General features: G+C 46.3%; 113 protein-coding genes, 1 tRNA gene, 1 pseudogene and 2 riboswitches (2 of these 117 cut by a window edge). Of the genes and pseudogenes, 75 read left to right on the top strand and 40 right to left on the bottom strand.

Going from position 1 to position 115,343, the window contains the following annotated elements; translation table 11 throughout:
- Both HGT71_RS09145 and HGT71_RS09140 read left to right on the top strand, forming a co-directional pair.
- Positions 1-26: the final stretch of an OprD family outer membrane porin gene (locus HGT71_RS09145; protein ID WP_422047223.1), read on the top strand. 1,246 nt of this gene lie to the left of the window's left edge; 26 of the gene's 1,272 nt are visible here — the last part of the coding sequence; its start codon lies off the left edge, out of view; it ends in the stop codon at positions 24-26.
- 168 nt (positions 27-194) lie between these two features.
- A complete protein-coding gene (locus HGT71_RS09140) occupies positions 195-716 on the top strand; it encodes a M20/M25/M40 family metallo-hydrolase (RefSeq protein WP_214217496.1) in 522 nt (173 codons plus the stop codon).
- Positions 717-743: 27 nt separating this feature from the next.
- Here the strand turns inward: HGT71_RS09140 and HGT71_RS09135 are convergent, their stop codons facing one another.
- The 5 genes and pseudogenes from HGT71_RS09135 to HGT71_RS09120 form a co-directional block, all read right to left on the bottom strand.
- Positions 744-1,880: a c-type cytochrome gene (locus HGT71_RS09135; protein ID WP_342355448.1), complete on the bottom strand. Its 1,137-nt coding sequence runs from the start codon at positions 1,878-1,880 to the stop codon at positions 744-746.
- Between the two features lie 15 nt (positions 1,881-1,895).
- Complete coding sequence (locus HGT71_RS15955) at positions 1,896-2,261, bottom strand: hypothetical protein (RefSeq protein WP_338327772.1); 366 nt, start codon at positions 2,259-2,261, stop codon at positions 1,896-1,898.
- Between the two features lie 32 nt (positions 2,262-2,293).
- Positions 2,294-2,809: pseudogene (locus HGT71_RS09130) on the bottom strand (sugar dehydrogenase complex small subunit); the annotation flags it as partial.
- Positions 2,810-3,042: 233 nt separating this feature from the next.
- Positions 3,043-5,322 carry an FdhF/YdeP family oxidoreductase gene (locus tag HGT71_RS09125; RefSeq protein ID WP_214217495.1) on the bottom strand — a complete coding sequence of 760 codons (2,280 nt, stop codon included), beginning with the start codon at positions 5,320-5,322 and terminating at the stop codon, positions 3,043-3,045.
- A 120-nt stretch (positions 5,323-5,442) separates the two neighbouring features.
- Positions 5,443-5,859 (bottom strand): DoxX family protein, encoded by a 417-nt coding sequence (locus tag HGT71_RS09120; RefSeq protein WP_048912921.1) that lies wholly within the window; start codon positions 5,857-5,859, stop codon positions 5,443-5,445.
- 303 nt (positions 5,860-6,162) lie between these two features.
- On the opposite strand from HGT71_RS09120, the gene HGT71_RS09115 reads away from it, so the two are divergent.
- Positions 6,163-6,930, top strand: coding sequence for a tyrosine-protein phosphatase (locus tag HGT71_RS09115; protein WP_214217494.1), 768 nt, complete (start codon positions 6,163-6,165; stop codon positions 6,928-6,930).
- On the opposite strand, the gene HGT71_RS09110 is transcribed toward HGT71_RS09115, so the two are convergent.
- Entirely contained in the window at positions 6,927-7,571 is a 645-nt protein-coding gene (locus tag HGT71_RS09110; RefSeq protein ID WP_214217493.1) for a ZinT family metal-binding protein, read from the bottom strand. The genes HGT71_RS09115 and HGT71_RS09110 overlap by 4 nt on opposite strands.
- Before the next feature lie 69 nt (positions 7,572-7,640).
- On the opposite strand from HGT71_RS09110, the gene HGT71_RS09105 reads away from it, so the two are divergent.
- Positions 7,641-7,787 carry a hypothetical protein gene (locus tag HGT71_RS09105; RefSeq protein ID WP_214217492.1) on the top strand — a complete coding sequence of 49 codons (147 nt, stop codon included), beginning with the start codon at positions 7,641-7,643 and terminating at the stop codon, positions 7,785-7,787.
- Here HGT71_RS09105 and proP read toward each other — a convergent pair.
- The 3 genes from proP to HGT71_RS09090 form a co-directional block, all read right to left on the bottom strand.
- Positions 7,755-9,260, bottom strand: coding sequence for a glycine betaine/L-proline transporter ProP (gene proP / locus HGT71_RS09100; RefSeq protein ID WP_214217539.1), 1,506 nt, complete (start codon positions 9,258-9,260; stop codon positions 7,755-7,757). The genes HGT71_RS09105 and proP overlap by 33 nt on opposite strands.
- 105 nt (positions 9,261-9,365) lie before the next feature.
- Positions 9,366-11,093 carry a thiamine pyrophosphate-dependent enzyme gene (locus HGT71_RS09095; RefSeq protein WP_214217491.1) on the bottom strand — a complete coding sequence of 576 codons (1,728 nt, stop codon included), beginning with the start codon at positions 11,091-11,093 and terminating at the stop codon, positions 9,366-9,368.
- A gap of 74 nt (positions 11,094-11,167) precedes the next feature.
- Positions 11,168-12,415, bottom strand: coding sequence for an aromatic amino acid transporter (locus HGT71_RS09090; RefSeq protein WP_214217490.1), 1,248 nt, complete (start codon positions 12,413-12,415; stop codon positions 11,168-11,170).
- 334 nt (positions 12,416-12,749) lie between these two features.
- Between HGT71_RS09090 and HGT71_RS09085 the strand changes: the two genes are divergently transcribed.
- From HGT71_RS09085 to HGT71_RS09055, 7 genes are all read left to right on the top strand, one after another.
- A complete protein-coding gene (locus HGT71_RS09085; protein WP_214217489.1) occupies positions 12,750-13,409 on the top strand; it encodes an OmpA family protein in 660 nt (219 codons plus the stop codon).
- 20 nt (positions 13,410-13,429) lie between these two features.
- Complete coding sequence (locus HGT71_RS09080) at positions 13,430-13,849, top strand: DUF2382 domain-containing protein (protein ID WP_214217488.1); 420 nt, start codon at positions 13,430-13,432, stop codon at positions 13,847-13,849.
- Between the two features lie 9 nt (positions 13,850-13,858).
- Positions 13,859-14,644, top strand: coding sequence for a YsnF/AvaK domain-containing protein (locus HGT71_RS09075; RefSeq protein WP_048913798.1), 786 nt, complete (start codon positions 13,859-13,861; stop codon positions 14,642-14,644).
- Positions 14,645-14,687: 43 nt separating this feature from the next.
- Complete coding sequence (locus HGT71_RS09070) at positions 14,688-15,125, top strand: hypothetical protein (protein ID WP_214217487.1); 438 nt, start codon at positions 14,688-14,690, stop codon at positions 15,123-15,125.
- Positions 15,126-15,334: 209 nt separating this feature from the next.
- Positions 15,335-16,717 (top strand): uracil-xanthine permease family protein, encoded by a 1,383-nt coding sequence (locus tag HGT71_RS09065; protein ID WP_214217486.1) that lies wholly within the window; start codon positions 15,335-15,337, stop codon positions 16,715-16,717.
- 90 nt (positions 16,718-16,807) lie between these two features.
- Positions 16,808-17,470, top strand: a complete 663-nt coding sequence (locus HGT71_RS09060) for a YecA/YgfB family protein (protein ID WP_214217485.1) — start codon at positions 16,808-16,810, stop codon at positions 17,468-17,470.
- Positions 17,471-17,488: 18 nt separating this feature from the next.
- Positions 17,489-18,331: a GNAT family N-acetyltransferase gene (locus HGT71_RS09055; RefSeq protein WP_214217484.1), complete on the top strand. Its 843-nt coding sequence runs from the start codon at positions 17,489-17,491 to the stop codon at positions 18,329-18,331.
- A 51-nt stretch (positions 18,332-18,382) separates the two neighbouring features.
- Here HGT71_RS09055 and rpoD read toward each other — a convergent pair whose 3' ends face one another.
- From rpoD to rpsU, 3 genes are all read right to left on the bottom strand, one after another.
- Positions 18,383-20,227 carry an RNA polymerase sigma factor RpoD gene (gene rpoD, locus HGT71_RS09050; RefSeq protein WP_214217483.1) on the bottom strand — a complete coding sequence of 615 codons (1,845 nt, stop codon included), beginning with the start codon at positions 20,225-20,227 and terminating at the stop codon, positions 18,383-18,385.
- Positions 20,228-20,454: 227 nt separating this feature from the next.
- Positions 20,455-22,200: a DNA primase gene (gene dnaG, locus HGT71_RS09045; protein WP_214217482.1), complete on the bottom strand. Its 1,746-nt coding sequence runs from the start codon at positions 22,198-22,200 to the stop codon at positions 20,455-20,457.
- 122 nt (positions 22,201-22,322) lie between these two features.
- Positions 22,323-22,538 carry a 30S ribosomal protein S21 gene (gene rpsU / locus HGT71_RS09040; RefSeq protein WP_001144069.1) on the bottom strand — a complete coding sequence of 72 codons (216 nt, stop codon included), beginning with the start codon at positions 22,536-22,538 and terminating at the stop codon, positions 22,323-22,325.
- A 279-nt stretch (positions 22,539-22,817) separates the two neighbouring features.
- Here rpsU and tsaD point away from each other — a divergent pair, with 279 nt between their 5' ends.
- Complete coding sequence (tsaD, locus tag HGT71_RS09035; RefSeq protein WP_214217481.1) at positions 22,818-23,831, top strand: tRNA (adenosine(37)-N6)-threonylcarbamoyltransferase complex transferase subunit TsaD; 1,014 nt, start codon at positions 22,818-22,820, stop codon at positions 23,829-23,831.
- Positions 23,832-23,854: 23 nt separating this feature from the next.
- Here the strand turns inward: tsaD and plsY are convergent, their stop codons facing one another.
- Complete coding sequence (gene plsY / locus HGT71_RS09030) at positions 23,855-24,466, bottom strand: glycerol-3-phosphate 1-O-acyltransferase PlsY (protein ID WP_214217480.1); 612 nt, start codon at positions 24,464-24,466, stop codon at positions 23,855-23,857.
- 108 nt (positions 24,467-24,574) lie between these two features.
- On the opposite strand from plsY, the gene folB reads away from it, so the two are divergent.
- On the top strand, positions 24,575-24,934 hold the full coding sequence (folB, locus tag HGT71_RS09025) for a bifunctional dihydroneopterin aldolase/7,8-dihydroneopterin epimerase (RefSeq protein WP_214217479.1): 360 nt from the start codon (positions 24,575-24,577) through the stop codon (positions 24,932-24,934).
- Between the two features lie 125 nt (positions 24,935-25,059).
- Positions 25,060-25,878, top strand: a complete 819-nt coding sequence (gene bacA / locus HGT71_RS09020; protein ID WP_214217478.1) for an undecaprenyl-diphosphate phosphatase — start codon at positions 25,060-25,062, stop codon at positions 25,876-25,878.
- A 115-nt stretch (positions 25,879-25,993) separates the two neighbouring features.
- Here bacA and HGT71_RS09015 read toward each other — a convergent pair whose 3' ends face one another.
- Together HGT71_RS09015 and HGT71_RS09010 are read right to left on the bottom strand one after the other, a co-directional pair.
- Positions 25,994-27,226: a multifunctional CCA addition/repair protein gene (locus tag HGT71_RS09015; protein WP_214217477.1), complete on the bottom strand. Its 1,233-nt coding sequence runs from the start codon at positions 27,224-27,226 to the stop codon at positions 25,994-25,996.
- A gap of 3 nt (positions 27,227-27,229) precedes the next feature.
- Positions 27,230-27,850: a TIGR04211 family SH3 domain-containing protein gene (locus tag HGT71_RS09010; protein ID WP_099822445.1), complete on the bottom strand. Its 621-nt coding sequence runs from the start codon at positions 27,848-27,850 to the stop codon at positions 27,230-27,232.
- A 188-nt stretch (positions 27,851-28,038) separates the two neighbouring features.
- Here HGT71_RS09010 and HGT71_RS09005 point away from each other — a divergent pair, with 188 nt between their 5' ends.
- The 3 genes from HGT71_RS09005 to hldE all read left to right on the top strand — a co-directional run bounded on the left by HGT71_RS09005 (position 28,039) and on the right by hldE (position 33,706).
- Complete coding sequence (locus HGT71_RS09005; protein ID WP_214217476.1) at positions 28,039-29,361, top strand: CYTH domain-containing protein; 1,323 nt, start codon at positions 28,039-28,041, stop codon at positions 29,359-29,361.
- 11 nt (positions 29,362-29,372) lie between these two features.
- Entirely contained in the window at positions 29,373-32,195 is a 2,823-nt protein-coding gene (gene glnE / locus HGT71_RS09000) for a bifunctional [glutamate--ammonia ligase]-adenylyl-L-tyrosine phosphorylase/[glutamate--ammonia-ligase] adenylyltransferase (protein WP_214217475.1), read from the top strand.
- Between the two features lie 86 nt (positions 32,196-32,281).
- Positions 32,282-33,706, top strand: a complete 1,425-nt coding sequence (gene hldE, locus HGT71_RS08995; RefSeq protein WP_214217474.1) for a bifunctional D-glycero-beta-D-manno-heptose-7-phosphate kinase/D-glycero-beta-D-manno-heptose 1-phosphate adenylyltransferase HldE — start codon at positions 32,282-32,284, stop codon at positions 33,704-33,706.
- A gap of 43 nt (positions 33,707-33,749) precedes the next feature.
- On the opposite strand, the gene ubiK is transcribed toward hldE, so the two are convergent.
- Positions 33,750-34,073: a ubiquinone biosynthesis accessory factor UbiK gene (gene ubiK, locus HGT71_RS08990; protein WP_048912716.1), complete on the bottom strand. Its 324-nt coding sequence runs from the start codon at positions 34,071-34,073 to the stop codon at positions 33,750-33,752.
- Between the two features lie 177 nt (positions 34,074-34,250).
- A riboswitch (FMN riboswitch) is annotated at positions 34,251-34,398 on the top strand.
- A gap of 106 nt (positions 34,399-34,504) precedes the next feature.
- On the opposite strand from ubiK, the gene ribB reads away from it, so the two are divergent.
- Both ribB and ygiD read left to right on the top strand, forming a co-directional pair.
- Positions 34,505-35,164 carry a 3,4-dihydroxy-2-butanone-4-phosphate synthase gene (gene ribB, locus HGT71_RS08985; protein WP_048912715.1) on the top strand — a complete coding sequence of 220 codons (660 nt, stop codon included), beginning with the start codon at positions 34,505-34,507 and terminating at the stop codon, positions 35,162-35,164.
- A 973-nt stretch (positions 35,165-36,137) separates the two neighbouring features.
- On the top strand, positions 36,138-36,920 hold the full coding sequence (gene ygiD, locus HGT71_RS08980; RefSeq protein WP_244986467.1) for a 4,5-DOPA-extradiol-dioxygenase: 783 nt from the start codon (positions 36,138-36,140) through the stop codon (positions 36,918-36,920).
- A 54-nt stretch (positions 36,921-36,974) separates the two neighbouring features.
- Here ygiD and tolC read toward each other — a convergent pair whose 3' ends face one another.
- Positions 36,975-38,474 (bottom strand): outer membrane channel protein TolC, encoded by a 1,500-nt coding sequence (gene tolC / locus HGT71_RS08975; RefSeq protein ID WP_214217473.1) that lies wholly within the window; start codon positions 38,472-38,474, stop codon positions 36,975-36,977.
- Positions 38,475-38,682: 208 nt separating this feature from the next.
- Here tolC and nudF point away from each other — a divergent pair, with 208 nt between their 5' ends.
- Genes nudF through parE form a run of 5 tightly spaced genes read left to right on the top strand, consistent with a single transcriptional unit; the run spans position 38,683 to position 43,119 of the window.
- Positions 38,683-39,318, top strand: coding sequence for an ADP-ribose diphosphatase (gene nudF, locus HGT71_RS08970; RefSeq protein ID WP_214217472.1), 636 nt, complete (start codon positions 38,683-38,685; stop codon positions 39,316-39,318).
- On the top strand, positions 39,315-39,746 hold the full coding sequence (locus HGT71_RS08965; RefSeq protein WP_048912710.1) for a DUF1249 family protein: 432 nt from the start codon (positions 39,315-39,317) through the stop codon (positions 39,744-39,746). The genes nudF and HGT71_RS08965 overlap by 4 nt, the downstream gene beginning before the upstream one ends.
- Positions 39,747-39,785: 39 nt before the next feature.
- A complete protein-coding gene (cpdA, locus tag HGT71_RS08960; protein ID WP_048912709.1) occupies positions 39,786-40,610 on the top strand; it encodes a 3',5'-cyclic-AMP phosphodiesterase in 825 nt (274 codons plus the stop codon).
- A gap of 1 nt (position 40,611) precedes the next feature.
- Entirely contained in the window at positions 40,612-41,193 is a 582-nt protein-coding gene (yqiA, locus tag HGT71_RS08955; protein WP_214217471.1) for an esterase YqiA, read from the top strand.
- Positions 41,194-41,223: 30 nt separating this feature from the next.
- Positions 41,224-43,119 (top strand): DNA topoisomerase IV subunit B, encoded by a 1,896-nt coding sequence (parE, locus tag HGT71_RS08950; protein ID WP_214217470.1) that lies wholly within the window; start codon positions 41,224-41,226, stop codon positions 43,117-43,119.
- 12 nt (positions 43,120-43,131) lie between these two features.
- Here parE and HGT71_RS08945 read toward each other — a convergent pair whose 3' ends face one another.
- On the bottom strand, positions 43,132-43,719 hold the full coding sequence (locus HGT71_RS08945) for an NAD(P)H-dependent oxidoreductase (protein ID WP_214217469.1): 588 nt from the start codon (positions 43,717-43,719) through the stop codon (positions 43,132-43,134).
- A 200-nt stretch (positions 43,720-43,919) separates the two neighbouring features.
- On the opposite strand from HGT71_RS08945, the gene parC reads away from it, so the two are divergent.
- The 3 genes from parC to ftsP all read left to right on the top strand — a co-directional run bounded on the left by parC (position 43,920) and on the right by ftsP (position 48,521).
- Positions 43,920-46,157: a DNA topoisomerase IV subunit A gene (parC, locus tag HGT71_RS08940; RefSeq protein WP_214217468.1), complete on the top strand. Its 2,238-nt coding sequence runs from the start codon at positions 43,920-43,922 to the stop codon at positions 46,155-46,157.
- A 135-nt stretch (positions 46,158-46,292) separates the two neighbouring features.
- On the top strand, positions 46,293-47,030 hold the full coding sequence (locus HGT71_RS08935) for a 1-acylglycerol-3-phosphate O-acyltransferase (RefSeq protein ID WP_214217467.1): 738 nt from the start codon (positions 46,293-46,295) through the stop codon (positions 47,028-47,030).
- A 54-nt stretch (positions 47,031-47,084) separates the two neighbouring features.
- A complete protein-coding gene (ftsP, locus tag HGT71_RS08930; protein ID WP_214217466.1) occupies positions 47,085-48,521 on the top strand; it encodes a cell division protein FtsP in 1,437 nt (478 codons plus the stop codon).
- Between the two features lie 36 nt (positions 48,522-48,557).
- Here the strand turns inward: ftsP and dkgA are convergent, their stop codons facing one another.
- Both dkgA and metC read right to left on the bottom strand, forming a co-directional pair.
- Entirely contained in the window at positions 48,558-49,388 is an 831-nt protein-coding gene (gene dkgA, locus HGT71_RS08925; protein ID WP_214217465.1) for a 2,5-didehydrogluconate reductase DkgA, read from the bottom strand.
- A gap of 97 nt (positions 49,389-49,485) precedes the next feature.
- Positions 49,486-50,685, bottom strand: a complete 1,200-nt coding sequence (metC, locus tag HGT71_RS08920; RefSeq protein WP_214217464.1) for a cystathionine beta-lyase — start codon at positions 50,683-50,685, stop codon at positions 49,486-49,488.
- A gap of 279 nt (positions 50,686-50,964) precedes the next feature.
- Between metC and exbB the strand changes: the two genes are divergently transcribed.
- The 4 genes from exbB to HGT71_RS08900 all read left to right on the top strand — a co-directional run bounded on the left by exbB (position 50,965) and on the right by HGT71_RS08900 (position 55,867).
- Positions 50,965-51,705 (top strand): tonB-system energizer ExbB, encoded by a 741-nt coding sequence (gene exbB / locus HGT71_RS08915; RefSeq protein ID WP_214217537.1) that lies wholly within the window; start codon positions 50,965-50,967, stop codon positions 51,703-51,705.
- 5 nt (positions 51,706-51,710) lie between these two features.
- Complete coding sequence (gene exbD / locus HGT71_RS08910) at positions 51,711-52,133, top strand: TonB system transport protein ExbD (protein WP_048912700.1); 423 nt, start codon at positions 51,711-51,713, stop codon at positions 52,131-52,133.
- A gap of 159 nt (positions 52,134-52,292) precedes the next feature.
- A complete protein-coding gene (tcuC, locus tag HGT71_RS08905; RefSeq protein WP_214217463.1) occupies positions 52,293-53,594 on the top strand; it encodes an MFS transporter in 1,302 nt (433 codons plus the stop codon).
- A gap of 200 nt (positions 53,595-53,794) precedes the next feature.
- Positions 53,795-55,867: a putative bifunctional diguanylate cyclase/phosphodiesterase gene (locus HGT71_RS08900; protein WP_244986473.1), complete on the top strand. Its 2,073-nt coding sequence runs from the start codon at positions 53,795-53,797 to the stop codon at positions 55,865-55,867.
- 40 nt (positions 55,868-55,907) lie between these two features.
- Here the strand turns inward: HGT71_RS08900 and ftnA are convergent, their stop codons facing one another.
- On the bottom strand, positions 55,908-56,426 hold the full coding sequence (gene ftnA / locus HGT71_RS08895) for a non-heme ferritin (protein ID WP_048912697.1): 519 nt from the start codon (positions 56,424-56,426) through the stop codon (positions 55,908-55,910).
- Between the two features lie 321 nt (positions 56,427-56,747).
- On the opposite strand from ftnA, the gene prfC reads away from it, so the two are divergent.
- The 26 genes from prfC (at position 56,748) to HGT71_RS08765 (ending at position 79,138) form a co-directional block, all read left to right on the top strand.
- On the top strand, positions 56,748-58,337 hold the full coding sequence (gene prfC, locus HGT71_RS08890; RefSeq protein WP_048912695.1) for a peptide chain release factor 3: 1,590 nt from the start codon (positions 56,748-56,750) through the stop codon (positions 58,335-58,337).
- Positions 58,338-58,508: 171 nt separating this feature from the next.
- On the top strand, positions 58,509-59,090 hold the full coding sequence (locus HGT71_RS08885; RefSeq protein WP_214217462.1) for a BON domain-containing protein: 582 nt from the start codon (positions 58,509-58,511) through the stop codon (positions 59,088-59,090).
- A gap of 70 nt (positions 59,091-59,160) precedes the next feature.
- Positions 59,161-59,322, top strand: a complete 162-nt coding sequence (locus HGT71_RS08880) for a DUF1328 domain-containing protein (protein ID WP_092673132.1) — start codon at positions 59,161-59,163, stop codon at positions 59,320-59,322.
- Between the two features lie 54 nt (positions 59,323-59,376).
- The gene (locus HGT71_RS08875) at positions 59,377-60,168 is read left to right on the top strand and encodes a TatD family hydrolase (protein ID WP_214217461.1); all 792 of its coding nucleotides are present in this window, start codon (positions 59,377-59,379) and stop codon (positions 60,166-60,168) included.
- A 95-nt stretch (positions 60,169-60,263) separates the two neighbouring features.
- Positions 60,264-61,043 carry a deoxyribose-phosphate aldolase gene (gene deoC / locus HGT71_RS08870; RefSeq protein WP_214217460.1) on the top strand — a complete coding sequence of 260 codons (780 nt, stop codon included), beginning with the start codon at positions 60,264-60,266 and terminating at the stop codon, positions 61,041-61,043.
- Between the two features lie 76 nt (positions 61,044-61,119).
- Positions 61,120-62,340: a phosphopentomutase gene (gene deoB, locus HGT71_RS08865; RefSeq protein WP_214217459.1), complete on the top strand. Its 1,221-nt coding sequence runs from the start codon at positions 61,120-61,122 to the stop codon at positions 62,338-62,340.
- A 54-nt stretch (positions 62,341-62,394) separates the two neighbouring features.
- On the top strand, positions 62,395-63,108 hold the full coding sequence (gene deoD / locus HGT71_RS08860) for a purine-nucleoside phosphorylase (protein ID WP_048912690.1): 714 nt from the start codon (positions 62,395-62,397) through the stop codon (positions 63,106-63,108).
- 169 nt (positions 63,109-63,277) lie between these two features.
- On the top strand, positions 63,278-65,260 hold the full coding sequence (mrdA, locus tag HGT71_RS08855; RefSeq protein WP_214217458.1) for a penicillin-binding protein 2: 1,983 nt from the start codon (positions 63,278-63,280) through the stop codon (positions 65,258-65,260).
- 99 nt (positions 65,261-65,359) lie between these two features.
- Positions 65,360-65,435, top strand: a tRNA-Phe gene (locus HGT71_RS08850).
- Positions 65,436-65,580: 145 nt separating this feature from the next.
- Positions 65,581-65,652: riboswitch (Fluoride riboswitch) on the top strand.
- Between the two features lie 195 nt (positions 65,653-65,847).
- Positions 65,848-66,225 (top strand): fluoride efflux transporter CrcB, encoded by a 378-nt coding sequence (gene crcB, locus HGT71_RS08845; RefSeq protein ID WP_214217457.1) that lies wholly within the window; start codon positions 65,848-65,850, stop codon positions 66,223-66,225.
- A 67-nt stretch (positions 66,226-66,292) separates the two neighbouring features.
- On the top strand, positions 66,293-67,153 hold the full coding sequence (locus HGT71_RS08840) for a glucosamine kinase nucleotide-binding domain-containing protein (RefSeq protein ID WP_214217456.1): 861 nt from the start codon (positions 66,293-66,295) through the stop codon (positions 67,151-67,153).
- Between the two features lie 410 nt (positions 67,154-67,563).
- Complete coding sequence (locus tag HGT71_RS08835) at positions 67,564-67,863, top strand: hypothetical protein (protein WP_048913606.1); 300 nt, start codon at positions 67,564-67,566, stop codon at positions 67,861-67,863.
- A gap of 177 nt (positions 67,864-68,040) precedes the next feature.
- The gene (locus HGT71_RS08830; RefSeq protein WP_214217455.1) at positions 68,041-68,286 is read left to right on the top strand and encodes a biofilm development regulator YmgB/AriR family protein; all 246 of its coding nucleotides are present in this window, start codon (positions 68,041-68,043) and stop codon (positions 68,284-68,286) included.
- Entirely contained in the window at positions 68,286-68,579 is a 294-nt protein-coding gene (locus HGT71_RS08825; RefSeq protein ID WP_214217454.1) for a hypothetical protein, read from the top strand. Before HGT71_RS08830 ends, HGT71_RS08825 begins: the two co-directional genes overlap by 1 nt.
- 37 nt (positions 68,580-68,616) lie before the next feature.
- Positions 68,617-68,889: a biofilm development regulator YmgB/AriR family protein gene (locus HGT71_RS08820; protein WP_214217453.1), complete on the top strand. Its 273-nt coding sequence runs from the start codon at positions 68,617-68,619 to the stop codon at positions 68,887-68,889.
- A gap of 473 nt (positions 68,890-69,362) precedes the next feature.
- The gene (locus tag HGT71_RS08815) at positions 69,363-69,686 is read left to right on the top strand and encodes a cupin domain-containing protein (RefSeq protein ID WP_214217452.1); all 324 of its coding nucleotides are present in this window, start codon (positions 69,363-69,365) and stop codon (positions 69,684-69,686) included.
- 5 nt (positions 69,687-69,691) lie between these two features.
- The gene (locus HGT71_RS08810) at positions 69,692-70,447 is read left to right on the top strand and encodes a glycosyltransferase family 2 protein (RefSeq protein WP_214217451.1); all 756 of its coding nucleotides are present in this window, start codon (positions 69,692-69,694) and stop codon (positions 70,445-70,447) included.
- A gap of 7 nt (positions 70,448-70,454) precedes the next feature.
- Entirely contained in the window at positions 70,455-72,194 is a 1,740-nt protein-coding gene (locus tag HGT71_RS08805) for a hypothetical protein (protein WP_214217450.1), read from the top strand.
- A 3-nt stretch (positions 72,195-72,197) separates the two neighbouring features.
- Positions 72,198-72,686 carry a hypothetical protein gene (locus HGT71_RS08800; RefSeq protein ID WP_214217449.1) on the top strand — a complete coding sequence of 163 codons (489 nt, stop codon included), beginning with the start codon at positions 72,198-72,200 and terminating at the stop codon, positions 72,684-72,686.
- Between the two features lie 6 nt (positions 72,687-72,692).
- Entirely contained in the window at positions 72,693-73,694 is a 1,002-nt protein-coding gene (locus HGT71_RS08795; protein WP_214217448.1) for a WavE lipopolysaccharide synthesis family protein, read from the top strand.
- Positions 73,695-73,714: 20 nt separating this feature from the next.
- Positions 73,715-74,353, top strand: coding sequence for a PI-PLC domain-containing protein (locus HGT71_RS08790; protein ID WP_214217447.1), 639 nt, complete (start codon positions 73,715-73,717; stop codon positions 74,351-74,353).
- Positions 74,343-74,981, top strand: a complete 639-nt coding sequence (locus HGT71_RS08785; protein ID WP_062812316.1) for an HAD family hydrolase — start codon at positions 74,343-74,345, stop codon at positions 74,979-74,981. Before HGT71_RS08790 ends, HGT71_RS08785 begins: the two co-directional genes overlap by 11 nt.
- Positions 74,975-75,697: a glycosyltransferase family protein gene (locus HGT71_RS08780; protein ID WP_214217446.1), complete on the top strand. Its 723-nt coding sequence runs from the start codon at positions 74,975-74,977 to the stop codon at positions 75,695-75,697. The genes HGT71_RS08785 and HGT71_RS08780 overlap by 7 nt, the downstream gene beginning before the upstream one ends.
- A gap of 29 nt (positions 75,698-75,726) precedes the next feature.
- On the top strand, positions 75,727-77,733 hold the full coding sequence (locus HGT71_RS08775; RefSeq protein ID WP_214217445.1) for an autotransporter domain-containing protein: 2,007 nt from the start codon (positions 75,727-75,729) through the stop codon (positions 77,731-77,733).
- Positions 77,734-77,779: 46 nt separating this feature from the next.
- A complete protein-coding gene (locus HGT71_RS08770; RefSeq protein WP_241596117.1) occupies positions 77,780-78,241 on the top strand; it encodes an acyltransferase family protein in 462 nt (153 codons plus the stop codon).
- 645 nt (positions 78,242-78,886) lie between these two features.
- Positions 78,887-79,138 (top strand): FaeA/PapI family transcriptional regulator, encoded by a 252-nt coding sequence (locus HGT71_RS08765; protein ID WP_214217444.1) that lies wholly within the window; start codon positions 78,887-78,889, stop codon positions 79,136-79,138.
- A gap of 59 nt (positions 79,139-79,197) precedes the next feature.
- On the opposite strand, the gene HGT71_RS08760 is transcribed toward HGT71_RS08765, so the two are convergent.
- Positions 79,198-79,806 (bottom strand): hypothetical protein, encoded by a 609-nt coding sequence (locus tag HGT71_RS08760; protein WP_062812100.1) that lies wholly within the window; start codon positions 79,804-79,806, stop codon positions 79,198-79,200.
- 433 nt (positions 79,807-80,239) lie between these two features.
- On the opposite strand from HGT71_RS08760, the gene HGT71_RS08755 reads away from it, so the two are divergent.
- Positions 80,240-80,710, top strand: coding sequence for a hypothetical protein (locus HGT71_RS08755; RefSeq protein ID WP_048913913.1), 471 nt, complete (start codon positions 80,240-80,242; stop codon positions 80,708-80,710).
- 39 nt (positions 80,711-80,749) lie between these two features.
- Here HGT71_RS08755 and treF read toward each other — a convergent pair whose 3' ends face one another.
- The gene (gene treF / locus HGT71_RS08750; protein ID WP_214217443.1) at positions 80,750-82,417 is read right to left on the bottom strand and encodes an alpha,alpha-trehalase TreF; all 1,668 of its coding nucleotides are present in this window, start codon (positions 82,415-82,417) and stop codon (positions 80,750-80,752) included.
- 265 nt (positions 82,418-82,682) lie between these two features.
- On the opposite strand from treF, the gene HGT71_RS08745 reads away from it, so the two are divergent.
- Positions 82,683-83,477, top strand: a complete 795-nt coding sequence (locus tag HGT71_RS08745) for a siderophore-interacting protein (RefSeq protein ID WP_214217442.1) — start codon at positions 82,683-82,685, stop codon at positions 83,475-83,477.
- 2 nt (positions 83,478-83,479) lie between these two features.
- On the opposite strand, the gene HGT71_RS08740 is transcribed toward HGT71_RS08745, so the two are convergent.
- From HGT71_RS08740 to trmB, 4 genes are all read right to left on the bottom strand, one after another.
- Positions 83,480-84,469 (bottom strand): MDR family oxidoreductase, encoded by a 990-nt coding sequence (locus HGT71_RS08740; RefSeq protein ID WP_214217441.1) that lies wholly within the window; start codon positions 84,467-84,469, stop codon positions 83,480-83,482.
- Positions 84,470-84,520: 51 nt separating this feature from the next.
- Positions 84,521-85,237 carry a DUF2884 family protein gene (locus HGT71_RS08735; RefSeq protein ID WP_214217440.1) on the bottom strand — a complete coding sequence of 239 codons (717 nt, stop codon included), beginning with the start codon at positions 85,235-85,237 and terminating at the stop codon, positions 84,521-84,523.
- Between the two features lie 74 nt (positions 85,238-85,311).
- Positions 85,312-85,638, bottom strand: a complete 327-nt coding sequence (locus HGT71_RS08730) for a YggL family protein (RefSeq protein WP_099824069.1) — start codon at positions 85,636-85,638, stop codon at positions 85,312-85,314.
- Entirely contained in the window at positions 85,638-86,357 is a 720-nt protein-coding gene (trmB, locus tag HGT71_RS08725; RefSeq protein ID WP_214217439.1) for a tRNA (guanosine(46)-N7)-methyltransferase TrmB, read from the bottom strand. Before trmB ends, HGT71_RS08730 begins: the two co-directional genes overlap by 1 nt.
- A gap of 143 nt (positions 86,358-86,500) precedes the next feature.
- On the opposite strand from trmB, the gene mutY reads away from it, so the two are divergent.
- The 3 genes from mutY to mltC are packed head-to-tail and all read left to right on the top strand — an operon-like array spanning position 86,501 to position 88,983.
- Positions 86,501-87,574, top strand: coding sequence for an A/G-specific adenine glycosylase (gene mutY / locus HGT71_RS08720; protein ID WP_214217438.1), 1,074 nt, complete (start codon positions 86,501-86,503; stop codon positions 87,572-87,574).
- A 12-nt stretch (positions 87,575-87,586) separates the two neighbouring features.
- Positions 87,587-87,865, top strand: a complete 279-nt coding sequence (locus HGT71_RS08715; protein ID WP_048912667.1) for an oxidative damage protection protein — start codon at positions 87,587-87,589, stop codon at positions 87,863-87,865.
- A gap of 41 nt (positions 87,866-87,906) precedes the next feature.
- Positions 87,907-88,983 (top strand): membrane-bound lytic murein transglycosylase MltC, encoded by a 1,077-nt coding sequence (mltC, locus tag HGT71_RS08710; protein ID WP_214217437.1) that lies wholly within the window; start codon positions 87,907-87,909, stop codon positions 88,981-88,983.
- A gap of 236 nt (positions 88,984-89,219) precedes the next feature.
- Here the strand turns inward: mltC and hemW are convergent, their stop codons facing one another.
- From hemW to HGT71_RS08690, 4 genes are read right to left on the bottom strand one after another with little or no spacing between them, the layout of a single operon-like run.
- The gene (gene hemW / locus HGT71_RS08705; protein ID WP_214217436.1) at positions 89,220-90,365 is read right to left on the bottom strand and encodes a radical SAM family heme chaperone HemW; all 1,146 of its coding nucleotides are present in this window, start codon (positions 90,363-90,365) and stop codon (positions 89,220-89,222) included.
- On the bottom strand, positions 90,358-90,969 hold the full coding sequence (locus HGT71_RS08700; protein ID WP_214217435.1) for an XTP/dITP diphosphatase: 612 nt from the start codon (positions 90,967-90,969) through the stop codon (positions 90,358-90,360). The genes hemW and HGT71_RS08700 overlap by 8 nt, the downstream gene beginning before the upstream one ends.
- Positions 90,970-90,972: 3 nt before the next feature.
- Positions 90,973-91,527 carry a YggT family protein gene (locus HGT71_RS08695; protein ID WP_048912663.1) on the bottom strand — a complete coding sequence of 185 codons (555 nt, stop codon included), beginning with the start codon at positions 91,525-91,527 and terminating at the stop codon, positions 90,973-90,975.
- Positions 91,528-91,540: 13 nt separating this feature from the next.
- Positions 91,541-92,245 (bottom strand): YggS family pyridoxal phosphate-dependent enzyme, encoded by a 705-nt coding sequence (locus HGT71_RS08690; protein WP_214217434.1) that lies wholly within the window; start codon positions 92,243-92,245, stop codon positions 91,541-91,543.
- Positions 92,246-92,259: 14 nt separating this feature from the next.
- Here HGT71_RS08690 and HGT71_RS08685 point away from each other — a divergent pair, with 14 nt between their 5' ends.
- The gene (locus HGT71_RS08685) at positions 92,260-93,297 is read left to right on the top strand and encodes a type IV pilus twitching motility protein PilT (RefSeq protein ID WP_214217433.1); all 1,038 of its coding nucleotides are present in this window, start codon (positions 92,260-92,262) and stop codon (positions 93,295-93,297) included.
- Here HGT71_RS08685 and ruvX read toward each other — a convergent pair.
- The 8 genes from ruvX to metK all read right to left on the bottom strand — a co-directional run bounded on the left by ruvX (position 93,260) and on the right by metK (position 100,448).
- The gene (gene ruvX / locus HGT71_RS08680; protein ID WP_048912660.1) at positions 93,260-93,682 is read right to left on the bottom strand and encodes a Holliday junction resolvase RuvX; all 423 of its coding nucleotides are present in this window, start codon (positions 93,680-93,682) and stop codon (positions 93,260-93,262) included. The genes HGT71_RS08685 and ruvX overlap by 38 nt on opposite strands.
- Complete coding sequence (locus tag HGT71_RS08675) at positions 93,682-94,245, bottom strand: YqgE/AlgH family protein (RefSeq protein ID WP_214217432.1); 564 nt, start codon at positions 94,243-94,245, stop codon at positions 93,682-93,684. The genes ruvX and HGT71_RS08675 overlap by 1 nt, the downstream gene beginning before the upstream one ends.
- A 59-nt stretch (positions 94,246-94,304) precedes the next feature.
- Positions 94,305-95,255, bottom strand: a complete 951-nt coding sequence (gene gshB, locus HGT71_RS08670) for a glutathione synthase (RefSeq protein WP_048912658.1) — start codon at positions 95,253-95,255, stop codon at positions 94,305-94,307.
- Positions 95,256-95,350: 95 nt separating this feature from the next.
- Positions 95,351-96,082 (bottom strand): 16S rRNA (uracil(1498)-N(3))-methyltransferase, encoded by a 732-nt coding sequence (gene rsmE, locus HGT71_RS08665; RefSeq protein WP_214217431.1) that lies wholly within the window; start codon positions 96,080-96,082, stop codon positions 95,351-95,353.
- Positions 96,083-96,162: 80 nt separating this feature from the next.
- Positions 96,163-96,864: a deoxyribonuclease I gene (gene endA / locus HGT71_RS08660; protein ID WP_214217430.1), complete on the bottom strand. Its 702-nt coding sequence runs from the start codon at positions 96,862-96,864 to the stop codon at positions 96,163-96,165.
- A 103-nt stretch (positions 96,865-96,967) separates the two neighbouring features.
- Positions 96,968-97,480: a SprT family zinc-dependent metalloprotease gene (locus HGT71_RS08655; RefSeq protein WP_214217429.1), complete on the bottom strand. Its 513-nt coding sequence runs from the start codon at positions 97,478-97,480 to the stop codon at positions 96,968-96,970.
- 55 nt (positions 97,481-97,535) lie between these two features.
- Complete coding sequence (locus HGT71_RS08650) at positions 97,536-98,933, bottom strand: sugar porter family MFS transporter (RefSeq protein ID WP_214217428.1); 1,398 nt, start codon at positions 98,931-98,933, stop codon at positions 97,536-97,538.
- 360 nt (positions 98,934-99,293) lie between these two features.
- Complete coding sequence (gene metK / locus HGT71_RS08645; protein ID WP_214217427.1) at positions 99,294-100,448, bottom strand: methionine adenosyltransferase; 1,155 nt, start codon at positions 100,446-100,448, stop codon at positions 99,294-99,296.
- A 597-nt stretch (positions 100,449-101,045) separates the two neighbouring features.
- Between metK and speA the strand changes: the two genes are divergently transcribed.
- The 10 genes from speA to HGT71_RS08595 all read left to right on the top strand — a co-directional run bounded on the left by speA (position 101,046) and on the right by HGT71_RS08595 (position 112,853).
- The gene (gene speA / locus HGT71_RS08640; RefSeq protein WP_214217426.1) at positions 101,046-103,022 is read left to right on the top strand and encodes a biosynthetic arginine decarboxylase; all 1,977 of its coding nucleotides are present in this window, start codon (positions 101,046-101,048) and stop codon (positions 103,020-103,022) included.
- A 55-nt stretch (positions 103,023-103,077) separates the two neighbouring features.
- Positions 103,078-104,007, top strand: a complete 930-nt coding sequence (speB, locus tag HGT71_RS08635) for an agmatinase (protein ID WP_214217425.1) — start codon at positions 103,078-103,080, stop codon at positions 104,005-104,007.
- 36 nt (positions 104,008-104,043) lie between these two features.
- Positions 104,044-104,454, top strand: coding sequence for a YidB family protein (locus HGT71_RS08630; protein WP_214217424.1), 411 nt, complete (start codon positions 104,044-104,046; stop codon positions 104,452-104,454).
- Between the two features lie 122 nt (positions 104,455-104,576).
- A complete protein-coding gene (gene tkt, locus HGT71_RS08625) occupies positions 104,577-106,565 on the top strand; it encodes a transketolase (RefSeq protein WP_214217423.1) in 1,989 nt (662 codons plus the stop codon).
- A gap of 327 nt (positions 106,566-106,892) precedes the next feature.
- Positions 106,893-107,921: an erythrose-4-phosphate dehydrogenase gene (epd, locus tag HGT71_RS08620; RefSeq protein WP_214217422.1), complete on the top strand. Its 1,029-nt coding sequence runs from the start codon at positions 106,893-106,895 to the stop codon at positions 107,919-107,921.
- 40 nt (positions 107,922-107,961) lie between these two features.
- Positions 107,962-109,125 (top strand): phosphoglycerate kinase, encoded by a 1,164-nt coding sequence (gene pgk, locus HGT71_RS08615; RefSeq protein ID WP_099824033.1) that lies wholly within the window; start codon positions 107,962-107,964, stop codon positions 109,123-109,125.
- A gap of 87 nt (positions 109,126-109,212) precedes the next feature.
- A complete protein-coding gene (gene fbaA / locus HGT71_RS08610; RefSeq protein WP_048912641.1) occupies positions 109,213-110,292 on the top strand; it encodes a class II fructose-bisphosphate aldolase in 1,080 nt (359 codons plus the stop codon).
- Positions 110,293-110,462: 170 nt separating this feature from the next.
- Positions 110,463-111,314 carry a small-conductance mechanosensitive channel MscS gene (gene mscS, locus HGT71_RS08605; protein WP_099824031.1) on the top strand — a complete coding sequence of 284 codons (852 nt, stop codon included), beginning with the start codon at positions 110,463-110,465 and terminating at the stop codon, positions 111,312-111,314.
- Between the two features lie 132 nt (positions 111,315-111,446).
- Entirely contained in the window at positions 111,447-112,073 is a 627-nt protein-coding gene (locus HGT71_RS08600; RefSeq protein WP_214217421.1) for a LysE/ArgO family amino acid transporter, read from the top strand.
- Positions 112,074-112,085: 12 nt separating this feature from the next.
- Positions 112,086-112,853 (top strand): oxidative stress defense protein, encoded by a 768-nt coding sequence (locus HGT71_RS08595; protein WP_214217420.1) that lies wholly within the window; start codon positions 112,086-112,088, stop codon positions 112,851-112,853.
- On the opposite strand, the gene HGT71_RS08590 is transcribed toward HGT71_RS08595, so the two are convergent.
- Complete coding sequence (locus HGT71_RS08590) at positions 112,795-113,697, bottom strand: LysR family transcriptional regulator ArgP (RefSeq protein ID WP_048912651.1); 903 nt, start codon at positions 113,695-113,697, stop codon at positions 112,795-112,797. The two genes, HGT71_RS08595 and HGT71_RS08590, sit on opposite strands and share 59 nt — an antisense overlap.
- Positions 113,698-113,848: 151 nt before the next feature.
- Here HGT71_RS08590 and rpiA point away from each other — a divergent pair, with 151 nt between their 5' ends.
- Together rpiA and serA are read left to right on the top strand one after the other, a co-directional pair.
- Positions 113,849-114,541, top strand: a complete 693-nt coding sequence (gene rpiA, locus HGT71_RS08585) for a ribose-5-phosphate isomerase RpiA (protein ID WP_214217419.1) — start codon at positions 113,849-113,851, stop codon at positions 114,539-114,541.
- 206 nt (positions 114,542-114,747) lie between these two features.
- A protein-coding gene (gene serA / locus HGT71_RS08580) for a phosphoglycerate dehydrogenase (protein WP_214217418.1) crosses the window boundary here: on the top strand, positions 114,748-115,343 show its 5' end (the start). 643 nt of this gene lie beyond the right edge of the window; 596 of the gene's 1,239 nt are visible here — the first part of the coding sequence; it begins with the start codon at positions 114,748-114,750; its stop codon lies beyond the right edge, outside the window.

The raw sequence follows: 115,343 nt of genomic DNA, 5'->3' as shown, positions 1-115,343 counted from the left end.
CCCAGTATCCATTGTCAATTTTCTAATCTCTGTGGGTCGTCGTGCGCTTAAGGACGGCGACCTTCTTAACCTCCCTAAGGTTTTGGTGCTAAATCACCGTTTATTAATCTTCAACAATACCTTTACGCAAAAATTGCCACATCCTTGTCGACCAGTGAGAGTAGAACCTTAGGCTTTTCATCGACGCGGTAACTATGAATCCGACCCTAAAAGCATTACAACCTGATATTCAAGCACTCCTTCCTAAACTTGACGCGCTGTATAAAGATCTTCACCAGCATCCCGAGCTATCGATGCAAGAAGTCAGAACCGCCTCACTTGTCGCCAAAAACCTGCACCACTGCGGATATCAAGTGACGGAAAAGGTGGGGGTAACCGGTGTCGTGGGACTGTTGGAGAACGGCGAGGGGCCGGTCGTTATGTTACGGGCCGATATGGATGCCTTGCCGATGCCCGAAAAGACGGGCCTACCTTATGCGAGTCAAGCGGTGGGGAAACTGGAGGATGGAACGCCAACGCCCGTCTCCCATATGTGTGGTCATGATATGCACGTTGCCTGGTTAATCGGGGCCGCGGAAATCTTCGCTAAACATCGAGCGTTATGGAAGGGAACCTTAATGCTCGTGTTCCAGCCGGGCGAAGAGATTGGCAAAGGGGCCTTGGCAATGATCGAGGCCATGGAACATTTCCCTAAGCCAGATATTGTTCTGACATAACACCCTCTCACTGCGAATTCGAATGGTTTATCCACGAGACTTTTTACGCGAACGGCGGATAACCAGTAATACGATAATCAATGCCACCAAGACCGCTCCACCGAGGGTAGCGGGTCCCGCAATGCGTGCGAGTAGAGGTTGTTCCCCTCCTTGACGCAACGCCGTTACCTGTTCAGGAGTCACCTGCAGATCGGGATTACCGTATTGTTGGAAAATATAATTACTGAGGCTGGCAATTTGCTTATCGCTCAGGGCTTGCACCTGTGAATCAGGACCAAAGCTCGGCATTAACACTTCTTTGCCTTTCACTTCACGCTGAACACCAAACAAGATGGCGGAGACCAAGTTATTCGGCGTATTGCCACCGGTAGCGGTGTTGTGTGATAGCGAAGGATAGAAATGGTCAGGAGTGCCTTGTCCATCCGGCTGGTGGCAGCTTGCACACGCACTGTCGTAGAGCGCTTTACCACTCATCTCTTGCGGTAACCCGATTCCGAGTCCTGCGGTACCTCGTACTTCGGTATCGACATTGGAGGCTTGTCCAAAGTCACCTGTCGCCTTGGCCTGATGGGACTGAGCGTGGGCCGGTAGGCTTTGCAGATAAGTGATAATGGCTTCGATATCGGCATCATGCAGATGTTGTAGGCTATTGGTGACCGCCTCAGCCATCGGACAGGCTGCCTGCGCTTTACCTGGAACATCACCCGTTTGCAGATACTGTTTTAATTGATCCCGTGACCAGCTACCAAGACCACTGAGTTTGTCGGCGGTCAGATTAGGGGCATACCAGCTACCTAAAGCCGCACCGCTCAGCGCATCAGCGCCTTGTTTCTGTGCCATCATCATGTTACGCGGGGAGTGACACTCACCGCAGTGCTCAAGATTGTCGACGAGGTATTTTCCGCGGTTCCACTCTGCGCTTTGCGAGGCATCGTTTTGGTAAGCAACGGACTTAAGGAACAGTAAGTTCCACCTCATCATCATCTGGAGGATATTAAACGGGAAGCTCAGGGCCGTGGTTTTATTCTCGGTATCGACCGGCGCAACACTCTGCATAAAGTAAGTGTAAAGCGCATGAATATCCTCATCGGTTAAGCCAGAGTAAGAAGCATAAGGCATGGCCGGATAGAGATGCGCAGCGTCGCCACGGATGCCGTGACGCACCGCTTGTTCAAACTGTTACTCGGTATAGGAACCGATGCCAAATTGCTTCGACGGCGTGATATTGGTGGAGTAGATGACGCCCATCGGTGAGTGGATCGCGTAACCGCCGGCAAAAGGTTGCTTGGTGGTAGGATCGGTATGGCACGCTGCACAGTCGGCGGCGATAGCCAAATATTGACCTTTAGCAATTAAATTCTGCTGAGTCTGCTCAGGGGAGGGCGCTTGAACAGGAACTTGTTCAGCGGCTTGCGCGACACCCGCGAGGCTGCCAAATCCAAGGCAGATTGCCGAAATCTTCAGGGCGAGTTGACTCGCGCGGAGGCGAGTTGAAAAAAATTTCTCACAGTAACTCCAAAAGGTGGAATTAGTTATCGGTAACATTTTTTCTGAAACGAGAAAATCGGCTCAGAAAATTAGAATGTTAATAAACGATCAACCGGGGGTGGCTCCGCCGTCCAGTAATCAGGACCGTTATGTGCATAGGTCGGAATGACCATGCCGTCACGGGGAACCTGATACATCAGCGCATTCGGGTAAGAGAGCACTTGTGCATGGTGGCTGTTGTCCACAACGCCGAGATACCAGCCACGGATGATAGCCATCATCACCTCATGTTGCGGCTGCCCTTGCAGTTGCTGATCCAGCGCTTCCACATCGGCAGGTTTATGCTCGTCGATCCACTGGCTTGAGGCCGCATACTGGTCTGAGAATTGCGCCGAATGCTGATTAAGCGCTTCCCATAGACGCTGGCCTAAGGTGGTATCAAGCGAGTGATGCCCGGTTAATAAGCGAGAAACCTTCAGGAATTGGTTGAGAGTATCGGGATCAGGAGAAGTCACGGCTGCCTTTTCCGGTGTCGCGGCAATGGCTTGCCCGGTCAGCACGCTACCAATAGCGAAGCTGGCGACTAATCCACTTGATTGACCAAAGAGGCGGCGACGTCCTTGGTTAGACCTTACTCAGAAAATTATTTTTCGTCTTTCATCGTAGTTATTCTTAGTTTTAGTCATTCATTGGAACGCTATGCGTAACAAAAGAGTAACGTAATTTTTTGTAAAAATACTCAAAAAAAAGATTTAGATCACAAAAAAAACATTTCTAAACAATTTAGATAAAGTTTCTTATCAAAGAGGGCGAGGTGGCGAGCACCTCGCAAGTCGTTCTAGGCGGGTTCTGTGGTCTGTGCGACTAATTTAACCGGTAAGGACTTATAGGCTGGGGTTCCACTCTGCTGATCACGGTAACTTAACGGAATGAGAATGTTAGCCTCAGGATAATAGGCCCCTACCGAACCTTTGGCGATAGCATATTCGATCACGGTGATCTGCGTCATCTTCGCTTGGCAATCAGGTAAGGCGGTCTCGATATCCACGATATCACCGTGTTCCAGTCCTTGTTCACTCATATCCTCTGGATTCATAAACAGCACGTCTCGACGCCCAAATACGCCACGATAGCGATCGTCTAAGCCATAAAGCGTGGTGTTGTATTGGTCATGACTGCGTAGGGTGATTAAGCGAAAGACTCGCTGCTCGGTCAGAGCATGATCTTCATTTAGCCCCGGATAGACCATAAAATGCGCTCGGCCAGAGGGCGTTGGCCACTGGCGCTGGGTGGGCGGTAACGGCATGCGAAATCCTCCCGGTTGTTCAATGCGTTGATTATATTGTGCAAATCCAGGGATGGTGGCCTCTATAGCATCGCGGATACGGGCATAATCCTCCATGTAATAGGCGTAGTTGACTCGGGAGTGAGGTAAGATGGCTTGTGCCATCCCGGCCACTATTGCGATCTCAGATAATAACGCGGGTGAGGCAGGTTTTAACTTACCGGCGGAGGCATGCACCATCGACATACTGTCTTCGACCGTAATCGATTGTCGGCCAGTGGCTTGCTTGTCAATTTCGGTGCGCCCTAAACAAGGTAGGATCAGAGTTTCTTTCGCCACCAGCAGGTGACTGCGATTGAGTTTGGTGGCGATATGAACACTCAGTTCCAATGCGTTGAGTGCTGGGAAACAGTGTTGCGGATCGGGGAGGGCGACGGCAAAGTTTCCGCCCAAACAGATAAGGGCTTTGGACTCACCACGAATCATCGCTTCCATCGCCGCCGCGGCATCGTGACCGTGTTCGCGCGGTGAGCGTATACCGAAGAAATGATCCAGATCCTGCAAAAAACGCTCGGTAGGTTTCTCAGAGATCCCCACCGTTCGGTTTCCTTGAACATTTGAGTGGCCGCGTAGTGGGCAGATCCCTGCGCCAGGCTTGCCAAAATTTCCGCGCATCAATAGCAGGCTCGCAATCAACTGTACGTTTTCGGTACCGTGCTCATGCTGAGTAATTCCCATACCGTAGGTGATGATGGTGGCCTTGGAGTTGGCGTAATGTTCAGCCACCCGGGTAAGCTGTTCGACGCTTAGGCCACTTGCCTGTTCTATTGCTTGCCAAGAGGTTTCGCGCAAATCCTGCGCAAATTCTTCAAAGCCTAGAGTATGTTCGTCGATAAACGTATGATCCAAGATATCATGACTGATCGCCTCGGCATCCAGTAGGGCTTTGGCTATCCCTTTGAGTGCCGCGGCATCGCCCCCCGCTTTAACTTGGTAATAGGACGAGGCAATATCGGTCGACTGATAGGTTGCCATCTCTAATGCATTTTGCGGATCGGCGAAGCGCTCTAAGGCACGTTCTTTCATCGGATTAAACACAATAATGGGCACGTTGCGACGAGCAGCTTCATGCAGTGTCCCCATCATCCGTGGGTGGTTTGTACCGGGATTATGGCCGATTGAGATGATAAGTTCTGTTTTATCGAAATCCTCTAAGGACACTGTCCCTTTACCGATACCAATAGAGTGCGGTAATCCAACGCTGGTCGCCTCGTGACACATATTCGAACAGTCAGGGAAGTTGTTACAGCCATATTCGCGGATCATTAACTGATAGAGGTAAGCCGCCTCGTTAGAGGTTCGTCCTGAAGTATAGAATTCGACTTGTTTGGGCAATAGACCCTGCAAGGTCTTACCGATAAGACTGAATGCCTGTTCCCAACTCACAGGTTGCAGCGTATCTGTGTCAGCGTTATAGCGTAGCGGTTGGGTTAAGCGACCATACCCCTCCAGTTCGTAATCACTGCGTTGAAGCAAGGTACTGACCGGCGTTTTACTTAGAAACTCAGCGGTGACACGACGTGAGGTCGCTTCCCATGTTACCGCTTTGGCGCCGTTCTCACAAAACTGGAAAGTCGAGTGATGATTCTTATCTGGCCATGCACATCCCGGGCAGTCGAAACCATCTGGCTGATTGGTATTCAGTAGCGCCTTGGGCGCGACTAGGGTATCCATCTGCGTTTTAACGGCGATCGCCGTGGCTTTTAAAGCCCCCCAGCCGCCAGCGGGTCCACTATAGGGATGAATACCAGGAACTTGACGCTTGGTCGACATGATTAACTCCAATAGGCTAGGGGATTGGCTTAATTATAGGCGCCTAATGATGTCAAGCAAGAGAGAGAAGTGTGTCGAGAAGTGAGGGGAGTGAAAGTGAGTTTCCTCCCCCTGAGCGAATTACTCTTTAGAGATACTGTATTTCCCTGCGCCAAGCAACATCACGACTAAGCCGCCAACTAAATAGAGCGCTTCAGTTTCCAGCGCCCAAGCCCCTACATCGGTGGTGTTCCAGAAGTTTGCGCCAGCAATAAGTAAGACAGCAAACACCATATTGATGGCATAAACCAGAGCCGCCACACGGGTGAAGAGGCCGAAAATAATACACAGTGGTGCGACCACTTCTCCAATATAAGCCCCATAGGCCAGCAGGCTCGGAAGGTGGTGAGCCGCAAGGATCGGAGCGATCCAGGATACACCGTGCGTGAGCTTAAAGTATCCGTGAAATAGCATCAAACCACCCAGTAATACCCTAAGGAGTAAGCGGCCTGCATTAGGGTGATCCACAGCATGATTAAATTTAGTGAGTAGTGTCATCACAGTATCTCCTGTTGAAAAACCAATCATATAGCGGAATAGTTACGTGATGAAATTGAATAAATTTGAATATCATGGCAAAAAATTTTGTGCGTAAATTCAAGAAATAATTGATTTTCAAACCTGCGATAACCTCTATTAATGGTTGCTTCATCGAATAAATTATCTTTAGGATGGCTTTCTTACCCGCCGCGTAAAGCTATGATATCGATCATCTTTTGCGAGATATAAAGCAGTATGATGGCAGACTCGCCTCAATATTTTTTATTTAGCATGGGCTGCGGTCTAAAGGAAAAAAACGCCATGATGTCTCAACCTATCAGGTTACAAAGTATCGCTAATTTTCGTCAACTGGGCGGTTTATTGACGAAAGAGGGGCGAAAAATTCGCTCAAATTGCCTATTCCGCTGTAGCGCTTTGGATCGGCTCACTGCACAAGATTCTGAGCAGTTAGCTCAGTTGGCAGGTGTTACCATTCTGGATTATCGTGATATTCATGAAGCGCAGGCCAAACCCGACCAGATTGTTACTGCAGCCAATTACCTAAATATTCCGGCGAATCCGCCGGATCTAGTCGTCGATGCCAAGGTGGTCGAGTTCTCGCCGCAGGCCATTGAAGCATTAGACGTCGATCGCTTTATGACGCAACTCTATCAACAATTACCTTTTAATAATCCGGCGTGGCGTCAGTTGATCGCCACCCTCAGTCATCCCGAAACCCAGACTGTTATTCAGCACTGCGCGGTCGGTAAAGATCGCACTGGACTAGGATGTGCGATCACCCTCTTACTCTTGGGGTGTGAAGAGTCAGTGATTATTGACGACTATCTCGCGACCAATGGTCGATTGGAGGAGATTGGCCAGCAGGCGTTAGCGCTCTGGCCAGCAGGAGTCAGCGAAAAAGCGCAGGCTAACTTTCGACAACTGCTCTCGGTCGATAAAGCGTGGCTCGTCGCAGCCTTGACGGCGATAAAGCAGCGATACGCTTCGATTGAGCAGTGGCTGGAGCAGGAATATGGCGTTACCGCTCAGCAACGCCAATTAATCCAAGACAAATGGTTAGAAGCTTAATGGTGGATCATATCCTCAATGATCTCTTTCTCCATCATCTGGTACGGGAAGTAAGTCGGCCAATGATGGAGTTCGCTGAATAATGCCTGTTGTGACTCATTACCTAGGAAAATGTGGAAGTGATCGGAATGGTGCGGCGCGATACGATGATCGCTAAATTGTAGATAGCGTGGCGCTTTCGAAGCCGGGTCATGACATTCGAACAGATACCTTACCCCACGCTTCCCGGAAGGATAGGTGAGGATCTTATAGCCAGCACTGTGGTAGTGACAGGTAGTTTTATTTTGGCCTTGGATAAAGTCGACCTGACCATTCTCAATTTCAATACTGTCGATATCGGTCTGATAACCGGTCTGATAGTACTGGGCAATCTCGTTTTCAGATTTGTGCTGAGCGGCGGCTTTCGCTTTAAACACTGGTGCTAAGGCCCCTTTTTGTAATAGAGGATAGCCTGACTGCCAGACGCCATCCCAATCAGAGAGAGGGCGTTCAGCCACTTGCTGATCGCTAAACTCCCCCTGCGAAATCTTTTTCTCTTCTGCGCTCATCACATGACTGTGACTGCCATGTGCCCAGACTGAGATGGAGGTACTACAGAGTAGAGCTAACACTAGCCCTTTTTTCAGAGGTGTAAATGCCATGGTAGATCCTTAGTTATGTTTTGTTATAACATAACACAAATAAAAACCAATAAGCGAGCTAGGATACTCATGATTTTTTTGCTGGTAACTGAATGTTATGGTTGGGTGGCAAGCGCATTGGCTGGACTGAACGCCATCGCGATGCAAAAAAAACGGCTACTGAAGCTTAGCCGTTTGGGGGGATTAGTGATTAATCTTTGGATGTTGATCGACTAAGTTACGACGTTTTTGTTTTAACTCTTCTATTTCTTGGTCAATATCTTCAATTCGCTGCTCAATACCATCGTGGTGTTCTTGCAACAGCTCTTTTGCTTCTTCCAAAGAAGAGGCTGCAGGCGTTCCACCGTATAAAGGCTTATTAGCCGTCTCGCGCATGGTAACTCCGGTAATGGCACCGATAATACCGACCACCACTAAATACCAACCGGGCATATAAAGATTTCCGGTCGTTTCGACTAACCAAGCGGTGAGGGTTGGGGTGATACCTGCGATCAGAATCGAGATATTGTAGGTGCTGGCGAGTGCGCTATAGCGAACCTCGGTCGGGAACATCGCGGGTAGCGTCGACGCCATCACTCCAATCAAACAGTTAAGAATAATGGCTTGGATCAGGAGACCAAAAAATAGCGCCACTAAACTGTGCTGCGTGATCAGCATAAAGGAAGGAATCGAGAATAATACCATCGCCACACTACCAATAATGATAAAGGGACGGCGCCCAAATTTATCACTCAGCAGCCCCATGATCGGTTGCACAAAAAGCATGGCGACCATGATCACGACGATAATAAATACACCACTGTTTTCCGAGTAGTGTAAGTCGTGGCTGAGGTAGCTAGGGACATAGGTCAATAGCATGTAGTACGCCACGTTAGTGGTAATGACGATACCGATACAGGAAATAAGATTACGCCAGTGTTTACGGGCGACTTCTTTAAATGGAACGGAAGGCCCCTCGCTTAATCCTTGCTTAGATCCCTCTTCCAGTGATTCAACGTGTTTTTGGAATGCTGGGGTCTCTTCTAAGGCGTGGCGCAGGTACAGACCGATAAAACCCAGTGGCAGTGCCATGAAGAACGGAATACGCCATCCCCAGTCATTGAACGTTTCTTGACCTAAGATTGCGTTTAATAGTACGACGACACCCGCACCACAGATAAAACCGACTAGCGAACCGAAGTCGAGCCAACTTCCCATAAATCCGCGTTTTCGGTCGGGCGAGTATTCGGCGACAAAGATGGAAGCGCCGGTATATTCTCCGCCAACCGAGAATCCTTGTACCATCTTGGCAATCAACAGCAAGATGGGTGCCCAGATACCGATGGTGTTGTACGAAGGGATGAGGCCAATACAGAAGGTACTGAGCGTCATCAATATAATGGTCATGGCAAGAATTTGTTGTCGACCATATTTATCGCCCAGTCTGCCGAAAAACATTCCGCCAATCGGACGAACGATAAAGGGTACGGAGAAGGTGGCGAGTGCGGCGATGATCTGAATACCCGGTGAAGCATGAGGGAAGAAAACTTTACCCAAGACAGTGGCGACATACCCGTAGACACCAAAGTCAAACCATTCCATAGCGTTACCTAAGGCGGCGGCAGTGATTGCTTTTTTGAGTCGGCTGTCATCAATAATGGTGACATCACTCAGGCCAATAGGTTTTACTTTTTTTCGTTTAATTTTCAGCATAGGCTTTCCTTACGCAATTAAGACCCCGAAGAAATCAAAGTTATAAGCATAGACTACTCTCCCCAACGCGTCGCATTGGGGGGTGAATAATTAATCGAAGTGTTATTTACCGAGCTTCTGACTTATCTCACTGCCTACAAAGCTGGCGACATCGGCTAATCGGCCGTGGAATAACGCCTTGGTTGCGTACAGTGCCGTGTCGGCCACTTGTGTTAACGAGATTTCGGGCGGCATCACCAGCTCATTAGGATGGGTATGGACGTCTAACAGGGCGGGGCCGGGGTGAGCCAGAAAACGTGCTATGGCGTCTTCCAAGGTTTCGGCTTCTACCACTTTCTGGCTGTAGAGGCCGATGGCTCCGGCGACTTTGGCAAAGTTATCATTTTTTAGTTTGGTGTAATGATCAAGTAATCCTTCGACTTTCTGCTCAAGCTCGACGAAGTTTAATGACCCATTATTGATCACCACCAGTTTCACCGGTAATGCTTCTTGGACCAGCGTAAAGAGGTCGCCCAGAAGCATACTCAGTCCGCCATCTCCACAGAGGGCAATCACTTGTCGTTCAGGGAAAGCGACTTGTAGACCAATGGCTTGCGGCATTGCATTGGCCATCGTCCCGTGTAGCAGACTGGCGAGTGTCCGGCGGGTCCCTAAGCTATCGATATGACGTAAAAGCCAGACCATTGCTGACCCGCCATCGGCGGTAAAGAGAGCATCTTTGGCTGCATGTTGGTTAAGTAGGCTCACCAGATATTGTGGATGAATAGGGTGGCCGGTTGCGCGTTGTTCTTCTTTATGGCGACGCTTAACTGATTTATCGCGTACTTTAGCGATCTGCTGAAAAAACTGATCGTTACTCTGGGTGTCGACCAGCGGAAGCAGTGCGCTAAGGGTATCGCTGACTCGGCCTACGGCACCGAAGGCGATGGGATGGCGGCGGCCTAAATGCGTCGCTTGTTGGTCTATCTGGATAATGGTTGCGTGATCTGGATAGAACTGTGACCACGCGAAGTCTGCGCCGAGCAGTAATAAGACGTCGCATTGTTTGATTGCCTCGAATCCTGCCTCGCAGCCAAAGATCCCCGTCATGCCAACAGAATAGGGGTTATCGTATTCAATAAAGTCTTTACCCCGAGAGGTATTGACGATCGGCGCCTTGAGCTGGTCAGCTAAGGCGACTAAATCATCATGTGCCCCCTCGCAGCCCGCGCCAGCATAAATTGCGACACGCTTACCTTTATTCAGTAACGCAGCAATCGTCTGCAGCTCATGAGGGTTTGGAATCAATTGAGGTTGAGGTTGCCAGATTGTTTGGGTGACGGCGTGCGTTTTCGCTTTACTGATATCCACCGGGACGACAACAACGGCGACCCCACGCTGATTGAGCGCCGCTTGGCAAGCACGGCGAATTACTGCAGGAGCTTGGTCAGCAGTAAGGATCTGTTCGCAAAATACCGAGCAACTTTGGTAGACGGAGAGGAAGTCGACCTCTTGTGGGAAGTCATTACCGAGCAATTCACTACTGATCTGGCTGGCAAGCAGGATGACCGGTGCGCGATTACGATGGCTTTCAAATAAACCGTTAATAAAATGTAAGCCGCCCGGGCCGCAGGACCCCGCACAAGCGGTTAATCTATCGGTCATGAGGGCTTCTGCCCCGGCAGCAAAGCCTGCAACCTCTTCATGACGAACGTGCAGCCACTTTATGCTACTGCGACTCATTTCATCGGTAATGTAATTTAGCGTGTCGCCGACAACGCCGTAACAGTGTTGCACACCGGCTTTTTCAAGCTGTTCAATGATCAGTGAAGCGACTGAACGTTCAGACATGATAGACCCTCAATACAGATTTTAAATAAGTATAGTGCGGGTCTATCACTCTGCTCAGCGGTGAGCACGTATCCCTAAAAAAGAGGAATAAGATGCAGTTGACTACCTACCCAGGCAACGATATTGAGTAAACCGAACGCGACAACCAGCGTTATCGCGACCTGATAGCGTAGACGACGAGGTTCGCCCTGTGCGAAGCGAGAGTGGGCGTTCCATGCCAGCAGCGCCGGCGTAAAGAGCGCCCACAACGTCGCCAGCAGTCCGGCATAGCCGATGGCCAGTAAAAAGCCCTGAGGGAATAGGATCGAGGCGATTAACGGCGGACAAAAGGTGATCAGCGCGGTTTTTGCGCGTCCGGTTTTACTGTCAGTAAAACCAAGCTTATCGGCGACAAAATCGAACAGTCCGACAGTCACTCCTAAGAAAGAACAAATCACCGCGAAGTGCGAGAAGATATCCAGTAGCAGCCCAAGGGATTTTTGTGGAATTCGATCATGCATCGCTTGGATCAGCGCGTGTATATCGCCACCTTGCCGGCTAATTTCCGGAAAGTTTTGCCGCGGGATATTGCCCATGGTACAGGTCAACCAGAAAAGATAGATAACCAGCGCAAATAAGGTTCCGCCAATCAGTGCGCGTTTAACTTTGCGCTCATTACCTTGGTAGTAGCTGATGAGGCCGGTGATATTGCCGTGAAAGCCGAAAGAGGCCAGACAGAAGGGCACCACTGCTAATAAAAATGGCCAATAGGTTTCAGGATGCGAAAGAGCGTCTTGTGGTGTCAGCAGCTGTGATAGGTCAACATGATGGATGAGGCCACCGAATAGCATAAAGAACAGTAAAAGCTTAGCCACTAAGCACAGGGTGATGAGCCGACTTACCCCTTTAGTTCCTAGCCAGACGACAAGCCCTACCACTGCTGTGAGCAATCCCTTGGCTTCAGCGCCGTTTAGTCCAAGACCCAGCGTATTTAAGGATTGTTGGTATACAGGGCCGCTCGCTGAAATATAAGCATAGGTCAGGATACCCAACACAAAGATAATACTCAGACCATTGATCCTTCCCCACCATTTAGGGGTAAGTGCTTGGGTCAGCGTATCGTAACCGGCGCCGAGTGGAAAGTTGAGGCTCACTTTCATAAACAGCAGCCCGGATAACAGCATACAGAACCAACTCACCACCAACATTAACACTGACCAGCTATACCAAGCACCTGCCATCACCACTGGGAGTGTAAACATGCCTGCACCGGCAACGGTGCCACAGATTATCATTGCTCCCCAAGCACTGGATGGTGATGAGGCTTTGTTAGAAGGGGCCATCTGTACTCCTCAATGAGAACGCTAAAAGGCGCAGACTATAGCAGTTCTTCTGGCTGAGCACTAATAGAGAATAACTCACTCATTTCATTCATTTTTAATTAATTATTCTAATATTTCAACCCTACAGATAATTCTTAACTTAACTTTTTTTTAAAATATCTTTTACCGAAAGCTATTATTAATTTCATAGAGTTATGAATATTACGACCTAAAAGTGAAATTTTTGTTTCTTGATCTAATGCAAGCTTGTTCTAGGATTAATGTTAAGTTTACGGAATGCGAAACTTTTTATTTTTTAACTTTACACGATGAGTTGAATTAATTGAGGTGATTTATGGACAAAAGAACTGACAAGAAATTTGTGGACCCAGTCGTTGATCAGCAAATTATTAAGCAGAAGAAAGGCAAAGGAATTTGGTGGTTACTTTTAGCCATCATCATTATTATTCTTGCTATCTGGTTTAGTACCCAGCGAAATAATAACGATGCTGCCCCAGCACCTTCATCCTCTCCGTCGGCAATGTCCCAGCCTGCAGAACAACCAGCGGCTACAGACAACTCTACGCCACCTGCAGCACCTGCTGCCGACAGTGATAATGCGTTAACTGCCCTGCAACATTATTATGCAGGTGAAGGAAACGACGATAGCCAATGGATTGATTTAGACCAAGTGAGCTTCGCTACCGGTAACGCGACACCGTCAGTCACCGATGAGCAGTCTTTAAACCAAGTGGCGACCTTAATTAGTCAACATCCTGATCATAATATCGTGGTACGTGGTTTTACCGATAGCACGGGTACTGAGGCAATTAACCAACCTCTTTCGGGCCAACGTGCTAACGCGATTAAAGATTGGTTAACCCAACATGGCGTTGACGGCTCTAAAATCACCATTGATGGTCAAGGCGCAGATCATGTAGTGGCGAACAATGATACCGCTCAAGGTCGTGACCAAAACCGTCGAGTCGCGATTCAAGTGAAAGCGGCTCAATAAGCTATCGGGGAATAAGTGTGATGAGTTCTGATAAGCAACCAGAAATAAAGAACACTCCCAACGAACAGCCAGAGGAGTTGATTATTCCTCTGGTGGAAGAAAGAGTAGAAATTGAAAAGAAACAGTATGTTAAAAGTCAGTTTCAAGTTGAAAGAAAAACGGAAGCCAAGAAAGTCGATATTAACGAACAGTTAATCAGTCGGCAGGCAGAAATAAAACATGTCCCTATTGGTCAGTATATTTCTGATATTCCGCAAATACGTGAAGAGAATGGGGTGAAAATTATTCCCATCTTTGAGGAACACATAGAAATAGTGAAAAAAATATATCTTAAGGAGGAGATTAGAATAGAGAGTCATGAGAGTGTAAACGAATTTAAATCCGAAGAAACGCTGAAGTATCAGACCGTTTCACAAAAAAGAATATCCACCGATAAATGAGGTAAAAATATGTCTAGCGAAAAAATCGTCACATTATTTGATACAGTTGAACACGCACAAGCGGCTGAACGTAATCTCATTAAAGCTGACTTTAAAGAAAGCGATATCAGTGTGATCCATGGTCGTGACCTTGATAGTGACAGCACCGTTTTCAAAGATACGAGTATCTGGAAGCGCCTGTTTGGAAACGATGTTGAAGAAGAACATGCAGAGCTGTATAGCGAGGCCCTTCACAAAAATGGTGCTGTGTTAACAGTCGTTGCCCACGGTGAAGATGAGCATGCTAAAGCATTAGCTATCCTTAACCGTCATCAACTGGTCGATGTCCCAGCGAAAGCACGCGGTACTGAAACTGCCGCAGCACCTGTTGCACCGACGCCACGTGATACCCGTCCACACCTGACAGGCAATGAAACGAAAGATGAAATCCTGCAACTGGCGAAAGAAGAGCTAGAAGTGGGCAAGCGTTTGGTGAAAGAGGGTACTACCCGCATTCGCCGCTATGTAACGACTGAAGATGTTTCACAGAAGGTTAACCTTCGTGAGCAACACGCCGAAGTGGTGCGTAATTCAGTCAATCGCCCTGTGACAGGTCAGAACATCGACTGGAGTGAGAAAAGCGTCGTGGTCGATGAATTGGCGGAGAAGCCAGTCGTAAATAAAACCGCCCATGTCGTTGAAGAAGTGGTAGTGAAGAAAGTTAACACCAATCACGACGAAGAGATCAAAGACACTGTTCGTCAGCAGCATGCTGAAGTTGAGCGTCTACGCAACGAAGAAAATCTGAAGAAGTAATGCTTCAGTGAGTGACAGAACCCGGCGAAAGCCGGGTTTTTTTATGTTTTATTATCAAAGCGTAGTGTTATTGCCCGTAAAAGCTCTTGGTGAAAGGGTTGCACTATTTTTGGCGCAAAATCACGACTTAGCACAAAAAACGGTACTATTGGCTCGCGCAATACCACCTACCGACGGTCAACGGCTGGATGATGCGCTCTTGATGGAAATTAACGCGGAATCTCTTCGTAATCCTCGCTTATTGGCGATTTTACAACGAGCCGATCAGAAGATGAAACATGAGGCGACCACGATGATCCGTCGACATTTGCCGCAGGTCAGTGAAGAGGCTTTAGCCGATAGTTCTGAACTGATTGCGATTATCGTTGAGGGCGTCGAATTTCGTCGACTGTATGAACAAACTCCGGCGCAGCGTAAGCGACTCATGCAATGGTATAAGGCGTTATTTCTGGAGATTAATGCTGCCGCGCTGTCTCAGTAAATTGCCGCGCTTTGGTGCATAGGCAGTGAGCGATGCATAATCATCGTGCACTCCCTCCACTTACCGGGAGGGAGTATCGCTCGGTCTGATATTTTAGTTTCATAATTAACGCTTATATTTCAATCGATTATTTTTTAAATAAGGTGTTGTCGAGAATTTGGCCTAGAAATTGCAAAAATAATTTCATTGCCACTATTGGAGCCAAGACCATGGAACAGCCAACTCGCCAACATCAACTTCTCTACGGATTAAACGAGAAAATGCCTTTTACGGCGGGTCTGTTTACCGCGATCCAACATATTTTGGCGAGCATTGTTGGGGTCATTACGCCTCCTTTAATTATCGGCTCCACCCTAGGACTCAATAGCTACTTACCTTATTTAATTAGTATGTCGTTGTTTGCTTCGGGCTTAGGCACCATGGTGCAAGCCGGCCACTTTATGAAGGTTGGGGCGGGCATGATCTGTTTACAAGGCACCAGCTTTGCATTTTTAGGTGTCATCATTTCCGGTGGGCTGGCGATGAAACAGCAAGGGGCTTTACCTGAAGATATCTTGGCGATGATCTTTGGCTCGAGCTTAGTCGCCGCCTTGATCCCGATTATTGTCAGCCGTTTTATCCATCTTTTTGCTAAGATCCTGACGCCGCTGGTAACCGGTATTGTTATTGTATTAATAGGGATTAGCCTAGTAAAAGTGAGCATCACCGACTGGGGCGGCGGGGCAACGGCAACAGATTTCGGCGCGCCCTCACACTTAGTCCTTGGGGGGATTACCTTAGCGGTGATTATCGCCCTTAATTGCTGTAAATCGCCTTGGTTACGTCTCTCCTCTATTGTGAGTGGCATCGTGCTAGGTACCGCAATAGCGGCTTGGCAGGGAAGTTTCCACCCACAACTGGCACTCAATGGCCCGGCGATCACATTCCCTATTCCTTTTCGTTTTGGATTTGCCTTTAGCTGGAGCATGTTTATCCCCATCGCATTGGTGGCCTTGATTGCAATTATTGAAGCTATCGGCGATTTAACCGCTAATTGCATGATCGCCCAGCAGCCTCTTGAGGGGCCTGAGTTTACTCAACGTATCAAGGGCGGGATTATTGGCGACGGCGTCAGTTGCTTAATTGCGGCAACGTTTAACTCATTCCCTAATACGACCTTTGCGCAGAATAATGGGGTGATTCAGATGACCCAAGTGGCCAGCCGCTACGCTGGGTATTGGATAGGTGGGCTTTTACTGCTGCTCAGTTTCTTCCCCATGTTTAGCCATTTCTTACAACAGCTGCCTAAACCGGTACTGGGGGGGGCGACCTTGGTGATGTTCGGTAACGTGATTGCCGCCGGGATTCGTATTATGACCCGTGAAGCCTTGGACAACCGCAGTATGCTGATTATCGCAATTGCGTTTGGGGTAGGGCTGGGTATTGAGACGCAACCAGAGATTATTCGTGGTTTACCCGTCTTCTTACAAAGCTTGCTGCATGGTGCAGTGACCAGTGGCGGGCTGGTCGCGATACTGTTAAATATCGTGCTGCCTAAAGCCGGTTTGGCCCCTTTTAAGGCTAAAGTGTTGCCCGTCAGCCACGTGGAATAAGTCAGCTAAGTTTAGCGCGCTTATCGCTTCGCTGTTATGATAGAACTTTCAGGCGCTCCTTGCGCCTGTTGTTTTTGCGGAGAAGAGAAAATGAAACAAGGCCCCCTCACAGAAAACGAATTGCAATGGCTTGATGACACGCTAGAGCAGTATGCCAGTGAACATTCAGTGATTGATGTCTCCGAACTGGATGGCTACCTCACCGCTATTCTTTCTGCTCCGGTCGCGATTGAGCCTGAATTTTGGATGGTTGCGTTATGGGGCGGCGAAAAGCATATCCCACAATGGAAAACCACGCGTGAGCGCGATCGCTTTATGGATCTTACGTTCCAACATATGGCGGATATCGAAGAGCGCCTAGTGGATTTCCCTGAACAATTCGAACCACTTTTTGGTGAGCAAGAGCTGGAAGGCCAAAGCTTTACGGTTATCGGCGATTGGTGCTACGGCTATATGCGTGGTATCGGTCTCGCGCAGCTGCCGCCTGTCTCGGAGCAATTAGCGCCTGCATTCCAATTGATCGCCTTACATGGCGCCGAAGCGCAGGCTGAGGAAGTCAATGCCCTGACGGCGGAGCAGTTTGAACAGCATATTGAAGCCCTTCCGGCAGCCGTACTCGACCTGTATCAGTATTGGTCATTTCAGGCACAGCAAAATGCGCCACAACCGAAGATTGTCGAGACTAAAGTGGGTCGTAACGAGCCTTGTCCTTGCGGCAGTGGGAAAAAATTTAAGCAGTGCTGTCTTCATTAACGATCGAGGTCGCTTTCGATGCTAATACGCAGGTTAACTTATACTGATGCTGAAAAAGGGTTCCGTCTCACGCAACAATGTGGATGGCCCCATCGCTTGGTAGATTGGCAGTTATTGTTAACACTGGGCGAAGGCTATGCTATGGAACATGATGGCCAAGTCATCGGGACAGTTATGGCCTGGCGCTGGGGAGAACATTATGCCTCGGTGGGGGTCGTGGTGGTGGATAATGCTTGGCAAGGGAAGGGGATTGGAAAGCAATTAATGCAGACCCTAATGGCTGACTTTCCCGACCAGCAACTGCGACTGCATGCTACCCAACAGGGAGCCATACTGTATGAGAAATTGGGCTTCACGGCTCGCGGCACCCTATCACAGTTTCAAACCCCTCAACTTGCGTTGATCCCGCCACCGGTTTATCCCCAAGGCGTTGAGGTCAGGTTAGCCACGTCTGAAGATCGCTCGCAGGTCGAGCAGTTGGCTTATCGTGCAACTGGCATGCCTAGGCCGCAGCTCTACGACTATTTGCTTCATAAGCAGCGTATCTTTGTGTTGAGTGACTCGCAGGGAGAGATTGTGGGCTTTATGGGATGTCACCGCTTCGGCCGAGGATTCTCGCTTGGACCTTGCTATATCGACGATAGCAGTAGGCTAACAGTGCTTTTACAAGCCGTTTTGAGCCAGCTAACGGGTGAGTTCGTGCGGCTGGACATTGATGAGCGCCAGCTAGACGAAGCAGTGTTAATGCAGTGGGGCCTGCAACGGGTCGATATCCCTCAAATCATGGTCAGGGCCGGGCAGGTTCCCGCTTTTACACCAACCGCCATCGAAGTGACTGTTATGACGCCAGCCTTAGGCTAGGCGAAAAAAAAGCCCTTCACTAGGAAGGGCTTTTTATTACGCTAGGTTAGCTTATTCATCTAAGAAGCTGCGCAGGACTTCTGAGCGGCTTGGATGACGCAGCTTACGTAACGCTTTGGCTTCAATCTGACGAATACGCTCACGCGTGACATCAAACTGTTTACCGACTTCTTCAAGCGTATGGTCAGTGTTCATATCAATACCAAAACGCATACGCAGGACTTTCGCTTCACGGGCAGTCAGACCGGCCAACACATCGTGAGTGGCTGAGCGCAAGCTTTCTGAGGTTGCCGAATCGAGTGGCAGCTCAAGCGTGGTATCTTCAATGAAATCACCTAAGTGCGAATCTTCATCATCACCAATCGGTGTTTCCATGGAGATTGGCTCTTTAGCAATTTTTAACACCTTACGGATCTTATCTTCAGGCATTAGCATGCGTTCAGCTAACTCTTCTGGAGAAGGTTCACGCCCCATCTCTTGCAGCATTTGCCGTGAAATACGGTTTAGCTTGTTGATGGTCTCAATCATATGTACCGGGATACGAATGGTACGCGCTTGGTCAGCGATCGAACGCGTAATCGCTTGTCGAATCCACCAAGTTGCGTAAGTTGAGAACTTATAGCCGCGACGGTATTCGAATTTGTCCACTGCCTTCATCAAGCCGATGTTACCTTCCTGAATCAGATCCAAGAATTGTAAGCCACGGTTGGTATACTTTTTCGCAATAGAGATAACAAGACGTAAGTTTGCTTCGACCATCTCTTTCTTCGCACGGCGGGCTTTTGCTTCACCGATTGACATACGACGGTTGATATCTTTCACTTGTTCGATAGTCAGGCCTGTCTCAGCTTCAATCTGAACCAACTTCTGTACAAAACGTTGGATCTCTTCTTCGTTCAGTTTCAGTGTTTCGCCCCAAGGTTTTTTCATCGCCAGTGCGGCTTCAAACCAGGTTGGGCTAGTTTCGTTACCCGTAAACAGGGTAATGAAGTTCTTTTTCGGCATTTTGCTGAGTTCAACACAGATCTTCATGATAGTACGTTCTTGCAGGCGAACGCGGTCCATCATTTGACGCATGTTGTTGACGAGATAATCGAATTGTTTTGGCACTAAACGGAACTGCTTAAAGACTTCAGAAAGATTATTGATTTCTGCAACAGCGTCTTTGTGGCTACGTCCTTTAGCTTTGATCACATCACGAGTTGTCTCGTATTGGGTACGGAGTTCAGTGAATTTCTCACGTGCCAGCTCTGGATCGATGGAGTTATCGTCTTCGCTGTTATCGTCGTCGCCATTTTCGTCTTCATCTTCGTCATCATCGCGGTCTTCTTCAGACAGCTCAGAGCCGACATGGGTCGCAGTAGGGGCGATGTCTTCTTCAGCGTTAGGATCAACGAATCCTGTAATAATATCGGAGAGTCTTGCTTCTTCAGCTTCCACTCGGTCGTACTGTTCCAGCAAGTAAGTAATCGCTTCTGGATATTCAGCAACCGAACATTGCACTTGGTTAATCCCATCTTCGATACGCTTTGCGATATCGATTTCACCTTCACGGGTTAACAGTTCAACGGTACCCATCTCACGCATGTACATGCGTACTGGGTCAGTGGTACGGCCAATTTCCGATTCAACACTGGACAGCACCTGAGCAGCCGCTTCTGCAGCATCTTCGTCAGTATCTGTGCTGTTTTCATTTAGCATCAAGTCATCGGCATCAGGCGCTTCTTCCACAACCTGAATACCCATGTCGTTGATCATCTGAATGATGTCTTCAATCTGATCGGAGTCGACAATATCTTCCGGCAGATGGTCATTGACCTCAGCATAGGTCAGATAGCCTTGCTCCTTACCACGGGTGACAAGTAGCTTGAGCTGTGACTGCGGGTTTTGCTCCATAAGACGGTATCCACACTTCTGTTAGTATAAAGAGGTAATTGGCAGAACCAATTAAACTGTAAAGGCGTTTAAGGGGCTGCAGCCTTTGCGCAGCAACGGGCATCAGCCCTCAATAATCGGCACTTAAGCCGCAGGATATAAGTACTTTCGCAATTCTGTAACTGTCATTATAGTGCCGCTCTGTCAATTATGTCAGAGTGATGACACAATCTTTGCCAAGATTCTGGCTATTTTTTCGCTAATGCGGTGACAAGCGCTTGTAACTCTTGTCGTTCTGTTTTGCTCAATCCCGCGGTACGTTCGCGAGCGATCAGCGATTCTAAACGCTGTTCAAGGGCAATATTGTAAATACTGGCAAGAGAGTCGATAAATACGGCCTCAACTTCTTCATCCACTATCATATGGTGCCAAGTTGCCAGTGTTTCAAGGGTTGGGCGCAATTCGTTATCACGATAATGCTCCACTATTTGTCCAGTAGTGATCCCTGGGTGTGCCGTACAGAAGGTCACGAGTTCAACAAACAGTGGTAACCCTGGTAAATTAACGTCTTTTAGTGCATCCAAAACCGGTACGGCACTGACTAAGCTCGGGCGCTGGAGTAATAATGCAATCAGCACTCGCATAGTGGTACGCTTCAACGTGGGAGCTGGCGTTGAGCCTTGAGTCGCTCCCTGTTGCGGCAGCAACTTCTCTAATTGCTGATCGTCCAAGATACCGAGCTTTTGTCCCAGCACTTGCCGCAGGTAAATCCGTAATGTTCCGCCGGGAACTTGGTTAATCAACGGTATAGCAAGATGGCTCAACCTTGCTCTTCCTTCACGACTGCTGAGGTCAACCTGCGGTAATAAGGTATCAAACAGGAAATCAGACAGGCTGGTCGCGTGGTTAATCCGTTGTTCAAACGCCGCCTTACCCTCTTTACGAATCAGCGTGTCGGGGTCTTCTCCATCCGGCAGAAACATAAATTTCAATTGCCGCCCATCGTTAAGATAGGGCAGGGCTGTTTCGAGTGCCCGCCAAGCTGCTTCACGTCCCGCTCGGTCACCATCGTAGCAGCAGACAATATTCTCCGTATTTCGGTAGAGTAATTGAATGTGTTCACTGGTGGTTGAGGTCCCGAGCGAGGCAACAGCGTAGTCAACACCATATTGCGCTAAGGCGACAACATCCATATACCCTTCTACGACTAGAATATGGGCTAGAGCGTTATGGGCCTGGCTTACTTCATACAGGCCATAAAGCTGGCGACTTTTATGGAAAATCGAGGTCTCGGGCGAGTTTAAATACTTAGGGACTTCATCGTTAAGTACGCGCCCACCAAAGCCAATCACTCGGCCACGTTTATCACGGATTGGAAACATAATGCGATCACGAAAGCGGTCATAATGCTGACCATTCTCTTTGGTGACCAACATACCGGCTTCGACTAAAGATTGCCGATCGTCATTATTTTTACCAAATCGTTTAAGCGCATTGTCCCATCCAGCGGGAGCATAACCAATCGCAAATTGCGAGGTGACTGCCGCGCTGAGACCTCGTTTTTCGAGATACTCTGCAGCCGATGAGGAGGTCGATTGGGCGAGTGCCTGTTGATAAAACTGGCTTAATCCATCCAGTAATTGATACAGGCTCTGCCGTTTATGACGCTCCATCGGCGTCGCGGATTGCCCGGTTTCGTGAGGAACCTCTAAGCCATGTAAGGTGGCTAATTCTTCGATCGTTTCGACAAAGTCGAGTCGGTCAAAGTTCATCAAGAAATCGATAGCATTTCCGTGTGCACCACAGCCGAAGCAATGGTAAAACTGCTTGTCGCCGTTGACAGTAAAAGAGGGTGTTTTTTCATTATGGAAGGGGCAGCAAGCGTGAAAGTTTTTACCTTGTTTCTTGAGGCGTACTCGCGCATCGACGATGTCGACAATGTCGGTTCGCGCTAACAAGTCATTGATAAAACTACTTGGTATTCTACCAGCCATGACACCTGTTTTTTATGCTTACAAACGACAATAAGCCGCGCTTCCTTTCGGAAAGCACGGCCTGATACTTGACTCGGTCTGCGTAAATTACGCAATGGAGAAGAAAACTTCTCCGATACTACTTAGTACAGACGAGTGCGGCGTGCGTTTTCGCGAGCCAGTTTTTTGGCGTGACGCTTAACTGCAGACGCTTTAGCGCGCTTACGCTCAGTCGTAGGTTTTTCATAAAACTCACGACGACGAACTTCAGCCAGAACGCCTGCTTTTTCACAGGAACGCTTGAAGCGACGTAGTGCTACGTCAAATGGCTCGTTTTCACGTACTTTAATTACCGGCATGTAACTCTCACCTCGATAAATTCGATTTCGACTGGCTGTCTCGCCAGCATATTTCAAAATGGTGCAGCATTTTACTTCAGCATGACCTGTAAAGTAAAGCACCATGAACAATTTCAAACCAACGGAACAATGCCTGTGCAGTGGATGCCGGTTTTAGGAAGGCGCAAATTATAGCCTAAACTCGCCGGCAAGGTCGATAATTATTTAATTGCGCTGCTTTGCATTCTTCGCATAAAGGTAGGCTGTGTTACACTGCGGCCAATGAGTGAGGGGAAAATCATGCGTGTATTAGGTATAGAAACATCTTGCGATGAGACCGGCGTTGCCATCTATGATGAAACAGCGGGACTGCTCGCCAATCAACTTTATAGCCAAGTGGAGTTGCATGCCGATTATGGCGGCGTGGTCCCCGAACTGGCTTCCCGCGACCACGTTCGCAAATTACTGCCACTGATCGATGCGGCGTTACAAGAGGCGCAGCTGACCCACAACGATATCGATGCGGTCGCTTATACAGCGGGGCCGGGATTAGTGGGAGCCTTAATGGTAGGCGCAACCGTTGGGCGCTCACTGGCGTTCGCTTGGAATGTTCCTGCGGTAGCCGTTCATCATATGGAAGGCCATTTACTGGCACCGATGCTTGAAGAAACGCCCCCCTCATTTCCATTTGTTGCACTCTTAGTGTCGGGCGGTCACACCCAGCTCATTAGCGTTACGGCGATCGGCGAGTATCAATTACTCGGTGAATCTATCGACGACGCAGCGGGCGAAGCCTTTGATAAAACGGCAAAACTATTGGGCTTGGATTACCCCGGTGGCCCGCGCCTAGCCAAGATGGCGGCAACCGGTACGGTGGGGCGGTTTACCTTTCCACGACCAATGACCGATCGCCCTGGCCTCGATTTCAGTTTTTCTGGCCTTAAAACCTTTGCCGCCAACACGATACGGGCTAATCCTAGCGATGCGCAGACGCATGCTGATATTGCCCGGGCTTTCGAAGATGCAGTCGTCGATACCTTACTAATTAAATGTAAGCGCGCACTGCAGCAGACTGGCTTTAAAAACTTGGTCATTGCTGGGGGCGTCAGCGCAAACCAAAATCTGCGCGAAAAATTATCTACGATGATGACAGGACGTGGGGGAGAGGTCTTTTATGCCCGTCCCGCTTTTTGTACCGATAATGGTGCAATGATCGCCTATGCAGGCATGGTGCGGTTAAAGGCAGGCTGTACGGCGGATACTCGAATTACCGTACGTCCAAGATGGCCATTGTCAGAGCTGACGCCAATTTAACTGTGACAACCCGGCTTGCCGGGTTATTTTTTGTTCAGGCGAAACCAGCGACGCTTCAGTAATTTCTTTTCATCGCCACGCCAGAGTCGCTGAATATTTTCGTGGTGACGCAATAAGATAAGACAGGAAAGCATGGCAACCGGAAAGGTGAACTGCGGCTTAAACCACCACACATAAAACGGCGCAACTAACGCACTTAGGATTGCAGCCAGAGAAGCATAACCGCTCAAGAAGACGGTTAATAGCCACGTGCCGATTAATAGAAGACTAAGATCTAAGCCAACAGGGGCGATGGCCCCTAACGCTGTCGCGACACCTTTTCCCCCTTGGAAGTTAAAAAAGACAGGATAGATATGGCCTAGACAGGCCGCAATCGCAACTAAGCCTAGATTCATTGAGGAAAGGTGTAAGTGGTAGGCTAGCCAGACGGGGAGCATGCCTTTGATGATATCAAACAGAAGCACGCTAAGCGCGGCAACGCGGCCCCCTATACGTAATACGTTAGTCGCCCCAGGATTACCAGAGCCGCTAAGACGAGGATCAGGTAAGCGTGCGATTTTACAGATCACGATAGCGCTTGATATCGATCCACAAAGGTAGGCAAATATAATCATTCCTACGGCGATAGCTGTCATAATAATCCCACCTAACAGGTGTACAGTCGTTAGCGATAGCTAAGATAATACGCATAATTATCGGTAAGTGGTATCACCGAGGCATCATTAAACAAAGAGAGTTGAGAGATGGATAGTGTTTTTATTGAGCAGTTAACCGTATTTACCACGATCGGTGCGTTCGAGTGGGAACAACAGATTACGCAGAAGCTGGTTCTCGACATTGAGCTTGCTTGGGATAATCGCCACGCAGCGAAGAGTGATGATGTCAACGACTGCCTAAGTTATGCAGAGGTTGCCCAACGCGTTCTCGCTCATCTTGAAAACCAGCGTTTTGCATTAGTCGAACGTGTGGCTGAAGAAGTTGCCGAGCTTTTGATGCGCGAGTTCGCCACACCGGGTGTTCGAATTACCGTTAATAAACCGGGAGCCGTCGCCCAGGCGCGCAGCGTAGGCGTGAAAATTGCGCGGGGTGTTTTCTCTCAATAATTAAATATAAATCAGAGAGAAACTTTTATTCACACCGAAGGTCATATTTTTTTAATCGCTACAACTTATTAAAATTACTCATAAAATTTATTTTTTATTTTTGGTCATGACAAGAGGAATTGGTAATGATAGACGTTCACCCATTGGGTGTGGCGACGCTGCTTGGTATCGTCGAGGGGTTAACTGAATTTCTTCCGGTTTCATCGACTGGGCATTTAATTATCGTAGGGCATCTCTTAGGATTTCAGGGCGACAAGGCTGAAACCTTTGAAATCGTTATCCAGCTAGGATCGATTCTCGCGGTTGTCGTCATGTTCTGGCGTCGTCTGTTTGGATTAATCGGTATCCACTTTGGAAAATTCCCGCATGAGGGGACTGCAACAGGTCGGTTATCGCTGATCCATATACTTTGTGGGATGGTGCCTGCTGTCGTCTTAGGATTAGTGCTTCACGATAAAATCAAAGCCTTATTTACTCCCCAGAATGTCTTCTATTCGCTGATTGCTGGCGGTATTTTATTAATCGTTGCGGAATGGCTAAAGCCAGCGAAACCGAAAGCAGTAGGTATTGATGATATTTCCTATCGACAAGCCTTTCTTATTGGCTGTTTTCAATGCTTAGCGTTATGGCCGGGTTTTTCTCGTTCAGGCTCCACGATCAGTGGCGGATTGCTAGTAGGCGTTAGCCGTTTTGCAGCCTCTGAGTTCTCTTTTTTACTCGCGGTTCCTATGATGATTGGCGCGACCGGCCTTGATTTGGTGAAGAGTATTGGATTTTTATCCGTTAGCGATTTACCGATGTTTGCCACCGGGTTTATTGCCGCCTTCTTAGTCGCTTTATTAGCGATAAAAGCTTTCTTGACCGTTATTAAGCGTATCTCTTTTATTGCCTTTGCGTTCTATCGATTCTTTGTGGCATTACTTGTGTGGTATGTGTTTATGTAAAAGGTGGGAGACTTTACTAACAAGTAAAGTTTACATATAGAAGGAAGAAAGAGCGCTTTCTAGAAAATGGATAGCGCTCTTTTTTATCTTAAATGAAGTCAAGGCAGTTAAAGCATTAGCATTTTACTCTCTTCGCCCTAAAACCCTCTACCGCCGTAATACGTTGTCGGGTTAATTCCTCTCGCACCGCTTTACCCGTGAATCCCGCGGCCACAATTGGCCCGACATTGACTGCTTGGGCTACAGCAAAAAGTTGTCGTAACTGCTCAGCCTGAGGGTAGGCTCTCTCTTGCCAGCCGAGGCGGCCCCGGACATCGGCTTCGCTGACTAGCGCCAGTTGCGCGACACGTTCAGGTTTACGCCATGCATCGAGCTGGTCGAATAGCGACACTAAACGCTCTGCGGAATATTTCTCGACGCTGTGGACAATATCGTGGAATTCAGTGACCAGCCGGGCGATATCGCGGTAATGGTTGGGGACCTTTAACCGTTGGCATAGGGCCTCGATAAGCGGAACCCCTGCAGCACCATGCCCGGGATGTGAGGGCCATAATTCAGCAGGGGTTAATCCTTTACCGACATCATGAAATAAAGCCGAAAACCGCAGGGCAGGATCATCGGTTAATTGCGTCGCCATATCCAGTGACATCAGGCTATGCACCCCTGTATCGATTTCTGGATGCCACTTGGCGGGCGCGGGGACACCAAATAGCGCATCGAGCTCAGGAAAGAGTACCGCTAGCGCCCCACATTGGCGTAATACTGAGAAGTAAGTCGAGGGGGAGTCGCTTGATAGCGCCTTTTCCGTCTCTTTCCAGACTCGCTCATACGTCAAATAGGCCAGCTCACCGCTCTGAGTGATCTGCTGCATAAGCGTCAAGGTCTCGTCAGCAATAGAGAACCCGAGTGGGGCGAATCGCGCGGCAAACCGAGCGACTCTTAAAACGCGTAACGGATCTTCGATAAAGGCTGCCGAGACATGTCTCAGTAAACGTTGTGCTAAATCTTGCTGGCCGTGCCAAGGGTCGATAATCGTCCCGTCGGCGTCTTGCGCCATCGCATTGATGGTCAGATCGCGGCGCTGCAGATCGTCCTCAAGCGTGACTTCCGGTGTAAAACGCGTATCAAAACCGGTATAACCGCTACCGGTTTTGCGCTCGGTACGGGCAAGGGCATATTCTTCGTGAGTGGTCGGATGGAGAAATACCGGAAAATCACGACCCGCTTGCTGATAGCCCTGTGCTAACAGTGCATCGGGGGTCGCGCCAACCACCACCCAATCACGGTCAGTCACCGGTAACCCAAGTAATCGGTCTCTGACCGCGCCGCCCACAAGATATTTTTGCACTAATTACATCCAACGATTTTTATTTTTACGACGAGGGATCATGTGGGGTAAAAAGAGACCGAAGATTAAGCCGATTCCCAATACACCGCCACCGTATAAGAACCACTGCATGATAATTGCGCGTTGCTTATCGTCAAGCTGTACGTTCGCGGCATCGACTTTTTTCTGTGCGACAATTAATGCATTCTTTAAGCGCTGGTTTTCATCTTTCAATTGGTTGATAGCACCGTCGCTGCCGGCCACTTTTTGTTGCATTTCTGCCGTGCGCTGATTCCAGCTATTATCGATATTCGCCAGTTTATCGCTAAGTGTTTTAACCTGTTGTTCTAATTGGGGAACGCGGACTTTAAAGCTGGGGTTATCACTCAGTTGTGCTTCAGGGATCCAGGTTGTGCGGCCTTGTTGATCGCGGATCTGCGCATAATGGGTCTCTGGGTTGGTGCTAAGGAGGGTGACTGCTTCCCCTGCATTCACTTGCCCGACTAAGCGGTATTGATTCCCTGGACCGCTGCGAACCCACGTAGAAAGATCATCCGAGATATATCGGGTAGTTTCTGCGTGAGCGAGTGTGACCGATTGGCCGAGTGTAAGCAGTAAGCAACCTGCAAAAATTATTTTTTTCATTGGATGACAGTTCTAATAGTAAGTGTCGCCACAGTCTGTAGGCGTCAAGTTGTGTTATAAATGAGAAATTTCCTGTTCTCCCCACCGCAGGATCCTAACAAATCAGAGACAGCACGTCTTTAGTGGATTACCCTGCAGGGCAATAACAGTGAAAGATCTCGCACCAAAAGAGTAGTAACAGGATAACTATGACCATTGAAATCGAACTAAAGTTTCTTCTCGACCCTAATCAAATTGATGTTGTCACACAGCAGCTGACGCACTATCCGCATCGTCACGCGTCGCCGACACTACTGGCTAACCATTATTATGAGACAGCAGATAACCAATTGCGTCGTTGGGACATGGGATTACGCGTCAGAGGGAAGGATGGTCATTTTGAGATGACGTTAAAAACTGCGGGTCAAGAGATCGGTGGGTTACATCAACGACCGGAATATAATGTTGCGCTGAACGACAGCCAACTCGATATTCACCTATTACCCGAAGATGTCTGGCCAGCGGGCACCGATCTTGCTGCACTACAGCAGCGTCTCACCCCCCTTTTTAGTACTGATTTTACCCGAGAAAAGTGGGTCATCACCTATGGCGAGAGTGAGATCGAAGTCGCCTTGGACCAAGGATCCGTCAGCGCGGGGGATCAGAGTACACCTTTATTAGAACTGGAGCTTGAGCTGCTACAGGGCAAGCGTGCCGATATTTTTGCCTTAGCCAACGAATTGGTGAACAACGGTGGCGTGCGTCTAGGGTGGCAAAGTAAAGCCGCACGAGGCTATGGATTAGCACAGGGGAGTGGTTTACCCACTGCAGAACCCCTGGCACAGCTAAGCGTTAAACCTAAAGCAAGCTGCGAACAGGGTCTGACAGCCTTGCTTAGTGGCTTGGTCGGTCGCTGGCAGCTACTGGAATCGCACTGGATTGCCGGCGATAAACAGATGCCAACGTTACTCCTGCAAACGCTACTGGCGATTCGTGAAACCTTCTCGCTTTTCGGAGGGCTTATCCCCCGCTCAGTTAGCAGTGAGATCCGTCAACAATTACTTACGTTGGATCAGGCGTTACAGCAGAAAAAACCGGAAGCTTCAGTGCTTTGCTTCTCCACTGATTGGGTCATCGCCCAGCTTAAACTGACCGAACTGATTGTTGAACAGCAATGGCGTCAATCCATTAATGCACGACAACTCAAACGGTTAGAAAGCTCGTTTAAACGATTTTGTGATGTGATGTTAAGCCGTTGTGCCGCAGAATTACATGATCTTGCAGCAGAAACACTTATTCCCAATCAAGCGAGTACCACCTTATTAAGGCTCGATAAATTAACGATTGCGATAGGATTATTAAGCAGTGCTTATCCATCAGCGCAAGTCGATGATTGGTTAGCGCCGTGGCTACTCGCCAGACAACATCTTATCGCTGGCGGTCAAGAGGTACTCCGCTTACCCCTTCCATCGCGGCCATTATCGCCATTTTGGTTGACGAGTAATACTGCGAAAGACTCACTTAATCACTAAGAGAGAAAATTATGTTACCACTCCCGTTAGCCTTACTTCAGCAAGCGGAACATCGTGTACAGGGACAGATTACCCCAGACGATCCGTTATTGGCTGTACTCGCCTTTAGCGATTTTGTAGCAGATAACCTGCAGCAACATCCCGAGTGGCAACAGCGTTTGGTCGACCAGCCTCCATGCGCCGATGAGTGGAAACAGTACCCGCAGTGGTTAGTGCAGCAGTCAGTACCGGCTGAGACTGAGGCGCAGGTCATGCGCCGATTAAGATTATTTCGTCGTGAAATGTTGGTACGTATCGCATGGATGCAGACGCTCAACCTAGCGACTACCACCCAGACTCTGCAGCAATTGAGCCATTTAGCCGAGTTACTGATTGCCTCCGCACGGGATTGGTGCTGGCAGCAATGTTGTCAGGAGATGGGGACACCGACCAACGCGCAGGGAGAAACGCAACCTTTACTGATTTTAGGGATGGGAAAATTGGGGGGGGGCGAGCTCAATTTCTCATCGGATATCGACCTCATCTTCGCTTGGCCTGAAAACGGCCACACGGTAGGCGGACGGCGCCAACTGGATAATGCCCAATTTTTTATGCGTATGGGGCAGCGGCTAATTAAGTTGCTCGACCAACCGACGATTGATGGATTCGTGTACCGCGTCGATATGCGCTTGCGGCCCTTTGGCGACAGCGGCCCTTTAGTGCTAAGTTTTGCCGCCCTCGAAGACTATTACCAAGAGCAAGGACGTGAGTGGGAACGCTATGCGATGGTAAAGGCACGCTTAATGGGGACAGAACAGCCTCCTTACAGTGAGGAGCTACAGCGACTGCTTCGCCCATTTATCTACCGTCGCTATATCGATTTCAGCGCAATTCAATCGCTGCGCACGATGAAAGGTAAGATTCATCGGGAGGTGAGGCGTCGTGGGCTAAAAAATAATATCAAACTCGGCGCTGGGGGCATCCGTGAGTGTGAATTTATCGTACAAGTCTTCCAGCTGATCCGAGGGGGAAGAGAGCGGTCTTTACAAACGCGATCGTTTTTAACCGCGTTGCAATCAATCGAAGATCTCGAGTTACTCCCCAAACAGCAAGCCCAAGTGCTGCATTCCGGCTACCTTTTCTTGCGACGTCTCGAAAACCTCCTGCAAAGTATCGGTGATCAACAAACACAGACACTGCCTGAAGACGAACTCAATCGCCAGCGTCTTGCTTGGGCGATGGGGATGGAACAATGGTCGTTATTGGTCTCAACCCTCGACCAAGTGATGCAGGATATCCACGCCATTTTCGTGGAACTTATCGGTGAAGAAGAGACTTGTAGTGAACGTCCTCCAGAACATTACTCCCACCATTGGTGGTTAGATGCGCCGGAGCTTGAAGAACTGCAAGAGGTGACGCCCCAGCTAACGGCTGAGCAGCAACAGCAATTATTGTCTTCGCTCCAACATTTCCAACACGATATCGGTCGCAAGACGGTGGGGCCGAGAGGGCGTCAAGCGCTTGACCAGTTAATGCCGGTAATTCTCGCCGAGGTTACTCCTCGTGCGGATGCCGCCGCGACCTTCTCGCGATTAACCGAAGTGCTGCTCAGCGTTGCCAGTCGCAGCACCTACCTTGAGTTATTTATTCAATATCCCGGTGCCCTAAAACATCTTGTCAGGTTGTGCGCGGCATCGCCGATGGTCGCGACTGAGCTTGCCCGCCACCCCTTACTGCTCGATGAGTTGTTAGATCCGCAAACGCTCTATCAACCGGCACCTAATAATAGTTATCGAGAGGAGCTGCGTGAATACCTCTTACGGATCCCGCAAGAGGATGAAGAGCAGCAGGTCGAAGCCTTGCGGCAATTTAAACTTACTCAACAATTACGTATTGCCGCGGCAGATATCGCCGGCACTTTACCGGTAATGAAGGTGAGTGACCACTTAACTTGGCTGGCCGAAGCATTATTGGACGTTGTGGTCTGGCAGGCTTGGCAATTAATGGTTCAGCGCTATGGACGCCCCAATCATCTTACCGCTGATCAAGGGCCAGGTTTTGCCGTTGTCGGCTACGGTAAGCTAGGCGGCTGGGAGTTAGGCTATCGCTCTGATTTAGACTTGGTCTTTTTACACGATTGTCCAGCAGAGACAGTTACCACTGGCGAACGAAGTATTGAAGGACGGCAATTCTATTTGAAGATGGCACAAAGAATTATCCATCTTTTTAGCACGCGAACCGCCTCCGGTATTCTCTACGACGTTGATGCGCGATTACGGCCGTCCGGCGCTGCCGGTATGCTGGTCACCACCTTTGACGCGTTTGCCGACTATCAACGCCAGGAAGCCTGGACATGGGAACACCAAGCCTTAGTTCGGGCTCGTACGGTTTTTGGCGATCAAGGATTACAACAGAAATTTGCGCAAATCAGACAAAGTATCCTCTGTCGTCCCAGAGAGGTTGGCCAGCTTAGGACTGAAGTGGCGGAGATGCGTGAAAAAATGCTTAAGCATTTGGGCAATAAACATCTGCCGAAATGGGATATCAAAGCCGACCAAGGCGGAATTATCGATATTGAATTTCTCGCTCAGTATTGGGTACTAAGGTTTGCCGCGGAGTCCCCCGATCTAACGCGCTGGTCGGATAATGTGCGGATCATCGAAATGTTAGCTCAGCAGGGGATATTAACTGAACAGAGCGCTGAAGCCCTCACTCAAGCTTACATCACCCTGCGCGACACGCTACATCACCTAGCGCTGCAGGGCGATGATGGCGTGGTGGACGAGCAGGCATTTATGCCACAGCGTTCGGTGACGCGATCGGCTTGGCAGCAATGGTTAGAGCCGGAAGCGTAGGGCGTGACAGTGAGCACCGCCATTCTGAATGGGCTGTGGTATGATAGGCGGAAAATGTTAAACAAATCGAGCTTGGAGTTGCTGGCATGAAGGTTTCACTGCCTGAATTTAATCGTGCAGGAGTATTGGTGATTGGCGATGTAATGCTTGATCGCTATTGGTACGGACCAACACAACGGATTTCCCCGGAAGCCCCAGTCCCTGTCGTCAAAGTTGATGAAGTGGAACAGCGTCCTGGTGGCGCAGCCAACGTTGCAATGAATGTTGCTTCATTGGGCGCAGCGTCACGGATCATCGGTTTAACCGGTGAAGATGAAGCGGCTGAACAGCTTAATACAGCATTGACGCAAGTGGGCGTCGATTGCCAATTTGTCGCACTCACGACCCATCCAACCATTACTAAATTGCGGGTACTCTCCCGTAACCAGCAACTTATTCGCTTGGATTTTGAAGAACCCTTCGACCTGCAGCAAAGCAAGAAAATTGCCGAGCGCATGCCGCTTGCCCTCGATAATGTTGGCGCGGTGGTCTTATCTGACTACGCTAAAGGCGCGTTAGCGGATATTCAGCCACTCATTACGCAAGCGAGAGAGGCAGGAATCCCTGTCCTGATCGATCCTAAGGGCAGCGATTTTACCCGTTACCGCGGGGCAACATTATTAACCCCAAACCTGTCAGAATTTGAAGCGGTGGTCGGAAAATGCCATAGCGAGCAACAGCTAGTCGAAAAAGGCATGGCTCTATTAGAGCGTTGCCAGCTAAGTGCTCTGTTGGTCACACGCTCTGAGCAGGGCATGACGCTATTACAACCGAATAAGGCGCCACTTCATCTTCCTACGCAAGCGCAGGAAGTGTTTGATGTCACTGGAGCGGGCGATACCGTTATCGGCGTGTTAGCGGCCTCATTAGCCAATGGCTGTACGTTAGAAGAGGCGAGTTTCCTGGCGAATACGGCAGCAGGGATTGTGGTTGGAAAACTGGGTACCTCAACGGTGACCCCGATCGAACTGGAAAATGCCTTACATGCTCGTCCCGAAGACGGTTTCGGCATTATGGATCAACCCGCCCTTCAAAAAGCCTTGGATGCCGCACGTAAGCGTGGTGAGAAAATTGTGATGACCAATGGTTGTTTCGACATTCTGCATGCCGGCCATGTCTCCTACTTAACCCATGCCCGTAAATTGGGTGACCGATTAATTGTCGCAGTAAATAGCGATGCTTCGACGGCTCGACTGAAAGGGCCTACTCGTCCTATTAATAAACTCGAAAACCGTATGATTGTGTTGGGAGCATTAGGGGCGGTTGATTGGGTGATCCCGTTTGAGGAAGAGACACCGCAACGCTTGATTGCTGAATTGTTACCTGACTTGCTGGTGAAAGGGGGAGATTATCACCCAGAAGAAGTAGCCGGTGGCGAAGAGGTTATTGCCAATGGCGGCGAAGTCCGGATTCTAAATTTCGAAGAAGGCTTATCGACTACCAATATTATCAAGAAGATAACTAACCATTAGCCGGTAATACGACGTCGCCTTAAATAGGCGACGTCAACGTGAATTAGTCGTGCTTTACGTCCGGTACGATGGGCGTTTCGCTGGACACATCAGCTGGGCTGACTTCTTGCGGTTCGCTACCCGCAGCGTGTTTGCCCTCAAGCGCTTCAAGGCGCTTTTCTAATAAAGCCAATTTCTCTCTTGTCCGCACTAAAACTTGAGTCTGTACATCAAACTCATCGCGATTGACCAACTCCATACGGCTGAGCTGAGCTTGAAGCACTTGGCGAATTTTCTTTTCGACGTCATCACCAAGATTACGAATTCCCTGAGGTAAGGAGTCTTGAACTTGGCGTGCGATTTGTTCAATTTTTTTTGCGTCAATCATAATTATTTCCCGAGGTTAACGCCGGAGTCACTCTGAGAATTCTGGCGTGCAGGCTTTAGGTCACTTAAGTGTAATCGCTAATGCGCTAAGGCGAAACCTAATTTTCTGCACACGAAAAGCCAATTTTGAGCTGAGTGCTTGATTGCGTATTGATTATTTTGCCGATATAGTGAAGAGGCTTATTCTCAGGGCGGGGCGCAATTCCCCACCGGCGGTAAATCAGTTTTCTGAAAGCCCGCGAGCGCTTTAGCGAGTTTGCTAAAGGTCAGCAGATCCGGTGTAAATCCGGGGCCGACGGTTATAGTCCGGACGGGAGAGGGTAAAAGATACTGTTCCGATCACTGCGATCTCTGCTGTATTACTACGTCTATCGACGTCACTCCTATGCCCTGATTCTGGTAATTTTATTAATATATATAGGATTTTTTACCATGAATCAGAACACACTTTTATCTGAATTCGGCACGCCAGAACAGCGTGTAGAGTCGGCCTTACAGGCACTTCGTGAAAACCGAGGCGTTATGGTTTTGGATCACGAAGATCGCGAAAATGAAGCCGATATGATCTTCGCCGCACAAAGTATGACCGTGGAGCAGATGGCGCTGACTATCCGTCACGGTAGTGGCATCGTCTGCCTATGCATTACTGAGCAACGTCGTGAGCAATTGGCGCTACCGATGATGGTAGAAAATAATTCGAGTGCCTACGGTACCGGATTTACAGTCACCATTGAAGCGGCTCAAGGGGTAACCACTGGCGTTTCTGCGGCTGACCGCTTAACCACCGTACGTGCCGCTATTGCCGATAACGCTGTGCCAGGCGATCTTAACCGACCAGGTCATGTCTTCCCTTTGCGTGCGCGTGAAGGCGGAGTACTTACCCGTGGTGGCCACACTGAAGCGACTATCGATTTGGTTAGGCTTGCGGGATATGCGCCAGCAGGCGTACTGTGCGAGCTAACCAATGATGATGGCACCATGGCGCGTGCACCCGAAGCTATTGTGTTTGCTAAGCAGCATAATATGCCAGTCGTGACCATTGATGATTTAGTGGCATGGCGCCAACAGCACGACCAACAAAAAGCGGTCTAAGCAAATAGAATACTGGGTAAGCCTATTGCTCTCGACGTCGAGAAAACCACAAAACGTAAGTCGGTAGCAGTAGGCTTGTTCACAACCCGCGATAACACCGTTACGCGAATATCGGCTATCAGTTTAGGAATGCGTTAGCGCAGTAAAATAGCTTGTTATGGAGTGTGATAGATTATTGGTTCAAGTAAATCGTTGAGCCCGCCATCGGCTAAAACCATCACAATTAAAAAAATAATGAAGAAATACAAAAGATAAATTTTAAACGTCATATGACTGATAATTTTTTTCTGAGTACTTAGGGGGATTTTTTTTATAAAGTTAAACTCCTCTTCAGATAGGGTTTTCAGCCAGCAATATGTAGCATCGTAGGATCTGATTTTAAGTATTTTTCCGTAAACATCTGGTCGAGTACGACTCCAATACCGTCTTGGAAAATCTTCTTGCCAAAAGAAATTAGGATAATTTCTAAATTTTCTATAAAATCGTTCATCTAATTTCTTATAAATAGAAGCATTTCTTCGATCCACTATTTGAAAAATTATCGTTTTTAAAAAAATCTACACCCATTGCTATCTTATAAATGTTCATTTGTCTTCTCAGTTACACTATATAAAATATCTCCTGCAGACTCTCCCAACAATGCACCGACTTCGGCTCCGATTATACTTAATCCTATAAAACAGCCAACAGTACTCCAAGGGCCACTGAATAGGTTTCTTAGTAATCTTCATAATCGCTCCTTGATTAACACTCCCTTTTTACTCTTTTACACGGGATTCTTTTGCAATAAAGATCTCACATGCGACGCTCAAAGATTGTTCTAAATCAATCTTGTGTGAGTAAAAGAGTTACCGCGCCGCCACGTAAAAATTAATATTCAATTTTTTTGAAAATGATCATCACCGTGCGCTAGGTGTGTTTTCTATTGAGCAGCGTATCCTAAACGCCAATTCGATAACAAATGGGGTTTATCATGATGCAACGTATGCCAGCACTCTTCCTTGGCCATGGCAATCCCATGCATGCCATTCAAGAAAACCGCTATACAGAAGTGTGGCGTCAACTCGGGGAACAATTGCCTCGGCCAAAAGCCATCTTGGTGATTTCTGCGCATTGGATGACCAGAGGGACAGCCGTGACGGCGATGAGTCACCCCAGAACGATCCACGATTTTGGTCAGTTTCCTCAAGCATTATTCGATGTGCAGTACCCGGCAGCGGGGGATCCACAATTAGCGGAAAAAATTAAGCAACAGCTTGCTGGAGTGAACGTTACACTGGACCATCAATGGGGGTTAGATCACGGTACTTGGGGGGTATTAGTTAAAATGTACCCTGATGCCGATATTCCTGTGGTGCAATTAAGTTTAGATGCAGCGTTAACCCCAGAGCAGCACTACCAGTTGGGGCAACAGTTATCTTCGCTACGCGACGAAGGCGTATTATTACTGGCGAGTGGAAATACTGTACATAATTTAGCGATGGCACGTTGGGGGAAAGAAGGAGATATCTATCCTTGGGCGGAAAATTTTGATCAACGGGTGCAAGAGGCTTTAACTTCACAAACAGGCGACACTCATCATCCGTTAATCGACTACATGCAGTTACCGGATGCACTGCTGGCGAATCCGACCCCTGAACACTTTCTCCCTTTGTTGTATATCTTGGGCGCAGCCCGTGCCGATGAGCGAATAACGGTACCGGTAAGTGGAATGGATATGGGCAGTATTAGTATGACAAGTGTTTTAGTGCAGTAAGAGACCACACTAACGTTGGCAAATCCTGAAGACTTTACCAACGTTATCATCTAATTATCCGCGAAACGGATTACCTGCACGAGGCGTACTGGTTATAGAGGTAGATGAATGAGTAACCGGAGCTGTTGAGTGTAATGATGCTTGTTGCGTCTGTACCGGTGCTGCACCATCGGCGCGGTTATCTTGTGCTGGATTATCCGGTGCAACGGCTTGAGGAGAGGTCGAGACTTCTTTTCCTAGGCTACTGTTTAACGCGATAATATCTTGCTCGTTAAGCGTACCTAACGCGTATTTGATATTGATTTGATTAATCAGATAACCGTAGCGGGCATCAGAAAGTTGTTGCTTAGCGTTGTACAGCGTCGTGGTCGCATCCAACACATCGACAATCGTACGGGTCCCGACTTGATAACCGGCTTCCATCGCATCCAATGAGCTTTGTGCGGAGACAACGGCTTGGCGATAAGCATCGATACTACTGATGGATGCATTAACGTTGTTAAATGATGAACGAACCGTTTGTACGGCAGAACGGTGTGCGCTTTCTAATTTCTCGCTGGAGCTTACGAAGCTATACTCAGCCTGCTTCACCTGCGAGGTTACCGAGCCACCGGTATACAATGGGATAGATAAGCTGACACCAACTTGGTTATTCCCCGCGATAGAATCTTGGGTGGTGCTTGTGGTGTGAGCACGATAGCCTTGATACTTGGTATTCGTTAGCCCAGTCGATGCATTGAGGCTTAAGGTTGGCATATGCCCAGTTTCATAATAGCGAATTTGCTCACGCGCTAAATCTTTTGATAAGCGAGCAGACAGCAACGATAAATTATGGTTTTCGGCTTTGGTCAGCAAGGCATCGATAGGTTGAGGTCTTTCCGTTTTAAACCGGCCAATATCAAGTGAAGACAACGAGAAGTAACTGTTGCCCGTTACTTGGCGTAGTGCCTCCATCTTATTATCGATATCGTTCCGTGCCGTCACTTCACTCGCTAATACGCTATCGTATTGCGCCCGCGCATTTTGCACATCGGTAATCGCTACCAGTCCAACGTTGAAACGTTGAGTGGTTTGATCAAGTTCGCGGTAAATCGATTGTTTCTGTGCTTCCACATAAGAGAGCGTATCAATCGCATTGAGCACGTTAAAGTAGGCGGTCGCGGTGTTTAAAATAAGATCTTGTTGCGCGACTTGGTAAGTGACATCTTGGATCCCTGCCGTTTTCTCTTGCAGAGTCAACGCGCGCCATTTCGACATATCAAAAATAGTTTGTGATAACTGTAACGAACCCGCCCAAGCATTGGAACGTACGCCACTACTATCACGATAACCGCTGTTAAAGGTGTAATCTCCGCCCAGCCCCAGCTGTGGAAGTAATGGGCTACGAGATTCATTGATTTTTTCAAACGCAGCATCACGATCTGCCGCTGCACTACGTAAATCAGGATTGGTATCACGTGCTTGTTGATAAACTTGTAATAAGTTTTCAGCGTGGCCTAATTGACTGAAGCCAGCTAAGCTCAGACCAACGAGTACGGGGAGCAATTTTTTCATTTGCGTTCCTTTGTGTTGCAGCGAAATTGCAAAAATAAAGTTGTCAGGTCAAAAAATATATCGAATTGTACCAGACAGACAGAATGAAATAAGTTGGCTGAACGTGCCTTACTTGGCGCGTTAGCGTAAAATATTGAGTTAATAGCCCAGTTTTCTAGTAAAAATCGTCCTAGGACATTGGAACCACTCTACATCCGAGGTCTATTATATGTGCAAAAAGCCAAAATCTCCCACCCAATTTACACGCGATGATGTTGAAATTTTGCACCAAGAACCCATGTATAAGGGATTCTTTTCAATCACTAAATATCGTTTTCGCCACCGTCTTTACGCTGGAGGCATGAGCGAGCCTGTGGTGCGTGAAGTATTTCAGCGTGGAAAAGCCGTCGTTTTACTCCCCTATGACCCGGTTCGTGATGAAGTGGTATTAATTGAACAAATTCGCATTCCTGCATTAGAGGCTGGGAAAACGCCTTGGTTAATTGAATTAGTCGCAGGGATTTGTGAGGAGGGGGAGTCGGATGAGGAGGTGGCGCGTCGTGAGGCACAAGAAGAGGCGGGTGTCGAGGTTGGACGAACTCAACCTGTGCTCAGTTATTTATCCAGCCCGGGTGGTAGCAGTGAGAGGCTAGCGATATTTATCGGTGAGGTCGACGCGACCAAGGCAGAAGGGAATCATGGGTTAGCGAGTGAGAACGAGGATATTCTGGTCAGAGTAGTGAGTCGTGAACTCGCTTATCAGTGGGTCGAGTCGGGAATTATCGATAATGCAGCCTCTATTATCGCCCTCCAATGGCTTGCCCTGCATCATGAGCAAATACGTAATGAGTGGTTATCTCCATGAAACAGCAATACACCCCCAATTTTCCAGAAATGATGCGCTTAAATGAAACCAACTATGCGCAGTTACGGAGATTGATCCCAAGAGAAGAGGTGGAGGGCGCCGCCTTGACCTACCAAGTGAATGGCATCCATTATCAAGTGGTGATCGAGGAGTCTACGCGTTACACCACGCGAGTACTGATAAAACAAGTCGCACCGGTGGTGAGTTATTGGCAATTACCCTCAATGTCGGTGCGGTTATACCATGATGCAATGGTTGCAGAAGTGTGTTCGACACAACAGATCTATCGCTTTAAAGCACGCTATGATTACCCTAATCGGAAACTGCATCAACGTGATGAAAAGCATCAAATTAATCAGTTTCTTTCTGAATGGCTACGTTATTGTCTAGTGCAAGGTGTGATGGCGACGCCATTGCCTGAGATGTGAGACAATAGTGATTTCAACACGGATATAAGGTGAGTTTTAGTGAATTCTTTAGTGCCAGAGATCGCTGATAACCGGAGCATTCGGCTCCTTCAACTCACTGATATGCATCTCTTTAAAACTGCACAAGAGAGTCTGTTGGGGGTCAATACTTGGCAAAGCTATCAAGCGGTGATAGACGCGGTTATCGCTGAACAGCGTCCGATCGATTTGGTTATTGCCACGGGGGACCTCGCTCAGGATCATAGTCCTGAGGCTTATCATGCTTTTGCGAAAGGTATTCGTCGATTACAGAAGCCCTGTGTATGGCTACCGGGTAACCACGATTTTCAGCCGGCGATGGTCAAAACCTTGGCAAGTGAAGGCATCTGTGATCAAAAATCGGTACTACTTGGCGATCAGTGGCAGCTTCTCTTACTCGATAGCCAAGTGCATGGGGTTCCCCATGGCCTACTCAGTGACTATCAGCTGCAATGGCTACGCGAAGCCTTGGCTCGGCATCCACAGCGCCATACCGTTATTTTGTTGCATCATCATCCTATTCCATCAGGTTGTACTTGGTTGGATACCCATAGCCTGCGTAATTCGCATGAATTAGCTGAGGTGTTACAAGATTATCCCCTCGCTAATACGGTGGTATGCGGCCACATCCATCAAGAGATGGATGACCTCTGGCAGGGGCGACGGGTATTGTCTACGCCTTCAACCTGCGTGCAGTTTCGCCCGCAATGTACCGGCTTTACTATTGATAATCAGTCGCCAGGCTGGCGTTGGCTAGAGTTACGCCCAAACGGAGAGATAGTGACAGAGGTTCAACGTCTTATCGACGCACAGTTTCAGCCCGATTTTCATTCTGAAGGGTATTAATATGCCGACCTTACTTTATCTCCATGGCTTTAATAGCTCGCCTCGCTCTGAAAAAGCGGCATTATTAGCCAAGTGGTTGGCAGAAAATGCACCAACCATCGTATTAAAGGTTCCAGAACTTCCGGCAACGCCTGAGGCGATCGCAACGTTTTTAGACGCGCAATTTGCGCAGTGTGAACAGCGTCCGATCGGGATCGTAGGGTCATCCTTGGGCGGATATTATGCGACATGGTTATCACAACGTTATGGTGTTCCTGCGGTTGTGATCAATCCAGCAGTCAGGCCCTTTGAGTTATTATTGAATTTTTTAGGCGATAACCAGAATCCATACACTGGGCAAAAATATGTGTTAGAGTCACGCCACATAAACGATTTAAAGACGCTTGAAGTGACCCCGTTAGTTGAGCCTAAATTGCTCTGGTTGCTGCAACAAACCGGCGATGAGGTGTTAGATTATACTCAAGCCGTTGCTTACTACTCAGCATGCCGTCAAACGATTGAACAGGGGGGAAACCATGCTTTTATCTCTGTCGAGCGTCACTTTCCATCAATAATCGAATTTCTTGGTTTAACGCCTTGTTAACCACTCACATTGTATAAACGAAAGAAGATAATGACTCAATCAAGTTATAATGCTGCCGATATCGAAGTTCTCACCGGACTTGAGCCAGTACGACGTCGGCCCGGTATGTATACCGATACCGTTCGTCCGAATCACTTAGCGCAAGAAGTGATCGATAACAGTATCGATGAAGCGTTAGCGGGACATGCTAAGCGTGTTGAGGTCATTCTTCATGCCGATCAATCACTGGAAGTGATCGATGATGGGCGAGGAATGCCTGTTGATATCCACCCCGAAGAGGGCGTGCCAGCAGTAGAACTGATTCTTTGCCGTCTGCATGCTGGGGGAAAATTCTCCAATAAAAACTATCAGTTCTCCGGTGGGTTACACGGCGTAGGAATTTCTGTCGTTAACGCCCTTTCTACGCGTGTAGAAGTCACGGTTAAGCGTGGCGGCGAAGTGTACGATATGGCCTTCGAAAATGGCGATAAGGTACAAGATCTGACTGTCACCGGTACCGTTGGTCGCCGTAATACGGGGACGCGCGTACATTTCTGGCCTGATAGCCATTTTTTCGATACGCCAAAATTTTCCGTCAGCCGTTTAAGCCATCTGTTAAAAGCGAAAGCGGTACTTTGTCCCGGTGTTGAGATTGTTTTCAAAGATAAGGTCAACGACAGCGAACAACGCTGGTGCTATCAGGATGGCCTTACCGATTACTTACGTGAAGCGGTTAATGGCTTGCCAGTGTTACCTGAGGAACCTTTCGTTGGCTCGTTTTCAGGTGAGACGGAAGCGGTTGACTGGGCGCTACTCTGGCTACCTGAAGGCGGGGAGCTACTGACTGAAAGTTATGTCAATTTGATCCCGACCATGCAAGGGGGAACTCACGTTAATGGGTTGCGCCAAGGACTGTTGGATGCGATGCGTAACTTCTGCGAGTACCGGAATATTCTGCCGCGCGGAGTGAAACTTTCCGCAGAGGATATCTGGGATCGCTGTGCCTACGTGCTATCGGTAAAAATGCAGGATCCTCAATTTGCGGGACAAACTAAAGAGCGTTTATCTTCGCGCCAATCTGCAGGTTTCGTTGCTAACGTTGTGAAAGATGCGTTCAGTTTATGGTTAAACCAGAACGTACAGATCGCCGAGAAACTGGCAGAATTAGCGATTGCTAGCGCCCAGCGACGCCTGCGCGCAGCAAAAAAAGTGGTACGTAAAAAGCTCACAAGCGGCCCGGCGTTACCTGGGAAATTAGCCGACTGTACGGCGCAGGATTTATCTCGGACCGAACTGTTTCTGGTCGAGGGGGATTCTGCAGGCGGATCCGCAAAACAAGCTCGCGAACGTGAATTCCAAGCCATCATGCCGCTCAAAGGGAAAATCCTTAATACTTGGGAGGTCTCTTCCGATGAAGTGTTGGGATCACAAGAAGTGCATGATATCTCGGTCGCAATCGGTATTGACCCCGATAGCGAGGATTTAAGCCAACTACGTTACGGTAAAATCTGTATTTTGGCCGATGCTGACTCCGATGGATTACACATCGCCACATTGTTATGCGCGCTATTCGTTAAGCATTTCCGGAATCTAGTGCGTAACGGTCACGTCTATGTTGCCATGCCGCCGCTTTACCGTATCGATTTAGGTAAAGAGGTTCACTATGCGCTGGATGATGACGAAAAAGAAATAATCATCGATAAGCTAAGTCGTAAGCGCGGAAAAATCAGCGTACAACGTTTTAAGGGGTTAGGCGAGATGAACCCTTCACAACTTCGTGAAACCACGCTTGATCCGAATACGCGTCGCTTGGTACAGCTGACAATCAGTGAGGAAGATGAGGCGGAAACCCTGCGCGTTATGGATATGCTGCTGGCGAAGAAGCGTTCGGAAGATCGCCGGAATTGGTTACAGGAGCAAGGAGATCAGGTCGAGATCGAACTCTGATCCCCCGCTGGATTACGCCTGGCCGAAAGTATCGGTCAGGTGTTTTTGATAGTCGCGAAGATAGGTTGGGACGTCAGGACGTTTAATCACATCGTTACAGATAAAGGTAGGGTGTGCGGTCATGCCCAAGAATTGAAAGGCTTTGTGCGTATGAAGGTAAACCCCGTCGACGCCGACACCTTCGAAGAACTGTTCTTTATCGGTAAATGCTTGCAGCGGCGCGTTCCAGGTCAGTGAAAGTAGGTATTTCTTACCCTGCAGCAGACCACCAGAACCATAATGCTTTTCGCTATCGGCACGGCTGCGCCCATCATTGGCATAAAGACGGCCATGTCCGAAGGTAAAGACTTCGTCGATATATTTTTTCACGGTCCAAGGCTCGCCCATCCACCAGCCTGGCATCTGCAGGATAAGGCTATCGGCCGCGACGAACTGTTCAATCTCTTGTTCAATATCGTAGTCATCGGTTACACATACTTTTGTCACCTTGTGACCCAAGGCTTCAAGTGTCTCTTGCGCGGTGTTAGCCAAGGTATGGTTGAGTTCACCTTGCGAATGGCCGAAGGTCGTTCCGCCATCAATAATGTGGATATGGCTCATTGGTCTTCTCTCATGTCAAATTTGGGGAGTTGTCCCCAAGAATTATCCACGATTTACACGCAGATAATTAACGCTCTATGCGATAGCTGCACAGAGCAAAAATCAGAGTTATTGTGACTAACGATGTCTAATAAGGTACTATCGCGGGCAAATAATCCCGCCAGAAATAGGTATCCCGGGAGTGAAGTGAGGAATAATTCATGAGTGTAATCACGCAGGACGGTGTTGAGCGCCGCGCACTACACGAATTTACTGAGAATTCTTATCTCAATTATTCGATGTATGTCATTATGGATCGCGCATTGCCTTATATTGGAGACGGTCTTAAGCCGGTACAGCGTCGTATCATTTATGCGATGTCAGAATTGGGCCTCAATGCCAGCGCAAAATTTAAAAAATCGGCGCGGACTGTCGGTGATGTACTCGGTAAGTATCACCCCCATGGTGATAGTGCCTGCTACGAAGCCATGGTACTGATGGCACAACCTTTTTCCTATCGCTATCCACTGATTGATGGACAAGGTAACTGGGGCGCCCCCGATGATCCGAAGTCCTTTGCAGCGATGCGTTACACCGAGTCGCGACTCTCCAAGTATGCGCAAACCCTGCTAGCTGAATTAGGGCAGGGCACGGTCGATTTTATTCCAAACTTTGATGGCACGCTTGAACAGCCGAAAATGCTGCCTGCGCGTTTACCGAATATCCTACTAAATGGTACTACCGGTATCGCAGTGGGCATGGCCACCGATATTCCGCCGCATAACCTGCGCGAAGTGGCTCAAGCGACCATTGCGCTGATTGATAAACCCGAGACCTCTCTCGAAGCACTCCTTGATATTGTTCAAGGTCCGGATTTTCCGACCGAAGCTGAAATCATTACACCACGCAAAGAGATTCGTAAAATTTACGAAACCGGGCGTGGCAGTATCCGCCAGCGCGCCGTCTGGCAATTGGAGGAGGGGGAGATCGTAGTGACTGCGTTACCTCACCAAGCCTCTGGATCCAAGGTATTAGAGCAGATTGCGACGCAAATGCGTAATAAGAAGCTGCCGATGGTCGAGGATCTTCGTGATGAGTCTGACCATCAAAGCCCAACACGTATTGTGATCGTGCCGCGATCAAATCGTGTTGACAGCGAAGCCTTGATGAATCACCTCTTTGCCACCACCGATTTAGAAAAAAGCTATCGCGTAAACCTAAATATGATTGGCTTGGATAATCGCCCAGCCGTCAAAAATCTGCGCGAGATTCTAAGTGAGTGGCTAACGTATCGGCGCGATACGGTCCGTCGTCGTTTATCTTATCGCTTGGAAAAAGTATTAAATCGATTACATATCTTAGAAGGCCTGCTTGTCGCATTCTTGAATATCGATGAAGTAATCGAAATAATCCGTAATGAGGATGAACCGAAGTCCGCCATGATCGCACGGTTTGGGCTGAGTGAGACACAGGCAGAAGCGATCCTCGAATTAAAATTACGTCACCTCGCTCGTCTGGAAGAGATAAAGATTCGCGGTGAGCAGCAAGAGCTTGAAAAAGAGCGTGATGAGTTACAAGCACTATTAGCGTCAGAACGTAAAATGAATACGTTGCTGAAGAAAGAGTTGCAAACGGATGCCAAACTTTATGGTGATGATCGTCGTTCACCGCTGCAAGAGCGCAGTGAAGCTAAAGCGATCAGCGAAACAGACTTAGTGCCTTCTGAGCCAGTGACCATCGTTCTGTCACAGATGGGATGGATACGTGCTGCGCGTGGCCATGATATCGATCCAACCGGCCTAAGTTACAAGGCTGGAGATAGCTACTTAGCCTCGGCTAAAGGTAAAAGCAATCAACCAGTCAGTGTGATTGATTCGACTGGCCGTAGTTATACCTTAGATCCGACTACGCTCCCTTCAGCACGCGGACAGGGTGAACCGATTACCGGTAAGATTACCCCACCACCTGGGGCAACGGTGCAACAGGTGCTGATGGAACCGGATGAAACACAGTTACTCATGGCATCCGATGCAGGTTACGGCTTTATCTGTACTTTTGCAGATTTACAGTCGCGTACCAAGTCGGGTAAAGCCTTGCTAACATTACCTGATCAAGCCAAGGTCATGACGCCACAAGTGATTGATCCTGCCAAGGATCAGCTGCTAGTGATTACCGAAGCGGGGCGGATGCTGATGTTCTCCGTCAACGACCTTCCACAATTATCAAAAGGAAAGGGAAATAAAATTATTTCCATTCCAAGCGCCGATTTCGTGGCGGGGAAAGATAAGCTGTTGTGGCTGCTTTTATTGAACGAGCAGAGTAGCGTTACACTCTATGTCGGTAAGCGTAAACTGAAACTGCGTAGTGAAGAGTTACAGAAATTTAAAGCAGAGCGAGGCCGTAAAGGGACATTATTACCGCGCGGTTTACAACGTATCGATCATGTCGATATTGAATAATTGAAATCGCTCTGCGAAATAGAAAAACTCGGGTAAGGGAGTATCGTATAAAGCGGCTTAGGCTTGTGCGATACCCTCCTAGAATGAAGACTATAAAAGAGGAGAGTGCGCGCATTCTCCTTATTTGAGGGTTATATGCTGTTAATTTTACGAGCGATCATTGTCGTCGTGTATTCTATTTTGGTCTGCTTAGTCGGCTGTATCTGGTGTTTATTTTCGCCACGTAATCCACGACATGTGGCCACCTTTGCACACATGTTCGGTAAATTGAGCCATGTATTTGGTATTACGCTTGATATTCGTAAGCCTGCAGGCATTGAAAACGTGGGTAACGCGATTTATATCGCTAACCACCAAAATAACTACGATATGGCCACCGCGGCGAATATGGTGCAAGCTCCCACCGTAACCGTGGGCAAAAAAAGCTTAGCGTGGATCCCTTTTTTCGGTCAGTTATATTGGTTAACCGGGAATTTACTGATTGATCGCGATAACAAGACTAAAGCACACGGCAGTATCAACCAAGTTGTCGATCAACTAAAAAATGGCAAAGTATCTTTCTGGATGTTCCCAGAAGGGACACGTAGCCGCGGCCGAGGATTACTGCCTTTTAAAACCGGCGCTTTTCACGCTGCCTTAGCGGCAGGAGTACCGATTATTCCGATCGTGGTGTCGGACACTCATGACAAAATTAACCTTAACCGTTTAAAAAATGGTTTAGTTATTGTCGAAATGCTTCCGCCAATTGATACAGCACCCTTTCAGGATCAGTCAGCAAGGAAGTTGACCAATTATTGTCGTGAAGTGATGCAGCAAAAATTGGATGAGTTAAACGCTGAAGTCGCACGTCGTGAAACTGATCGCGTTAATTAATCACGGCTTATACCAAGGCTCACTTATACCCCTTTTGTTGAAGGTTGTTCGCTAATGTCTTTTACTCGGCGCAAATTTATCCAGTGTTCGGCGGTGGCGGCAGTTGGCCCCGCCTTGCTTCCTAAAACGGTCTTTGCTGCAGATAATGAGGGGAGTAATCCCCTCTATATTCCGCCGTTAATTGAATCACGCCGCGGGCAGCCTATATTTTTAATGATGCAAGACGCTCATTGGGCGTTCAATGGCCGTAATCAAGCTGACTGTATCGGTTTTAATGGGATGTATTTAGGACCGACAGTGAAGGTCTGGAACGGTGATGACGTCAAGTTGATCTACAGTAACCGTCTAACAGAATCGGTCTCGATGATGGTGAGCGGCTTGCATGTTCCTGGCCCGTTATCTGGGGGGGCGCCACGTTTAATCTCCTCGGAAGTCGATTGGTCGCCGATTCTGCCTATCCGTCAACCTGCCGCGACCCTTTGGTATCATGCCAACACTGCACAGCACGCCGGTTCGCAAGTTTACCGTGGACTGGCTGGATTATGGTTAGTCGAAGATGACGTCAGCAAGCAGCTACCATTACCTAAGCATTATGGCGTCGACGACATTCCGTTAATTATTCAAGATAAACGGCTGGATAACTTCGGAACACCTGTTTATGAAGGGAGCTCAACGCCTTTTCTGGGTGATACGCTACTGGTTAATGGTACACAGAAACCGTATTTCAATGCTTCGCGCGGCTGGGTTCGCCTCCGCTTATTAAATGCGTCGAATGCTCGTCGTTACCTATTACAACTTTCCGACAACCGACCTTTTACGGTGATTGCCGGTGATCAAGGATTTATGTCCGCACCTGTGACCACCACTCAATTATCGCTGGCCCCGGGCGAGCGCCGTGAAGTGTTGATTGATCTTTCTGACGGTCACAATGTTTCCATTACGGCAGGGACAGAAGCAACGATTATGGAAAGGATTCGAGGGATTTTCGAACCTTCAACGGTACTGACGTCGACATTAGTGTTAACGCTAAGACCAACAGGGTTGCTGCCTCTGGTCACGGACAGCGTGCCGACCTCTTTAGTCTCTGCGCTGGAGACTGGCTTAACCAGTCAAACACGGCATATTCGCTTAAATGATTCTCCTGCAGGAATAAATGATAGGGCATGGGACGCGAAGCGTGTGGATATTACTGCACAGCAGGGGAGTTTTGAGCGTTGGACGGTGGAAGCGGATCTGCCACAATCCTTCTCCATCCAGGGGGCGATGTTCCTGATTAAGAGTGTCAACGGCGCGCCGCCAATGGTCGAAGATCGGGGATGGAAAGATACGGTTTGGGTAGACGGTAGCGTCGAGATGCTGGTGACCTTCCCGCAAACCTCTTCAGCACATTTCCCTTTTATCTATGGTAGCCAAACATTAGAGCAATTTGATCAAGGCGTAGTGGGCCAGCTGCGGGTTCAACCTTCTGCTAACTCAGGGAATAGCTACTAATTAAATTTAGCCTCCCAAAGAGGGAGGCTTTACAATTTAAAGCTTCTCGAAAGTCTCTGGTTCCGGGCCGAGACGCTTACCGCTATCTAAGGCGGCAATCGCTTTTAACTCTTCTTTTTCAAGTTTGAAATCAAACACGGCGAAGTTCTCATCAATACGTTTAGGCGTGACCGATTTAGGGATAACGATAAGACCGCTATCTAAATGCCAACGAATAACAATTTGCGCAGGGGTTTTCTGGTATTTTTTCGCCAGGGTTTGGATAATCTCTTGATCGAAGACACCTTCACCGCCTTGAGCCAGAGGACTCCACGATTCGGTATGGATCTTATGCAGAGCATTCCAAGTATGTTGCTGGCGTTGCTGGAACAGGGGATGTAATTCGATTTGGTTGACGACGGGCGTAACCCCGGTTTCGCGAATAATACGCTCCAGATGAGTCTCTTGGAAATTACATACACCAATACTTTTGACAAGTCCTTGGCGTTGCAGATCGATCATGCCTTCCCACGCTTGAACAAAGTTATCCTGTTGTGGGCAGGGCCAGTGCATCAGGTAGAGATCAACATAATCCAGTTGCAGCTTACCGAGGCTGGTCTCTAAGGCACGTTGCCAGTCAGTCTGATCAGAATTCCACAACTTAGTGGTAATAAACAGGTCGTCGCGGGCCAGCGAAGACGCTTGTAATGCCTGACCTACACCCTCTTCGTTCTTATAAATGGCTGCGGTATCGATAGAACGATAGCCGGTATTTAAGGCATAGGTGACGGCTTCCTGAGTTTGTTCAATCGAAGCTTGCCAAACCCCCAAGCCGAGTTGAGGCATGGTACGACCATCGTGCAGCGTAACTTCTAGTTGCTGAGACATTATAGGCTCCTTCTCTCGATCAATTGATCATGGATAATGAGCCTAAGTGTAGTCAATAAAGCGTCGCTGTGGGTCGAAATCCTATTTTTCGGAGTGTTTACACCCCCTCTTTGAGTCGAGCGAAGCCTCTTTCTAAATCAGCGATTAAATCCTGAGGATGCTCTAGCCCCACATGAAGTCGAACCAATGTTCCCGTAAAATCAACGGGTCCGGCGGGACGAATCGCATCGATCTCTTCGGGTTGGTTAGCTAAAATCAATGACTCAAAGCCGCCCCAAGAATAGGCCATACTAAAGTGCTCGAAATGGTCGAGGTAGTGGGCGAGTCGTGCAGGTTCGAGTTTCTCGTTAAGGATAAAAGAGAATAAACCGCTACTCCCTGAAAAGTCTCGTTGCCAGAAGGCGTGCCCCGGACACTCGGGAAGGGCTGGATGGTTCACCCGGAAGACGTCATCACGTTGATTCAACCAGTGAGCAATCTCAAGGCTTGCCGCCTCGTGCTGCCGTAAGCGAACCGCTAGAGTACGTAATCCGCGTGATGTGACGTATGCGGTATCGGCATCTACCATCTGGCCCATTAAATAAGAGTTTTCGCGCAGTTGCTCCAAACAACGTTCGTTCGCCACTGCAGTTCCAATCATGGCATCGGAATGGCCAACTAAGTATTTGGTGCCAGCCTGAATAGAAATATCGGCTCCTGCCTCTAAGGCTTTGAACAGAACGCCGGCGGCCCAAGTATTATCGACGATGATCACCGCTTGCGGAGCAATGCGACGTACCGTAGCGATAAGGGTAGGGATATCTTGCACTTCCATGGTGATTGATGAAGGAGACTCTAAAAAGACCACTCGGGTTGTCGGCCGGAGCCATTCGGCGATCTCTGCAGCGGAAAGAACGGGGAAATAGGTCGTTTCAACGGCAAGTTTTTTCAGGATAGTCGAGCAAAAATCCTGTGTGGGTTCATAAACGGATCCGCTGACCAGAATATGATCGCCAGCTTCAACGAAGGCTAAAATAGCATTCGCCACCGCTGCCGCACCGCAGGGGTAGAGCACGCAGCCTGCACCGTTCTCGAGTTCGGTCATCGCATCTTGCAAGGCAAAGTGCGTCAAGGTGCCACGGCGACCATAAAAAAGTTCACCCTTCGCTCGGCCTGCCGTCGCGATTTTCTTATCTGCGACTGTCGGAAAGACCAAGGAGGAGGCGCGTTGAATAACCGCGTTTACCGCACCTTGTGTGTAACGTGGTTTGCGGCCCGCACTAATGAGCGTCGTTTCAAGATGTTGCTTATCGGACATTACAATCCCCAAATCAAAAAATTCAATAATGAGTAGAGTAAGCAGAGTTGCTGCAAAAGGGGAGGTTTTTTTAGGTTAAACGGTCATAACAGTACACTCTCCACCTCATAAAAAAATTAGCCCGATCTCTGATTATAACTGGCTGTTTTTAGCGAATATTATTCGTGAGACTCTTTTCATTATGTAAATAGTAATGATAACTACTATCAATAGAATTTGCTTTTGGTATCATAGTGCCCAATGTTTTAAGCAACAACCCGAGGCTAGAAAATGAGTGTGGTGACCAATAATCTGATGCAGGCAGATTTATCTGTATTGGGCATGTACCAACATGCTGATATCGTTGTAAAAGTTGTGATGATAGGTTTGCTGCTCGCCTCCGTTGCGACCTGGGCAATTTTCTTTGCGAAATACACTGAACTGAGTGCAGCAAAGCGTCGTTTGAAAGCAGACCAGCAAGCCTTAAAGGATGCTCGTACGCTTGATGGTGCAGGAAAAATTGCTCAGCAATTTGCCAAAAATAGCCACGCTGCCCTGTTGGTTGCCGAAGCGCTTGATGAACGCGTATTGTCCGCACAAAGCGATGACCAAGCGGGTATTAAAGAGCGAACCGTCTTTCGTTTAGAACGCCAAGTTGCTCGAATTGGCCGTCATGCTAGCCGCAATAACGGTTTCTTAGCCACTATTGGCTCCGTCTCACCCTTTATCGGCCTATTTGGTACGGTGTGGGGGATCATGAATAGCTTTATCGGTATCGCTAAAACGCAAACCACTAACCTCGCCGTTGTAGCGCCGGGGATCGCGGAAGCGCTTTTAGCCACCGCCGTAGGGTTAGTCGCGGCAATTCCAGCAGTAGTGATTTATAACGTTTTTGCACGGATGATCGCTGGGTATAAAGCCTCTCTCGGTGACAGTGCTGCACAGATTATTCTGTTACAAAGCCGTGACGCGGATCTGCAAAACAGTCGCTATACGCCAATGACACAAAATACGGCGACTCAAAAACTACGTGTAGGGTAATTGTCATGGCAATGCGACTCAATGATGAAGTAGACGGCGACGGTGAAATGCATGAGATTAACGTCACGCCTTTTATCGACGTGATGTTGGTCTTGCTCATCATCTTTATGGTAGCGGCGCCTTTAGCAACCGTTGATGTCCGCGTAAATCTACCGGCATCGACCAGTACGCCGCAGCCTAGACCAGAAAAGCCGGTTTACCTGAGTGTGAAAGAGGGTAACCAACTTTTCGTCGGTAACGATGCAGTGAGTAAAGAAGAGCTTGTGCAAAAAATTATTGCGCAGACTCAAGGCAATAAAGAGACCACGATCTTTTTCCAAGCAGATAAAAGCATCGATTACGCCACACTGATGAGTATTATGGATGACCTACGTAGCGCGGGTTATCTAAAGATAGGGCTGATGGGGCTAGAGAGCGCACCCAAGTAACAGCCGATAGCATAAAGCAATCCTCCTTCGGGAGGATTTTTTTTTGCCAAAATGGCATTGTTTATTATTTGTTATAATTTTTTTAATGAAAAGTTAGTTTAATGAGATTAAAAAGGAGGATGGTTAGCGTTATAAAAACAAAAAAGTGAGAAATGTTGAATGAATTATTCTGAATCTTCCTCCAGTCCTTCGGCTTGGCAAAATGCGAAATCGATCTTCCGCGTGACCAGCGGTAATTTCCTTGAAATGTACGATTTCATGGTCTTTGGCTATTACGCCAGTGCCATCGCCAACACTTTCTTTCCGGGCAGTAATCCGTTTGCCTCATTAATGCTGACGCTGATGACCTTTGGCGCAGGGTTTTTGATGCGCCCCCTTGGGGCGGTAATTCTTGGTACCTATATTGATCAGCATGGGCGGCGTAAAGGATTATTAATTACGTTAGGGTTAATGGCTTTGGGGACATTAACGATTGCTGTTGTTCCGGGTTATCACACTCTCGGTATATTCGCGCCAATATTAGTCCTGGTGGGTCGCTTACTCCAAGGCTTCTCTGCCGGCGTGGAGTTAGGGGGAGTATCCGTATATCTTTCCGAAATAGCCCCTCCGGGACGCCGTGGCTTTTTTGTTAGCTGGCAGTCAGGTAGCCAACAAATTTCAGTGATATTTGCCGCATTATTAGGATTAGGGCTGAACCACCTGCTAGGTAAACAGGCGGTTTCCGATTGGGCATGGCGGATTCCCTTCTTTATTGGCTGCATGGTAGTACCTTTCTTATTTTATATTCGTCGTTCACTGGAAGAGACTGAAGCTTTTAAAGAGAAAAAACATCGTCCGGGTATGCGTGAGATTGCACGTTCCGTGTTACGGAACTGGGCATTAGTGATCGCAGGGATGTTTATGGTGGTCACCACCACTGTTATGTTTTACATGATTACCGCATTTACCCCAACATTTGGTAAAGCAGTGCTGAATATGAGTGATCAGCAAAGCTTTTTAGTGACGCTCTTCGTCGGTATCTCTAACCTGTTTTGGCTACCGCTTATGGGGGCGTTGTCTGATCGAGTAGGTCGCCGTCCATTGCTTATTATATTTACGTTATTAATGATTTTTACGGCATGGCCAGCATTACGTTGGCTGGTCGCCACCCCCACCTTTGCTCACCTCATTGAAACCGAATTATGGCTGTCCTTTCTTTATGCTAGCTATAACGGTGCGATGGTAGTTTGGCTGGCAGAAGTGATGCCGGCTGACGTGAAAGCCTCAGGATTCTCTCTAGCTTATAGCTTAGCCACCGCGCTGTTTGGTGGTTTTACTCCGGCGGTATCAAGCTTTTTAATTCATAGCACAGGGGATAAAGCGATGCCTGGGGCATGGTTGACTCTTGCGGCTATTTGCGGGTTTGTCGGATCGCTATGGTTGGGCTGGCTAGTTAAGCGTTATCAGCGCTCGGCTTTATAGTCGGATGGATTTGCAGCAGCAGGCTGAGGTTCCTCCTCTGCTACTAGCCTAAAATTTCCCTTAATTTAATCATCATATTCCTAAAAGAATTGTTCACTGGTGGTCGAATCACGTAATATTAAATAAGTTAATCATTATGCGAGTAAGCAAGTCGCCTAAGCTGCCTAAGCAGAGCTAAGTAGGAGAGCCAGTTGGACACAATGAATATGATGCATGTAACGTGGGACAGTGGCTTAGTGATCGCCTCTGTATTTATTGCGTTCCTCGCCTCTTTCTCAGCTTTAGACACCGTCGCCAGAGTGACGGATAGCCGCGGAATGAAGGCCCTGTTATGGCTAATAGGCGGCGGGGCAGCGATGGGGATTGGCATATGGTCGATGCATTTTATCGGTATGATGGCGATGCATTTTACTATGCCGATGCGTTATAACCCGAGTGAAACGGTCTTCTCTATTGTTGTCGCGGTTCTCGGGGCTATTATTGCGTTATGGGCGGTGTTCCGACATAACCAATTTACATTAACGAATCTACTCTTGGGATCGATAATTTTAGGGACTTCGGTTGTCGCGATGCACTACACCGGAATGGCCGGTCTGCGTATTAACCAGCCGATTATCTGGCAGAAAACGCCGGTTATTATCTCGATTGTGATCGCATACTCCGCCTCAGCCGTCGCATTGTGGTTGGCATTTCGGCTGCGAAACAATGAGGCGGGAGTACTAAACCGGCGTTTTATTGCGGCATTAGTGATGGGGGCGGCGATTGCCGGTATGCACTATACCGGAATGTATGCCGCCCACTTCGATACGACGATGCAGGTCATACCGGGGGGGCTCGGTTCACAGCGTTTGACCATTTGGGTATTTATGTTCACCTTGGTCATTCTCGGCAGTAACCTATTTGGTGCGATGATAGAGTCCCAACTTAGGGTATCTCGGATGGCCAGTAAACTTAAGCAGACCAACGAAGAACTGCGTCAGATGGCGTTGCACGATCCTTTAACCAAACTAGCGAATCGTACCCTTTTTGAAGATAAACTTAATGATTATATTCAGCGCGCTAAGCAAAATGCCTCAAGCTTTAGTCTGCTGTATATGGATCTCGATGGGTTTAAAATGGTAAACGATGCTTATGGCCACGATATCGGCGATAAGTTATTGGTGGAAGTGGCGAAGCGTCTTAATGCGGCGGTGAATCCGAGCGATATCTTGGCTAGAGTTGGGGGTGACGAGTTTGTTTTACTTTCACATGCCAGCTCTGAAGCTGAGGCATCGAGGCTAGCAGAAACCTTAGTTGCCGCGATTGAACCGGAGTTCACCGTTGAAACCTATGAGTTAAGAGTTTCGCTAAGTATAGGTATTGCGATGTTCCCTGCGCATGGGATCGAAGCACGAGAGATGCTGTTTAATGCCGATTCGGCGATGTATCACACCAAGAACAGTGGACGTAATGGTTTTAGTGTATATCAACCGTCGATGAGTCCGATTGGCCGCAGCCAGGTGCAACTTAAAAATGAATTATGGCGTGCCATTCACAATAACGAGCTACGGTTATTCTATCAACCTAAACTCAATGTTACGTCTGGTGAGATCATCGGCTACGAGGCACTGGTTCGTTGGCAGCATCCGGAGCGAGGTTTGAAAACACCGGATAAGTTTCTGCCGATCGCTGAGCAAACGGGAATGATTTTGTTACTGGGTGAGTGGGTATTAAATGAAGCCTGCCGTCAGCTCGCGATTTGGCACCAACAAGGTGCTGATCACCTCTCCATTTCAGTCAATCTCTCTGCTCAACAATTTGAGCAGAAAAGCTTGATCTACTTGGTGACCAGGACGCTTGAAGAGTATTGCCTTGCTCCCGACAAGTTGATTTTAGAGATCACCGAAACGACTGCGATGCGTTATCCGCAAGAGAGTATTAAGATCCTAGAAGAGTTGAAAGCGATTGGCGTACAAGTGGCCATCGATGATTTCGGGACAGGATATTCAAGCTTACTCTATTTGCAAAATATGCCGGCGACGGAACTCAAAATTGACCGAGCTTTTATCAACAGTATCGGTCATAAAGACACTGACCCTCGACTTCTCTCGATGATTATCGAACTGGCGAAAAATATGAATTTGAATATTGTTGCGGAAGGCGTGGAGAGTGAAGAACAGCAGACTTACTTGGTCAATTTAGGCTGTGATGTGCATCAAGGTTATTATTTTAGCCGCCCGGTACCACCCTCTGAAATCACGGTGACCACCACTAAGTATCAAGCGCGGGCGTAAAAGACGTTGCGGACCTTATTAAGGTCCGCAATAAGCGATATTAGTTGTGCGCGGTGCCAGGGTGTGACTCGGCATTCATCGCAGCTAAATCTTTATCGATTAAGAACAATCCATTCGAGCTATTCTCAAGCATTCCTAGTTTATCCAGAACTGTTTTGAATAATTTCTCTTCTTCATGTTGTTCGGCAACATACCACTGCAGGAAGTTAAAGGTCGAGTAGTCCTGCGACGTCATCGCAGCATGCGCCAGTTCGTTAATTTTTTGAGTAATCAGTTGTTCATGACGGTAGGTCAAATTGAACAGATCGCTGACCGAATCAAAGGTGACCGGCGGGGCTTCAATCGTCCCCAGCACAGGTAATGCGCCTGCATCGCTAAGGTAGTTGAAAAGGCGTTGCATGTGGTCCATCTCTTCACGCGAATGAGTACGTAAAAAAGACGCGGCACCTTCAAGACCTTTATCGCTGCACCAAGCGCTCATTTGCAGGTAAAGGTTGGCAGAGTAAAACTCAAGATTAAGTTGTTCGTTTAAGCGAGAAACCATATCAGGCGTCAGCATAGTTGTATCCCCAAAAGTAAAATCGGCTGTCTATGGTTAATAATTATGCACTAAGCCTACGGATAAATAAAGTACGAACATAAAATAAATCCATTTAAATCAATCAGTTAATAATAAAAATCATTTCAGATATTGAATGTAATTGTTAATCATTCTTAGTCCGCATTATCCACCTCTAGGTTGTCGTGCCCCATGGCGCAATTTTTATTCTGACTAAGCCATTGGGTAATACCGAACCCTAGGGAAATCGTGTAAACTAACGGCAATTGTCTTTAAAGAGTGCTCAAGTACTCGCGAACATCAGGAATTAAAGTTAAAAGCATGTCTACAGAACGCCTTCTGCAAGAAGTCGCCCTTCGGCGCACTTTCGCTATCATTTCTCACCCTGATGCAGGTAAAACCACAATCACTGAAAAAGTTCTGCTATTTGGGCAAGCTATTCAGACTGCGGGAACGGTTAAAGGACGCGGTTCAAACCAACACGCGAAATCCGACTGGATGGAAATGGAAAAACAGCGGGGGATATCGATTACGACCTCTGTGATGCAGTTTCCTTACCATGACAAACTGGTCAACCTTCTCGATACCCCAGGGCACGAAGACTTCTCGGAAGATACCTATCGCACCTTAACGGCGGTAGACTGCTGCCTGATGGTTATTGATGCGGCAAAAGGGGTAGAGGATCGTACTCGTAAATTGATGGAAGTTACCCGTTTACGCGACACCCCCATCCTCACCTTTATGAATAAATTGGACCGCGATATCCGTGATCCAATGGAATTGCTCGATGAAGTCGAAAGCGAGTTAAAAATAGCCTGTGCGCCGATCACTTGGCCTATTGGCTGCGGGAAGCTTTTTAAAGGCGTTTACCATCTTTATGATGATGAAGTGATTTTATATCAGTCAGGTAAAGGTCATACCATTCAAGAAGTCCGTAAAATCAAAGGGCTAAATAACCCAGAGGTCGATGCGGCAATTGGCGACGAACTGGCAGGTCAGCTCCGCGACGAGCTAGAACTGGTTCAGGGGGCTTCCCATGAATTTGATCGCGAACTGTTTCTACAAGGCAAACTTAGCCCAGTATTTTTCGGTACCGCTCTCGGTAACTTTGGTGTCGATCATATGCTAGATGGGTTAGTCGACTGGGCACCGTCACCAATGCCTCGTTCTACAGACCAACGACAAGTTATTGCGGGAGAAGATAAGTTCTCTGGTTTTGTCTTTAAAATCCAAGCGAACATGGACCCTAAACACCGTGACCGTGTTGCCTTTATGCGTATCGTCTCTGGTAAATATGAGAAAGGCATGAAAATGTATCAAGTCCGTACCGGGAAAGATGTCGTCATCTCTGACGCGCTAACCTTTATGGCCGGTGATCGTGCGCATGTTGAAGAGGCTTGGCCGGGCGATATTATCGGTCTGCATAACCACGGTACGATTCAAATTGGTGACTCGTTTACCCAAGGCGAGAAAATGAAGTTCACGGGGATCCCTAACTTCGCTCCAGAATTATTCCGTCGTATTCGTCTGCGCGATCCGTTAAAGCAGAAGCAGCTGCTTAAAGGGCTGGTCCAGCTCTCTGAAGAGGGGGCGGTACAGGTTTTCCGCCCGATCAGTAATAATGACTTAATCGTGGGGGCAGTGGGTGTCCTGCAGTTCGATGTGGTCGTTGCACGCTTGAAATCAGAATACAACGTTGAAGCTATTTATGAATCGATTAACGTGTCGACGGCGCGTTGGGTAGAATGCGATGACGTTAAAAAATTCGACGAGTTTCAGCGAAAAAATGAAGTTAACCTCGCATTGGATGGCGGTGATAATCTCACCTACATCGCACCGACGATGGTAAACCTCAATATTACCCAAGAACGTTACCCAGACGTTATTTTCCGCAAAACCCGCGAACACTAGTAGTGATAAACCCACCCTTACGGTGGGTTTTTTTTAATCTCGCCAGTCAGTTAAATCTTAAAACCGCACAAAAAAAATAAACTCTACTATTCTTATTTCAATACCGATTGAAGGAAAGAATACGACTTTCTCAGGGAGCGGCTAACGAGTGCTCTCCGAGAAAAAGATGCTATGAAAGTGAAATTAAATATTAAAACAGTTGTGCTAGTGGTGTTAGGCCTTAGCGCTCTGGGAAGTTTAGAGGTTACCGCCCAACAGAGTCATTCGTTAGTGAGCCAATCGGTCCATCATGTTGGCCATTTTCTGAGTGATACTGCGGTAACGGCTAGAGTCAAAGCAGCTATCTTGGACGATAAAAAGATTCAAGTCGCTTCTTTATCTGTAAATACTGAACAAGGAAAGGTAACGGTCAGTGGTTTTGTGTCGACGATGAAAGACAAAAACGCTGTTCGATTATTAGTTCAGAAAATACCTGGCGTCGACAACTTGGACAATCAATTGCGCGTTCGACGTTCAAATGAGAGTTCGGTCAAAGTTTATGCCAGTGATGTTGCTACGACGAGTGAAGCCATCATGCGCCTCTTTGTTGATAAACAGATCACGACCCGTCATCTCCATGTAGCGACGCGGCACGGTGAAGTTTTCCTCACTGGCGCGGTGCCCACCGACTCGGAGAAGCAGCAAGCAGAAAAACTGGTTAACGAAATTTCAGGTGTTCAAAAAGTCAAAAATGAGCTGAAGGTAGAACGCTAGTCTGTCTAAAGCTGAGTAATTACATCCATCATTTGTTGTTAAGCAGAGTGAATTCAATAAGGAGTGGCTTATGTTTCGTTGGGGAATTATCTTTTTAGTTGTCGCATTAATCGCTGCCGCACTCGGCTTTGGTTCGTTAGCCGGCACGGCTGCTTGGGCCGCGAAGATTGTCTTCGTTGTGGGTATTATTTTATTCTTAGTGAGTCTCTTTACTGGACGCAAGAAGTTATAGTACGGGTACGACGAATCTGGCTAGCAAGGACGCTGGCACATACTTTTACTCCCTATGCCTTATATTGATACTCACTGCCATTTTAATTTTCCTGTCTTTGCACAAGATCTTACGCAAAGCCTTAACCTTATTCGGCAAGCCCAGCTTCAAGCGATTGTGACGCCTGCCACACAGGTAGCAGATTTTGATGCTATTTTACGCCTTGCCGGTTCTAATCCCGAAATTTTCCCCGCGCTAGGCCTACACCCTTTGTGGACGGCTCAACACCATGATCAAGACCTACGCCGACTACGACAGCTGTTAGATAACCATGATGAAGTGATAGCCATTGGCGAAATTGGCGTCGATTTCTTCACCGACGAATTGGTAGCTTTAGCGCCACGGCAATGGGAAATTTTATCGCTTCAACTAGGATTAGCGAAAGAGTACAACCTTCCGGTTATCCTCCACTCGCGCAAAAGCCATGATCCCTTATCGAAAGTCCTCAAGGATGCTGCACTGCCGGCGACGGGAGTGATCCACGGCTTTACAGGAAGCTACCAACAAGCAAAACGTTTTATCGACTTGGGGTTTTACCTTGGGGTGGGGGGCAGTATTAGCTATCCACGTGCAAATAAAACGCGAGAAGCATTGGCGAGAGTTCCGCTAGAGCAGTTAGTGCTAGAGACCGACGCACCGGATATGCCGCTCAACGGTTATCAAGGTGAAATCAATCGACCTGAGCGTGTCGTCACGGTCTGCCAGATACTGGCGGAATTGAGAGGCGAATCGGTTGAGAAGATTCGAGATTGTGCTTGGCAAAATAGTCTACGTCTTTTCCCAAAATTATCGACGGTATTATCCTAATTATTAAGGTGAGATGATACATCTTGCTAATAGCTCACACTAAATTGTTAACAGTTTGGTATAATTGCCAAAACATTAAGATTGAGTAACGGATAATGACTGATTTAACCCAGACCGCTAAATTTGCTTTAGGGCTGATGGATTTAACCACGCTAAACGATGATGATACCGAGCAAAAAGTTATAGCACTTTGTCAGCAGGCTAAAAGTACTCTAGGGAACACCGCTGCAGTATGCATCTACCCGCAATTTATTGCGACGGCGCGTCAGACGTTACAATTGCAAGAAACGCCTGAAATTAAAATCGCAACCGTCACCAACTTTCCTCATGGTAATGCTGATATCACCGTAGCCGTAGCGGAAACCCGTGCGGCCATTGCGAGTGGTGCTGATGAGGTGGATGTCGTTTTCCCTTGGCGCGCGCTGCAAGCCGGTGATGCGGATATCGGTTTCAAACTGGTTAAAGAGTGTAAAAGCGTCTGCGCATTGAGTGGCGTCTTACTGAAAGTTATCATTGAAAGCGGTGAGTTAACGCAAGCCGAACTCATTCGCCAAGCCAGCGAAATTGCTATCGATGCTGGGGCCGACTTTATTAAGACCTCAACCGGTAAAGTCCCCGTCAACGCTACATTAGACGCTGCACGAATTATGCTAGAAGTGATCCGCGATAAAAACAAAGCGGATAGCGTAGGATTCAAAGCGGCGGGTGGCGTGCGCACTACCGAAGATGCCGCGGCTTATTTAGCACTCGCCGCCGAGGTATTAGGTCCAGATTGGGCTGATAAGCGACATTTTCGTTTTGGTGCATCAGGCCTATTGAGTAGTTTATTAGCAACCTGCGGTGAAGGCGAGCAAGACCTGCAAGCGAAATATTGAGACTCTTACTGATAATCGGTGCATACTGTTCTGATCGATAATTTTTTATCTCACTGGCCTTATTAAGGAGATGAGTATGAAACGTGCCTTTGTAATGGTTCTTGATTCATTCGGAATTGGTGCCAGCCAAGATGCGGAAAAATTTGGCGACAAAGGGTCAGATACCTTTGGTCATATTGCTGAAGCCTGTGCAAAAGGCTTAGCCGATCAGGGCCGAAAAGGGCCGCTGACGCTGCCGAATTTAACCTCGCTTGGCTTAGTGAAAGCTGCAGAGATCTCAACCGGAAAGATTGCAGCAGGAATGGACGGCGATGTTGAGGTTATTGGTGCTTATGCCAGCGCGCAAGAGCTCTCCTCAGGTAAAGACACGCCTTCTGGACACTGGGAAATTGCTGGTGTGCCTGTTCTTTTCGATTGGGGCTACTTTCCAGAGAAAGAGAACTCCTTTCCAGAAACGCTACTCAAGCAGTTGGTAGAAGAGGCGGAATTACCGGGCTACTTGGGCAACTGTCATTCATCCGGCACCGTGATTTTGGATGCGTTGGGCGAAGAGCATATGCGCTCAGGTAAACCGATCTTTTATACCTCTGCCGACTCTGTATTCCAGATTGCTTGCCATGAAGAGACTTTCGGTCTAGAGCGCTTGTATCAATTATGCGAAATTGCTCGCAAATTGTTGACCGATGGTGGCTACAACATTGGGCGGGTTATCGCACGTCCGTTTATTGGCGAGAAAACAGGGCAGTTCGAGCGTACGGGTAATCGACATGATTTAGCCGTGGAACCTCCTTCACCTACCGTCCTTGCCAAGCTTAAACAGGCTGGGGGAGAGGTGATCTCCGTAGGTAAAATTGCAGATATTTATGCCGAACAGGGGATCACCAAGAAAGTGAAGGCCACTGGACTCGATGCTCTCTTCGATGCCACGATCAAGGAAATGGAGCAGGCGCCAGATAACAGCATAGTCTTTACTAACTTTGTCGACTTCGATTCAAGTTGGGGCCATCGCCGAGATGTGCCAGGTTATGCAGGAGGCTTGGAGTTATTCGATCGCCGCCTCCCTGAGTTAATGGCCCAAGTGCAGGAAGGCGATATTCTCCTGCTGACGGCGGATCATGGTTGCGATCCAACGTGGTCTGGGACGGACCACACACGTGAACATATTCCAATTTTGATCTATGGCCCGGGTGTGACGCCTGGTTCATTGGGTCAGCGCGAGACCTTTGCCGACATAGGGCAAACCTTAGCGAAATTTTTTGAGCTCGAGCCGATGCAATACGGTAAAGCGCTATTTTAATTGTGATCGGATGGCTTATAAGCCCTGCCGACAATGTGAAAGGAAAAGATAAAGATGGCAACTCCACATATTAATGCAGAAATGGGTGATTTCGCTGACGTCGTATTGATGCCGGGTGATCCGTTACGTGCGAAGTTTATCGCAGAAAACTTTCTCGAAAACGCGGTAGAAGTTAACAATGTTCGCGGTATGCTGGGTTTTACCGGTACCTATAAAGGACGTAAAATTTCAGTCATGGGACACGGAATGGGTATTCCATCTTGTTCCATTTATGCGAAAGAGTTAATCACCGAGTTTGGTGTGAAGAAAATTATTCGCGTTGGCTCCTGCGGTGCAGTACTGCCTCAGATCAAACTACGTGATGTTGTGATCGGACTTGGAGCCAGTACGGACTCAAAAGTGAACCGTATGCGCTTTAAGGATCACGACTTTGCTGCGATTGCCGATTTCGATATGGTCAACAATGCGGTCACGGCGGCGAAAGCATTGGGCGTAGAAGCAAAAGTGGGAAATATCTTCTCTGCCGATCTCTTTTACTCTCCTCAGCCTGAAATGTTTGATGTAATGGAAAAATACGGCATTTTAGGGGTGGAAATGGAAGCTGCTGGAATCTATGGTGTTGCAGCTGAATTTGGTGCGAAAGCGTTAGCTATTTGTACGGTTTCAGACCATATCCGTACTCATGAGCAAACGACCGCTGAAGAGCGTCAAACCACCTTCAACGATATGATTAAGATTGCTCTGGAATCTGTATTGCTAGGTGACTAATTCGTTAGTTAATCCGTATCATCGTTAGGTAGAAGAGCGCTTAGGGCGCTCTTCTTTGTTATCAAATGACACACTTTATTTAGTCTTAGCGTCGAATGTTACTGGCCCTAAGAGTGAATCCCATTATTATAGGCGTTGAAATTTTGTGGCCCTCCAATAGTTGTTGTCGATGAATCTGCGTAATTTTGAAACTGAAAAAAAATTATTTACCCGTCGAGCGCTGGTGGCGTTAGGCTTTGTATGCCTATGCTTTACCATTCTCGGAATTAATCTCTGGCACTTACAGATTCAGCAACACGCCTATTACCAGACACGATCCAATGCTAACGACATCAAAATGATCCCCATTGCGCCTACGCGTGGGATGATTTATGACCGTAATGGGATCCCGCTGGTTCAGAACGTGACGCAATACGATCTCCAGTTGACGCCTTACAACATCACCAATATGCAGGATACGTTGGATCAACTGGCACCCATTATTGATCTTACGCCAGAAGATATCGCAGATTTCAAAAAACGCTTGAAATCGACAAGCCGCTATAAGCCGATTGTCGTGAAAGAAGAGTTGAGTGAGGAAGAGATTGCTCGCTTCTCAGTCAATGAGTACCGTTTTCCAGGGGTGAGTATTAACTCGTTCCAAGATCGTTTTTACCCTTATGGCGCCTCCTTGGCACATGTCGTAGGCTATGTCTCGAAAATCAATGACCGCGATGCGCAACGCCTGAATGCAGAGGGCGTCGGCGAAAACTATGCTGCCGACCATAATATCGGTAAGCAGGGCATCGAGGGCTATTATGAGTCAGCACTACACGGTAAAACCGGCTATCAAGAGGTTGAGGTAGATAACCACGGGCGAATTATACGTGTGTTGAACGAAGTGCCACCGACAGCGGGAAAGAATATCTGGCTGACCCTAGATTTACATTTACAACAATATGTCGAAAGCCAGCTTGTGGGCCAACGTGCTGCAGTATTGGTCGAAGATCCGCATGATGGTTCCGTCCTCGCGATGGTATCAAGCCCGAGTTACGATCCAAACCCGTTTGTTAAAGGGATAAGCTACCAATCTTACAAACAGTTACTGCAAGACAAAGACTTGCCATTGATTAACCGAGTGACTCAAGGACTCTATCCTCCCGCCTCGACGGTTAAACCTTATATGGCGATGTCTGCGCTATTGAATAATGTGATTACGCCGCAGACAAGTTTCTTCGGTGCGCCAACCTGGACGCTACCCGGAACTGACCGTCGCTATCGTGACTGGAAAAAAACCGGCCACGGTATGTTGAATGTTACGCGAGCTATTGAAGAGTCAGCCGATACCTTCTTCTACCAAGTCGCTTACATGATGGGCATCGACCGAATACATCATATGTTGAGTCAATTCGGTTACGGCAAATTATCAGGTATTGATCTTAATGAAGAGTATCGTGGTCTACTTCCTAGCCGTGAATGGAAACTGAAGGCACGCAAAAAGGCGTGGTACCAAGGTGATACCATCTCCGTTGGTATTGGACAAGGGTATTGGATTGCTACGCCAATTCAAATGGAGAAGGCACTGGTTACGCTGTTAAATAACGGTAAAGTGATGATCCCTCACTTGCTACAGAAGCAGCAGTTGGGGGATCAAGTCGAGCCTTATAAAGCACCAGCACAATTTACTCAGGTGGGAATGGCCGATTCTCCCTACTGGGGACTTGTGCGTCGCGCGATGTTCGGTATGGCGAACGCCCCGAACGGAACAGGTTATAAATACTTCCATACCGCCCCCTATGGTATTGCGGCGAAGAGTGGTACCTCTCAGGTCTTTAGCTTGCGTCAAAACCAAGTCTATAATGCCAAAATGATCCCCGTACGTTTACGCGATCATATTTTCTACACGGCCTTTGCACCCTTCGATGACCCGAAAGTGGCCGTTACCCTGATTTTGGAAAATGGCGGAAGCGACGGTGTAGTGGCAGCGCCTGTGATGCGTAAAATACTCGACCACATCATGTTGCCACATGACTCGGATGCCAGTTTAACGCCGGGCCAAGGTGTCCCCGCAATGCTACCGGTAGAAAGTGCCCATCCAGGAGCAATCCTGGCGACGCCCACCGAACCGGTTACTACCGCAACACCGAAACCAGCTATAGCTCAGCCTAGATGAGGGTAAACACAGCAAGTTGTCGCAAAGTTGAGCAAACGGATTTAATTTTAACAAAGAGTGTTGACGAGACAGCGTGAATAGGGTTTAATGCGCCCCGTTGCCCGAATAGCTCAGTCGGTAGAGCAGGGGATTGAAAATCCCCGTGTCCTTGGTTCGATTCCGAGTTCGGGCACCACTATTTAGAAGCCCTGCAGAAATGCGGGGCTTTGTCATTTCTGCAACGACCTAAGCAGCAAATCCTCTTGATTTATCTAGCACTAATCCCATTCTACTGGGCGACTCGTCATCAGCTTGCAGAGGATCACCCTATCCAGTATGCTCTCTATTAAGGTGATGGTGCTCCACCTTTCCCAACCGCCAAGATTCTCTTGGATGATGACGCCTGATATATATAACGTTACCCATATTAATGGCTTATATGTCAGGACTCGTGATGAAAAAAACTATGCCACTCACCTTTTCCGTACAGTATTTCCTTTATCCGCGTCTCCCACATCGATTGGAGGACGGATTCACCCTCAATATACAAAAACGCCCCATCAACTCACACTTTCTCTCGCATTCATGCTTTGTCTTTGGAGGATAAGATGTTCAAATCATTATTAGCCGTCATTATTGGAGGCTCACTAGGGTGCGTGATTCGTTGGTTGTTAACATTGAGGTTAAACAGCCTATTCCCTAATTTACCGCCCGGAACCCTACTGGTTAATTTGCTTGGTGGTTTTATTATCGGTGGGGCAACAGCCTATTTTCTGCGTCAACCACAACTCGATCCTTACTGGAAAGTGCTGATTACAACCGGACTCTGTGGCGGAATGACCACATTCTCAACATTTTCGGTAGAGGTGTTTTCTCAGCTGCAGGTTGGAAACTATTTGTGGGCCATAGGGTCAATACTGGTGCATGTGATCGGCTCCTTATTGATGACCGCATTGGGATTCGCAGTGGTGACTGTTATCAGCTAATGCTCAACGAAGAGTCTTGGCACATAAATAATGGACATTCCTCGCCTCGAGGAAAAAGAGAGGGAAGATGTCAACGTATAGAATAGGTATAGATGGCGGCGGAACACATTGTCGCGGACGTTTAGTCGATAGTCAGGGTAACCTCCTTGCCGAGTGTCGTGGTGGGACTGGAAACGTCTACAGTCACTTTGAGTCGGCGTTAGCAGAGGTTGAGGCAGTGATCATTGAACTTTTCACCCTCGCAAACATACCGCTAAGCCGATACGAAGAGAGTGCTTTAGTCGCTGGGCTGGCAGGTGCGAATGTGCCAAGTGTTCTTCAACGGCTCGCGCAGTGGCATATTCCTGGCCTACGACACAAAATTCTTTCTGATGTAGAAACTGCCTGTATTGGTGCCCACCAAGGTCGACCCGGTACCATATTTATCTGTGGGACGGGTAGCCAAGGCGCTACTTGGGACGGTCACCGTTTTCAACTGATGGGGGGATGGGGATTTATGCTATCCGATCTTGCCTCAGGGGCCGTACTTGGGCACAAAGCATTACGCTTGGCACTGCTGGCACACGAAAAGATCCTGGCCGAAAGCCCCTGTACGCATCATATTATGAGCACCTTTCAACATAACGCAGATAGAATGCTGTTATGGACTCAACACGCCCAACCCAAAGATTGGGCGCAGTATGCTAAGTGTATTTTTGATTACGCATTACAAAATGATCCTCATGCCTTGGATCTGGTCAAATCCTGCGCCGCTGAGGCCGAAATAATGCTTAACGCGCTAATGCAAGACTCACAGCATGATATTGCATTATTTGGGGGGATGGCTAAACCATTGACCCCTTGGCTCTCTACAAATTTGCGTCAGAAGTTGGTTGAGCCCAAAGGTGATGCGTTAGACGGTGCTATCCAGCTCGCCAAGCAGCTTTGAAGATAGGAAAGATCTTAATTAATTCTCAACCTTTAGGGTTAAGAGGTTGAAGTTAAGTAACAGGGTAGAAAATGTTAAGATTTAAAATCTTATAAATCATAGAGTTATTATTTGGCCACTAATCTCTACGAGCAAGGATACTCATGTACACCAAGAAAATTGATAAGTTTTATAGGGAAATTTGAATCTGGGTTCCTATAAATCCTGAGATTTATCATCATGTTAATTTGAGTATCTTTACATTATTACTTATAAACTCCTATACTTAGCTTAATTTCGACCTTAGGGCACGAGCAAAGGGCCTTTACTAAGCGCTCAGATAGGTCTTAAAACTAGAATTAACGCATTGTTGGGCTATACTCAGAGGTGTAGTAAGTTGTTATGTCATACTCCAATGCAAGGAGGTTTATTTGTATATTTCTGATGAAGTAAAGCGTAATGAATTGATTGGTGAAGTTACCATCCGCCTTATCTTCAACAGGGAAGAAGTCACCACGGATAATTTAGTTAGCGAACTTAAAGCGATGGCCGAGAGCGAAACTGATGAGGTCCGTTTGCTACTGATGCATGAAGTAAGGCGCTGGTTATTGGGTTACCTAGGTTTAGGCTGCCTCACCCCAGAGCGTGCTGGATGGCTGGATAAGTTAGAGTCCGCATCGCTCCGTTCGCCAGCTGATTTACGACTAGTGGTTTCTCGCGATGAGGATTAACCCTAACTAGTAGGGCTTGTACCTCAATGGCAAGCCCTTATCCCCTCACATCTCCCTCTTAGTATGTAAAGAATCCCTTAATACAGCAATTTATCTAATCTTATCTGTACAAGTGCGTGTAATTTGTTTATTTTGTAGGTAATAGTTAGGATCCTATGAATAGACAAGGAGCTAGAAATGCGTCAGCAAAACCATGAATTTTCTCTTGCCAAGCAAAATAACTCTTTCTCAATGATTGAAAATTTATCTGATGATCAACTGATGGGGAGACTCATCGTCGAGCTACTCGAATCGGGCAAAAGCCTTAATCGAAAAAGTATCTGTGCCAAGCTCATGAATTGTATTGAACTTGCAGAGAGTGATGCGGAGATCAAACGTTATCAAGATTTGATGTTAATGGTACTTGAAAGAGAATTGAACTAATGGTCAACGAGAGCGGCTTTACTCAAAAATGTGTGGATGACATCATAGGAGAAGCCGTGATCGCACTGTTAGAGTCGGGGGGGCCAATAACGACCTCATCCCTACTGACTCAATTGACCGATATGGCAGAGATATCCGTCAATCAGCAAAGAACTGAGGCGTGTCTACAAGGCATCGTCGAAATTAAACAAAGCATCTCTAAAAATTACCGAGAACGAAGTCAATTTCTCCGCAATCAAAGCTCCTTATTCGAAAGCAGCAATACTCTACACCGCTATGACACTAAACATTGATTTCTTTCTAGGAGATATGCCTCCTAAGCCACTCAACATGCTCACAGACAGTGCTGACTACCGTCTGATGGGGCGCACAACCTTGGCGGTAGATTTTATCTCAACCATCGATAATCGCTTTGAAAAAGAAAAAAAAGTTCTTGGAAGAACAGTGAAAACATTATTGATGGAGACGGGTGCTATCAGTAACAAGGCAATTATCATCAGCCTAGTAAAACAACTCGAATTATCCCATGATCTCGACAAATCACTTGTCTTACGTAGTGCACTCGAAATCATTGTCGGTATTACACCCGATGATATTTTCTAAATAATTCCCTCCTTTCGTTAATATTCCAACAATATATTTATTAAATATTAAAATCTAAGAGATACTTTTATTACTTAGCTAATTAAAATTAATACTTGAACCTATAAAATATTATTGTAAAAAATAAGCTATTATATTTTATTTGAAAAATAAACTTTAAATATCGCAGTTTATTATAACTACGATCTTTTGATGTTGAAGAATTTATATAACAGCTATATTCGCGTAGTGAATATAAAGTTTTATAGAGTAAAATATCGTGATAATAAATTACAGATAGCTCAAGTATTGTCAAATTCGTTTTACAGCGTATAAAAATCGATATACTATGTCGCTCAAATCGAATACTTAGCCATATATAGATATTTTTATGAGACAAATATCGTTGTTTAAATAAAATTAGGTTCAATATTTATTTATCGCTAATTAAATATTTCTGAATAATTGATTATATTAATGAATAGGTGGTTAGATTGATTATAAATAAATTAGATACTATGTATAAAGGTTGGTTTGTTGGAAACTTTCTTCCTTCAGTATGTTCAACACAAGATTTTGAAATAGCTGTAAAGCATTATAATGTCGGTGATTATGAAAAACATCACACACATAAAATTGCGACCGAAATTACAGTAATAATAGAAGGGGAGGCTAAAATGCAGGAAAAGAAAATTAGCAAAAGTGATATCGTTACAATATTACCTGGCGAAGAGACTGACTTCTATGCACTGACCAACGTTACTACAGTGGTTGTTAAATACCCTAGTATTAAAGATGATAAATATCTAAGTGAATAATAATCATGATAAATATTGTAATTCCAATGGCTGGCAAAGGAAGTCGTTTTAAAAATGCAGGGTATCTCGATCCCAAACCAATGATCACTATTAATAATAAAAAAATGATTGAGTTGGTAGTTAATAATATTAAACCAAATCGAGAGCATAGATTTATATTTATCTGCCAATCACAGCACTTGAAAGAGACTACCCTGTATACGGTACTCAAAAATCTAAGTCAAAATTGTATTATTCTAGAAGTTGATAAAGTTACAGGTGGAGCAGCCGAAACCGTTCTGAAATCACAAGAATATATCAATAATGAATCTCAGTTAATGATTGCTAATTGTGATCAATGGATCGATATCGATATCAATGATTATTTAAATGTACTGGATAGTAATCAACTCGATGGGATGATCATGACCATGACAGCCAATGATGATAAATGGTCATATCTAAGATTAAATGATAAAGAAAGAGTAGTGGAAGTAAGAGAGAAAGAAGTCATTTCATCCGAGGCCTCAGTAGGGATATATAATTTTGCACGAGGACAAGATTTTTGCGCCGCAGCAGCGAAAATGATAGAGGATAATAATCATTCTATGGGCGAATTCTATGTCGCACCTGTATATAACTATCTTATTAATCAGAACTCAGCGGTAATCGGGCATTATAATATAGGCGAGGAATTTAAAGGTATGTATGGGCTAGGTATTCCTAATGACCTTGAAAAATTCAAGTCTTCTGAGGTTTTAGTCAAAGCAACTAACTTTTGATAACGCCATGAATATAATACATTGTAAAAATGATAAGAATTTATCGCTAAAAAAAACATTCAGGACACTAGATAATAAATACTATGAAGATCTAGGGTTAGATAATACAACATTAATCACCTTTGCGAAAATCAACTCATCAAATAAAACTAAGAGCATTATAATAAATGGTACCAAACGATTAGCTAATATAACTGAAGAAGATATATTCCTTCATAATATACAATGTGATTCACCCTTTTTTGCCCAAATTTTCTGGGACATCACGCATCGATTAAAACTGGATCGTTATATCTATATCGAAGAAGATCTAAAGGTCGAATCTTTTTTACAGAAGGAATATTATCGTAATAGCTTTGAACTAATAGAAGTTATCGATAGTAAAATTTATAAGTATAAAAAAATAGCTCCCTTGTTAATTGAAAAAGATAAGGGTATGAATTATTGGAGTTTTTGCCTACCCGTTGGCAGTGATGATCCTATCTTTCTAAACCGTTGTGTAGAAAGGATTCTGGATTTAGATATTCCTCATAAAGAAATTATATTATGTGGAAAACCACATGCTGACTTCAAATATTTTCAATACGTTGAGGTTATTGATGATGAGGGCGACGGTAAATCAAATCATTTAACCAAAAAGAAAAATCTATTAGTCAAAAGTGCTAACTATGAGAATGTATGTATTTTACATGATCGTGTGCTTTTACCTCTCAACTTCTTTAGTGCAGTGAGTGAATTCGGAGATGATTATCCATTAACAGCTTTTCAATCATTTTATTTTCAAGATAGACATAATTTTTTACCTAGAAAATATTCAGACTTTAACACCATAGCTCAAGACCTAACGCAAGAAATTGATATTAATAGCGTCGATAAAAAAGATACAAAACTAATTAGTAAATTATTTTACTGTTATCAGCACCCTGCGAGATCAAGCTTTGGTCATGATTACTTGACCGGCAGTTTATATTTAACTAAGAAAAGCTTATGGTTAAAATACCCGCAGAATGAAAATTTATTTTGGAATGACTATGAAGACATAGAGTATGGCATAAGAATGAGTAGTTATGGCATCCCCTCCCGGATTAATCCACATGCTATTACTCAAAGCATGAACTCTCGATCAGTTATTCACTATTATGGTTATGTAGCCACAAACAACCTGAAAGGCCGCATCACGATGTCTCGTTGTGTGTTAGAACGCCTTCCGTTTATAAAAAGAAAGCCACTCTTTCGAATATCTAAGGAAGAGGCGCGGCAGCGTATCTATACTTTTGCGAGCAAGTATGGTGCAAGTAAACAAACGTTATTATTGGTATCGTGCTCAAGTATGACAGGTTTGTCCCGATTCCTTATCATCAAGAAAGTTATTGGGGATATTACTGTTAAACTGGATAAAATTGAATCGTTTATGAAAGATTTTTCTTTCTATATTTTATGTGAGTCGATGGCTCCAAATGAATATGACGATATCATAAGAATTATGTTCTCTTCTGCTAGTCCTAAGGTTAAGAAAAAAACTTTAGTAATGAGCTTTATTTTAAATAATCAGCTATTTCACTCTTTCTCATCCTCGCCATTTTACAAGCAAAACGATGACTGGTTTATCGAAAGAGGATTTTGGAGCTGGTTAGGCAATGTTATTTCAGCTATAAACCTTAAGTACTTTATACCTGGAGTCTATTTTCCTCAAAGTCTTAAGAAAGTATATCATTGTTTAAAAGACACTACACTTTGGAAAACATAATTGATGAAACTAGAGATAAAAGGTATTACAGAAGAAGAGTATGGTTTATGGTGTAATAGTAGTGAGTATAATAAAGAAATAGATGTGATTCAGAGTGATAAATCCATCATCACCAAGCTGGGGTTTAATTTAGAAGAGGTAAAAAGTTTTAATTTAGATTTAACGCACGATAGCTATATTATCTTTGTGAAGGTACATAATGACAAGACTTACGATATCTACAGAGAACATCTGATCACTTTAATAAAAATGATGATTCTTACTAGAAAAGAGTACTTTACCTGTATATATATAGTTTCAGATAAAAATCAAGACTACAAAAATGAGCTAAATAATTTTTTTAATCTTAATACGCATTATGAAAAGAGTCAGCGCTACGGTGAGTTAGTGGCGATTATAAAATGTTTTTCTATGCGTTTTATAGGTTTTACCATAACTAACTTAATAATAAGTCTGGTTAATGTTGTGCAATTGATAATTAGAAAGAAGTAATTTCTTATGTACCAATTATCATTTGTATTTCAAGGGAAAGTAGATTTCGATAACGAATGTAGCGAAATAGTTCGAAATATTCAACGTGTCAGAGTTCTTTATCCACTATCAGAGATAATACTCTCTACATGGTCACTAGGTTCAGAGAGGGAAAATCGACTCCTAGAAAAGCTAAAATATTTAGATGTTAACGTCATATTTAGCGTAGATCCTGGACCTCTGGTCTATAGAGAGGGGAGCTATCAATGGGTTTCAAACATAAATAGGATGATTAACTCTACCAAGAGAGGTGTGGAAGCCGCGACAAGGGAATATGTTGTCAAATTAAGAACTGATAGCTATTTTATAAATAGGAATATCAACAAAATATTTCTGCACAAAAGCATTATTAATAATCGTTTTGATAGAGAAAAAAAATTTTCTTTGTTCTCTGAGAGAATTATTAATTGCAACCTTTTTGCCCGGCACAGTCGCTCATACCGCCCATTTAACTATCACCCAGGTGATATCATGATGCTTGGTAAAAAAGAAGATGTATTGAATTTTTTTAGTTCACCTGATGCTGATGAAAACCTATTTGAAATTATTTTTAATAAAACCATATTTAGTTTAATGCGCTTAGTTCCTGAGCAATATTTATGGGTTAACTATATAAAAAACAGAGTTCATGATTTTAATTACCTTGGTAATAATGCTAGGGGAATGGAATTAACTTCATCGTCTGAGCGATATTATATTAATAATTTTATACCTTTCAGCAGTGAGCAACTGGGTTTTGTATGGCCTAAGTATAGTGATAAATATCATAATAAGGGTAGAGGTTCTATCTATCAGTTTTCTGATTGGGTGAAAATAAATAATCAATTTTATAATAATAAAAAAAGAGTGTACGGCTATAGATTCTTCTATAAAGTCGTGTGCCTCAAAACAATCTATTTCTTTTTTTATCTTCCATTAAGGTGGGGGACACTTAGACGAATCATTATGCAATTGAAAAGTAGGGAGTAATTATAAATGGAGTTTTATAAATGATATCCATATCACATAGAGGATATTGGCTTAATCCTACCGAAAAAAATTCAATGATTGCTTTCAAAAGATCATTCTCTCAGGGCTACGGAACGGAAACCGATATAAGGGATTACTGCGGGGAGTTAGTGATAAGTCATGATCTTCCCTCTAAAGAGGCTATGAGGTTTGAGGATTTTTTGGAGTTATTTGTCCGTTATGATCATAGGCTTCCATTAGCTCTAAATATAAAATCTGATGGCTTAGCTAAATATATAAAAGAATTCTTAAAATATTATAAAGTTGATAACTATTTTTGTTTCGATATGTCCATTCCGGATACGATTCAATATTTAGACGAGAATATGAACGTGTTTATGCGTCGTAGCGAATATGAAATTGAAAATCAACTTTATTCTCATGCGAAAGGTATCTGGTTAGATAGTTTTAGCGTTAATGCTTTAGACAATCGAGAGATAATAAAATATTTAGAGTTAGGTAAAAAAGTCTGCATAGTTTCTCCTGAACTGCATCGTAGAGATGAGAATGAAATGTGGCAAAGCATAAAGTCGCTATCAAAAGAATACTTTAGCTCCGAACAACTAATGCTCTGTACTGATAAAATTGAAAAAGTGATTGATTATTTCTATGAAAAATAAAATAAAAGCTGTTATTTTTGATATGGACGGTGTGTTGATCGATGCTAGAGAGTGGCATTATCATGCATTAAATCGTGCGTTGCAATTATTTGGTATGCCTATCGATTATGAACAACATCTCCGAAGGTTTGACGGTTTACCCACTAAAGAAAAACTACTGACTTTACATAAAGAACAAAATCTTCCATTGAAGTTATTCAAATTCATCGATCAATTAAAGCAAAAGTATACACTTGAAATAGTGGAAACCAGTTGTCATCCACAGTTTCAACACGAATACTTGCTCTCACGTTTGTCGCAAGACGGTTACAAACTAGCAGTAGCCTCTAATTCGATTAAGAAAACTATTGAAGTAATGCTCTCCAAAGCGAATATTATCGATTATTTCGATTTTTATCTTTCAAATCAGGATGTAGTGAAGAGTAAACCGTCACCCGATATTTATGTTAAGGCTATCTCTAGGTTGGAATTATTACCTTCAGAATGTTTAATCGTTGAAGATAATGATAATGGAATTAAAGCGGCTATAGCCAGTGGTGCACATGTGTTAACTGTAAGAAAAATTGAAGAAGTCAATTACACGAATATCATATCCAAAATATCTTCTTTGGAAGGGACTCTATGCTGAAGATAATTACTCCTATGATGGGGAAAGAGCTTTATCGAAATACACCCGATAATTTTTTTCCGAAAGTGTTAAATGAAATCGAGGGTAAGACCATATTTGAATATTCTCAGGAATACCAAAAAAAAATCGATGAAGAGTTTATTAATGTTTATATTAGACCAAGTTTTGCCAACAAACAGTACCAAATAGATAACATCATAAAAAGAGTTGTGGGTGAAAATGCTAGGTTTATTAATGTCACTGACATGACTGCCGGTGCTCTATGTACTTGTTTACTGGCTGCCGAACATTGGCAGGATGATGACGAGTTAATTATATCCTCAGCGGATCAATATTTGGACATAGATTGCCAAGCGATAATCAATTCATATAGGCGATCTGATGTGGCTGTGGGGTTAATTAGTTTTCCATCAGTTCACCCTAAATGGTCATACGTTAAAAGAGATCGTTCTGATGCGATTGTTGAGGTAGTCGAGAAAAATGCGGTCAGTAATGAAGCATTAGCAAGTTTCTTTTATTTTAAACAAGCGAGTCTCTTTTTCAGGCTAGCAACATCAGCCATCATGAAATCCAGGTCGAAAGATAATGTATTTTATTTATCGGCTTGCATCAACGAAGCGCTACTAGAAGGAGTCAAAGTTTCCTCATATAAAATAGAAAATAATAAGTATTTTAATTTTTACGATTTCGATGCTGTAAAAAGATTTAATCAATAATTAATTTTATTATTTAATAAGGATGTTAAATGAAAAAATCAATTTTTCCACTGATTTTTTTATCTCTATTCACTTCTCCCACTATCGCTTTTGATAATGTTATCAGCTTTGGAGATAGTCTAAGTGATGGTGGGGCAATGGAGCTTTTTGGTTCGAAAACCAGATATATTTCTGGCCACGATACGCTTCTCTACAATGAGATTCTCTCTTTAAATTTCACTAATAAAAATTTAGTCGTCAGCACAGAAGGGGGGAACAACTACTCTTTATCAGGTGCTACAGCAACTAACACGCCTCTTCTTATTTACAAAACCGAAAAGCAAATCGAAAGCTATCTTAGTAAACATGATGGTAAGGCGAGCAAAGATGATTTGTATATCTTTTGGGCGGGTGCCAATGATATTACTACCGATGTAGAGATGAGTTTACTCAAATTTAATTTCAAAAATCTCTTCAACGATGGTGTTAACTACCAGCTCTCTGACGCGCCACAAGCGGTTGCCAGACAGGTTGGAACGCTTTTGGAAAAAGGCGCTGGTCTTGTTGTCGTACCAAATCTCCCTAATGCTGGACTCAGTCCATGGACCGCTACTGCATTATTTAGCTTTTCACAAATGCTTTTGGGGGGCAACATCTTGGACCTTCCTAGTTTATATATGATCCAAGATACCGCACTACGCCAGCAGGGTAATGTCTACGGTGAGGAGCAACGCCAAGAAGCCATTATCACCTCATTATCTAAGGTGCTTAATAATTATGGCTTGCAATTACCTCATGACCTTATCGCAAACGTTTACCGTACGCTACTTTCTATGGAGAATCGCTTAACTCAACAATTCAATCATGATCTTGAATCAAGCCTTTCAACGTTGAAGGGAAATATCGCTTACGTTGACAGTTATGGTCTTTTCCAGGAAATGATTGATAATCCGCTGAATTATGGTTTTGATAATATTCTGGTACCTATATGCCAGATTGGGGTAGGGGCACCATTCTGTGATAACTCACAATCGTCATGGCATGATGACCAAACCTATCTTTTTTCAGATTGGTTTCATCCAAGCCCTGAAGCGCATAAAATTATCGCGCAATATATCACTTCCTTAATTAATGCTCCTTTAGTTGTCACTAAACTTGCTGAACCTGTAAAAAACTTGATGTTGGGGCAAAATAGTTTTCTTATGTCACAACTCTCCCTATATCGTCAAAATAGTCTGACGGCACGTCCCTACCAAATTTTTGGAGGGTATCAAGGGCAGCGAGTTGCTCATCATTCCTCATCAAAGCAACCTGAAGGTCGTAGTAATTTAGGCGTCATTATTAGAGCTAACGACGCTATTGCGATAGGTGGTGCTTTTAGTATTGGTAGTGCTAATAACCTTGAACTGAGTCCGGCTCTACAAACCGATTATACTCATAAAACGCTGTCACTTTTCGGGCAATTATTACTCGGAAAAACCTGGTTAACCACCCAGATTAGTGTGGGTGATATCAAATTTAATGATATCACTCGTACTGTTCCTCTTGGTAAAGCATTAAGAAAAGAACGGGCGACTACTAAAGGGAACCACCTAAGTGGTTCAATCAATGCTGGGTATGACTTCACCTTTGGCGAGCAGCTGATCCATGGCCCTCATATTTCGGTACTTTATAGAAAGGGAAAAGTAAATGGTTTTGTTGAACAGTCGACAACCAGCAGTTCGATGAAATTTAGCCGCCATCGTTTTTCAGATAGCTATCTTTCCACTGGTTGGCATTTTTCTTCGAGGAATAAACGTATAAATCCTTTTTTCGAGATTAACTACATACACCCTCTTTACAAACAAGAAAGTTCTATCAGCGGTGGTTTAAAAACTACAGGTACTAGTTTCAATGCTTTAGAAAAAAATAAAGATAGTTCTAATATTAATATTAAACTCGGCACGGCATTTAATATTAATAATAGAGCTCAAGCTTTCATTGCTGCTGACTTGCCTAAAGTCAGGAATGAAATATCTGATATTTATTACTCTGCAGGGTTGAATTTTACTTTCTAATTTAATTCTAATAGAGGGGTTTCCCTCTATTAGAAATGAGGTGAATATGTCAATTCATAAAAAAAGTAATATAGTAGCTATCGAAGCCTTACGTGGGATTGCCGTAATCTCTGTAGTACTCTACCATTATAGTTGGTTTATTCATCCGTTAGAGTCGACATTTTTACGCAAGGGCTATATAGGTGTTGATATCTTTTTCATCATCAGTGGTTTTTTAGCATGTTATACAACTGCGGGAAGTACTCCATCACTGTCTCATTCAGTAAAGTATCTGTGTAGTAGAGTAATACGTATTTGGCCTGCTTATTGTATCGTCACAATACTCTATGTTTTCACAAACTATATAGTTAACTCTACCTATCCAGACAGTTGGGCTTTGATCAAGAGTCTAGCTTTTTTACCCCAATCAAGTATGGGAAGTCCTTCATATGGTGCTCCCATTTTGGATGTGGGCTGGACACTGAACTATGAGTTTTTTTTTACCTTATCGTTGGCATTAGCATTCTAATTGTTAAAAAAAGACAGATAGCAATTATTTCTATGTTAGTTGTTATCTTTATCATTAAGTTTATTTTGATATCCTTAGGTAAAGAGATCAGCCAAGGGATAATGGCGTGGTTTAATTTAGCTACTAACCCTATTATCTTTGAGTTTATCTCAGGGTATTTTATTGCACATTATTTTAAAATAATAGTTTACTTGGTTAATAGAGTGAGGGTTTCAGTATTTATATTGACAATAGTTATCTTGTTAACTCTAGTGTATTTTGAGATGAAGACTTTTTATTTTTGTTCTGATTTTCATATAGGAGGGATGTTTCTGCCAGCTTTATTTATTTTCTTTTTTTGTATAAAGATTTTTGATTTAGATAAAAAAACTGTTCCACGTTTTCTAGTCTTTACTTCTAGAATATCTTATTCGATCTATCTACTACATATGGCTATTATTTTCGCTATCATTGATGTATCGACATGGGTTTTTGGAAGTGACGTCTTTGGGGTTTTTTCAGCAAGATTTAACCTGTTTTTTATATCTTTATTTTTTTCCTGGGTAGTCAGCTATTACTTCTGTTTTTATGTTGAAGAGCGGTTATCGAGAAAAATAAAGAAATATATATTCAGAGTATGAATGAGTTTATAATGGAGATTACTCAATGAGTAAAAAGGATGAAGTATTGAAAGTTGTGTCTGAGCTATGCGAGAAGCATAACAGTGTGAAGGTACAACGCGGCCAATTACCGGATTTAGAGTTGTGGCCTAAAACTCGTGATATTTCAGATAAGTGTGATTCTAGTATCTACGTTACAAGGAGTCTATTACTTCAACTGGTTGAAGAGGGGAAAATTATTAAATCCCCCCAGCTATACTCTAATTCTTTACGTTGGTTCATTAAAGTTCCACGTTAAGAACCCTCTACCTAAAACGCTAAAGGCTCCGCTTTTATAACAACGTAGCCTTTAGCGCATTAAGGATTAATCAAACGACCTATATCTTTATAGAAGTTTTCCCTAAGCTTTCCTTTTCGCAGTGTACCCTCACGGTAAAAATATACTTTTCTGAGATTGCACTGCAAGATGTCAGCGATATTTTTTGTGTTTAAATTTAATAGATAACCACGAAGCAGTGATACTTGTTCTTTAGATAGGTTGATCCTATCGTAAAAGACAACACTGTAATTTCTCTTACAGCGTTCACCATCATCTTGGCAGAGAACACGTGTAAAAAAATTAAAATCTTCTAACGATAATCTCTTGTCAATTTCGTAATCTGCACTTTTTATCGACATAAATTGATGTAATATTGAAAAAATACAAATTTTTACTCCATTAATACTCTCTCTAATTTTTTTAATGTCTAACTCTGGATCGATAATCACGCTACTGGTGGTCAATGTATCATAGAAGACAAGGTCAATTTGAGAGCGCTGTGGATATTGAATAAGGTCTTGTACAGAATTAAATCGTAGAACTAATATATTTTTAGATATTTGTTGGCAGACTGATTCAATTGCAATTTTTGTGAAATTGCACGTATCAATGATAGCTATAGAACGAACGTATTCCTTGTTATTCATATAACACCATAATCATTACAGTTAAAGTTAAGTTTATGTTTATTGATTAGTTAAGGGTATTAATATTTTCTTCTTAATTTCATCCTTTTAAATTTAAGTAGATTTGGTTGATTATGTCAGGCTTTCTCTTTCTCTTCCATATACAAATTTAAAAATCGCTTAAAATAGGATTGTTACTTTATTTTGGTTTTTTTTCGATAAAATCTGAATATTTCACCTTTTAAGTGTTTTCTTAGTTATTAGCGGAATTTTTATTATCTTCATACTTAATGTTTCCACTTATATGATTAAATAATCATTACTTCAGTCGTGTTATGTGATCGTGAAATGCTTTTTAAGTAAGAAAATTCCGTTTTGGGGCCTATTACTTGTCAGTTTTGACTTTGGTTGCTATGTTTTTAGCAGGCATTACAACTTACAAGGATTGATCAAGATGAAAAAGACATTAACTGCAGCAGCTATTTCAATGACTCTTTTGGCTTCACACGCTTTTGCTGATACAACGCCAACCGCTTCCCAGCAACTGCAAGAAAAGACTCAGCAACTGCAAAACCGCGCTTCTGAGACTTCTCAAAAAGCTCAAGACCGTGCATCTGAAACCACGACTGAATCTAAAAATCGTCTTAACGAAAACGTAGACAAAGCTAAACACCGTCTACAAGGCGACAACAGCGACAGCACTAAAGCCAAAGAAAGTGCACAGCACAGCTGGAACAAGACCAAAGAAGGTACAACCAAGGGTTGGAATAAAACCAAAGAAGGTGCCAAAGAAGGTTGGAACAAAACAAAAGAAGCCACCTCTAAAGGTGTAGATAGCACTAAGCAAGGCGCTAGCAGCGCTTGGCAGAAGACTAAAGACGCTGCCGCGAGTGCTAAAAAATCCATCAGCGATAGCACAAACTAATACGCTCTTGGTTAAGGGCCTCCATGAGGAGGCCTTTTTTTATTCCTCTAAAAGATGACCATATTCATTGAGTAGGCATTGCGTCACGCCATTTGTCCAACCAAAGCCATCCTGTAGCGGGTATTCGCCGCCGCCGCCAGACACGTTATCACCGTCCACCACATTATATTTTTCGACGAGTTTGTGTTTTTCTTTAAAAAGTTTACTGACTGTTTTAAGCCAGCGTACGGCTATCTCCTCTGCTAACGCATCTTCGCCGTATTTTTTTAATCCCTGAATAGTCATCCATTGCAAAGGGGCCCACGCATTAGGTTTATCCCATTGTTCACCACTTTCAATTGTGGTGGAGACTAACCCGCCAGGTGCCAAGAGCTGTTCGTTAATCTGTTTAGCGATACGCTGAGCTTGAACTGGCGTGGCGAGTCCGGTGAAAAGGGCTACCGAGGTTGCTGCACTAAAGAGTCCGAATTGCTCTCTACGCCAGTCATAATCGCGAAATACGCCGCTTTTCGCATCCCATAGCCAGTGATTAATCGCATTCAAACGGTCTTCAGCCTTCTTCTCCCATGCTAAAGCGGTAAGTTCTTCGCCATTCTTCTTAGCAATAGTGGATATCGTGCACTCTAATTTGTAGAGAAACGCATTAAGGTCGATGGGAATGTATTGCGTAGTACGGATACTGGCCAATCTCATCGGGTCTCTCAGCCACCGTGATGAGTAATCCCATCCAGAGGCGGCACCTGCCCGTAAATCACGGAAGACTTCCTTAGAGGGTCTTTTCGATGATGAGGCTGTTTCAATATCCTCACGCCACGATTCATCGCGAGGCGTATCACGATCGTCCCAATAGCGGTTAAGCATTGACCCATCCGGCATCTTAACCACATGACGAAATGCTTGATTGGGATTCAGAGAGCCAGAACCATCCATCCAATAGTGATACTCGGAGATTAGATAGGGTAAATAGTGCTCGCTACCGCCAATATTAGCTGATTCACATAACTCAACCATTAGCGCGAAGACGGGCGGTTGAGAACGGCTAAGATAATAGGTTCTATTACCATTGGGGATATGGCCATATTTCTCAATCAACCAAGCGAAGTTATCCGCCATATTTTTTAGTAATTCGACTTTACCGCTTTCGGCTAAGCCGAGCATTGAAAAGTAGGAATCCCAATAATATACCTCGGTAAAACGTCCGCCTGGGACAATATAGGGTTTAGGTAAGGGGAGTAGCGACGTATTGGGATGATGACTTTGAGGGTTTCTAATCATCACTGGCCATAGTGCATCGATATGCTGGCTGAGCGTCCTCTTTTCATGCTCGGCATGAGCATAGTTATGAGGCGCTTCCGGCAGGTAAAAATTATCCTGTACAAATTGCCGTAGCGAAAAATCTTGGTTACGACGGGCCAGTTTACGATATGAGATCAGAATATCGACAGGGTCGTGCTTAGGCGCGCAATCTGCAAAGGTTTTGCTGTCCTCAAAGATGTGCTGGTTTTGCACATCCTCGAATAATTCTAAATAGCGGTCTGAGGGGGTGAGTGCGTCTGCAGACGGCATACCCGCAATATGTTCAGGCTCTGGTTCATGATCGTCGTCATGGTCAGTCAGTTCAAATTCCTGAGCGTTCTCGTAAAGATCGTCCTCATCGTAATTATCGTTTTGGTTATCCGGGATCGGCTCTTTCTGTTGTCGCGACATGGAGAATTGCCTCCTTAACACATGGGCTTATAAGCAACGGGTATATCGATCAAGTATAGACAATGAACAATAGTTGGAGGGGGATGAGGCGACTTAAGTGAGTGTAAGCTAAGATTTCATCTAAGTCCTAATAGGTCGAGGTGGACAGGTTTCTTGGTCGAGATTGTAAAGGTCGATATCTGTCGTAACATGATAATAAGCATTATTACTATTAAAGTTAAGCGTGCAAAGGTAGACTTCGACAGATTCTTACTAAGGAGAAAGTATGACTAAAACCCTGAGTTCTGGTAAACAGGCACCGCATCGTGTTCGTAATGAGCTAAAATTTCGCACCCTAACGGTCAGCGATAAACAATTGGTTGCAGAACAATTTTGGCGCATAACTTTCCACTCCCAAGCGTTGGAGGGCTTTACCTCACCAGGTACTGACGATCATATTAAACTCTTTTTCCCTGAAAAGAGCGCAACGGCACCCGTCATCCCAACGGTGACCGATGAAGGTATCGTTTGGCCAGATAATCAGCGGCCGGAATCTCGAGATTATACTCCCCTTGAATTTGATGGTAAGGGGTCACTTGTTATCGATTTTTACCGGCATGAGCAAGGCGTTGCCAGTGAATGGGCGGAGAATGTTAATGTGGGTGATTCGCTAACGATTGGTGGGCCACGTGGGTCGCTAGTCATCCCAGATGACTATTCCCAGCAACTTTATGTATTCGATGAGACGGGCTTACCCGCGATGAAACGGCGATTACGTCGCTTGCAAGCAGACAACGTTCTACTGATCGCGTTTGCCAAGCGCCAAGTGGTCGAAGAATACTTAGGGGGGCTACTTGCCGATTACACCTTACATTGTTTAGAAGATCACACAATGGATACTAAAGGTATCGAGCAGTGTATCAGCCTCAGTAACCCGCTACATTTCCCAGCTGATGATCATTTCATCTGGCTGACGGGAGAAGGGAAAGCGGTGAAACTTCTCAGCGACCATTTTATTGAGCAACGAGAGTGTTCACCGGAATTAGTCAGAGCCGTTGCCTATTGGCATGCTAAAGAGTAAGTCTAGGTGGTTAGTACAACGATGCGCCCACGAACCTTTCCTTCAAGAAGACGGTCGGCAAGCTCTATGGCTTGATCCAGCTTGATGGTTTGATAGGGGATCGGTAGTGACGAACATTTGAGTAATGTCGCGAAGCGCTGCCATGCAGCATGACGCTGCGCGACTTCGCAGTACACGCTATCAACACCGACTAAGCGGATACTGCGGAGGATAAAGGGCGCCACACTGGTATTGAGTTCGAGGCCTTGAGCCATTCCACAGGCAACCACAGTTCCATTGCGCTGCGTCGCTGCCAGTAAGTTAGCGAGGGTATGGCTTCCAACACAATCAATGGCGCCTGCCCAGCGTTCGGCCTGGAGTTTCTTACCGGATTCAGACAGCTCACTTCTCGAAAGAATTGAACGAGCACCTAAGGTCTTAATTAGATATTCCTCGGCATCACGGTCGCCGCTAATGGCGATAACCTCATAACCCAGTTGCGCTAAAATCCAAGTACTAAAACTACCTACTCCACCACTGGCTCCACTGACGGCAATCGGGCCTTTTTCTGGGGTAATTCCTTGTTGCTCTAACTGTAAAACGGCGAGCATAGCGGTTAGCCCCGCTGTACCAATTAACGCCGCATTAAGGGGAGATATCTCCTCCGGTAGTGCGGTCAGCCATTCAGCTTTCGCTGAAAACTTCTCAGCGAGTCCACCATGATATTGTTCACCAATTCCCCAGCCAGTGACGACGGCGAGTTTCCCGATTGGCCACTGTGTTGATTCGCTGGCAATTACCTCACCAATCATATCGATGCCGGGTATCAGTGGAAACTGGCGGATAACCGGAGCTTTGGCACGGAGCGCTAACGCATCTTTATAATTAAGTGAGGAGTAAAGGACGCGAAGTGTAACGGGAAGGTGGGCGAGAGTGGTCTCATCGACGGCGGAAAGCGTAGCGGAATTTTTATCGATTTTAGGGTCGGTAAGCCAAAGAGCGTTAAACGTCATAACTTTTCTCCCAGATACTGAAAAAAGAAGGGACCTCGAGGGTCCCACTTTTTATTTTGCAGATTTGTAGAGCGCGATACGCTGTGTCTCAAGTTGGGTAACGCGTTGGCAAACTTGTTGGCCAAATTGTTGGAAATCGTCTTCGTGCTGTTTCCACTCTTGCTGAACCGCTTGTTGCAAACCACCCAAATTACCGACTAATGCTTGTAATGGGTTACCGTTACTACTGAGGTTCTTCATATTACCCATTTCATTCAGGCTATCTTGTAGTACGCCACCCATCGCATTTTGTACGAGTTTTTCACTGTCTTGATGAACGCTATCGATAGCACTGTGATGATAGGTCATGACATCATTTTTCTGCGAGAGAACTCGTGCAAATTGTAATTTTAGCTGGGAGTTTAAGTCATCCAAACGTTGATGAATCCCACTTTCTGCGCCGAGTTTTTCGGTAATGATTCGGTCTAAAGCGGTTTTTGCTTGATCGAGTCGTTGATGCGCACCCTGATTAATCCACGGCATATCTTTACGCACAGCAGCTTGATAATTGATGGCTTGCTGACGTACCGCAGCGGAGGGCTGAAGAGCCTTACCATTGAAAGTAATATCCCCATTAGGGGTAATGACCATGGTGCCATCATTTCCGACGATAGCGACACTTTGTGGTGACAGGGTAATATCATCTTTAGGGATTGAATCACACTGATAAGCAGCATGAGCTTGTACGGCTGAAACAAGTAGCGTAGCGAGTAAAACTTTGCGTAGCATGGAGTTTCTCCAGAAAGGGGGAGGAGGTTGACGGACAATACAGGCAGCATTATCCGTCTTAAGGTTATACTGACTTAGTCCCACCAAACATCAAACAGTTCCGTGACTTGGACGTTTTCTAAGCCTTTAGCAGACAGCCATTGACTTACCGCCGTGCGGTGTTCGTCAGTACATTTACCGGTTTTCTGTAAGCAGACTAAGCCTTCCCATTGTAAGTAGCCACTGCCATCGTAAGCCAGCCCCTGTGGCTCAATCACTTCACTGATGAAGTCATCAACAGTCTTATCGATTGTGGCCGTATCGGTACCCGCTGGGAACGACCAAGCGACAGAAAAGCCAAATTCTTGAAACTCATCAAGATGTAATTTTTTACGTAAACGACGACTACGATTAACAGCCATTATTTAATCCTCTCAAACATTAAATCCCACACACCATGTCCTAAGCGGTGACCCCGCTGCTCAAACTTGGTAAGTGGGCGTGAATCTGGCCGAGGGACATAAAGCCCTTCCGGCGATTGGTTGGTATAACCTGGGATGGACTGCATAACGTCGAGCATGTGCTCTGCATAGTTTTCCCAGTCTGTGGCCATATGGAATACACCGCCAAGTTTCAATTTGCGGAGGATAAGCTCAGCAAAAGGGATTTGCACGATACGGCGTTTATTATGGCGTGCCTTATGCCAAGGGTCAGGGAAGAAAAGTTGAGCAAGACGTAAAGAATTATCAGGAATCATCTTTTCCAAGACTTCTACTGCATCATGACACATGACACGTAAATTGGTGACACCAGCCTCTTCCGCACTGGCTAGACATGCGCCGACACCTGGCGCGTGGACTTCGATACCCAAAAAATTCTGATGAGGATTGGCTTTGGCCATCTCCACTAAAGAGGCTCCCATACCAAAACCAATTTCCAACACTAATGGGGCTTCACGGCCAAACACCTGCTGAAAATCCATAGGTTCAGCACTGTATTCAATTCCATTGATTGGCCAAAGTTCGTCAATGGCTTGTTGCTGGCCTTTGGTAAGGCGGCCTTGGCGTCGAACAAAACTTCTTATCCGGCGTAATGGACGCCCATCTTCATCAAATTCTGGTGTAATGACGTCATTAATCATATTAAGCCTACAAATGTTTCAATTTTAAGTGGGGATTATGCAAAGTTAAGCATGATTAGCAAGCCTTTACCAAGCAGTGGTTTACTTAATGCTAGGTCTATGCTGCAATTTATCTATCTCTCTTCACGAATTCTGTACAAACGATGTTAACTACCACCGATGCGTCATCTTTTGCTAGCCAAGTCTTGACATGGTATCACCAGTTTGGCCGAAAAACGCTGCCTTGGCAGCAAGAAAAAACGCCCTACAAGGTATGGCTGTCTGAAGTGATGCTTCAACAGACGCAAGTGGCTACGGTCATTCCTTATTTTGAACGTTTTATGGCGCAATTTCCAACGGTTGCCGAGCTGAGTGCCGCGCCGATTGACCAGGTGCTGCATTTATGGACAGGCCTCGGCTACTATGCGCGAGCGCGTAATCTTCACAAAGCAGCCTGCCAAGTAATGAGTGAACACCAAGGCCAGTTTCCAGAGCGCTTTGAGCAGGTCGTTGCCTTGCCAGGGGTTGGGCGCTCAACGGCGGGAGCAATACTCTCCCTTTCTCTCGGTCAACATCATCCTATTTTAGACGGAAATGTGAAGCGCGTATTGGCCCGTTATTATGCGGTAGCAGGATGGCCAGGGCAGCGTGAGGTTGAAAGTAAATTATGGGCATTAAGCGAAACAGTGACCCCGAAGCATGAAGTGGCAGCGTTTAACCAAGCAATGATGGATTTGGGGGCAATGGTTTGTACTCGTTCGCGGCCTAAATGTGAGCTTTGCCCGCTTAATGATGGCTGTATTGCGTATGCTCAGCACAATTGGCAGGATTATCCAGGCAAAAAGCCAAAAAAAGATCTCCCAACTCGAGAAGCTTGGCTATTGTTAATGAAGCATGACGATAGGGTATTGCTGGAAAAACGGCCCAGTCTCGGTATTTGGGGCGGGTTATACAGTTTTCCTCAATTTTCAGATCGCGTAGAGATGGAACAATGGTTATCGCAGCGCGGCATTACGGCTACGCCACAACAGTTGAATGGCTTTAAGCATACCTTTAGCCATTTCCATTTACAGATTATTCCGGTGATGATTGAGCTGACTACTATTACGGCTTTAATGGAGGAATCTGTTACTCTCTGGTATAACTTAGCGCAGCCGCAATCGGTGGGATTAGCCGCACCGGTACAACGTATTTTGAACGAGTTAAGTCACGAACTCGCCATAGCGCATAATAATTAACAGGATTGACTTATGAGCCGTACAATTTTTTGCACATTTTTAAAACAAGATGCTGAAGGCCAAGACTTTCAACTTTATCCAGGTGAGCTAGGTAAACGTATTTTCCAAGAAATTTCTAAGCCAGCATGGCAGCAGTGGATGGCCAAGCAAACCATGTTAATCAATGAACAAAAATTAAACATGATGAATCCAGAACATCGTAAGATTATTGAGCAGGAGATGGTTAGCTTCTTGTTCGAAGGGAAGGATGTTCAAATTGATGGCTACACGCCGCCAGAGCAGTCAAACTAACTCATATTTAAACTTACGCTAAGCAGCCAGAACGTCACCTTATGAAAAAATTGATTCCCCTAGTGCTTATCGCACCACTGCTTGTCTCTTGCTCGAGTGATAAAAAAAGCGTTTTTCACGAAGATTGGGTAAAGGACACCAATGGTTTCGATATCCTTATGGGCCAGTTCGCGCATAACATCGAAAACATTTGGGGAATAAACGAGGTTCTGATTGCCGGTCCAAAAGACTACGTAAAGTATAGCGACAACTACTACACACGCAGCCATATCAACTTCGAAAGCGGTAAAATTACTATCGAATCGATATCGGGTACTAACCCGATGGCGAGCTTACGTGACGCGATCATTACGACGCTATTAATCGGTGAAAACCCAGGTAATGTCGACCTCTATTCTGACGCTAACGATATTAATCTGAGCCAAGAGCCATTACTTTATGGCCAGGTACTCGATAACACCGGTCAACCCATTCGTTGGCAAGGACGGGCGGGAACCTTCGCCGATTACCTGCTTAAATATAAATTGCATCGTCGGGTTTCCGGGATGCACGTTATTTGGTCCGTGACCATTCCGATGGTACCCAACCACTTAAACCAACGTGCTCACCGTTACCTGCCAATGGTACGTAAAGCTTCTGATCAATATGGGGTGGATGTTTCACTGATATTGGCCATCATGCAAACGGAGTCCAGTTTTAACCCCTATGCAATCAGTAATTCTGATGCGTTAGGGCTAATGCAGGTTGTCCAACATACCGCTGGCGTCGATGTCTTTAAAATGAAAGGCAAGTGGGGTAAACCGAGCCGTAGTTACTTACTCGATCCAGAAAATAATATCGATGCAGGAACGGCTTATCTGTCTATTTTGCAGAATAACTATCTGGCGGGAATTACCGATCCCCAATCGAGACGCTATGCAGTCATTACCGCTTATAACGGTGGAGCAGGAAGCGTATTGAAGGTCTTCTCGAGTAATAAAAACAAAGCGGTGGCGATTATTAATGCGATGCCACCGACGGAAGTTTATCGTATCTTGGTACGTAAACATCCTGCTGCTGAATCGCGGCGTTATCTGTATAAAGTGGATAAAGCGCAGCGCAGTTATTTCCGGTATTAAACGTTAATCCGAATCACTAAAGTGCCTTGCTCGAGTGAGGCACTTTTAGTCAGATAACAGTTAACCTTGTAGCCAAGTCATGTAGAAAGCGTACCGCAAGCAGTTGGATAGGCTGCTAGACGATGAGGGGAGGCACAAGAATTAATAAAGCGCTTAGCTCCAAACCTAGAACAGCATATGATGCCGATATGAAGTGCCCCAGAGATAAATAAAATTTTCTCGGGGCACGTTTTTTTCTATTCCGTTTCCGGTAGGAACGCTTCAAGTAACGAATTTAAAAACAATTTGCCTTTAGCGGTGATTTGCCAATGTTCAGCAGTTTCTTGTAAATAGCCAGCCTGAATAGCGTTATCGAGTGCAGGCCGTACTTGCTGTTCTGCCAAGCCAGTTAACTCGACGAAATCTTGACGCGGGCAAGGTTCCAATAAGCGGAAACGATTCATAAAAAATTCGAAGGCTTTATCTTCATCCGCAACCATAAATTGCTTATCGAGGTATTCCCCCCGCATAAACCCTTTAGGATGACGTGTTTTTACGGTACGCATAATCTTGCCATCCGCTAGCGTAATTTTGCCATGCGCCCCACAGCCAATACCGAGATAATCCCCAAACCGCCAGTAATTAAGGTTATGTTCGCAACGGTAACCGGGCTTAGCATAGGCCGAGGTTTCATACTGCTTATACCCTGCCTCACGCAGTAGCTGATCCCCTTGCTCGAAAATATCCCATAAATCGTCATCATCGGGTAGCTTAGGAGGACGAGAAGCGAATAGCGTATTGGGCTCAATCGTCAATTGATACCACGAAAGGTGAGGGGGATTGAGCGCGATCGCTTGGCGTAAATCGGCTAAAGCCTGCTCAATACTCTGATCCGGGAGGCCATGCATAAGGTCGAGGTTGAAACTCCGTAGCCCTAAGCCCGTCGCGAGCTGTGCTGCACGCTCGGCTTCTTGCGGACCGTGGATCCTTCCTAGACGTGTTAATTTCTCCGCATCAAAGCTTTGTACGCCAATCGAGATACGGTTAATTCCTGCTTGTTGGTAGCCACTGAAACGTTCTGCTTCAACCGTGCCGGGGTTGGCCTCCATTGTCACTTCACAGCCAGTGGAGAGAGGGATACGCTCGCGTACCCCATCCATCAGCAGTTGCATGGCTTGGCTACTTAATAAACTCGGCGTCCCCCCACCGATAAAGATCGTTGAGAGTTGCCGTCCTTGAACTAAATGTAGACTCTCATCTAAATCTTTAAGTAAATGCTCAACATATTCCTGATGCGGCACCTCGCCCTTGAGGGCGTGAGAGTTGAAATCACAGTAGGGGCACTTTTGGACGCACCAGGGAATATGAATATATAAACTGAGTGGGGGCAAACCTTTAGCCATTACGTAATGCTTCCATCAGTTGCTGCAAAGCTTGGCCACGATGGGAGAGTGCAGATTTCTCTGCCTTACTCATTTCCGCTGCCGATTTCTGTTGCTCAGGGAGATAAAATATTGGGTCATAGCCAAAGCCGCCTTGACCGCTAGGTTCGCGAGCAATCATGCCCGGCCAGCGACCGTAGCAAACGATAGGGGTAGGGTCGTCTGCATGGGCTAAATAGACCAAGACACAATGGAAAGCAGCTTGTCGCTGTGCATCCGGTACGTCCTGCATGGCCGTTAATAGCTTATTCAGGTTGTCGGTATCACTAGCGGTTTCGCCCGCATAGCGTGCAGAGTAAATACCGGGTGCGCCTTGTAGCGCATCGACGGCTAATCCTGAATCATCGGCAATCGCGGGTAGGCCGGTTACGCGTGCAGCATGGCGGGCCTTAATCAAGGCATTCTCGATAAAGGTCAGCCCAGTCTCTTCAACTGAGCCTACCCCGAGTTCGGTTTGCGCGGTAATCGTTAAGCCAAAATCGCGTAGTAATTCGGCCAGTTCGCTCACTTTACCGGCATTACCGGTAGCCAGCACAACATTTTGTCGAGCAAGATGATTCGTCATAATTTATAACCAAACCCAGAGATTAGGGAAAAGATCCATACCGAGATAATTTAATGCATAGAGAATAAGAATGACGATCATCGCCGAGAAGTCTATTCCACCCATCGCCGGTAACCAGCGTCTAATGGGCGACATTAACGGTTCGGTAAGTTGGTAAAGTACGTAGTCAACAGGGCTACGACCTTGGCTCACCCAGCTCATAATGGAGCGGATTAAGATAACCCAGAAGACCAAGTTACCCGCAGCCTTAAGCAGCGATAGTACCCCAATTAATAACAAGCTTAGCGAGAGCGAGAAACCACCATGATTAATCGCAACCAGTAGAGGATATTTGAGTGTCGTTAAAATAAACGCGAGGAGTAGCGATGCGCCGTCTATCGGACCGATCGCTGGCACGATGCGACGTAAAGGACCAATAATCGGCTGAGTCAGTTTCACCACGAACTGCGCCAGTGGGTTGTAAAAATCACAACGCGCCCACTGCATCCAGATTCGCAACAGCAGTACGAGCACATATAGCTCGATAAAAGTTTTGACCAAAAACGTCAAGGTATACATAGAGTTCCTTAGCTTATTCTGAAGTAGTAGGGTACTGACGGGCACCAAAAATCGCGCTACCCACTCGTACAAGGGTACTGCCTGCGGTGATCGCCGCATCAAGGTCATCACTCATACCTAAGGAGAGTGTATCGACCTCAGGATAGTGCTCTGCTAAGGCGTGGTAGAGCTTCGCCATACGCTGGCAAACCGCTAACTGCCTTGGGTAGTCAGGTTCTGGCGCTGGAATCGCCATAATCCCTCGTAACCTTAACTGGGGAAGCTGATAAATCGCCGCAGCCAATTCGTTAAGCTCTTCGACCTGAATGCCCGACTTACTGGACTCATCACTGATATTCACCTGAATCAAAACATTCAACGGGGGAAGGTGTTCAGGACGTTGTGCGGAAAGACGTTGTGCCAGTTTTAAGCGGTCAACGGTATGGCACCAAGCAAAATGCTCCGCCACTAAACGACTCTTATTCGACTGCAATGGCCCGATAAAGTGCCAGTCAATATCGGATAAGTGAGCCAAGGCTGTAATTTTACTTACCCCTTCTTGCACATAATTCTCACCGAAGCCGCGTTGGCCGGCGTGGTATGCCGCGACAATATCGCTCTCAGGCTTAGTTTTACTTACAGCAAGTAAAGTAATTTCTTGAGAACTACGCCCACAATGCTGAGCAGTATCGGCGATCCGTTGTTCCACTGAGTGTAAATTTTGAGAAATGGATGTCATAACCGGAAATCACTATGGAGTTAACAGAATTAATTGCGCGTAGTGTAAAACATAACGCGAGTGATCTACACCTGTGCTGCGGAGAATTTCCCCGTTGGCGCAGAGAAAATAGGATCCATATCATCCCTCATACAGAGAAATTAAGTCCTGCTTGGTTTGAGCTGTTCATTCGCCAGCACATTACGGCACGTTTACAGCAACATCTTATTCAGCAAGGACATTGCGATTTCGCGTTTTGTAGTGAACAAGGGATACGTATCCGAGCCTCCTTATTCAAACAGCAGCTGGGCTTTTCGCTCTCGTTACGAATACTTCCCGCACAGGTAAGGACTGTTGAGCAGTTAACGCTACCCAGCGCCTTTATTCAGCTCGTGAAAGGCGAGGATGGACTACTTCTTATTACGGGGGCTACCGGATCAGGTAAGTCGACGACACTGACGGCAGTGATCGATCACCTTAATCAGCAGTGTCAGCGGCATATTTTGATGCTCGAAGATCCCATCGAATATTGTCACAGCCCTGTGCAATGTCTGATTCAACAGCGGGAGATAGGTGAACATCTCAGTGACTTATCTAGCGGGATTGTCGCAGCGTTACGTCAAGATCCCGATATTATTGTGATTGGCGAACTACGTGATACAACAACCATTAAACTCGCGCTAACCGCGGCAGAAACTGGCCACCTTGTCCTCGCGACGCTACACAGTACAGATACCACTCATGCCTTACAGCGACTGGTGGATGCTTTCCCCCCTCATGAACGCGATACTGCACGTCAACACTTGGCACAAAGCTTACGCGCAGTGTTGGCGCAGCAACTTCTCTATCGGGCAGACAAGGTACTCCCTCTTTATGAGCTACTCATTAACACTAAAGCCGTCGGGAATCTGATCCGTGAAGCTAAGCTTCATCAGCTACAAGGGCAACTGGAACAAGGCAGTCAAGAGGGAATGGTTTCGTTTCGGCAATCCTCTGCACAATGCCATCAAGAAGACGGCTACTCGCTACAGAGTACTACTGATAAAGATTTTCAAACCAACTTTCTAAAATAATCACCGCAGACTGGGAGTCAACGCGTCCTTTCGATAAGGACTTAAATCCCCCTTTTTCGAAGAGCCGAGCGCGGGCTTCAGTGGTACTTAAGCGCTCATCTTGTAGCTCGACCTTTTTTCCCAGTCTGCCATGTAGACGGTTGGCGAATTTCTTTGCCCGCTGAGTCAATTCCTGCTCGCTTCCATCCATATTCAGCGGAAGACCGACAACTAAATAATCGGGTTGCCATTCCTTAACCACTTTTTCGATTAACGTCCAATCTGGCACGCCATCTTGGGCTTTTACGGCAGTTAGAGGGGAGGCCGTTGCGGTTAAGGTTTGACCCACGGCGATACCGATACTGCGAGTACCGAAATCGAACGCAATAATGGTGTGATTACTCATTAACTATGTCCTGCTTCACTAGCGATCATATGTATAGTTATACCGAGTTTTGCTGCCGCGGCGGACCAACGCTCTGATGCGGGCAAATGGAAGATAATATCGCTGGTGGCAGGAACGGTTAACCAGGCGTTCTCCAAAATTTCATTTTCTAGCTGCTGTTGTTCCCAGGCGCAATACCCTAGGGCTACCAGCACGTGCTCGGGATGATGGTCAGTGGTAAGGGCCTCAAGTACATCTTTGGAGGTAGTGACCATGGTCTCGGGGGAAACGTCGATACTGGAAGCATATTTTTGGGACGAGGTATGAAGAATAAATCCACGATCTTCAGACATCGGGCCTCCGGTAAACACCGGTTGCTCAAGCTGTCGTTGGCAGCCATCTCCAGAAAGCTCAATATCCAGTTTGGCTAATACGCCTTCGACATTAAGATTTTCTAGAGGTTTGTTGATAATAATCCCCATAGCACCGTCAGCGTTATGTTCGCAGATATAAACCACGGAACGCTTGAATAACGGGTCCTCTAACGTGGGCATGGCAATCAGGAAATGGTGCTGTAAATTCATACCGTCTCGAGTGATTAAGTTTCTGGTAACCGCTGGGCTACCAGAAAGGTTGAACAAAATTACGCGTTAGCTAAACGTTTTTCGATGGCATCCATGAGCATACCAGTAATTGATACCGGGAATTCGGCTTCAATTTCACGAATACAGGTAGGACTTGTCACATTGATTTCTGTTAATTTATCGCCAATGATGTCTAGGCCAACAAAAATAAGCCCTTTCTCTTTCAGTGTGGGGGCCACTTTGCGGGCGATAGCCCAATCACTCTCACTTAGCGGACGAGGCTCGCCACGGCCGCCCGCGGCTAAGTTACCACGTGTTTCCCCTGATTTGGGAATACGAGCTAAGCAATAGGGAACGGGCTCACCATCGACGACCAGAACGCGTTTATCGCCCTGTTTAATTTCCGGGACAAAATTTTGTGCCATACAAAACTGTGTACCTTGCTGGGTAAGGGTTTCCCAAATGACCGAGAAGTTTGGGTCGTCTTGTTTCACGCGGAAAATAGATGCGCCCCCCATACCATCTAGCGGTTTCATGATGATATCACCATGCTCTTGCCAGAAATCACGTAAGGTCTCACGACTGCGGGTAACTAAGGTGTCTGGAGTTAAGTCTGCGAACCAAGCCGTAAAGAGTTTCTCATTACAGTCACGTAAACTTTGTGGCTTATTAACGATAAGCGTGCCTTGCTCTTCAGCTCTTTCCAAAATATAGGTCGCGTAGACAAACTCGGTATCAAAAGGGGGATCTTTACGCATAAGGATGACATCAAGATCGGCCAGAGGTAAGGTCTGCTCACTCGTGAATTCAAACCATTTCTCTTCGTTTTGCATAACGGTCAGGCCGCGAGTACGTGCCGAAGCGACACCTTTACGCAACGACAGGTCGTTCATCTCCATATAATGGATTTCGTAACCACGTTTTTGGGCCTCTAATAACATCGCAAAACTGCTGTCTTTCTTGATATTGATGGTTGTAATAGGATCCATCACAATACCCAGCTTAATCATTCACAACCCCTTCAAAATTTAGTGTTTTCACTGACAAAGAACTCAGTATACCCAAGGATCGGTCGAGCACTTTACTGATGATGCCAGACAGTTATTTATCCTAAATCACCGAATCGTACCTGCAGCGCGGTAATAGCCGTTAAAGCTGTCGTTTCGGTACGTAATACCCGTGGCCCTAGTAAAATATCGGTAAAGTTATCCGTACTGGCTTGTTCAATTTCAGCGGCGGATAATCCACCTTCTGGCCCGATCAGTAACCTCACCTTATTATTCGGTAGGGTAAGGCGATTTATACTTTGTGAGGCGCGCGGATGAAGATTGAGCTTAAGCGCATCACTGTCTTCAGAAAGCCACTCTGCTAACGTCATAACAGGGCGTATCTCAGGAATGCGATTACGTCCGCACTGTTCGCATGCGGCAATGGCAATTTTTTGCCATTGTGAAAGTTTCTTTTCAAGACGCTCTTTATCCAGTTTTACACCACAACGCTCAGAGATTAAAGGTGTAATAGTGTTAACCCCTAATTCAATTGATTTCTGGATGGTGAATTCCATTTTCTCGCCCCGTGATAACACTTGGCCTAAATGAATATCGAGCGGAGACTCGCGGTTATCCAGTTCTGCGGCGGAGGTCTCAACGGTAACATGCTTTTTACTGGCTTCCACAATCGTTGACAGGAATACCTGATTACTGCCATCAAATAACAGCACTTGCTGTCCGGCGACCATGCGTAATACTCGGCCAACATGATTGGCGGCGTCCTCAGAGAGCTGAACACGTTGATGACTGTGAAGGGGTTCTGGATGAAAGATGCGGGGAATGCGCATGGTCTTATCTCTTAATTAAAAAAATGAATCGCTTTGATGACTATACCGTATAGCTTGACCGCTGAGTCGACTAATTGCAATTAAGGGGCTAACTCTTGACACTGCTTGGCGACCCAAGGATTAGCATTACCTTGAATTCGAGCAATACGACGGTCGCGCTGACATTCCCAAGGGGTAACAGGATAAAGCTTATTCCACGCCATCAACAGTTGCGTCTGTTGGCGTGAAAGAGAAAGGTGGTATTGGTCACGCATATATAACGTAATCCGAGCAATCGGACCTCTTGCCCGTGCAGCAGGCTGAGTGAGTTTAGCTTTAAAATCATTAATCATCTCACAGGCACCGTACTGCGTGGGGGTGCCATTCCATTGGCTGTAAGCAAAGTTATTACGGTCACCGTTTACTTCACCAATGGCGGGTTCCAGATTATGGAGATCTGCTTCGATTCGTCGATATTCGCTATCCTTGCGACAATTTTTTCTTCCTCCTTGTTGCCAACATTGTCGTTGATGGCCAAATACCCACGCCGGTACGATATGTTCCCACTCTATACGAGAGGCTCGTTGTATATTTTTACGCGGCTGGTAGCCACAAGAGGCTAAATCCGGAAGACCTTTTTTTCCCTGCCAATGAATATCACAGCCACAATAAAATTCCTTAGCGCCTTGGTTGATCTCGATAGAGGCCTTTTTAGCCGCTTGAAAATTATTCTGCTGATAGTCTTTAGCAAAAGCTGGGAAGATTGAAAAAAGTAAGGTGAGAAAACTGATTTTGAGACGCATATTCTAGAAAAGTATCAAAGTGACATCGATACGCCATAATAACTCATTCTAGTGCGAAAAGTTGCGTAAAACACAGGCTAGCGTTAGCCAGATATTTCCGTATTCACCCCTGAAATTCACCTATTCTTAGCGGTGCAGCGCAATGGCGGCAGCAATATTCCGTCTCGCCGCGCACGACGCGATTATGGCGTCGTACCGTCAGGGCATGCTGCTGGCAATGACAATGGTAGGGGAAGGTCTTACCCGCAACGGACGTCGTTACAAGGCGATGCGTGCGCTCGGCTTTTACCTTCATTACGTCCTCCATCATCCAGCGCCACTCTTTACCATGAGGCGCCACTCGGCCAAACTTTTTCCATACCAGTAGATGCGCGAGTTCATGCGGCACTACCTGTTCCACAAAGGCTGACGGATTCTCTTCACAGAGTATCGGGTTAAGGCGGATCTGCCATTCCTTTAGCCAAGCGCTACCTGCGGTCGTTCCCCGTTGTTGCCAGCTGATAGAGGGCTCAGGAAGGAGGTGATCGAAAAGGGGAGTGGCAAGGCTGAGGTGATGACGTAACGATCGATATATAGCTTGCTGTAAAGCGATAGGTAGGCGTTGATGTTTTTTCATGGGGCTAGAATAACATAAAAAAAAAGGGGGTGAACCTGTCACCCCCTGATCTGAATTAATCGCGTGATCCGATATCTTTCAGTTTTTTACCTTGCATCAGATTTCTTTCAATGTGTTCCAGGGAAACATTTTTGGTTTCTGGAATCAGGCACAGAGTCAGAATGATGAACACTACGTTCAGCGCTGCGTATAGCCAGAAGGTTCCTGCATTGCCTAAATTAGTCAGTAGCGTTAAGAAGGTCGCACCGACGATCATATTAGCAATCCAGTTGGTCGCCGTAGAGACGGTAATCCCAAAGTCCCGACCTTTCAGTGGCTGAATTTCTGAACACAGTACCCAGATTAGTGGACCAGCACTCATTGCGAAACCGACGATAAACATTAACAGCATAGCGATAGCGAAGTATTGCGCACCGGCTGAATGGATACCTAAATGCAGCATAGTGCCTAATACACCCATCCCGGCAGCCATCACGATAAAGCCGAGGACCAAGGTAGGTTTACGGCCCCAACGGTCTACTAAGCCAATGGCAATGAAGGTCGCTAAAACGTTAACCAGTCCAACGATTACGGTTCCCCACATTTGCTCAGTGGTATTGGTGAAACCCGCAATTTCGAAAATTTTCGGTGCATAATACATAATCACGTTCATACCAGTGAATTGCTGCACAACTTGCAGTAATACGCCCAAATACACGGCACGACGGAAATTGCTATTACCTTTAAACAGCGCCCAACCAGTTTGTTTGATTTTTAAGCTCTCGCGAATTTCGTCCAATTCACGCTTAGCTTGCTCACTGGTATCACGTAGACGATCAAGCACTTTCTGAGCGTCATAGAATTGTCCCTTAGCCGCTAACCAACGTGGGCTATTCGGTAGGAAGACAACACCAATCAGTAATAGGGCTGCAGGGATAGTGATAACCCCTAACATCCAACGCCAATCACCACTGTAGCTTAGCGCGGTATCGGAAAGATACGCACCCAGAATACCGATAGTGATCATCAGTTGGTAAAGCGAAATCATACTGCCGCGAATTTTTTCCGGCGCGATTTCAGAGAGATAAAGCGGAGCAGTGTAGGAAGCAATCCCTACAGCCAATCCTAATAGTACCCGTGCCGAAATCAGCATTTCCGGTGAGGTCGCTAAGGCTGACCATAACGAGCCAATAACGAACAGGATAGCACCCGCCATTAAGCTTTTTTTACGGCCAAGAGACGAGGACATCCAGCCACTGCCGACCGCACCCACTGCGGCACCGAACATCATTGAGCTAACAATCCACTCTTGTTGATGAGGTGTCACGTTGAATTCTTTGGCAATGAAGGGCAGTGCCCCTGCAATAACCCCGATGTCCAAACCAAATAATAAACCTGCGAGTGCAGCGAGAAAGCAGACGAAAAACGTCATCATTTTATTAGACGTTCTACGTTTTGAGTTATTTACAGGCATGAATGCCTCCGATGTTAGATTTCTTATCTTTGCGATTTTACGTAATTATGTGTCAACTATCAGTGAGCCAGATCACAGCGATGTAATCGATTACATCTAAGCCTAATTAAATGTGATTCAACCGCTTCGTAAAGACCTCATTCACTGGTTCTTGACGGAACTATACATAAATATCGGGTATTTATAGCCTTAACCTCTGAATAAATCATATTTTTTTTACCAATTGATGAAATAGACCACATTTCGACTAAATAAAGACGATGTAATCGTTATCACTTCGGGGCTGGTATAGGGCTATTCGGGGGAATAAAGAGGGAGTAGAGGGAGAGACTAGGGGGAGTTCCCCCCTAGTAAGGGAAACTATTTCAGATTAGCTGCATCACGCAGGGCTTCAGCTTTGTCTGTTTTTTCCCATGGGAAGTGTTCACGGCCAAAGTGACCATAAGCCGCCGTTTCACGGTAAATAGGATGTAACAGATCTAACATCTGGATTAAGCCGTAAGGACGAAGATCGAAGAATTCGCGGACCAACAGGGTCAATTGCTCTGTTGGCAGCTTTTCAGTCCCGAAGGTCTCGACCATGATTGAGGTCGGCTCTGCAACACCAATCGCATAAGAAACCTGAATCTCACAGCGGTCTGCTAAGCCTGCCGCAACAATGTTCTTCGCAACGTAGCGTGCGGCATAGGCTGCTGAACGGTCAACTTTTGATGGATCTTTACCTGAGAACGCGCCGCCGCCGTGACGTGCCATACCACCGTAGGTATCAACAATAATTTTACGACCAGTCAGACCACAGTCACCCATTGGACCACCAATGACAAAGCGCCCTGTTGGGTTGATAAAATATTTGGTGTTGGCGGTCAGCCATTCGGTTGGTAGGACTGGCTTAATAATGGTTTCCATTACAGCTTCTTGCAGCTCTTTTTGACCGATTTGTTCTGCATGCTGGGTAGAAAGGACAACCGCATCGATACCGACAATTTTATCGCCATCGTATTGGAAAGTTACTTGGCTTTTAGCATCTGGGCGTAACCACGGAAGAGTCCCGTCTTTACGGACTTCTGATTGGCGTTGGACTAAGCGGTGAGCATAAGTCACTGGCGCGGGCATCAACACATCAGTTTCATTGGTTGCATAACCAAACATCAGACCTTGGTCACCTGCACCTTGATCGAGGGGGTCTTGACGATCAACACCTTGGTTGATATCCGGTGATTGTTTACCGATAGCATTCAGTACTGCACAAGAGTTGGCATCGAAGCCCATATCTGAATGAACGTAACCAATATCGCGAACGGTTTGACGCGCAATTTCTTCGATATCGACCCAAGCTGAGGTCGTAATTTCACCGCCAACTAAAACCATACCGGTTTTTACATAAGTCTCACAGGCCACACGTGCTTTGGGATCTTGCTCGAGGATCGCATCTAAAACGGCATCAGAGATTTGATCGGCGATTTTATCGGGATGCCCTTCAGAGACTGACTCTGAGGTGAAAAGATGTTTAGACATTATATAGTTACCTTGCTTAAGGGATTTAATTCGTGTGCACTGATAATAAGTGCTGCCTCAACATCGCCGTCTTCTCACACGACGACCTTGAATAATGAATTGGGAGGAAAACGTTATCGGATGGTTTTCCATCTGGACGTCTATTCTAGGGTAGGATGGCTGAATAATTCCAGCGATTTTTCTGAATTAGCGCATCGATAGCCACATAGACACTGATATCAGCCTAGACCCGAGACAAACATTTTGCATTTATACCCCCTTAGGGGTATAAATCGCGAACCGCCTTGCCACCTATAATTGATAAGTTTCACGCTGAGATAGTAGAAACTAAAATTAGTCATAACAGTCGGTTAGAGATGCTTTCCCTGTGTTCCATTGTCGAATGCTTACCTGACGAGATCGCCTTTTAGTTATCGACCATCACTGTCGTTATCGGCACTAAAATTGCTATCACGAGTGTTATTTTTCTCGGTAAAACCTCAATTATCCGCAGTAAAGGTGGCGGTAGCAGTAGACCTATGACGAGTATTTGCAGTGCTTAGCGGGTTGCGCTAGGGTAAATACTTAATTGTTTTTTATCTAAGATAGAGGCATGAGATGACCGACGTCATTAAGCATATTCAAGGTTCATCCGCTGGCGAACACGGTGAGTTACGTTCTATGCAAGAGGTTGCAGTGAACGATCAAGAGGCAAGCCGTATGTTACGCACCTACAATATTGCATGGTGGGGAAATAATTATTATGACGTCAACGAATTAGGTCATATCAGTGTCTGTCCAAATCCGGACATTCCTTCTGCCCGTGTCGATCTGGCTAAACTGGTAAAAGAACGCGAGGCCCAAGGCCAGCGTTTGCCCGCGCTATTCTGCTTTCCACAGATCCTGCAGCATCGTTTACGCTCGATCAATGCCGCTTTTAAGCGTGCGCGTGAATCTTTTGGTTACCGCGGGGATTACTTCCTTGTCTATCCGATTAAGGTTAACCAACACAAACGTGTTATTGAGTCGCTGATTAACTCAGGAGAGCCGTTAGGACTGGAAGCGGGTTCTAAAGCTGAACTGATGGCGGTATTAGCTCACGCAGGGCAAACCCGTTCGGTAATTGTCTGTAATGGTTATAAAGATCGTGAATATATCCGGCTTGCGCTGATTGGTGAGAAACTGGGTCACAAAGTCTATCTCGTTATTGAAAAGATGACCGAAATCCGTTTAGTGCTTGAAGAAGCTGAGCGCCTCAATGTCGTGCCACGTCTAGGGATCCGGGCGCGCTTAGCCTCGCAAGGCTCTGGCAAATGGCAATCAAGTGGTGGGGAGAAATCGAAATTTGGTCTATCCGCCTCACAAGTCTTAGAGTTGGTTGATATTATGCGCCAGTCTGGGCGCTTGGAAAGCTTACAGTTACTCCATTTCCACCTTGGTTCGCAGATGGCGAATATCCGCGATATTTATACCGGTGTCCGTGAATCGGCGCGTTTCTATGTGGAACTCGCTCGGTTAGGCGTGCAGATCAAATGTTTTGATGTCGGTGGTGGTTTAGGTGTCGATTACGAGGGAACTCGCTCGCAATCTGACTGCTCAGTGAATTACGGATTAAATGAATACGCGAATAATGTCATTTATGCCATCGGCGAAGCGTGTGAAGAGCATGGCTTAGAGCATCCGACCGTAATTACTGAGTCAGGGCGCGCGGTAACTGCTCATCATACCGTGTTAGTGTCGAATATTATTGGTGTTGAACGTAATAGCTTTACTCCTCCAAATCCGCCAGAGGATGACTCTCCACGCCCTTTATTGAGTATGTGGAAAACCTGGCAAGAGATGCACGAAACGCAGGGGCATCGCTCACTACGCGAATGGCTTCATGATAGCCAAGTGGATTTATCAGATATTCATACCGGCTATTCGTCCGGTATGTATACCCTGACGCAGCGCGCTTGGGCGGAACAATTATACTTAAATATCTGTCATTACACTCAGCAGCACCTCGATCCAAGCAACCGTGCTCACCGCCCGGTGATCGATGAGCTACAAGAACGTATGGCAGACAAGATTTATGTCAATTTCTCGTTATTCCAGTCAATGCCGGATGCCTGGGGAATCGACCAGCTCTTCCCTGTCTTACCGCTCGAGGGGCTGAACAAGCAGCCTGAACGTCGCGCGGTATTGCTCGATATTACCTGCGATTCGGATGGGACTATTGATCACTACATTGATGGTGATGGCATCGCCACAACGATGCCGATGCCAGAGTACGATGCTGAAAACCCTCCAATGCTCGGCTTCTTTATGGTCGGTGCTTATCAAGAAATTCTGGGGAATATGCATAACCTGTTCGGTGATACCGAAGCCGTCAACGTATACGTTAACGAAAATGGTGCAGTGGATGTTGAGCTGTCTGATGAAGGGGATACCGTCGCGGACATGTTGGAATATGTTCAGCTTAATCCGCAAGAATTACTCAGCCTGTTTTATCAGCAAGTTCAAACCAGTGATATCGCTGAAGAGTTACGTGATCAGTTTTTATCAGAGTTCGAGAGCGGCCTATACGGCTACACTTATCTGGAAGATGAATAAATTTATTGTCTAGGCGCTGAACGATCAGCGCCCTTGTCAAGGGAAAGAATAAATTATGTACAATACCTTAGGTAACGAATATGACAACTCATTGGTGTCTAACGCCTTTGGTTTTCTGCGTTTTCCGCTCAATTTCCAGCCCTACGAGAGCGATGCAGAATGGGTCATTACCGGTGTTCCTTTCGATGCGGCGACCTCAGGTCGGCCCGGTAGTCGCTTAGGCCCTAACGCGATTCGTCAAGTTTCCACTCATCTAGCGTGGGAAGGCTGTCGCTGGCCTTGGAAATTCGATTTACGTCAACAACTAAAAGTCGTTGATGGCGGCGATCTGGTCTATGCTTTCGGTGACTCTGCAGACATGTCGGCGAAATTACAGGCACACGCAGAGAAGCTACTAGCCAACGGCAAGCGTATGCTGACCTTTGGTGGCGACCACTATATCTCTTTACCGCTGTTGCGCGCGCATGCGAAACACTTCGGTAAAATGGCCTTAGTCCATTTTGATGCCCATACAGACACTTATTCTAATGGCCCGACCTTCGACCATGGCACGATGTTCTATACCGCGCCACAAGAAGATCTTATCGATCCGGCTCACTCAGTCCAAATTGGTATTCGAACCGAGTACGATCCCTCTTTAGGATTCACTGTTCTGGATGCAGCATGGGTTAACGATACTGCGGTAGAGGACACTCTCGCTAAAATTCGTCAAACCGTAGGCGACCTACCGGTCTACCTGACCTTCGATATAGACTGTCTTGACCCTGCTCATGCGCCCGGTACTGGTACGCCAGTAGTCGGTGGCTTGACCAGCGACAAAGCGACAAAATTACTCCGTGGCTTACAAGGCTTAAACATCGTCGGAATGGACCTAGTCGAGGTTGCGCCGGGTTATGACCATGCAGATATTACCGCTCTTGCGGCTGCAACGGTCGCGTTAGATATGCTACATGTACAGGCTGCTAATAAGCAGGCTCAGCGCTAATCATTATTTAAATAGCTTAATTACGAGGAGTGTAAGATGGGATTACTCGATAGCATTGTCGGATCACTAACGGGTGGAGAAGGGCAACAAAATTCTCTGAGTCAACTTCAAGCGGTCTGGTCTTGGGTACAAGAGCAGGGTGGCGTGGAAGTGCTGATCCAAAAATTCCAGCAAGGTGGCTTAGGGGAAATCCTCTCTTCATGGCTGAGTAACGGTAGCAACCAATCTGTTAGCCATAGTGACATTCAATCCGCTTTTAGCCAGCAAGATTTACAATCACTGGCAGATAAGCTTGGTACCGATGTACAAGGCGCCTCAGGCACCTTATCTGAAATTCTGCCGCAACTGGTTGATAAAATCTCCCCGCAAGGTGAAGTCCATCCTGAGGCCAGTGGTAACGCGCAAAATGATCTGGGTTCATTAGTGGATTCAATCTTCAAGCGTTAAATTGTGCGGATCGAATGTACTTTCGTTCGGCACATCATGTACATTGAAATAACTAAGTTTCCAATTTGTGTTGAAAGTGTTTAAAAATCAACACAACTAAATCATCCGATCTGGAGTGAAAGATGCCTTCTGAAAAAAAACTTGCTAATGCGATTCGTGCACTCAGTATGGATGCGGTCCAACGCGCTAAATCTGGCCACCCAGGTGCACCGATGGGCATGGCAGATATCGCTGAAGTATTATGGCGTGAGTTCTTAAATCATAACCCGAAAAACCCGTCATGGGCCGATCGTGACCGTTTCATTTTATCCAACGGCCACGGCTCAATGCTGATTTACAGCTTGCTACACCTCAGCGGTTACGATTTACCCATCGAAGAGTTGAAAAACTTCCGTCAACTGCACTCTAAAACCCCAGGCCACCCTGAATACGGCTATACCGTGGGCGTTGAGACAACGACAGGCCCATTAGGTCAAGGTATTGCGAATGCCGTCGGTTTTGCGATTGCAGAACGTACATTGGCTGCGCAGTTTAACCGCCCAGGCCACGACATCGTCAATCACTATACCTACGCCTTTATGGGTGACGGTTGTATGATGGAAGGGATCTCGCACGAAGCTTGTTCTTTAGCGGGAACCCTGCAACTTGGCAAACTGATCGCTTTCTATGACGACAACGGTATCTCTATCGATGGCCACACCGATGGCTGGTTTAGTGATGACACAGGTTTACGCTTCGAAGCTTACGGCTGGCATGTTATCCGTGGCGTTGATGGCCACAACAACGAATCCATCCGTCGTGCGGTAGAAGAGGCTCGTGCTTCTGAGCGCCCAACGCTGATTATGTGTAAAACCGTTATCGGATTCGGTTCTCCTAATAAAGCGGGTACGCATGATTCACACGGTGCACCATTAGGCGACGACGAAATCACACTGACTCGTAAAGAGCTAGGGTGGGATGCCGCACCATTCGAAATTCCAGCAGATGTTTATGCTGCATGGGATGCGAAAGAAGCCGGTGCGAAGAAAGAGCAGGTATGGAATGAGAAATTCGACGCCTATGCGAAAGCCTTCCCTGAATTAGCGGCAGAGTTTAAACGTCGTACTGAGAATCAACTTCCTGCCAATTGGGCGGCTGAATCACAAAAATTCATCGAAGACTTACAAGCTAACCCACAAAAAATTGCAAGCCGTAAAGCTTCACAGAACGCGATCGAAGCCTATGGTAAATTGCTGCCAGAGTACTTAGGTGGCTCTGCAGACTTGGCGCCAAGCAACTTGACTATGTGGTCGGGCTCTAAGTCGATTAAAGATGACGCTGCAGGTAACTACATCCATTACGGTGTGCGTGAATTCGGTATGACGGCGATTGCTAACGGCATCTCGTTACACTCAGGTTTCATTCCTTATACCGCAACCTTCCTGATGTTTGTGGAATACGCACGTAATGCTGCGCGTATGGCTGCGTTGATGAAACTCCGTCAAATCTTAGTCTATACCCATGATTCTATCGGTTTAGGCGAAGATGGCCCAACTCACCAACCCGTAGAGCAGGTCGCAAGCTTACGTACTACGCCAAACATGAGCGTATGGCGCCCAGCTGACCAAGTCGAAACAGCAGTCGCGTGGAAAGAAGCGATTGAACGTCAAGACGGTCCTTCAGCACTGATCCTTTCACGTCAAAACCTCGCGCAACAAACGCGTACTGCTGAGCAACTTGCTGCGATCAGCAAAGGTGGTTATGTGCTGAAAGATAGCGAAGGCCAACCAGAGCTTATCTTTATCGCCACTGGTTCTGAAGTACAGTTAGCGGTTGATGCGGCAGAGAAATTGACCGCAGAAGGGCGTAAAGTCCGCGTCGTCTCTATGCCTTCTACCGACCACTTCGATAAGCAAGATGCTGCCTACCGTGAGTCAGTACTGCCTGCAGCAGTGACCGCACGTGTCGCAGTTGAAGCGGGTATTGCTGATTACTGGTACAAATATGTTGGCTTAAACGGTGCAATCGTAGGCATGACTACTTTTGGTGAGTCTGCGCCTGCAGAGCAACTGTTTGAAGAGTTTGGCTTCACCGTTGACAACGTGGTTGCGAAAGCGAAAGCGATTCTGTAACACCAGCGTCAAGAGAATAAAGCATGGCATCTGCCATGCTTTTTTTTTGCTAAAGTCTTAATGATTCTGCGGACACCGAGCGCTGAGAGGCATGCATTAGCGGCAGACGTGTGACGTATCGGGTAATGATGTGATCTTGATCGTATTTTAGAAATGACTGTTGATCTCTATCATTCCGCTGCTTCGGCAGTTGATTTATTCTCAAGTCGATAGAGACCGCTCGGCTTAAAATTGGGTATCTAAATTTATCAAATCGTTGTAGCCTCAAAAGATAATCTTAGTAAAAGGGCAACTGGCCCCTACGTTGATCAAGGTGATAGATAAGCAATGAGCCTCAGAATTGCGATTAATGGTTTTGGTAGAATTGGTCGGGCTGTTGTGCGGGCACTGTATGAGACAGGCCGTCACCTAGAGGTTACCGTCGTTGCGATAAATGAAGTCGCCGAAAGCCGTGGTATGGCACATCTTTTAAAATATGATACCACCCATGGTCAGTTCGCATGGGAAGTTAAGTTAGAAGGCGAGCAACTCTTTATTGGTAGAGATGCGATTACGCTACTGCATCATTCATCTATCGACGAACTGCCATGGGGTGATCTCGATATTGATGTGGTCCTAGATTGTACCGGCGTTTACGGCAGCCGGGCTGATGGTGAAGCGCACCATCGGGCTGGGGCGCGTAAAGTTCTTTTTGCCCATCCAGGTGAACCCGACTTAGATGCAACGATTGTCTATGGTGTGAACCATGACACGCTCCTGCCTGAACATCGGTTTGTTTCCAATGCCTCTTGTACCACCAACTGTATTATCCCTGTGATCAAGCTTTTGGATGACGCTTTCGGTATTGAATCCGGAACGGTTACCACCATCCATTCAGCGATGCATGATCAACAAGTTCTTGACGCTTATCATTCAGATCTGCGCCGAACCCGCGCGGCAAGCCAGTCGATAATTCCCGTCGATACGCGACTCTCGGCAGGTATTACCCGGATATTTCCAAAGTTTCTCGACCGATTTGAAGCGATTGCGGTACGGGTACCGACCATCAATGTTACCGCAATCGATCTTAGCGTAACGCTCGAACAAAAAGTGACGGCGCAGCAGGTTAATCACCTATTGCAGGAAGCTGCCAATGGCTGCTTTCATGGTATAGTCGACTATACCGAGCTACCCCTGGTCTCGGCCGACTTTAACCATGATCCCCACAGTGCGATTGTGGATGGTTCGCAAACGCGAGTCAGTGGAGGACACCTGGTAAAAACGTTAGTATGGTGTGATAACGAATGGGGCTTCGCAAACCGAATGATCGACACCTGTTTAGCGATGTCTGACAACACTTTCAAACCTGTCGCCTAAGCGGCGGGATAAACTTAAAGAATCAATAAGAGGATTCACCATGTCTGTAATCAAAATGACCGATCTGGATCTTGCTGGAAAACGTGTTCTGATTCGTGCTGATCTTAATGTGCCAGTCAAGGATGGGAAAGTGACGTCAGATGCGCGTATCCGTGCATCACTACCGACCATTGAACAAGCCCTGAAGCAAGGCGCGAAAGTAATGGTGACCTCTCACTTAGGTCGTCCAACAGAAGGCGAATATAACGAAGAATTCTCTCTGCTGCCTGTTGTGAACTACCTGAAAGATAAGCTTGCGGGCACAGATGTTAGCCTGGCAAAAGACTATCTTGACGGCGTAAACGTTGAGGCGGGTCAGCTGGTGGTACTGGAAAACGTTCGCTTTAACAAAGGCGAGAAGAAAGATGACGAAACCTTAGCGAAAAAATATGCAGCGCTGTGTGACGTCTTTGTCATGGATGCATTCGGTACGGCTCACCGTGCTCAAGCCTCTACCCATGGTGTAGGTAAATTTGCGCCTATCGCCTGTGCCGGTCCACTGCTGTCAGCAGAACTTGAAGCGCTAGGTAAAGCGATGAGCAACCCAGCTCGCCCTATGGTTGCAGTGGTAGGGGGATCTAAAGTGTCCACCAAATTTGATGTACTGCAATCTTTAGTCGGCATTGCCGATACCGTCATCGTCGGAGGCGGCATTGCCAACACTTTCGTTGCAATCGAGAATAACGTTGGTAAGTCACTGTACGAACCAGACTTTGTTGAAGCTGCGAAAAAGCTCCGTGATGAACATGGGATCCCGGTTCCAGTTGACTCACGTGTCGGGACCGAATTCTCCGAAACGGCTCCTGCTACCGTGAAGAAAGTTAACGAAATTCAAGATGACGAAGAGATCATGGATTTTGGTGATGAAACTGCAGCGCAAATGGCCAAGATCTTAAAAGAAGCAAAAACTATTCTGTGGAACGGCCCAGTGGGCGTATTTGAGTTCCCTAACTTCCGTAAAGGAACTGAAATCGTGGCTAATGCTATCGCAGATAGCGATGCGTTCTCAGTCGCCGGTGGCGGTGATACGCTGGCGGCAATCGACCTATTCGGTATTGAAGATAAAATTTCATACATCTCCACGGGTGGCGGTGCATTCCTTGAGTTTGTGGAAGGCAAAAAGCTCCCAGCTGTAGCAATGTTAGAAGAGCGTGCGAAACAATAATAAATTCAGAGGAGGGCTATCTCTCCTCTATTTTCTACCGCTGAAAAGATGATCTCAGCTTACGACCAACGAAACAGGACAACACTTATGTCTAAAATTTTTGATTTCGTAAAACCGGGTGTCGTTACGGGTGAAGACGTACAAAAAGTTTTCCAAGTAGCTAAAGAGAATAAATTCGCGTTACCAGCAGTCAACTGCATCGGTACTGACTCAATCAATGCGGTATTAGAAGCTGCAGCCAAAGCTAAAGCGCCGGTGATTGTTCAGTTTTCAAACGGCGGTGCAGCATTCCTAGCAGGTAAAGGTTTTACCTCAGATAAGCCACAAGCAGCGGCTATCCTTGGTGCCATCACGGGTGCGCAACACGTCCATCTGATGGCTGAGCAATACGGTGTACCGGTTATTCTTCATACCGACCACTGTGCGAAAAAATTACTGCCATGGATCGACGGATTGCTGGATGCAGGCGAAGCACACTTTAAAAATACCGGTAAGCCACTGTTCTCTTCACATATGATCGATCTGTCCGAAGAGTCACTAGAAGAGAATATCGAAATCAGCGGTCAATACCTTGCGCGTATGGCGAAGATGGGAATGACGCTTGAGATTGAATTAGGCTGCACAGGCGGGGAAGAAGATGGTGTGGATAACTCACACCTCGATAACTCGGCGCTCTATACTCAGCCTGAAGATGTTGACTACGCTTACCAAAAACTCAGCGCTATCAGTCCTAACTTCACCATTGCCGCATCATTCGGTAACGTACACGGGGTTTATAAGCCAGGTAACGTCCAACTGACGCCAAAAATCCTGAGAAATTCGCAAGACTACGTGAGTGAGAAGCATAACCTTCCTCACAACAGCCTGAACTTTGTCTTCCACGGCGGATCGGGTTCTTCAGCAGAAGAGATTAAAGAGTCTATCGAGTACGGTGTTATCAAAATGAACATCGATACCGATACGCAATGGGCAAACTGGGACGGTATCCTGCAGTTCTACAAAAAGAACGAAGGCTACCTCCAAAGCCAACTGGGTAACCCAGAAGGTGACGATAAGCCAAACAAAAAATACTACGACCCACGTGTCTGGTTACGTGCGGCACAAAGTTCAATGGTTGTTCGCTTAGAGCAAGCCTTCCGTGAACTGAATGCCATCGACCGTCTGTAATCCCTTCCCAAACGCCAGCTCTGCTGGCGTTTTCTCCATTTAGCATAGTAAATTTCTTGAAGTTACCCGGCGAGGTTGGCAATTCGCGGGTTTTTAGTTACCCTTTTTATGGGACGTCTTTCAAAGATGCTCAGTGCTATTTTTTTGGGAACTAACGACAGGAAGATTTAATGCAAGATCTTAACGTAGTAAACGGCTTACATAATGCCGGGACTTGGATTGAAAAGAACCAGTCACTTTTATTAAGCTATGTAGTGAATATCGCCGCGGCGCTGGTCATTCTCTTTATCGGGTTTACCGTTGCGAAAATCGTTTCAAGAGCCATCAATAAAGTATTACTCTCGCGTCATATCGATCAAACAGTCGCCGACTTTATCTCGATGATTGTCCGCTACGCGATTATCGCCTTTACCCTGATTGCTGCAGTCAGCCGAGTGGGCGTACAAACCGCCTCCTTCATTGCTGTACTGGGTGCCATCGGTGTAACCGTTGGTTTAGCGTTACAAAATTCACTCTCGAACTTTGCAGCCGGTGTGTTGTTGGTTACCTTCAGACCTATTCGAGTTGGGGAGTTCGTGGATGTTGGTGGATGTTCGGGTACCGTTTTAAACGTACAAATCTTCCAAACTACGCTGAGAACCTCCGACGGTAAGATTGCGGTCATTCCGAACGGCTCAATCTTTACAGGTAAAATTATCAACTATTCACGTGAACCAGAGCGCCGCAATGAATTTATCATTGGCGTGGCTTACGATGCTGATATTGACCTGACAATGAAAGTACTGCGTGAAGTGGTCGAGGCAGATAAGCGTGTCATTAAAGAAAAAGGGATTGTCGTGGCATTGAACGAGATGGCCCCTTCATCACTTAACTTTATTGTACGTTGCTGGAGCAAGAGCGACGATCTACAACAGGTCTATTGGGATCTAATGGCAGACTTTAAACGAGCCTTAGATAAGCACCAAATCGGGATTCCATTCCCGCAAATGGACGTGCACCTCGTTCGCAGCAGCGAAAGCTAATACCTCGTCTCCGCAGTCAGCCAAGCTGGCTGTGGAGTATTCATTTTACTAATTACCCCCCGTTTTTTTTAATTTCCTTTCGCCTAGCGCTTTATCGCACACTAGACCCCTAAGTCATCAAGGGGGATTTAAATGTCTGTTTTTATACAAGGTTTTTCACTGGGTGCTGCGTTGATACTGCCTATCGGTCCACAAAATACGATCGTATTACGCCAAGGTATGTTGCGGTGCTATGCTTTCTTAGCGGCAACCTTTTGTGTGGTGAGCGATATGATCCTTATCACGACTGGCGTATTGGGCGGCGCGGCATTTTTACACCGCTATCCACTGTTAATGCTGGGGATGACATGGTTGGGCGTGGTGTTTTTGCTTTGGTACAGTTATGGCCTCTTTAAAACCTTCCGCCACCCCATTATCCCGGAGGTTGCAGGCGCTAGCGTTAATTCACTGCCGCAGCTGCTTATGACGCTAACCGCCGTGACCTGGCTAAACCCCCATGTTTATCTGGACACCGTGGTATTGCTTGGCAGTCTTGGCAGTCAGATTCCCGCAGCATTACGCTTAACCTTTGCCGCAGGGGCTATCTCAGCCTCAATCCTTTGGTTCTATTTGCTCTCGTCAGTGTCACTATTATTGTCAGCAAAACTTATGCAGCCACGTATTCAAAAGGTGATCTCGCTCACCGTCGTCATCTTATTACTGATACTCGCGTTTAGACTGGCCAGTGAAGGCGTGATAATGTGGCAGCACTATGAATAAGGGAGCATAACGATGAAGAAACGACTTACTGCAATGGCCTTGCTTGGAGCGAGTTTTGGTTTGATGTCATCAGTATCGGCTGAAACAACACCTAACGCGCCTTATCTTAGCATCTCTGGGCAGGGGCAGGTCCAAGCTCAGCCAGACATGGCCACTATCGTTATTGAAGTGAATGCTAGCCATGCGCAAGCATCGCAAGCTAAAAAGCAGGTGGACAGTCGCGTAGCACGGTACTTCGATTTTTTACATCAGCAAGGGGTAACCGATAAAGATATTAATGCTGCCAATGTCACCACTCATGCTGAATATGACTATTCACAGCATGGCAAACCGAAACTGACCGGTTATCAGGCATCACGAAGTGTCGAAGTTACCTTGCATCAGCTCGGCAAGCTTAATGCCTTATTAGACGGTGCGCTTACCGCGGGGCTTAACGATATTCGCTCGGTATCAATGGGGGTTAATCATCCCGAACAGTATCAGCAACAAGCGCGTCAGGCGGCAATTACCGATGCGATCACCAAGGCTAAAGGATTGGCATCAGGTTTTAATGCCTCGCTGGGATCGGTATGGAGCATTAACTATCAGACGCAACGTAACGTCACCCTACCGATGGTAAGAATGATGAGCGTAAAAGCTTCGGCCGCTGATACCACTCCCGACCAAACCTATCAACAGCAAAAGCTCGACTTTACCGATAACGTCGAGGTGGTCTTTACCCTTAACACTCGCACTCTTGGCGCAACACCTGACGACCATACTCAACCAAAGAGTCCGTAACGCGGCCCATCACGCGACTTTCAGGCGCAAATCGGTGCCAATAAAGCATGCGGCGTTGATATAAGCCTGGCGTAAGGTCAATCAAGGAGCCTTCTGCTAGTTCCGATTCAATCTGCAGATGCGGGATCATACAGCAGACCGATCCTTGTTTGGCTAACTGCACAAAGGCTTCAGAAGAGTTAACGATATGGCACGGCAAGCTACCAGGAGGTAAATCGAAGTTCTCCTGCAAAAAGGCTTGATGCATATCATCCAAGTGATCGAAAGAGACTGCCGGGGCTTTAAGCAAGGTTTGACGATTAACACCCTGCGGAAAATAGCGCTTAGCGAAATCCGGTGAAGAGACAAATAAGTAGTCTAAGGCACCTAAGGTATCAACGTGGCAGCTCGGTAAGGCGCGAGGCTGTATACTGACCGCCCCCACGACTTCGCCACGACGTAGACGCTCAAGTGTACGGCTCTCATCTTCGACCTGTAAATTAAGGCGGACCGGTAAATCGTCGAGCACATCTCGTAAGGCAGGCAGTAACCAAGTCGCCAAACTGTCAGCGTTCACCGCAATAGACAGCAGAAGGGGAGTCGTGCCGCCTTTTTCATCGGTCAGCCACTGCTCTTCAAGAAGTTCAACTTGGTGAAGCAGAGCAAGTAGCTTCTGGCCCTGTTCGGTAGGGCGAGGGGGCACGGTACGTACCAACAAAGGTTGACCAAACTGTGATTCTAACTGCTTGATTCGCTGCGAAACCGCCGATTGAGTAATACAGAGTTTTTGTGCCGCCCGTTCAAATCCGCGTTCACGAATAACAGTATCAAGGGCTTGAAGATTGCGGTAATCGGGTCTTTTAATCATGTTTTCTCAGTCCCTGACTGAAAGAAAAAAATCGGTTGGTTTTGAGATTGAATGCGTAAAACTACACTTCAACCAATGAAAAATCACTATTTTAGATAAGCTTGTTTTATACTACGGCTACCGCAACACGTATAGGTTTTAACATACCATGACTCAGGACGAACTTAAAAAAGCAGTAGGCTGGGCGGCGCTAGACTATGTTCAGCCCAATACGATCGTTGGTGTCGGCACCGGTACAACGGCAGCACATTTTATTGATGCATTAGCCACCCGTAAACACGACATTATTGGTACAGTATCCAGTTCAGAAGCCTCGACTGAACGTTTAAAATCGTATGGTATTCCGGTTTTCGACCTAAATGAAATCGACTCCCTTTCCCTATATATCGATGGCGCAGATGAAATTAATCCTGATCTACAAATGATCAAAGGCGGTGGCGCAGCGCTCACCCGGGAAAAAATCATCGCCGCAGTCGCCGAGACCTTTATCTGTATTGCAGACCAATCGAAGCAGGTCGACTGTTTAGGCCACTTTCCTTTACCGGTCGAAGTTATCCCCATGGCTCAAGCTTATGTCGCACGCGAGTTAGTAAAACTTGGTGGCCGCCCGGAGTATCGCAAAGATATCGTCACCGATAATGGTAACATCATTCTCGACGTTTACGATTTGCGTATTGACGATCCGGATAGATTAGAAGTCGCCATCAATGCGTTACCAGGGGTGGTGACGGTTGGATTGTTCGCTCAACGTGGCGCTGATATTGCGCTAATCGGCGATGAAAACGGCGTTAAGAAAATTATTCCTGACGGCCACGAAAAAAGAGTCGCCACCCACAAATAGTGATTTATATCACAAATAACGATCACCTCGAGTTAATACGCTAAATCATCTGCAATAGACAGTGTTTTGGCGTTGAATGGCGCAAAGGTAAACGATTGCGTCCATCGTTTCAAAATTTTTCAGGGTGTTGCTCTTAGCCTATTTTTTTCTTATGTTGGCAGTTAGCTAAGGGTATTTTACGAAAATCACTTTTATAGGGTCGGGTAATGGCTAAGGTTTCACTGGAAAAAGACAAGATTAAGTTTCTGTTGGTTGAGGGCGTTCACCAATCTGCCCTCGATAATTTAAAAGCAGCGGGTTATACCAATATCGAATTCCATAAAGCTGCGCTCAGTCCAGAGCAACTCAAGGAATCGATCCGCGATGCTCACTTCGTCGGATTACGTTCGCGCACGCAGTTAACGGAAGAGATCTTTGCAGAGGCCGAGAAACTGATTGCGGTAGGCTGCTTCTGTATCGGCACCAACCAAGTTGATCTCAAGGCCGCCGCATCGCGCGGTATTCCTGTTTTTAACGCCCCGTTCTCTAATACCCGCTCGGTTGCCGAGCTAGTCATCGGTGAACTATTACTGCTGATGCGCGGTATTCCAGAGGCTAATGCAAAAGCACACCGTGGTATCTGGAACAAAAATGCTAAAGGTAGCTTTGAAGCGCGCGGTAAGAAACTCGGTATCATCGGTTACGGCCATATCGGCATGCAACTGGGTGTGTTAGCAGAAAGCTTGGGTATGTATGTTTACTTCTACGATATCGAAAGCAAACTGCCGCTGGGGAATGCAACTCAGGTTGAATCACTGGATAA

It is taken from the genome of Rosenbergiella epipactidis (assembly GCF_018494055.1).
Taxonomy (GTDB): Bacteria; Pseudomonadota; Gammaproteobacteria; order Enterobacterales; family Enterobacteriaceae; genus Rosenbergiella; species Rosenbergiella epipactidis.
Note: the sequence above shows the minus strand (reverse complement) of the source record. Positions and strands in the feature narration are given on the sequence as shown.

What these genes read in the sequence shown, in the direction of transcription:
- HGT71_RS08655 (WP_214217429.1), bottom strand. Translation starts at nt 97,480, where the DNA reads ATGAAAAAACATCAACGCCTACCTATCGCTTTACAGCAAGCTATATAT.
- HGT71_RS08875 (WP_214217461.1), top strand. Translation starts at nt 59,377, where the DNA reads ATGCCTTATATTGATACTCACTGCCATTTTAATTTTCCTGTCTTTGCA.
- rpiA (WP_214217419.1), top strand. Translation starts at nt 113,849, where the DNA reads ATGACTCAGGACGAACTTAAAAAAGCAGTAGGCTGGGCGGCGCTAGAC.
- treF (WP_214217443.1), bottom strand. Translation starts at nt 82,417, where the DNA reads ATGTCGCGACAACAGAAAGAGCCGATCCCGGATAACCAAAACGATAAT.
- dkgA (WP_214217465.1), bottom strand. Translation starts at nt 49,388, where the DNA reads ATGTCTCAGCAACTAGAAGTTACGCTGCACGATGGTCGTACCATGCCT.
- deoC (WP_214217460.1), top strand. Translation starts at nt 60,264, where the DNA reads ATGACTGATTTAACCCAGACCGCTAAATTTGCTTTAGGGCTGATGGAT.
- HGT71_RS09085 (WP_214217489.1), top strand. Translation starts at nt 12,750, where the DNA reads ATGGACAAAAGAACTGACAAGAAATTTGTGGACCCAGTCGTTGATCAG.
- crcB (WP_214217457.1), top strand. Translation starts at nt 65,848, where the DNA reads ATGTTCAAATCATTATTAGCCGTCATTATTGGAGGCTCACTAGGGTGC.
- HGT71_RS08690 (WP_214217434.1), bottom strand. Translation starts at nt 92,245, where the DNA reads ATGACATCCATTTCTCAAAATTTACACTCAGTGGAACAACGGATCGCC.
- ruvX (WP_048912660.1), bottom strand. Translation starts at nt 93,682, where the DNA reads ATGAGTAATCACACCATTATTGCGTTCGATTTCGGTACTCGCAGTATC.
- plsY (WP_214217480.1), bottom strand. Translation starts at nt 24,466, where the DNA reads ATGACAGCTATCGCCGTAGGAATGATTATATTTGCCTACCTTTGTGGA.
- HGT71_RS08810 (WP_214217451.1), top strand. Translation starts at nt 69,692, where the DNA reads ATGATAAATATTGTAATTCCAATGGCTGGCAAAGGAAGTCGTTTTAAA.
- speA (WP_214217426.1), top strand. Translation starts at nt 101,046, where the DNA reads ATGACCGACGTCATTAAGCATATTCAAGGTTCATCCGCTGGCGAACAC.
- HGT71_RS08755 (WP_048913913.1), top strand. Translation starts at nt 80,240, where the DNA reads ATGAAAAAGACATTAACTGCAGCAGCTATTTCAATGACTCTTTTGGCT.
- HGT71_RS08685 (WP_214217433.1), top strand. Translation starts at nt 92,260, where the DNA reads ATGGAGTTAACAGAATTAATTGCGCGTAGTGTAAAACATAACGCGAGT.
- HGT71_RS08630 (WP_214217424.1), top strand. Translation starts at nt 104,044, where the DNA reads ATGGGATTACTCGATAGCATTGTCGGATCACTAACGGGTGGAGAAGGG.
- HGT71_RS08965 (WP_048912710.1), top strand. Translation starts at nt 39,315, where the DNA reads ATGAAACAGCAATACACCCCCAATTTTCCAGAAATGATGCGCTTAAAT.
- folB (WP_214217479.1), top strand. Translation starts at nt 24,575, where the DNA reads ATGGATAGTGTTTTTATTGAGCAGTTAACCGTATTTACCACGATCGGT.
- HGT71_RS08790 (WP_214217447.1), top strand. Translation starts at nt 73,715, where the DNA reads ATGATATCCATATCACATAGAGGATATTGGCTTAATCCTACCGAAAAA.
- HGT71_RS08900 (WP_244986473.1), top strand. Translation starts at nt 53,795, where the DNA reads ATGAATATGATGCATGTAACGTGGGACAGTGGCTTAGTGATCGCCTCT.
- mscS (WP_099824031.1), top strand. Translation starts at nt 110,463, where the DNA reads ATGCAAGATCTTAACGTAGTAAACGGCTTACATAATGCCGGGACTTGG.
- HGT71_RS09115 (WP_214217494.1), top strand. Translation starts at nt 6,163, where the DNA reads ATGATGTCTCAACCTATCAGGTTACAAAGTATCGCTAATTTTCGTCAA.
- HGT71_RS09005 (WP_214217476.1), top strand. Translation starts at nt 28,039, where the DNA reads ATGACCATTGAAATCGAACTAAAGTTTCTTCTCGACCCTAATCAAATT.
- hemW (WP_214217436.1), bottom strand. Translation starts at nt 90,365, where the DNA reads ATGGCTAAAGGTTTGCCCCCACTCAGTTTATATATTCATATTCCCTGG.
- HGT71_RS08675 (WP_214217432.1), bottom strand. Translation starts at nt 94,245, where the DNA reads ATGAATTTACAGCACCATTTCCTGATTGCCATGCCCACGTTAGAGGAC.
- speB (WP_214217425.1), top strand. Translation starts at nt 103,078, where the DNA reads ATGTACAATACCTTAGGTAACGAATATGACAACTCATTGGTGTCTAAC.
- HGT71_RS09110 (WP_214217493.1), bottom strand. Translation starts at nt 7,571, where the DNA reads ATGGCATTTACACCTCTGAAAAAAGGGCTAGTGTTAGCTCTACTCTGT.
- metK (WP_214217427.1), bottom strand. Translation starts at nt 100,448, where the DNA reads ATGTCTAAACATCTTTTCACCTCAGAGTCAGTCTCTGAAGGGCATCCC.
- nudF (WP_214217472.1), top strand. Translation starts at nt 38,683, where the DNA reads ATGTGCAAAAAGCCAAAATCTCCCACCCAATTTACACGCGATGATGTT.
- tkt (WP_214217423.1), top strand. Translation starts at nt 104,577, where the DNA reads ATGCCTTCTGAAAAAAAACTTGCTAATGCGATTCGTGCACTCAGTATG.
- rpsU (WP_001144069.1), bottom strand. Translation starts at nt 22,538, where the DNA reads ATGCCGGTAATTAAAGTACGTGAAAACGAGCCATTTGACGTAGCACTA.
- HGT71_RS09095 (WP_214217491.1), bottom strand. Translation starts at nt 11,093, where the DNA reads ATGTCTGAACGTTCAGTCGCTTCACTGATCATTGAACAGCTTGAAAAA.
- HGT71_RS08830 (WP_214217455.1), top strand. Translation starts at nt 68,041, where the DNA reads ATGCGTCAGCAAAACCATGAATTTTCTCTTGCCAAGCAAAATAACTCT.
- ribB (WP_048912715.1), top strand. Translation starts at nt 34,505, where the DNA reads ATGAATCAGAACACACTTTTATCTGAATTCGGCACGCCAGAACAGCGT.
- HGT71_RS08945 (WP_214217469.1), bottom strand. Translation starts at nt 43,719, where the DNA reads ATGAGCCATATCCACATTATTGATGGCGGAACGACCTTCGGCCATTCG.
- HGT71_RS08780 (WP_214217446.1), top strand. Translation starts at nt 74,975, where the DNA reads ATGCTGAAGATAATTACTCCTATGATGGGGAAAGAGCTTTATCGAAAT.
- HGT71_RS08650 (WP_214217428.1), bottom strand. Translation starts at nt 98,933, where the DNA reads ATGCCTGTAAATAACTCAAAACGTAGAACGTCTAATAAAATGATGACG.
- HGT71_RS09105 (WP_214217492.1), top strand. Translation starts at nt 7,641, where the DNA reads ATGATTTTTTTGCTGGTAACTGAATGTTATGGTTGGGTGGCAAGCGCA.
- HGT71_RS08735 (WP_214217440.1), bottom strand. Translation starts at nt 85,237, where the DNA reads ATGCTACGCAAAGTTTTACTCGCTACGCTACTTGTTTCAGCCGTACAA.
- HGT71_RS08840 (WP_214217456.1), top strand. Translation starts at nt 66,293, where the DNA reads ATGTCAACGTATAGAATAGGTATAGATGGCGGCGGAACACATTGTCGC.
- HGT71_RS09140 (WP_214217496.1), top strand. Translation starts at nt 195, where the DNA reads ATGAATCCGACCCTAAAAGCATTACAACCTGATATTCAAGCACTCCTT.
- rpoD (WP_214217483.1), bottom strand. Translation starts at nt 20,227, where the DNA reads ATGGAGCAAAACCCGCAGTCACAGCTCAAGCTACTTGTCACCCGTGGT.
- HGT71_RS09070 (WP_214217487.1), top strand. Translation starts at nt 14,688, where the DNA reads ATGTTTTATTATCAAAGCGTAGTGTTATTGCCCGTAAAAGCTCTTGGT.
- HGT71_RS15955 (WP_338327772.1), bottom strand. Translation starts at nt 2,261, where the DNA reads ATGTTACCGATAACTAATTCCACCTTTTGGAGTTACTGTGAGAAATTT.
- HGT71_RS09065 (WP_214217486.1), top strand. Translation starts at nt 15,335, where the DNA reads ATGGAACAGCCAACTCGCCAACATCAACTTCTCTACGGATTAAACGAG.
- parE (WP_214217470.1), top strand. Translation starts at nt 41,224, where the DNA reads ATGACTCAATCAAGTTATAATGCTGCCGATATCGAAGTTCTCACCGGA.
- dnaG (WP_214217482.1), bottom strand. Translation starts at nt 22,200, where the DNA reads ATGGCTGGTAGAATACCAAGTAGTTTTATCAATGACTTGTTAGCGCGA.
- HGT71_RS08880 (WP_092673132.1), top strand. Translation starts at nt 59,161, where the DNA reads ATGTTTCGTTGGGGAATTATCTTTTTAGTTGTCGCATTAATCGCTGCC.
- ftnA (WP_048912697.1), bottom strand. Translation starts at nt 56,426, where the DNA reads ATGCTGACGCCTGATATGGTTTCTCGCTTAAACGAACAACTTAATCTT.
- HGT71_RS08785 (WP_062812316.1), top strand. Translation starts at nt 74,343, where the DNA reads ATGAAAAATAAAATAAAAGCTGTTATTTTTGATATGGACGGTGTGTTG.
- bacA (WP_214217478.1), top strand. Translation starts at nt 25,060, where the DNA reads ATGATAGACGTTCACCCATTGGGTGTGGCGACGCTGCTTGGTATCGTC.
- tcuC (WP_214217463.1), top strand. Translation starts at nt 52,293, where the DNA reads ATGAATTATTCTGAATCTTCCTCCAGTCCTTCGGCTTGGCAAAATGCG.
- HGT71_RS08745 (WP_214217442.1), top strand. Translation starts at nt 82,683, where the DNA reads ATGACTAAAACCCTGAGTTCTGGTAAACAGGCACCGCATCGTGTTCGT.
- tolC (WP_214217473.1), bottom strand. Translation starts at nt 38,474, where the DNA reads ATGAAAAAATTGCTCCCCGTACTCGTTGGTCTGAGCTTAGCTGGCTTC.
- gshB (WP_048912658.1), bottom strand. Translation starts at nt 95,255, where the DNA reads ATGATTAAGCTGGGTATTGTGATGGATCCTATTACAACCATCAATATC.
- HGT71_RS08800 (WP_214217449.1), top strand. Translation starts at nt 72,198, where the DNA reads ATGAAACTAGAGATAAAAGGTATTACAGAAGAAGAGTATGGTTTATGG.
- mrdA (WP_214217458.1), top strand. Translation starts at nt 63,278, where the DNA reads ATGAATCTGCGTAATTTTGAAACTGAAAAAAAATTATTTACCCGTCGA.
- HGT71_RS09125 (WP_214217495.1), bottom strand. Translation starts at nt 5,322, where the DNA reads ATGTCGACCAAGCGTCAAGTTCCTGGTATTCATCCCTATAGTGGACCC.
- HGT71_RS08595 (WP_214217420.1), top strand. Translation starts at nt 112,086, where the DNA reads ATGAAGAAACGACTTACTGCAATGGCCTTGCTTGGAGCGAGTTTTGGT.
- HGT71_RS09010 (WP_099822445.1), bottom strand. Translation starts at nt 27,850, where the DNA reads ATGAAAAAAATAATTTTTGCAGGTTGCTTACTGCTTACACTCGGCCAA.
- ygiD (WP_244986467.1), top strand. Translation starts at nt 36,138, where the DNA reads ATGATGCAACGTATGCCAGCACTCTTCCTTGGCCATGGCAATCCCATG.
- HGT71_RS09055 (WP_214217484.1), top strand. Translation starts at nt 17,489, where the DNA reads ATGCTAATACGCAGGTTAACTTATACTGATGCTGAAAAAGGGTTCCGT.
- HGT71_RS09120 (WP_048912921.1), bottom strand. Translation starts at nt 5,859, where the DNA reads ATGACACTACTCACTAAATTTAATCATGCTGTGGATCACCCTAATGCA.
- parC (WP_214217468.1), top strand. Translation starts at nt 43,920, where the DNA reads ATGAGTGTAATCACGCAGGACGGTGTTGAGCGCCGCGCACTACACGAA.
- HGT71_RS08760 (WP_062812100.1), bottom strand. Translation starts at nt 79,806, where the DNA reads ATGAATAACAAGGAATACGTTCGTTCTATAGCTATCATTGATACGTGC.
- HGT71_RS09080 (WP_214217488.1), top strand. Translation starts at nt 13,430, where the DNA reads ATGAGTTCTGATAAGCAACCAGAAATAAAGAACACTCCCAACGAACAG.
- HGT71_RS08700 (WP_214217435.1), bottom strand. Translation starts at nt 90,969, where the DNA reads ATGACGAATCATCTTGCTCGACAAAATGTTGTGCTGGCTACCGGTAAT.
- hldE (WP_214217474.1), top strand. Translation starts at nt 32,282, where the DNA reads ATGAAGGTTTCACTGCCTGAATTTAATCGTGCAGGAGTATTGGTGATT.
- glnE (WP_214217475.1), top strand. Translation starts at nt 29,373, where the DNA reads ATGTTACCACTCCCGTTAGCCTTACTTCAGCAAGCGGAACATCGTGTA.
- HGT71_RS08820 (WP_214217453.1), top strand. Translation starts at nt 68,617, where the DNA reads ATGCTCACAGACAGTGCTGACTACCGTCTGATGGGGCGCACAACCTTG.
- ftsP (WP_214217466.1), top strand. Translation starts at nt 47,085, where the DNA reads ATGTCTTTTACTCGGCGCAAATTTATCCAGTGTTCGGCGGTGGCGGCA.
- HGT71_RS09060 (WP_214217485.1), top strand. Translation starts at nt 16,808, where the DNA reads ATGAAACAAGGCCCCCTCACAGAAAACGAATTGCAATGGCTTGATGAC.
- HGT71_RS08805 (WP_214217450.1), top strand. Translation starts at nt 70,455, where the DNA reads ATGAATATAATACATTGTAAAAATGATAAGAATTTATCGCTAAAAAAA.
- mltC (WP_214217437.1), top strand. Translation starts at nt 87,907, where the DNA reads ATGAAAAAATTGATTCCCCTAGTGCTTATCGCACCACTGCTTGTCTCT.
- trmB (WP_214217439.1), bottom strand. Translation starts at nt 86,357, where the DNA reads ATGATTAATGACGTCATTACACCAGAATTTGATGAAGATGGGCGTCCA.
- HGT71_RS08935 (WP_214217467.1), top strand. Translation starts at nt 46,293, where the DNA reads ATGCTGTTAATTTTACGAGCGATCATTGTCGTCGTGTATTCTATTTTG.
- rsmE (WP_214217431.1), bottom strand. Translation starts at nt 96,082, where the DNA reads ATGCGCATTCCCCGCATCTTTCATCCAGAACCCCTTCACAGTCATCAA.
- exbD (WP_048912700.1), top strand. Translation starts at nt 51,711, where the DNA reads ATGGCAATGCGACTCAATGATGAAGTAGACGGCGACGGTGAAATGCAT.
- HGT71_RS09075 (WP_048913798.1), top strand. Translation starts at nt 13,859, where the DNA reads ATGTCTAGCGAAAAAATCGTCACATTATTTGATACAGTTGAACACGCA.
- HGT71_RS09090 (WP_214217490.1), bottom strand. Translation starts at nt 12,415, where the DNA reads ATGGCCCCTTCTAACAAAGCCTCATCACCATCCAGTGCTTGGGGAGCA.
- HGT71_RS08715 (WP_048912667.1), top strand. Translation starts at nt 87,587, where the DNA reads ATGAGCCGTACAATTTTTTGCACATTTTTAAAACAAGATGCTGAAGGC.
- mutY (WP_214217438.1), top strand. Translation starts at nt 86,501, where the DNA reads ATGTTAACTACCACCGATGCGTCATCTTTTGCTAGCCAAGTCTTGACA.
- fbaA (WP_048912641.1), top strand. Translation starts at nt 109,213, where the DNA reads ATGTCTAAAATTTTTGATTTCGTAAAACCGGGTGTCGTTACGGGTGAA.
- HGT71_RS08730 (WP_099824069.1), bottom strand. Translation starts at nt 85,638, where the DNA reads ATGGCTGTTAATCGTAGTCGTCGTTTACGTAAAAAATTACATCTTGAT.
- HGT71_RS08775 (WP_214217445.1), top strand. Translation starts at nt 75,727, where the DNA reads ATGAAAAAATCAATTTTTCCACTGATTTTTTTATCTCTATTCACTTCT.
- endA (WP_214217430.1), bottom strand. Translation starts at nt 96,864, where the DNA reads ATGCGTCTCAAAATCAGTTTTCTCACCTTACTTTTTTCAATCTTCCCA.
- epd (WP_214217422.1), top strand. Translation starts at nt 106,893, where the DNA reads ATGAGCCTCAGAATTGCGATTAATGGTTTTGGTAGAATTGGTCGGGCT.
- HGT71_RS08695 (WP_048912663.1), bottom strand. Translation starts at nt 91,527, where the DNA reads ATGTATACCTTGACGTTTTTGGTCAAAACTTTTATCGAGCTATATGTG.
- HGT71_RS08770 (WP_241596117.1), top strand. Translation starts at nt 77,780, where the DNA reads ATGTCAATTCATAAAAAAAGTAATATAGTAGCTATCGAAGCCTTACGT.
- pgk (WP_099824033.1), top strand. Translation starts at nt 107,962, where the DNA reads ATGTCTGTAATCAAAATGACCGATCTGGATCTTGCTGGAAAACGTGTT.
- tsaD (WP_214217481.1), top strand. Translation starts at nt 22,818, where the DNA reads ATGCGTGTATTAGGTATAGAAACATCTTGCGATGAGACCGGCGTTGCC.
- metC (WP_214217464.1), bottom strand. Translation starts at nt 50,685, where the DNA reads ATGTCCGATAAGCAACATCTTGAAACGACGCTCATTAGTGCGGGCCGC.
- HGT71_RS08740 (WP_214217441.1), bottom strand. Translation starts at nt 84,469, where the DNA reads ATGACGTTTAACGCTCTTTGGCTTACCGACCCTAAAATCGATAAAAAT.
- HGT71_RS08765 (WP_214217444.1), top strand. Translation starts at nt 78,887, where the DNA reads ATGAGTAAAAAGGATGAAGTATTGAAAGTTGTGTCTGAGCTATGCGAG.
- HGT71_RS08885 (WP_214217462.1), top strand. Translation starts at nt 58,509, where the DNA reads ATGAAAGTGAAATTAAATATTAAAACAGTTGTGCTAGTGGTGTTAGGC.
- ubiK (WP_048912716.1), bottom strand. Translation starts at nt 34,073, where the DNA reads ATGATTGACGCAAAAAAAATTGAACAAATCGCACGCCAAGTTCAAGAC.
- HGT71_RS08825 (WP_214217454.1), top strand. Translation starts at nt 68,286, where the DNA reads ATGGTCAACGAGAGCGGCTTTACTCAAAAATGTGTGGATGACATCATA.
- deoD (WP_048912690.1), top strand. Translation starts at nt 62,395, where the DNA reads ATGGCAACTCCACATATTAATGCAGAAATGGGTGATTTCGCTGACGTC.
- HGT71_RS08795 (WP_214217448.1), top strand. Translation starts at nt 72,693, where the DNA reads ATGTACCAATTATCATTTGTATTTCAAGGGAAAGTAGATTTCGATAAC.
- HGT71_RS08600 (WP_214217421.1), top strand. Translation starts at nt 111,447, where the DNA reads ATGTCTGTTTTTATACAAGGTTTTTCACTGGGTGCTGCGTTGATACTG.
- deoB (WP_214217459.1), top strand. Translation starts at nt 61,120, where the DNA reads ATGAAACGTGCCTTTGTAATGGTTCTTGATTCATTCGGAATTGGTGCC.
- yqiA (WP_214217471.1), top strand. Translation starts at nt 40,612, where the DNA reads ATGCCGACCTTACTTTATCTCCATGGCTTTAATAGCTCGCCTCGCTCT.
- prfC (WP_048912695.1), top strand. Translation starts at nt 56,748, where the DNA reads ATGTCTACAGAACGCCTTCTGCAAGAAGTCGCCCTTCGGCGCACTTTC.